Genomic DNA, 115343 nt, shown 5'->3' with positions numbered 1-115343 from the left:
CTCCTAAAATTTGGGCATCACATTCGATTTCCACATTACCCTTTAATGCTTTGCTAATCATACATGTTTGTTCCGCTTTTTGTGCGAAGCGAGTAATTTTTGTTTCAAGATGCTCTGTTAAATTTAAGATAACTATTTTAGGCTTATGAATAATTTTTTCATAGGTAAACACACCATTTACTACACTGACATACCCTTCAGACTGCAGAGATAAATCATGTACAGCCACCTCGGATCTTTCAAGAAGAGCCGCTAATGTAATTAAATAACAAGTCGCTGAAGCCCCTAATAACATTTCATCCGGATTTGTACCAATGCCAGGTCCATCCATCTCCTGAGGAATAGAAATTTGCGTTTTCAGATTGCTAGCGTTGATAGTTCCAGTACCATTTCTTCCATCCGACCAAGTTAAGTCCATTGTAAATTTATGCTGAACCATTTTAAATCCTCCTTTACGTACGTATGACAGAAAAATGCTCGTTCTCCCGAGAAGACGAGCATTCAACGCCAATTATGATAAGAGATACGTAACGCCGCCATTTTATGATACTGCTGTCTCTAACTCTACCACATTTTAACGGTATGCTCGAAATAAGCGTTAAGTTCTAAAATAGGAATATTTTACTTTACTACATAAAAACTAACTATTATTTTACAAAAAACAATGTGACAAATTTTATGGTAGAATAGAATAAATAATTCATTAGGAGATTTTAAAATGATTTTAACAAAGCAAGAAGCAATACAGGCACTTAAAAAGAACAAGTTTATCGGTTTTACTATTACAACAGGTAATATTATTATGAAAAAGATGAATAAAACCGATTATAATATTTTTGTTTTTGAGGAAGGAAAAGAGAAGCCATTACGTTATGTTGGTTCTATTATGAATGTTATGGCAACGATGAGTGACAAAGCATCCAATAAGGATTTTGTCATTGTAGAACAGCTTCCAACTCAAAATAACGTTGCTGAAACGCAAACATCTGAAAACGAAGCAACGTTAGAAGAGAAAGCCGTAGCAGCAGAAGTAGCAGAAGTAGCAGTCGTTGATGAAACCGAAGAAAGCCGTGCTATTGCAGGCTATGAAGACCTATATAAAATGACAGTAAGTGGTCGCATTATTACTGTACGTGAAAATCGTCCATTAGCTCGTTGTAATGACGAATATGGCTTCCATATTGCACGACTTACAAAGGACGGAAAGGCTTCCAGTCATAATGTCTTTGAACTTTGGAAACAAACATTCCCTGAGGTAGAGCAAACTCAATTCAAAGGTGCCTTAAAAGCAAAATACGGGACAGGTTGTAAGCTAATCGATAAACCTGGTATCCATTTTTAATCTAATTCTCTACTAAACAGTAAACCCTCAGTTGAAAACACTGAGGGTTTACTGTTTAGCATGAAATTCTTTTCGCCATTTGAACAACCTAACTAAGGTAATTTGGCTCACTTTATGAAAACCCGCCTGCTTCAGCTTTCGTCGTCTTCGCCCCTCATACCACGGAGCGATTGTACAGACGGATCGCCCTTCACGCTGCACTTCTACAACAATTTCCTTTAGTAGCTGGGTGTCGTATTCTCTGATGAAAGACATATTGGCAGATAGCTCGTACGTATAGCCGCTCACTTCTTCGTACGCTATATGATCGTGCCTCCTATAAACAATTTGATCTCCATCACTAAAAAAACGATTTCCCTTATAAAAATGCGCGATATAAGCAGGCCGCTCATTCAGTGTCATAATATCCTTCATATGTAGCTCTTCAAAGGGCATATATCCTTGATCGTATTTTTGCTCCGCGATATAGATGTCTATCCTATGAATAGCTACGATTCGTTGAAGGACCCCTTTCATTAATCGTAACCATTCTCTTGTTCGAGCATGCTTTAAAAAATACAACAATTCCCCTAACCTGTCCCGCTTCAATTTCACAAGCTGGTGATTGTTTGTTAATTTTCCTTTTACCCGATCTCGTAATACCATCCATGATCGAATAAAGCGCTCAGTAGTGCCTTTCGTACTCATAATAAATTTTCGTGTAAAATCAATATCGGTATACCATTGAAACTTATAGGGCTCATAGCCACTACCAAAATCATAATAACGAAAGCCTGAATCATGTGCTTTGAGCATGTTTTCCTTTTCTATTAAACTGCCAGGGCCAAACCTATTGAAATCAGGCTCATGGCCCATAGCCTGACAAAAATTACGATCTCTACAGCATAAATCAATAGTAAAGCTAATCCAATGCCCTTCAAATTGCAAACTGTCAACCTCGACTCTAAAGGCTTCATTAGAGACATCAGCCAAGCGTTCATAAAACAATCGAGTCTGTGCTTCGGTAAATCGACTTTTGTCCAGCTTCTTGCGCCATCTTCGCATAAAAAGCGTAAACATTTTATGAAAATGATTGACGCCAACGTCCTGAAAGTCAAGGCGTCCAAATAATTTTAATTTCTTCTCATAACGCTTAATGCTTTTAAATGTCTTGCGATGCTTTTTTAAAAAGTCATCAACTGTCATTGATTGAAAATCTATAAATGACGTTACAGTTCGAAATATAGAATAAGGCATCTGGTATTCTATCGCATATTTCTCAAGTTGTTGAGAAGTATCTTTACTTTCAATGAGCCCCTGAAACACGAGCAAATAACGCTTATATTTTTGCGTGATCACCTTCAATATATAATGAATGGCCCGCTCCATCCATTGCTTCTCTGCTATCACTTCCATATAAGTCGCATACCCTTGTCCTAAAAAACCAAAGTAATGAATTTTACCAAAACCGACAGTATGAACTAACGGAAAAAATGCCACAGCGGTCCCTTGATGCTCGACTATAAATATTTCTACATTGTCATGTATACCAAGCGTTGCCCACCATGTCGTAACCCATTCGTATTCAATAAAAGGATTATTATTTTTTTCTTGTTCGAGTATACCTGACCAAGTACTTCGATAGGGCTCTAACATGTCCATTGAAGTGATTATTTTATAGTCTAGCACCGCACTGAATCGCTCCCTTTTCGTTATCCTCACCACATATTTAGTAGCCACTATATTCCTAGCAAGAAAGTATTAGAACAGTCCACCAACGTGAAACCCTCCCTATTCAAATGAATAGGAAGGGTTTCGCACACACTATACCTTTATAAGTGGTTCCTCTATTTTAGTGACGGCATTAGCCATATGTGTAGTTGCTATATAGCTAAGTGTCATACCAGGTCCAATCGTTGCACCTGGTCCTGGATAGGTTTCCCCCATAATAGACGCTGAGCAATTACCTGATGCATACAATCCTTCTATTGGTTGGCCATCCTTTTTCACAACACGAGCAAATTCATCCACTACTACTCCACCCTTTGTACCAATATCTCCAGGATAGAGACGCAAAGCATAAAATGGAGCTTTCTTTAACTCTGCTAAATTAGGGTTAGGTAATGTCGGGTCCCCGTAGTAATTATCATAAGCACTATCGCCTCGATTAAAGTCATCATCATGACCATTGTGTGCAAAGATGTTAAAACGATTGACCGTCTCGACTAAGTTTTCTTTCGGCACATCCATTTGCCTCGCAAGATCCTCAATCGTTTCGGCACTTTTCACGATTCCATGGTCATACCAGCTTTTCGGAAACGCTTGTCCAGGAAACAGTCCTGTAAAAATATAACGGCTTTTAGCAGCTGTATCAATAAGTATCCAGGAAGGTACAGCCTGCTTCGTCTCCTCTTGATGTTTGTACATTGTATCTACAAACTCATGATAAGGTGCTGCTTCATTGACATAGCGTTGTCCTGCACTATCTACAACCACCATATTAGGTACACCCCTATCAGCCACAAGGAAGAATGGCTGTCCTTGTGGATCAATAACAGAAGGTGCTCCCCATACCTTATCCATTAAATCGAGAGTAGCTCCAATTGTCACACTAGGTTCAATGATATCCCCTGTTTGCCCCACAGGTGAAGATGTCCAAGCAGCATTAGTAGGAGCTGGTAAATACTTTTCCCTCAATGCCTGATGATGTGAAAAGCCACCCGACGACAAGACAACACCTCTTTTTGCCTCTATCCGCTGCTCTTGTCCATCACGTTCAATTATCACGCCAACTACTCTTTCATTATCCATTATGAAATTTTTAAAAGCCGTTGATAACCAAAGCTCTCCATTTGCTTCGGCAAGTGATAATCGTAGACGAGCCACTAATGCTTCACCTAGCGCTACTGGCTCGCTCTTTGTCACCTTAGATTTCACTAAACGTATTCCTAATCTCAATGCTGTTGTTTTCCCTTTGAACGTTCGCGTAATCATATTGACCTTATGAAACTCGTAACTATTCATCGTAAAGCCTTTGGTCGATAGAGTTGCTCGACGCATATGATCAGCTAGTGAGCCCATTTTTGTTAAATCGAAAATAAGTGGTTCAATGGAGCGTCCCTGCGACAAACCACCCAATTTTTCAGGATAATAATCGGAATAGCCTTTGGCATATTGGAAGCGCATATGGTTCGTTTTATTGTATAAAAAACGCAACATTTCTGGCCCTTTCGTGATATAAGCTTCCTTTAACGCTTCGGGTACACGATCACCTATTGTGGCATCTAAATATTGGCGTGCAAGTTCATGTGTATCTGGGACACCTTCACCTTTAATAACATGATTATTGGGAATCCATAAGGCACCACCAGAAATTGCAGAAGCACCACCATAACGATCTGTTTTTTCAATGACTAATGATTTCAATCCTTGTAATTTTGCTGATAAACCTGCTGTCAATCCCGCTGCTCCAGACCCTACTACAACTACATCAAAACTTGCATCCCACTTCATTCAACCATTCCTCCCCTATGAGCTAAATCGATGAATATAATCTCCCTCTTAAAGAAGTATAGAATTAAACTAATTTTCAGTCAATTTAATAGGTTCGCCATTTTCCTACATAAAGCTGACATCCCATTTCAAGAAAGTTTGCTACAAGCATATTCAACTTTACTTAGCATATATTTGAAAAAACGACTTTAAGTTTATGATGAGGCGGGGGATTTTACAGGTGAGTGCAATGATACTTGGTGGATTTCTATTTTTCAGTGTGAGCTTTGGTGGCGCAATTGCCTGGATTTTCTCTAAGCTATTTCAACATACAACACAAGGGCTGTCATTATTATGTGGTGGTTTTCTAGTAGGCCTACTCGTTCTAGATATCATTCCTTCTTCCTTTCAAATCTATCAATCATTTGGAATTATACTCGGTATTTTTATTGGCTATTTCATTTTTCAACTGTTAGATACTTTATTCCATGCTTCTCATGCGCAAAATCCCTCTGTCTCCCTACTAACCCTTGCCATGATTATTCATACCATACCCATTAGTCTTACTGTTGGCAATTTACTTGGTAATGCAGCACTAAGTATTTCTCTCACAGCCTCCATTATTCTTCACCATGTTCCTGAAGGTTTTGCCCTATCAACCGCACTCATTTCTCAGGGCGAGAGGCTATGGAGACTTTTTATTTATTTCTTTATCTTCTCTGTCTTTTTCAGTATTTTCATCTGGTTTGGGCAATATTGGGCATTACCCGAAAAGGCACAGGGTATCTTAATGGGCATATCTATAGGGTTGATTGCCACAGCCAGCATCTCTGAATTCATTTTGCATCAACTAAGGTATGTCTCGTTCAGATCATTTTTTATGTATCTCATTTTAGGCTATCTCCTAAGCTATATCTTCCATACACTGGTCGAATAGACTATGAAATTAAAGTAAAACCGTTTATTCCTACTTGCTTTGCCATGAGCTGCGAGAAAAAATGACAAAGGCCATCGAGAGTGAGCTTTTCGACGACCTTTGCCATGAATTCAAGTAATCCACAATCATAAGGTGGATTGCTTTTTATTGTTATTCCTCGTCACTTAATTCCATTAGTGTGAGTGTAAGAATTTTTGAAACCTCTGCACGAGTAAGATTTCCTTTCGGATTAAACTTACCATTCGTACCATTTAAAATCCCTAATTGCTGCAATAAACCAATAGACTCTACTGTTTCCTTGCGCATTTGATTTTTATCTGTAAATGTATTGGTCTTGCTTACTTTAGAAAGATCCACTTCCATAGCTTCTAAATATCTCGCTGTCACGTATGCCATTTCCTCACGTGTAACAGGTTTTTTGGGCTCGAACTTACTACCATCGAAAATATCAATTAAGCCATACTCTTCTAAAATGGCTACTTCCTTCGCACCCCAAAAGCCGTTAAGGTCCGTATAAGTAGCTGGTCCTTCATAATCTTCATTTACATCTAAACCTGATGCTCTGAAAATAATAGCTGCCAGTTCTCCACGAGTAACTTGTCCATTTGGATTAAATGTTGTGGCAGATGAGCCATTTATAATATCTGCTTGATAGAGCAATTGAATATAGCTCTCTGCCCAATGTCCAATTGCATCCTTGAAGTACCCACCTGGTTTTAATTCCACATCTGCACGAGCAAATACTACTAACATACTATTTAAATCTGCCGCACTTATAGCTTCCCATTTATTTGCCGTAAAGATTTCACTCTTAAAGCCATTTCCAGTTTGCGTAATTCGAATTTGAATAGCGTTACCGAATAATTTCTTAATTTCTTCATAGTTTTCCGTAAAATCTTTTTCGCCTTCCGGATAAAGATTTGTACCATCTTTATAGGATTGAAGAATCGCCTCTAGTGAAATTTTCACGGTTATATTTGTATTTGTTGTAACGATTGTAACCTCATTATTTTCATAGCCTACCTTAGATAGTAGTAATATTTTATAGATATCTTGATAGGACATGGCTTGTAATTGATCAGCAGCTGCTACTGTTTGCTTTTGATGAATCAAATTTGCAACATCTACCGCTTCCTGTGCATACGCTTGTCCACCCAATCCTCCTGTAAAACATACAATGCTTAGTGCTCCGGCTAACATTATTTTCTTCATTACTATTTCCTCCTTTAATCTATAAATTCAGTGTACTAAATCAATAGTTTGTATTTCTATAAAAATATGTAAATTCTACAATAATTATATAAAAGACCTATTTTCGTCCTATTATAATAGGACTACCTCTATTTTCACTCACAGCAAAGACCATTGAAGAAATAAGATAAGTTTTTATGTTATGTATGCATAGGCTAGTCATTTACAAAACATCATTCCCCTTATATATGCTACTAATGTAATAAATATGAAAAATTAGGTATAAAGTAACTAGTCCTACATTGAATCACCATTGACATACAATAGTGAAGATTAACCTTCAGGAGGGTGCTAAATGGTTATTACCCCTGGTATTTCAGATTTACCTTATAGAATTCAAGTAGATGGAACAAAGCTGTTCACCTTGACTGCAGAGGAAATAACATGGGAGCTAGTAAATGGGATATTCATTCAGGTATGGGGCTACAATGGTTCTACACCCGGTCCGACCATCCGCGTTTTTCCAGGGGATCGTGTTTGTATTCGTGTAATTAATCGGTTGCCCGAAAAAACAAGTGTACATTGGCATGGCTTAATGGTGCCAAATGCTATGGATGGTGTACCACCTATTGAACCATCCCCTTTTATTGAACCGGGGCATTATTTTGATTATCACTTTACGATAAAAAATCCACCAGGGACGTATATGTATCACTCTCATGTAAATGTAGCTGTGCAAGATAATGCTGGCCTATTAGGAGGGTTTATTGTTGAAGATCCAAGCAAACAGAACCTTTCACAGCACAAAGATTATTTATGTTTATTACAGGAATGGGCAGTTGATCAATTACCCTGGGGGGCTCTTACGAAGGGCACGTATCCTTTAAATTTTAAGAAGCCAGAATTTAATTTTTTTACGATGAACGGGAAGTGCTATCCCTTCACCAAATCCTTATCTGTAAATTTCGGTGATACAGTAAAAATTCGTTTTGGCAATATCCAAATGCATCACCATCCCATCCATTTGCATGGCCATCAATTTCATGTTGTTGGCGCAGATGGTTTTCCAATTGCTCGTCATACCCAAATCGCAAAAAACACTATTCTTGTGGCATCTGGTGAAACGTGGGATATAGAATTTCTGGCCAATAACCCAGGCATTTGGCCTCTCCATTGTCATATGCCTCACCACGTTACCAATAACGGCGCTCCTGATGTTGGCGGGATGTTTACCACAGTGGATTATTGTTAAGACATGGACAGCTTAGTTGCTGTCTTTTTTATTTCTACAGTTATGTTTAGTCGATATTGGGTACATACTTGTAAAGGAGCAAGACCACAAACTTTATATCATTATAATAATAGAGGCTATCATTTGATTTTATATTACCTAAAGAAGTAGTATGGAATAGTATCGAAGGATTTTTTACATATCCACACTATTATATTAATGTAACAATTTTAAAGGAGGAATTTCGATGAATTATCAAAATATTACGGTCGCAGGTAGCGGTGTCTTAGGAAGTCAAATTGCTTATCAATCTGCTTTTAAAGGTTTTCAAGTAACCATTTACGATATTAACGACGAGGCGTTGAAAAATGCACAGGATCGTATTACAAAATTGAAACCACTTTATCAACAAGACTTAGGAGCTACACAAGAAGAAGTAGATGCTGCCTATGCTCGACTAACATTTAAAAGCGACTTAGCACAAGCTGTTGCTGATGCTGATCTTGTAATTGAAGCAATCCCTGAAGTTGTCCAAATTAAAACAGAATTTTATACGAACCTTGGCAAAGTAGCACCTGCCAAAACAATTTTTGCGACTAACTCATCTACTTTATTACCTAGCCAATTTGCAGAAGCAACAGGCCGTCCTGAGAAATTTTTAGCTCTACATTTTGCCAATACTATTTGGAAAAACAACACAGCTGAAATTATGAAACACCCAGGCACAGATATGAAAGTATTCGGTGAGGTTGTTGCATTTGCACGTGCAATCGGCATGGTTCCACTACCATTATATAAGGAGCAACCTGGCTATATTTTAAACTCATTGCTCGTACCATTTTTAGATGCCGCCGAATCTTTATTAGTAAAAGAAGTGGCAGACCCGGAAACGATTGATAAAACATGGATGATTGGTACAGGCGCGCCTCTTGGTCCATTCGCCATCTTAGACATCGTTGGTATCAACACTGCCTATAACATTGTTGAAGCAAAAGCAACGGCTACTGGTGATGAAAACATGAAAAAGCTTGCCAACCTACTGAAAACAGAGTACATCGAAAAAGGTAAGCTCGGTCGTGCAACAGGTGAGGGCTTCTATACCTATCCAAACCCAAGCTTTGCTAAACCAGATTTCTTAAAAGGTTAATGAAAAGAGAGCAATTGTCCACAAACAAGGATAATTGCTCTTTTTTTGGCTTAGGTGAAGAAATCCCAAAAGCTAGGGGTATTGATAAATTCCTTTGTCGCAAGTTTTTCAATAATTTTTAATTTAATCTCCTGCTCCAAATCTTCTCTTTCCTGATAGCTTGTCTGATGGAGACATTGTTTAATTTTAGGTGAAAAATTCTCGATGAATTGAAGTGACTCCTCGTGATAGCTATTTTCCCTTTCCATCCCTTACCCCTCCTCTTTACGAAGCTTTTGTTGTAGTTTTTTTAATGCCTTTCGATGAAGATTCGATATATTTTGGGGTGTTGTTTGTAATGTTTCAGCAACAGCTTTTATCGAATAATCATGAGCATAAATCATTTCTAAAATTTGAAGCTGCTTATCCGTTAAGCTTTTCAAAGATTGAAATAATTCTTCATTTTCAACAGCGTCTAATAACCCTTCTTGAATGATTTCGTCCTTTCTCACCATCCCAGTCTCAAATAGACCATCGTCTACAATTAATAAGAAACGGTCGTGTAATCTTCTCCTTTTTTTATCAAAATCCAAGCTATAGAAATAAATTAAATTACTGACATATTTTATTTTTTGAACATTTATATAGTGTAATTGAAATGTTTCATCAACCAATTTCATATTACAATCAGTTGGATATAAGATTGCTTTTTCAACCAAATAAAGGTTTTTAGCATTAGCCAAAAAGCTTTTGATAATTGGATTTTTTATCTGTTCCATATTCCTGCCAAAAAAATTCTCGATTTTATAGTTCTCGTTTTTCATCATCATCACTCCTATCTATCCGCCTTCTTGCTAAATAAAGTGACTATCATCTATCTATTATAAACCAAAACAAGAACGAATGTTCTTAAAAATCAAATTAATATTGTTTTTATTTAACTTAAAACCACTTTTACATATGTAAGACACAACATTGGTGAAGGAGGAAGATGTCATGCTAACACCCGAAAATATTCAAATGTGGATGAACTTAATTGGTAATTCAGGATTTCCAATGGCCATCACCATCTATCTCTTTATGCGATTTGAAAAGAAAATGGAAAATTTAGAAGCTGTCATCATCAGAAGTTTAAATAAACATGAGGAATAGTAAAAAAAATACGGCAGCATCCTATTAATGAATGCTGCCGTGTGATTTCGCTCTGTCTATGCATACAATATATGTAAAAATAAATATTTCTGAGATGGGAGGGGATTATGATTACTCACAATACAATGGTATCAGCCGATATAGCCATAACCATTTTTTTCATGCTAGGCATCACTTATAATTACTTTTATGATTCATTCCCCATTCAAATTGAATACTTGGGCAATCTTGTATTTTGGCTGATACGCCCATTATCAATCATTATTGTTGCGCTAAGCTTATGGTTACTGAAAAAGAAAGTAAGTATGGTTAGCACTTTATTAGCTCTTTTTATTGCGGTCATTACTTTATTCATTGTATTGTTTTTTTGAATTTTGCATAAATGCCTTTGAAGTTTGGATTTACTTCAAAGGCTTTACATATAGAACCATATAATCTTCATCAAAGCATTGTTGGTCTATTTTTAAAGCTCTCTTCTCTGTCCCGAACATTAGAAAGCCTAATGATGTGTACAGTCCTTTTGCCGATTCATTAGAAGATACTACGGTTAAGTTAATCTGCTCTACATCGGCTAATTGCTTTCCTTGCTTGATTATTTCCTGCATCAAACGTTTACCTAAGCCATGCCCTCGCTTTTTGGGAGACACATAAACAGCAAAAATACTTGCCTTATGCTTTAGCTTCATTTTGCTTTCCTGCACTAATGTGGCAACCCCACACAACTCATTCTGATCAAATGCTCCGAAGGTAAGAGAACCTTGCGCTTCCAGTCTACTTGCAAACAACTCAAGCGCCATATCTTTTTCCTCTTCAAAGCTTGAACCAAATGCCTCAGGATTTGTTTGTAATCCCTCTAATCTTAATGTTCGATAGGATGTAGCATCTTGTGCTGTTAATAACCTAATTTCCATATGTCTTCCCCTCCCATTTCTATTGATTGCTAACAACGTTTTTAAAACGTTAAAAACTTTTTTCTAAAGTAACATCCGTAAAAATTGTTCAAAATGAACACCTGCCTCGCGCGGTACTTGCTCCTTGGAAGTCGCTTCAATAGCAGCTGCTAAAAACGTCTCTGCTAGCTTCATGGATTCCACTAAATCCTGCCCACGCATCATGCCGCCCATAATAACAGACGCAAATAGATCACCCGTGCCTGAGTAGCTTTCACCATTATAGTCACGAATACTATGGAAAGACCGCTCCGCATCGACAAACATATTGCCCACATAACGCTTGCCCGCAGCTGTTGGTGGATTCAAGCCAGTTATAATGACTTTTGCACCAGTGGCCTGTTGGAGCTGCTGACCCGCTTCTTCTAGGACCTGAATATAATCTATTTCATGCTGATAGCTTTGCATCCTCTCAAACGACAAACCTGTGAGCAAGCAACATTCCGTCACATTTGGCGTAATAATGTCGGCACACTTTACTAGCTCCTTCATTCGCTCCAGTAAGTCGCCCGTAAACATTTTATATACCTCACCGTGATCCCCCATTACAGGATCAACTAGCAAGGTTGTATCTGTTGAGTGAAACACGCCTAAAAAACGAAAAATATTATCGATTTGCTCTTTCCCTGTAACAAAGCCCGTATGAATGCCATCAAAGCTCGCCCCAAGTTTGCTCCACTCATCCATAAAGTAGTCCATCCTTGAGGTTAAATCCTCACAATAAAAGCTCGAGTATCCTGTTTGCGCCGTTAAAATCGCAGTTGGCAATGGCACCGCCTGCATACCCATCACAGATAATACAGGCATTGCAGCCGTTAACGAGCACTTCCCAAAGGATGACATATCCTGAATTACAGCCACTTTTTTCATCATACATTCCACCTAACTCATCCTGTTTATACTCACCTCATCGTATCACAATTCGTAAAATGCGAAAATATCCATCAACTGACCTCTAACTTTTTTATAAAATTGACACTTTTACAACAGTCAGTCCTTTGCTAAAGTAAAAATCATCAAAATATTCATCATAGTGAGGAAGATAAAGATGCAAAATATACAAAGATCATCCTATACAAGACCACGCACGAAAACATTTGATTTAGTCATTACAGCTATTTTAGCGGCACTTGTTTTCGTTGCAACCATGTTTATTAATCTAAAATTACCTTTTGGTCAAGGTGGACTGATTCACTTAGGAACATCCATGCTGTTTATCTCAGCCATTTTATTTGGTCCAAAAAAGGGAGCACTTGCAGGAGCCATCGGAATGGGCTTGTTCGATATCGTAGGGGGCTGGTTAATTTGGGCACCCACTACTATTATTTCACGCGCATTACAAGGCTTTATCGTTGGTAAAATTGCTTGGTCAAAAGGATATAAAGGCGACCATATTGGTTTAAACATTTTAGGGGCTGTTGTATCCATGCCCGTAATGATTGCCGTCTATTATATCGGGCAAGCGATTATGTTCAATAGCTGGATTGCACCGTTAGCATCCATTCCTGGTGATGTTATTCAAAACATGGTTGGCCTAATTATCGCTATTCCAGTATGTGTCGTTCTGAAAAAAACCCCCTATTTCAAAAGGAATTTTTAATATAAACACGCCATCCTGCTCATTTATTTTGCAGCTCGAATGGCGTTTTTTCTTTCCTCGTATATAGAAAACGGCTAATTTTCAGGATAACGTGAAATTAGCCTCGATCATTTTCATACTATATGGTGGAGGTGGTAAAAATGCCAAGAGTAAAATACCGTGATGCAGACGTTGCATTAATGGCAAGGATGATGCGAGCAGAGGCTGAAGGTGAAGGGCAGCAAGGTATGTTATACGTAGGCAATGTGATTGTCAATCGCGCTGTTGCATCTTGCTTAGACTTTAACGATGTTAGAACTATCGAGCAAGTGATTTATCAAGTGCAAGGAGGAAATTATTCATTTGAAGCCGTTCAAAAAGGCAATATGTTTTACCAACGTGCCAGAGAAACGGAAAAAAGATTAGCCAAACAGAACTTAGACTTCTGGCGTCAGCACCCAGCCAAATACGCCCTTTGGTACTTCAATCCGTATGCCCCATGTCCCCCAACATGGTACGGCCAACCGTTTACAGGGCAATTTAAAAATCATTGCTTCTATGAACCAGCACCAGATACTTGTGAAAGTGTTTATATGGGGTAAGTCGTTGAAAGAGGAATACCTTATTTTACAGGTATTCCTTTCATCTATTTGACATTTTTTTGCCTGCTCTCATACGCTGTTCCTTCAATAATAGTACTCCCATCAAGCCAATGGCGGAGAATAAAACTGGGGTGAAAAACCCATAGTAGTACCCATCCCCTAAATAACCTGAAGTGGATTGAAAATAATCCAACACATAGCCAAAAATAATCGGTAGTAATGCAGCGCTTAAAAAGCCTCCCGTATTCGCAAAGCCAGAAACGATACCAGATTCACTGATAGGAAAAGTTTGGCGAACCGCCGCGAACGTTAAGGCACTTGCTCCATATCCAAAGCCGATGATGAAGAATAGTATAATAAGTAAATAAAGGGACGGATGCCCCTTCCGTAAGAGAAAGGATAACCAACTCAATAAAACAGCCAATTGAACACCTATATAAGGCTTCTTAATCGTTTCTAGCCGGCCAGCTAGCCAGCTTGTTAGAGGAGCCCCGATAAGTGCTCCAAAAAGACCAATCATAATTAGCTGACTGGCCTCTGGACGTGTCATCTCATACAAATGGATTCCGTAGGGAACAGCCCACGAACTGATAAAGCCAACATATCCCCCAACAACCCCAAAATGGCAAAAAAATAAAGCCCAAGCTTGTCGATTTAAAAATATTTTCCGTAATAAAACAGACGTTTTCTCACGTTGTAGCACTTCAGCTTCCACTATCGATTTTACTGAAAAGATACGTTTCGCATTTTTAACAAGTACAAAATAAAGAAGAACACCACATAAACATAATAAGAGTCCCGTTGAAAAAAATGAAATTCTCCAACCCAATAAAAGAATCAAAGTAGCAAAAGGAACCGTCGCCAATAAGAACCCTAGACTACCTGTCATACCTGCAAAGCCAATTAAACGAACAAATTCCTTCTTCTGAAACCATTGTGCCAAAATAAGCACCATATTCACCCAAATGGTCGCGTCTCCTATACCAGTAAGTATTCTAGAAAAAAATAGGATGAATTCATGTGTACCTAGACTATACAGAATCGTGCCTAGCCCTGTAAGGATAGCACCCATTATAAGAAACAAGTTCGGTCCAAACCGATCAGCTAAAACCCCCATCGGAATTTGTAAACTCGTATACACAAAAAATTGGATACTCGTCAATAGCCCAATGGTCGATGCCATCACCCCAAAATCGCTCATCAATTGGTCTGTAATTAACCCGGGAGCAGTTCGTTGACTGGCCATTAACAAATACGTAAACAATACCGCAACAAACACAACCCATCTATACCTGTGATGTTGTTTGTCCAATAATCACTACTCCTATTAGTTTTTACCTTATGTATATGAATTGGTGGTTGGGGGGAGACCTTTTTTTGCCAGTGTCACATTTAATATTTCAAACCTATTTCAAAAATTTCAAATAACCAATTGCACCCAACTGCAAGCTAAATGTTGGAAATATATGGACCATATTTAATTTCTAGAAAATTGAACTTAAAAACACATAAAGACCTAGGTCCTAATGGATGAGGAAAAATCACATAAACTGGATGGTCTAAAAAATGTTAAACCCTTTAATATATAACACGTAGGTTGCTTAACATCCTTACAGACCTTTTTAGTAGGGAAACATCGCTTTCCAGCTAAACATGTCCTATCGCCTATTTTTCAGAAACATATTTTGAAGCCGGAGATGATATATTTATGGACTATGCAAAATTAATAGACCACACATTACTTTCACCTAATACGACCGAAAAAGAAATCATTCAATTATGCCAAGAAGCCATACAATACGGGTTCGCATCTGTATGCGTGAATCCTACATGGGTGAGCTTATCTGCTGATCTATTACGTGAGTCGGATGTGAATATATGCACAGTAATAGGATTTCCTTTAGGTGCAAACACGACTGAAACGAAAGTATTCGAGACTTTAAATGCCATTGGTAACGGAGCCACCGAAATAGATGTAGTGATGAATATAGCAGAATTAAAAAATAACAAAAACAACATGCTAGTGGAAAAAGAAATTTCAATGATTGTCAACGCTGTACAAGGAAAAGCGCTAGTAAAAGTGATTATAGAAGCATGTCTCTTAACAGATGAAGAAAAAATTCGTGCATGCCAAATAGCCGTAAAAGCTGGCGCCGATTTTCTTAAAACCTCCACAGGTTTTTCACTGCATGGAGCAACTGCTAAAGACGTTGCGATAATGAGACAAGCAGTCGGACCAAATGTTGGGGTAAAAGCTTCTGGCGGAGTAAGTACCATGGAAGATATAAAATTTATGATAGATGCAGGTGCCTCAAGAATAGGCACTAGCTCTGCTGTAAAAATACTTCGTTAAAAGTGAAAAAAACCGTCCAAATGGGCGGTTTTAAATCACTTAGCCATATGCATAAAGGGAAATTTAAATGAGCGTTTATTTGTAGAACCCATGAGGCTTTTACGCTTAATTGATGACTCACCTAGTTGACTCGACTATGTTACAGATTAGCTCACTACCTTACCACTTTCATAAATTCTCTTAAGCTATCCACAATTTCTTTTGCTTGTGCACGATACAAATAATGATCCCCGTCAAATGTCACGACCTGACCATACACTGAATTTTTTATTTGCCTTTGATGCTCTGGTACCCATCTATCAGTGACTGGATGATTCGCTTGGATAAAGAAAATAACAGGAAGATCTTTTGGAAATGATAAATTTTCAGCTGCTTTAAAATTTTCATACATAATTTCAGCTTCATTTAACTGAGTGGAATTATACAGGTTTTTATGCTGTAGCATTCTTAATTGTTCTTTTGTTTTTTCATCATATGATAGCTCGGCGTATGGGTCATCACCCAGCTTCACCTGCAATCTTGCTAAACCCGATTGTTTAAGGAATTTTATAGTGGTAATGATGGAAGCACCAATCTTTTTCTCGCTAATCGTCGGTACACTACTATCGAGCCCCACAAATCCACTCACTTCATTAGGATATTTATTCACATAATCCAGTCCATAAAGGCCCGAAATCGAATGACCCATTAGAATATACCGCTCAATATGAAGCTGCTGTAAAGCTTCATGTACTTCACTAACAATATTTTCTGAACTCCGCTCCTTCTCAGTTAAATCACTCAATCCATAACCAAATGGCTCAACGACAACAACCTTGTAAAATGGAGACAATTCATCTACCAATGGTTGAAAATCAAGTCCCGGTGCTGCCGTTCCATAACCAGGTAAAAGTACGACAATTTCCTCGCCCTCTCCCTGAATGAAAACATTCATATTTTTTCCGTCTACTCTTACAGACTGACCATACGTTTCTATTTTCCCCTGCTCCATTTTGCTGCAAATTGTATTGACTAAGAAAACAATCAATAAAAAAAGTAATATAGCTATAACTAAACCCGCTAGTATTTTACCTATAATGGTTATCTTTTTTTTCATTCTCTTTGCACGACGATATAAAACAGCCAGTGAAAGCCTTTTACTATTTTGATCTCGTGCCACTCCTCCCTTTCGTTATCAACTTCGCATCTTCAATCCCGGCCACTTTCGCAAGCCGTTAAGAATACCCTATACAATGAAGATGTCCCCCTCATGACAACCATATGAACAGAGGATGAACAAATAAAAAAATGCTAGGGCGGTTCACGTAATGTCAAAATCTATTAACAAATAATGGATACCTGATGACGAGTTTTTGTCAAGAATCAAAAACGCTATTATCAAATTGAAAAAACATAGGGAGATATTCATCTTCCTATGTTTTCATTCATATTATTGATCTGTTTGTTCTTGCTTCTTTTTCAAATACTCCGCACGTATTTTCTCAAGTTGCTGCTTTTTATCAAATTTGGCAGGCTTGTGTTTTTCATGATACTTTGCCACAGCAACCTTACCTTTAGTATCTAATTGATATTTCCCCATGTTGGTTCACCTACTTTTCCTGTCTTACAGATATTCTATTCAACAAATATAATATACCTTAATTTGCTGATGTATACATTATAGGCATAGCCAACCGAGTTAACTGATGTTAAATGAAATGTTGTAACTATTTTTTAATATTGATACCTTTGTATCCAACAAATAAGATGAAAAACCAAATTGGTGCGACATATAGGGCAACACGCATGTCCGGAATAAACGCCATTAACACAATAACCATTAATAAGAAGGCAATGGCAATATACGTAGATAGTGGATAAAGCGGAATTTTAAATTTTAATTCAGCTACTTCTTCTTTCGTTTTTGCCCTTCTAAATTTCAATTGTGCAAATAAAATAATCATCCAGCTTGTAATGACTGCAACAGTCGCAACAGCAGAAATATAGATGAACACTTTTTCAGGTACTACATAGTTTAAGACAACTGCCATTAATAACACCGCTGAAGAAAATAAAATCCCTCTACGCGGACTACCGTTTTTGCTTACCGTTTTAAAATAGTTTGGACCATTTTTTTGTACCGATAAGTTGTGAAGCATGCGTCCTGAGCCATATAAACCACTATTAAATGCAGACATTGCTGCTGTAATAACAACAAAGTTAATAATGTGAGCTGCAGCAGGGATGCCGACGTAATCGAAAATTTGAACGAACGGGCTACCTTCTGAACCAACTTCGTTCCAAGGATAAATAACCATCATAACGCCCAATGCACCAATGTAGAAAATTAAAATACGCCAAACGATGTTGTTAATAGCAGAAGGAATGGACTTGCTAGGATTTTTTGCTTCTCCTGCAGAAATACCCACTAATTCAACCCCACCGAATGAGAACATAACTAATACAAGTGACATTAAAATACCATGGAAACCGTTTGGCATGAAGCCACCGTGTGCCCATAAATTTTCGAAGCCAATTGCTTCACCGTGGTTACCAACACCGAAGAAAATAATGGTTAATCCAAGAACGATCATCCCGATAATCGCAACAACTTTAATCATTGCAAACCAGAATTCAAATTCTCCGTAGGCTTTTACATTTGCTAAGTTTACAAGCGTCATCATAACAAGTACTACAAGAGCAGTTACCCATTGTGGAATATCCGGAAACCAATAGTTAATGTATACACCGACTACTGTTAATTCTGCCATACCAACGACAATCCACATAAACCAGTACGTCCAGCCCGATAAGAACCCCGCAAAGCGTCCTAAATATTTATTCGCGTACGTACTGAACGAGCCTGATACAGGTTCCGCTACTGCCATTTCACCTAATGCACGCATAATGGTGAAAATAACTAATCCGCCAATTAAATAAGCTAGTAAAATAGATGGTCCAGCCATTTGAATGGTTGAACTAGAGCCATAAAATAAACCGACCCCAATGGACCCGCCAAGTGCAATTAATTGCATGTGACGAGTACTTAATCCGCGTTTTAGCTGTGAATCTTGATGATTGTCATTCATAATGTCTAACTCCTAATACGTATAGATTTTCAAATACTTTGCTCAAAAAAGGAATAAAAAAAAACGCCCTTTTGGATTAACCAAAAGGACGATTCAACTCGTGTTACCACCTTTAATTTATAAGCAATTCACATTACTTACCTTAAGAAGTACGGTCATTTGACGATACTCTCGCACATGATTACGGGTGCTTACCGGTGTAGCCTACTTAGAATGATCCTTTCGGTACACAGCTCCAAGATGAATTCTCAATCGTTTTACATGCACCTCTCATCAACCGGTAACTTTCTGTTCGTAAAAATAACTGATACTATTTCTTTTCATAGCCTTTGTTCTATACAAATATTTTTGAATTGTTTTTCATTTTACAGAAAAAAAATATTTTGTCAATACCATTTTCTTCATAACCCGCTTAACTTACATATGACATTTTACTAAATACATACAACTCACCAAATTTTATTCAGTAATTTAGCCCTTTTATAAAGAAAGACGTTTTACACATTATTTGATTCAATTATCACCAAATATTGACGATAGTATTTACCATTTTTCCACTTCCCTTCAGCATACTGGACAATAATAGAATCATACTCATCCTTATAATCATAAGAATTTGCTTCTAGTTTATGATAGAACCTTTAGCCTACTATAAAAAATAATTTCCATACTATTGAATTATGTAGATTACTGTCGAAATATACCTATATATAGTTGCGGGAGGAAGCGAATGATGAAGAAAAATTTACGGTTACGAAGCATCTCTGGGAAGTTAATGCTACTAATCACAATTATTATACTTGTAACAGTTGTGATTATCGGCTCAACAAGCTATTGGGTTGCCAAAGATCAGCTCTTAGAATCAGGTCAAAGAGAACTCCAAAGCATTGTCAAAGGGGCCTATACTTCAATAGAATTGATTAATGAAGAAGTGGAAAGTGGCAAAATAACATTAGAAGAAGGAAAAGAACAAGCCAGAATTATTCTAAATGGACCCGTCAATGAAATGGGAGAGTACGATTATCAAAAATCCAATTTTACTTACAAAGAAAATGGATATATATTAGCTTTTGACGAGGATTTAGTGTTACAACTCCATCCTTCTAAAATAGGTGGAGCTCCTGCCGATGACCTGAACAGAAGTAATCGCGAAAAAATCATTGCAGGCGGCAAGTCCAAAAATGAATCAGATCGCTTTGTCATTTATTCTGATAAACAGCCAGATGGTTCTTTTAAAGATAAAACAGCCTATACAGAATATTTTGAGCCTTGGGGCTGGACTATTGGAATTGCTGTCTTTCAAGATGAATTTTATGAAGGATTAAACATTTTACAATATATTATCTTTGGTGCAACAGTCGTACTTATTACTTTAAGCTCACTGGTATTTTATTTAGGTATTCGGAAGAAATTAAACACGTTAAAAGAAGTAGCTGAAGCTGCAACGAAAATTTCTGATGGTCATATAATGGTTACCCATCTACCTGAATCAAATGACGAAATTGGACAACTTGCGACCGCTTTCAATAAAATGTCACAGCAATTATGCACGCTCGTCGAAAAGACTAAAAATACAAGTGAACATTTATTGGATTCAGCAACTAACTTATCTGCCGTTTCAGAAGAAACATCTGCTAGTAGTGACGAAGTTGGTAGAGCCATTACTGAAATTGCTACTGGTACACAGGAACAAGCCCACGATTTGGATACCATAAACCAAACAGTAGAGCTATTATCCAATTCTATAGAAACCACAGAAAAACAAAGTAAAGTTATGTACGACATTACAAAACATGCAGAAAAAATATCATCCGAGGGAATTGAAATAGTACAACAATTACAACAGTCCAATACTATTTCACTAGCAGCCTCACAAGAAGTCAGTGATGAAATTAAAAAATTACATGATCAAATAAATCAAATCACACAGGTGATGGAAACCATTGAAACAATCGCAGAACAAACCAATTTACTAGCTTTAAATGCGAGTATTGAAGCTGCAAGAGCAGGTGAGTATGGTAGAGGATTCTCAGTGGTTGCCGATGAAATAAGAAAACTAGCAGAACAATCGAAAATGGCCACCCACCAAGTACAAGGCGTAGTTTCATCCATTGTTTCAGAAACTACTAAAACAGTTGAAACTGTAGAAGGAACAATGGAAACTGCTAAAAAGTTAAATGATGATGTAGCCCTAACACAAAGCAAATTCAATCAGATGTCTGATTCTGTTAAACAAATTGTAGAATCCATATTAGCCGTTAATAAAGAAATGGACGTGATGACATCCTATAATAAGTTGATGAGTGAAGGAATCGAAAGTGCGTCCAGCGTATCAGAGCAGACGGCCGCTTCAGTACAGGAAATTGCGTCTTCCATCGACGAGCACATTAAAGCAATTACAGATGTAGCTCATGCTGCTGAAAAACTAACGGAACTAAATCGTGAATTAAATACTTTAATGGAGCGATATACTATTTAAAAGCTAGCAATGTTTTGAACATTGAACATGGTCTAAGCCGAAAAAAAAAGCCGGTTTAAAGACTTTACAAAACTGCAGGTATTCCAGACTGTTTGGAGCTTTTGATGAAACATACAGTAGATTGAAAAACAAAAGCATCGAATCAAATGATTCGATGCTTTTGTTTTTCGGTAGGTTGATACTTCAATTTTTCACTTCAATTTCAAAAAATGATATCCATACTCTTTTGGGGTTGTTTACAATATGGCTCTCCATGAAATTCAATAATTTTGTAAGATGGGGACGGCGGGAGTCGAACCAACCGTCTCGGAATGTTATTTTATCAAAGCTTGCGGGGGCATAGATTATTTTTGACTACGTTTTTGACTACGTTTGATTAAAATATGAGATGCGGGGGCAACTCATTAACTAGCTCTATACTATATCAATTTTTTTGATTGAGCTCAGCTTTTTTTATTACTAATTCTAATCTCTCTGTAAAAAATCCTAACCTAGAATATAAATTTAACATTCATTTGATGGATTTCATATATTTTGTTAAACTAAATTACTCAATACTTTGCTGGATTCTTCGATAAAGCCTCTCCAACAATCTTCCTTTTTCGCCCATTGCGTAACATTTTGATCACCAGCAGATTCTTTTAAATAATTCAGTGCATTGTTAGCAATAATACGAATCACTTCTTCCCACTTATCAGATAATGTTTGGTATTGCCATACTTCTTCTAAACAAATCTCTTTACCATATAAATATTTTAGCATTGCTACTGAGTAATAAATAACATTTGCTTTATAACCTTTTAAATTCATACTCTCAACAACTTTAGTAACGAAAGCATTAATAATACGTTTAGCAATAATTTTTTTATAATAATCACTATCAAGCTTTAACATGGCTTTAGCTACTTCGCCTTCATCATTTTTTACCATACTTTGCTTCCAGTATTGGCTATTCATGTCCATAAAGCGTTTGAATGCTTCTTCTCCACCTTTACTTGAAATATGTGGATAACCTTCCCAAGACATAAAGTATTTAGCCATTTCTACTTTTGTAATGACATTCTCTTTTGGATACATTTTTTTAAACGCCGTTTGTTCTTTGCCTTTGATGCGCCTTCCAATATCAACCATGTATTGACCACGTGCACGTTCAAAATACCATTTAGATTCTTCCTTACGATTATCATTTGTTGGAATCCAGACATTACGCGATAATTTTTCCAAATCCGACATAAAACGTGTATTTGCTAGTAAGTCCGATTTATTAATTTTATTTTGGGTATTCGCATACTCAGAAATTTTAGAGATCATATCGTCCTCTAATACATGTCTATCTATATCATCAGCTTCTATTTCTTCTGGTACGTTAATAATGGTTAACTTTGCTTGTACATACACACCACTTAAATCTACACCTGTTTTGTATGCCTGATGAATCGAAGCTGTTGTTTGACCACCATTTACAATTTGCCAACTTGTCAACGTCTTTATACGATATAATCCAGTGTCACCAATCGATTCTAAATCACCTGCTTTAGCAACACTAGAAATACCATTATTGTAAGCTATAAATAGTTCCTTTTGTTCAGAGTCTTTAAGCGTATCACGAATTCCTTTATTTGTACCTCCACGTGCTTGTAAGAAGGAACGAACATTCCGTTCAACTAACTTTGGTCCCCAATCATCATAAAGTTTTGCTAACAACTGTGCAGATATCACACCTATGAAACAATCAATTTTCCCATGTTTTCTATTATTAGAAGGAACACGCATCATTTGCAGATCATACTGATATTCAGTTTTAAAATGAATATCAAATTCTTTAATACCTTGCTCCGCTTCGGAAAGTTTGAAAATACGATCCATATCCCAAACATGCACATTTACAGTTTCAACACCTGTGATTGTTAAATCAATCGGTTTATTAGAAGCATAAAACTTACTTGTGACTACGTAAATATTTATTTCTTCAATTGAATCTTTATTATCTATAATCATTTTAGTAACATCATAATATTCCATTGAACGATCTGCCTTTTGCAAAATAGCTTGTGCATTTGTAAAAAAACGCTTTGCCATATTAGCGTACTCTTTTAATGCTGTCATACTTGTTTCAGGTAATTCATCTTCTACTTCTAAATATGGCTTATACTCTACTACATACAGATTTAATGTATTTGTATCTTCTTGATATAAATAACCATTCAATTGAATTTTGAATTCTTTTTTTCCAAAGAATATAATTGCTGGCTCATCATCACTATTAATATATGGTAAAACTTCTTGTAAAAAAGGTGTTTGCCTACTCCCCAAAATCCGACCTTTTTGCTCTACAGCATCCATAAATTCATAAAAAAAATCCAGTTTTCTTTTTGTTTCATTCATCTGTTACAGCCCCTATTGATTAGAATCAAAAATGGCTTCTATAGGTATTTTAAAAGCATTACAATGAGATAAATCAATTGTGTAAGACACATTTGAAATACCTATGGGTAAACTTTCTGAAGTAATTCTTGGGAAAGAATCTCTAACTTGATATACTAGTTCTTCATGCACATAGAAGAAATTACTATCATAGTCGTCACTTGTTACACCGATTTCCAGCAATAAATCTTTAAATTTCACTGCCAAAGAAGGTGCTCGTTCCAATAAAATACTTTCAATTTCTTCAATCATTATCTGAAGAGTTTGCCCAATTGATTCCGATATCTCAATTTTTAATACATATAAATGTAAATCATTAATAACTGGAGTAACTTCTAATTGCTTTTCACTAGAAATTCTAATCTCATCTCGTATTTTAGGTGAAACCGTTTTAATCTCAACACCCCTATTTTTATTTACAAAATCAATTCGGTTTTTCAAAGGACCTTTCCAATCTTTAATAATTAGTGGGGGTTCTTGAGCATATGTGACAAGCCATCGCTTAATATAATAGAGTTCACCAAATAATCCCATTTCTTCTTCTAATGTTAATTGTTTTTCGTACTTACGCTTGAAGAAATTGTGCCATCGATCTAATATTTCATAGACAACTGTATAAAGAGGTATCTGCTCTTGCATTAAAATATGATCCACTAAATTCTGTAATACTTTTTCAAAGATTTCCTCACTATCTTCAACACTTTGAGAAATTATTAGAAATGTCTTTTCTTTCAATGGCCCTATCCGTTCAAAGTACTCTTGATCAATTGCAATACCACGCCACTTTGGAAAGGATTTTAGTTGCTCACTATCCCATCCTTCATCTGTAACATCTATATAAATTCTTCGTTGAAAGTCTAATAAATCAACGCCTATCAAAATAAATGGCTTCTGAAAATAAATAGACTCTAATTTATAAACGTCATTAGATTGTTCCATTTTGGCTTGCACAATTAATTTTTCAAAACGCTCTGCAATATTAATCATTATTTTTACCTCCCCCTATTGTTTTGTTAGTAATATAACCATCCTTTTCTTCAAATCTAATAAGCTCACCATTCTCTCCCTTAATGAATTCTAAATCCGGGAATGAGAAAGCTAGACCAATTGGAACTAAATCTTCAGTAAAATCTATATTTAGTTTTCTAAATGGCTTTACTTGCGGATGTAAAGGATATATTAGTAATAATGGACTATTATCTTTACGAAGCATAATATTATCTTTTTTACTCTTAACTCGATTAGGAATATCAATAAACTCTTGGTTTGCTGCTACGATAGCTCCTAGGTCAACTACACCTAAAGTTTCTTTAACCATATCAATACTACGCAAAACTGCACTATCAATTAAAATTTTCCCTAACTTAACATGCCAAGGTCTAATATTATTTCGAATGGCTTCTTCACTTCTTAATGTCGTTTCAGTCACATCAACTACAGCAATATTAAACTTTTTTAATGCGCCACTTTCATTCATGCCTTGTATGTAATTCGCAATTTTTTTACTATTTACTATTCGTGCTGATGAAACAGTTTTATATTTTTGTAAGTAGCTGATAACTTGCTCGCTAGGAACATTTCTTGCAATATGATATTTAGTACCATTCTTATTATTAGCACCTGTCTTATATGGCTCAAATTCTTCTTTAACACTATTAATAAATTCCACTGTTGCTTCCATATTAGTTTCATAAAAATCTTTAGTTTTCTCAAAACTACGTGTTTGTTGCATAGTGCCTGTATAACTTACTACTGTCGTAGCATTTAACATCTTTTTCGGACTTGTTACAGTCATTTTCTCATGTGTAAGCATCTTTATAGCATATTCATCTGGTGTAAGCCCTTCTCTAGCTAATTTTTCAAATTCTTCTCTTACCTCACTCATTACGACAGCTAAATGCTCAAAGTTTTTAGCAATTTCATCTGTTGTATAAATACGACATAAATCCATATAACCTGTACGGAAACCAAACCAGCGGCCCATTTGCATTAATGTATCGTACATTGTAGTGTTACGGTAATAATAGGAAATTGTTAAACCTTCTAGAGTTAAACCACGAGATAACTTGTTACCACCTACAGCAATAACATTTAACCCTTGTTCTATGTATCTATCATATTCGAGTGCATCATCACTCTCACCATTAATCTCCATCACTTCCACTTTTCCTGCGATTATCTTAATGGTCTTGTAAACTTTTTCCCATGTAAACACTTCATAGTTATTTTGTTGTTCAAAACTACGTTGTACTTCTATAAAGTCATTTTCATAAATTACTTGTAATCGTGTTACATACTCACTATTACTGTTATACATAATTTCGTTAGCTAACTCTTTATAAAATTTTTTAATTACCCAACACATTGAATTTTGAACATCTGTCAAACGAGATGTATGAATTAACATAGAATTGTGTTGCGCTGTTTGCCCTCGCAAATTACGTACAGCAGTGGCAATTAAAAATGCTAAAATTGCTTCTTGCATAGTTTCAGGTACTTCTGTAAATAAATCAGAATCACTCTTGGTACGCAGTTTATCTAAAAGATGAACATCTTCTTCGCTTAAATTACGAATAAACATTGGTTTATTGTCTTCTTCATAACCAGTAGTGTTGAAAAATTCATCCGGTCCACAATAGTCATCTGGTTTCGGTAGTGCTACTACAAAATCTTTAGGATATAAATCTTCTTTTAAATTTACATGATTTGCATCAGCACGAATTAGCAGGTTTGCAAATGGTGTCGCCGTATATCCTACATAAGCCTTTCTCTCAAATAGATTTAACAGCTCACGTATTCCCTGATTTATTTTTGTAGGATCTGTATCGCCACCAGATGCATCTACACTTGCCTGATCTGCCTCATCATCAATGATTAGAACTGGTGGACTTGTTTTTGAGTGTTTCAAGCTATTGCCAAGCAAATCAATTAATTTCGGCAATACATCTTTTTGTTTTTTGGCCACAAGAAGAATTTGTTTATCTAAGTTTTTTAAACCAATTGCGTTGCTTGTCGAAATATCATTTTCTACAGTAGTCCAAGTTTCAATCACTTTACCATCATTTCGCACTTCTCCTACGCCCGTAATTTCACTCGTCATTTCATTAATACCTACTACTTCTTTGCGTAATCGTAGTTGAGTTTGTGCACGTAAGTCATTATGCATACCTGCTAATACAATCACCAATGTATAACCAACATCAAAAGCTTTATTAATAAGACCTGTAAAGTTCGCTGTTTTACCTGATTGCACATGTCCTAAAACTAAACCACGTTTATTAAAAGGTGTTGGTAGCTTAGGGTTGCCAAGACTTTTTAATATTTCATTTGTTGTTTTATCAATCGTAGTCACGGTTTTCAATGACCAATTTTTATGATCCAATAAAAATTCCTCATATCTTGGCCAAAAATAAGAATATGTGGGGTTGCGATCACTAAACCAAGGTATATTATTACCATCACGCATTGTTGATGGCTTTGGAACAGAAAAGGTGCTTTGATATTTACTATATACTTCTAATTCAAGCCCCTCCATTTCTGTCTTGCTTAGTTGAGGAAACTTTTTTCTCGCATTTTCCATAGCAAGCTCTAAATAGTTCGGAATACCACTATTTTTTAAACCACTATATAAATTATCTACTGTAATGAAATATTCTTCACGAATTACTTGATCCATCATTAATCACTTCTCTCTCAAGAATCTTTTTAATCGTATAAATTTCTATACCTTCAAAACCAGTCATCATTGAAATAGTTTCAGCAAGTTTTTCAATATCCAGTTCAACACCAACGCTTAATAAAGTTTCCGCATATTCAATAATAAGGTGTTTCGATTTGTCATCAATTTCTTGTTCCTCCTTTTTCACCATATTATCAGTCTTAAGTAAATTACTTGGAGAGCCTAATTCAACAAGTTTTAGATATACATTCAATTTCTTTCGTAATTTATCATCCACTGTCTTTAAAACTTCTGTTAAGATTGGATGTGTTCTATTTAACACATAAGCACTTTTGATATCATCTGTTGCTAACTCCCATGTATTTAGTGTACCTTTAATTCGTTGTCCTAATTTCATTGTCTTTGTTCGATAAAGCATTATTTCTTGAGAAATTTGGCGATAATATTTAGCAATTGATTTCAAATCCTCTTTAATTTCATCTGGCACAGAAATAGTTGATTTCTTCACATCAATTTTCCAATCATCGTCTGCAGTATTTGTAAATTCAACTTTAATTCGTACTAGTTCAGATGGTACATCTTTTGGAAACATACCAAACCAATCACCAAAGCTTACTAAGCGACTCTCACGATATATATAAAAGCCTTGCTGCTCTCTCCAACCTTTAATTCCTCCAGCATTTTTATACTCAGTCTGATTAAAAGTAGATGGATGAGGTAAAACATATGGCGTGATTTTCACAAACTTCTTATTTACTCGAATAATTTGCTCCTCACCTTCATTTACTCGACTATTACCTTCTAAAAATGGATTCCAAGGATGTAGCATATTGTTATTAATTTTCATAATAAGACCTTGCTCTAACATCACATGAAAAACCATTTCTAAATATTTTTGTATTCGATTTACTTTTGCATAATAACTCTCTTTTTTTAAAACCTTATGTGTCCCTGTCCCTGAAAAACGGTCAAGCAAATCAATAAAAACAATAGTGCCATTATCGCTATCGATATCACCCATTTTCACTTTTACATCATCTGGGATATATTTATATAATAACCACTTGTCTACATCACTAACATAATCTAAATCCCAACATCTTTCGAAAACAATGCCATCTTTCTTTGTTAAAACACTTAACCTTTTTCCTAGTGAGAATGAAGCAGTTTTTAATCCCATACCAAAACGACCAAGTTCATCTTTTTTACGCATAGTACGAGGATCTTTTGAACCAATTGTCATCGCTTTTTGTAGCTCTTTCTCTGTCATACCTGTTCCGTCATCTTCAATTCTTATAAAACCATTTCCAACACTATATTCAAACTCTATGTATATATTTTTTGCTTTAGCATCGATACTGTTATCTACTAGATCTGCTATTGCAGTTTGTGCATTATAGCCAATACTTCTCAACGCCTGAATAACTGGAGCGGCAGAAGGTTGTGTATCGATATTATTCATAAATAATCATCCTATCACTCTATTTTACATAATTCTAACAAAAAAATAGATAAAAAGCAGTAAACCCAGTCGTTAGGTGACGACGGATTCACTCCTTTTTATCTAGCTAAATTCTTTTATTAATGGATGTAATGCTTTCTCCCCTAAATATTTAAGCATTTGTTCTGCAATAGCTCTTGCCATTAGTGGCGGCACAGCGTTACCTATCTGTTGATATTGTTTATCTTTTGAACCTTTAAAAATATAGGAATCCCTAAATGACTGTAATCTAGCAGCCTCACGAATACTTAATGCACGCATTCGAGTCGGATGTTGCCACATAGATTTACGCACATTAATAACTGTCGGGGAGGGTAAATCATAATTAAGTCGTAAGTAAATCGTATTTTGTGTACGCTCCACATTTGTGTAGGAAACTTTTTGAAGTTCTTCGGACAAATTATGGAAATTTTTACCATCAGTTTTATTCAACTCTACAAATCGCTTTTTACTTAAAGGTCTGCTATCAGTATTAATGTGATTATAAATTAACTTTTTATTTCCCTCATCTAATCCAAAACGGTAATAAGTTTGCATTATTGAAAGTTCATCAGGTTCCTCATAAGGCAACTCCTCATCCTCTACACTGATACTAGGAGGTAATCCCTCTAAATCAGCAATTGCATTTTTAACAGTTAATGCATGCTCTAAATAAGAAGGTGGAAATTCTACTTTTATCTCTTCTTCAGTACGTATTCCCAAAATCATAAAGCGCTGACGTTTTTGCGGGACAAAATAATCATCAGAATTAACTATACCATCTTTAAACCTATAGCCGATACTATCAAAAAATCTCTTCAAATACTCAATGACATTATAAGAATAAACTTCTACTTCTACTTTTAATTTCCTATCATTAATTAGATATACTTTTGGAACTTTTAATAACTGTATATGTTCATCTTTCAACTCTTTTAAAAAGAGCAAAAAACGATTTATATCAATAAAATCGCTAATTGTTGATATTAACAATGTATTATCAATATTACGTTTCTCTTTTAATTTTTGTAGCATATTTTTAGCATTATTTATAATATCTTGAAACATCGTTTGATATTCAAAATTAGGTACATTATATTCAACTAACACCTTAATGAGTTGATCTATTTCTCCTAACTCCTTAACTGTTGTAGGATTGTATACTATCTCTTTTTTCAACTTTCTAAAAATACTTCTTAATCTTGATAAATGTATCTCATTCATAATAATCGGATTGACACTACCATAGTCTAAAATATTTTGAATTAAAGGTTGAAAGGAGATATTATCTGTTTCTAAAATTAAAATTGTATCTTTATCCCAAATTTTTTCATCCGAGTTCTTACAGATTTCTTGAAGATGCTTTAAGGAACTGTACCTATTTATTCCTTCTTCAGAGTTAGTTACAAAAAACTTATGGCTATCTGAATTAATCGTTTTTACATTTTCCATTAAAAAAGCCACAGGACGGACTTCATCAATTGCTCGAGCATACTCTTTAACCAATTGATTATTTCCAGAGATTAAATAATTTTTTTGTCTATTTGCATTAGAAAACCCCTGACATGGTGGGCCTCCTATTATCACAATATCCTCCTCGTTATAACTATTTCTATTAATAAAATCTCTAAAATTAATTTTGCAAATGTCACTTAGATTAGAATCAGCAGGCTTAATAATAATATCTTTAATAGAGTTATGATTATATATATAGGTTTCTACAGCAGCTGGATTAATTTCTACAGCTCCAATAACTTCGAATTTCCCAGTTTGCTCAAAACCATTACTTAATCCACCTGCACCTGCAAATAAGTCTATAACTTTAAATACTTTATTGGTATTCTTCAATTTTTTTCTCTCCTACTTAACTAACACCTATATTCTCAGTTGTTGCCATAGTTTTTTTGGGTATAGGTATTGCAAGGTCAGTCAGTTACATCTAAGTGTCAATACACTAATCCTTTTACTATTTTAAAACAAATTTGAAATTAACGCAGCAAGGAATTTTAATCTTTTATTATACTTTTATAAACTAAGTTTTTTCCAGAACACAACTCTATTTTACAACATTGTAAAATAACTTAATATTTATGAAAGTATTTTTAGAGGGTTTTTTAATAGTTCAAATAATCAAACACAAAATAACAACCCAAATAATCAAAGTATTGGGGCTAATCCTTGAATTTCCTAGTGGTCAAGTTTTTGCCAGGAATTATTAGATATGAGTATGATATAGAAGCTTCAAGAAAAGAGATATTGAAACCACGGATAGTTCTTCTTTTACAATTCATCACAATTTTCATCTGAGCCAAGTTGCGTCATTAAAACAGCTAGTGTTGAAATTTCCTTCTTTAATGACGTAGATGAGTGCATCATTCTAACAAATATGAAGGAGCTAAGCAATTGATGAAGCATGACTTTACGAGCGTGCAAAACATTTATATCCTTTGTGGCAAGACCGATATGCGAAAAGGCATTGATGTTCTCGCTACACTCATTCAAGATTCTTTTGAACTGGACCCCCTATAGCGATTCCATCTTCTTATTTTTTGGAACAAGTAAAGATCGTTATAAATGTTTGTACTTTGTAACATTTGGAACTACATTCATATTATAAATAACAAAAAAACTACCTATAACACCAATTATAAGAAATATAACAATAATTGTTATAGAAGTTTATCCTCCTAAAACTCACTTTCAATGAAATCAGCTTCTTTAAAATAAATTTATTATAAAAGCAATTTCATCTATCATAACATACGAAACGTATAAATTACCCTATTTAATGGGACTAATTACCAAAGGACATTTCTATTTCACTAATTCTCCTAGCAATATATCCCTTTTGACAAAATTAAAAACGAAATTAACGATACTTTTGTTTAATTAATTCTATTGCTTTTAAGTGCTTTTGATATAAACCATTATAAATAACATCCCCACATTCTTTTGAACAGAAGCGGTATAAATCCGGTACAGGTTGCTGTGAAAACGATATTGTAAAACCCCAGTATTCATGATGAGTCTTACTAGATACCTTTTCATCACAATTGCTACACTTAAAGCCCCACCCTCACTTCAAATCTTTTCTAAATTCTTTACATTTATAACTTTGTTGTAAATTTTCTAGCGTTTGTTCATGTTCCCATATTGTCCAAGCATCAAATTGTTCGTGATCCATTATTCTATCACTCCTCAAATATTTTTCTGGCTGTACTTATACTACCTCCACTCAAAAACAATATCGATAGTATATTTTATTTTAACAAAAAATTATATCTATAGTATATGGTTATTGAATCATTTCTCGTCAATCCTAATGATGAGGTGATTACATGACGGATTTAACAAAAGTGGTTGGGGAGAGAATCCGCTTCTTACGTAAAGAACGTGGATTAAGCCAAGAAGAACTAGCATATCGTGCTTCCTTGCACAACACATATATTGGACAACTTGAACGTGGAGAAAAGAACGCTACAATTGAGAGCGTTGCAAAAGTATGTACTGCGTTAGAAATTACCTTAGAAGAGCTATTTGATGATAAAGAAGAAACCCATCCAAAAATGCTTAGCTTTGAGTTGGAGAAAATTGTACATCTGTTAGAAAGTCGTTCTAAGAAAGATCAAAAAGCTGTTTTAAAGTTTATTGAGTCTTTAATCGCTTGGAAAGATAATGAGTAACTGTTGCGTAATAACTTTATGAGAGCAATTTATTGCGTATTGGTGCATCTACAACTTTTGAAAACGCACCACACCTCTGCATTTTTTGCTATCTAGAGAAAAACACTAAGTCAATAAAATACATTTCTATTGGATCTGACGTATAAGTTACTTAAGTTATCGTAGATTTCTACGGTAAATATAGTAGATTTATACGAACTTACCGTAGATTTCTATTGGATTTCTACGGTAATAAATATGAAATAGAACTACAATTACTACTTATTATCTTAAAGTATGTACAGTAATAAAATCTTTGTGTATAACTATTCATATTACATATATCTATATATTGTAGTTATTGTAGTTGGTACTATAAACACCCTGATACGAATGTAATTTCAGCTCCTATTTCTTGTGTAGTAATAACGAAAAAGCTGTAGCCACATCTATTGTGAACTACAGCCTTTTCTATTCTTATTATGTGTTTCTAGAAATGTAAACGTACTTCCCAAACCTCCTTCTGAATATCTAATTCTTCCTCTAGTCTTTGTGTATCAATAACATAGCTTCGATTGGATTTCCCTCCAATAGTTCTTGGAGACGATGTATGCAATACAAAGCCTGATTGTGACTGATTTTCTTTTAATAAATTTTCAATTTGCTTATCAGAAAAGCGTTCATCTACATAATCATGTTCCTTCATGAATTTTCTTACTGCTGGGAGCCACATTTCTCTAGCAATAGTTAGCTTATTTTGTGCAGCATTATATTCATAATGCGTTCCTTTCTTAAACTCGTTATTATTCCTTTGTACAATCGCTGCTGTATGCTTGAATAAATTTTGTAAGGCATTATGAATCTTGTTACCACTAAAATGCTTCACTTGTTCTTCAATCACACCATATTGATCAATAGTACAATCAATTTGCAACTCATTAGCCAATTCATTAAACAAATGTACTCCAACTAATACCATAGCTAGATTTGCTAATGGACGTTCATATAAATCATATTTACAATCAAGCATTTCTTTATAATGCTCATATAACGTACCTAGTAAAATATCTTCACGTTCAATCTTATTTAGTAACCACTGTACATAACCAAGCATAAAGCCAGACAATTTCAAAGAGTTAAGCTTTTTATATGCCTTTTTATAGCTTTCATTTTTCCTTAATGTATTAGGTGTAAGTTGAGCAATAATTAATCGTTCTAACATATTAGACTCTTCAAAGCTCGTTTCCCCCAACCATACGATTGGTGCCGAAGTGCCATATTTAATTGGGCCTTGGGAATTCTTACCCCGGCCATCCATTGTACCTTTATATGCATTTAAACCTAAATTCTTTAAACTTTTCCAGTTCGAGGCCGACATATTATATGGTCTAAATTCATCCAAGTAAAGAGGAATCCCATTTAACAAGTCCACCTCCCTTGTAACTGAGAAGATTGGACGGGTACAAGAACGTACTTCTGGATTACCAAATAATTTACCAAAAAGCTGCGCTGTACTCGTTTTACCTGCACTTTGTGTACCCCATACCATTAATTGTGGAAAAGCATTCTCTGTATATTTGCGTAATAAGGCAGATACAGGTGTAATAAAGTGCCATCCAATGATTGTATTAATAACCGCTTCTTCATTAACTTGTACTAGTAACGGTAATACTTCTTTAGCAAGGTCCTTCCAATCATCAAACGAAAGCATATCCATTGATAAATCAAAATCCATCTCACCATCCATAATTTTTGGCATATAAAGATACTTACTATTTTCAACAATTCCATTACTGTAAATAACTTGATTAGGTGTAATAAAAAGATTCTTATAGATACCAATTTTACTAACTGCATATCTGTCTACAATTTCTTTGGTCTTAAATAACTCTTTTAAATACTGTAAATGCTTGTCTCCACCGAGCCAGCTAGTTTTAGTGCTGTTGATTTCCTCAATAAAGATTTTCTTACTAATAAACGCTCTAGCTGTTAATATAGTATTATTTAATGTTTCGCCATTACTTAAAGCTATATGACCTTTCAAATACTCATCTTTATTTGCATGTACTCTTTCCACTGGTACAAAAATGAAGTTGGATAATCGGCTTTGCTTTTCATAGTAACAATTATCATGTTCGTAGATGGAACATTCGTTTGAATCAACGCTATCAAGTAGCTTCTCTACGTCCTCTTTGTGCCGTCCGTCTTTTAAAGCTTTCGTTGCACTTTTAATAACCCCTTCAATGTACTTTAATTGAGCAGCTTTAGGACGATCACTAATTTTCTCACCAATTGCCCATTCTTCGTTTATCAAAACAAATGCAATTTCTTCATGTGTATGATTTGCTTTTAAAAGCTCAATTACCACACGAAAGATTTTCTTTGAACGATCCTCATCATGTTGTGGGCCGTCTACTATTAAACTTTTCAGCTTAAATGAGACCTTCAAATCATCAATTCCAATAGGTGTAACTTCATTGATTTCAATTGTTTCTACTGACTTATCCACTGATTGAATTTTTACATCATCTAAATATGTAAAACTGTCTAAACTATAAGTAGCACCAGTAAATTCCACTAATGAGCAAAGCTTAACGTCCATTAAGTTTTTCACATTCATACTATTTGGCACTCGTAACAAACGTGCTAAATCTGCTGTATTATCTGCTTTAGCAAATGTATGCAGCTTTAAACTAAGTTCTTTAATGAACTTGAAGGCATTATCATCTACTACTTCAAACGGTTCATTAAATTTAAAATATGCATGGATACCATTTCCACTGGAAACCTTAGCAGTAGGCGGTGTAGGTAGTGAATCAATTATTTGCATCGCTTTTTCATATGTTGCATGTTTTGGATCAATATCTAACCAAAGACCAGGTACATGGAAGCAAAGTTAAATTACTTATAGAATTACGTGGCTTTAAAACACGTAAAGAAGCTGAATTAGCACTTGCACGTTTAAAGCTTGATGTAGCAAATGGTACGTACAAAAAAGAGCGTGCTGAAACATATCAAGAGGTTTACGATTTGTGGGTTGTTCAGTATGAAAATACGGTTGAGGAAAGTACATTCGTGAAAACAACTGGCATTTTTAAAAACCACATTTTGCCTGTCATGGGGAATTACAAAATTGAAAAGCTCACGGTGGACATATGTCAAAGGCATATCAATAAGTGGGCGGGAAAATTGAAGAAGTTCCGTATAGTTAAATCATACGCCGCTAAAGTATTAGATTTTGCTATGAAGCGTGGATTCATTCAAACTAACCCTTTTGCACTTGTAGAAATGCCTACTAATCTAACCAAGAAAACTAGCGTTACCAATGATGATGAAGTTGAAAACTTCTACATACGTGAGCAGCTTATTCAATTCCTTACATGCTTAGAACAAGAGAGTAACTACCAAGCGTTTGCCCTATTCCGTTTACTAGCGTTTAGCGGAATGCGTAAAGGTGAAGCATTAGCACTGACGTGGAATGACTTAAACTTCACAACAAACGGGCTACGCATTAATAAGGCCCTTTCAAGAGGAAAAGATAATCAGCTATATGTAAAATCTACAAAAACAGGTGTTGCTCGTACTATTAAAATGGACGATAAAACAATGGCAATATTAAAAGAGTGGAAGAAAAAGCAGAAGCAGGATTATTTAATACTAGGCTTCAATACAATGCAACCTAAGCAGCTTGTGTTTAGTAATGAACAAAATGAATATTTACAGCCAACGAAAACTCGTAAGTGGATTCTACATGTACAACAGAAGTACAATCTAGGTGCTATTACGACGCATGGTTTACGACATACACATTGTTCATTGTTATTTGAAGCGGGTGCTAGTATAAAGGAAGTGCAGGATCGTTTAGGACATAGTGACGTACAAACGACAATGAACATCTATGCACACGTTACAAAGAAAGCGAAAGAAGAAGCTATACAGAAGTTCGCCAGCTACATTGAAATGTAGTTGAGCGACTACGCTTTGACTACGTTTTTGACTACGTTCGTTTGATACTCAATGAAACTATTTGACATAGACAAAATAAAAAACCCTTGATATACAAGGGTTTTGACGTTCATTGAAACTCAATGAAATCGTAATATGGAGACGGCGGGAGTCGAACCCGCGTCCAAAGACTCCAATACTTCAGCTTCTACGCGTGTAGTTTGCCTATTTACGATTCGCGTAACATTATGCCGACAAACAGGCGTCCTGTACGCTAACCTGGAAATCTCTTGACGATGACTCAGGTGGAACCATCGACCGTATCCCACTAAAGTTGGGCCCCACGTTCTCTACATGGGCGATAGAGAGGCAGAGCGCTTACGAGCTTACGCTGCGAAAGCTAAGTTTTGTTGTTTGCCAGTTATTATATAACTGTCGTTGATGACGGAGCCGAGCCCTCCGACGCGCGACTAAAGCTTGAACCATCCCTGTCGAATCCGTAACGTCCCCTTGATATATGAATCGAAGCGGTTGAGCCTCGTTCAAACAAAGAGCTAGAATTGCTTCTAGTACGGTGGGAGCTTAAAAGTACGCTTCCATGAAATCTGGCAATCAGTAATTCATATTATAGAACATAATGAGCGATAGTTCAAGTGTCCCGCTTTAGTAGGAAACATAAGGCTTGGACTTAGAGGCTATCCGTGACATTTTAACTTTTATCCGCAACTTTCTCGATTCCATCCATCACTTTCTCTGCTCTACCCTCCACACTCTAACTTCTATCCATCACTTCCCTCTCCTATCCACCACTTTTTAATTTCTATCCGTCACTTTCCCTGTTCTATCCGCCACATTTTAAGTTCTATCCATCCCTCTGTCCTACCCGCCACACTGTAACTTCTATCCTTCACTTTCCCTGTTCTATCCCCCACCTTTAACTTCTATCCGCCACTTTCTCTACTTTATCCACCCATTCTTACTTTTATCCATCACTTTCGCGATCCTATCTGTCTCACCCGCTCCGCAACTGCACCAACCAAAACAAAAAGCTCACCTACAACAAGGTGAGCTTTCTCCTAATCTCTTAATATTGATTTTTGGATTTGAAGGTACGTTCCATTTCGCGTTTGGCTTCTTTTTTGCGCATGTCGTTACGTTTATCGTAGTCTTTTTTCCCTTTGCCGACACCGATTAAGAGCTTGGCATAGCCGTCCTTGATGTACATTTTCAATGGCACAATCGTGTAGCCGTCACGTTTGACGGCACCGACTAGCTCGCCGATTTGCTTTTTATGAAGAAGCAATTTGCGGGCGCGCAGTGGGTCGTGATTGAAACGGTTTCCTTGATCGAAGGGGCTGACATGCATATTGCTAATCCATGCTTCGCCATTTGTAATTCGAACGTAAGAATCTTTTAGTTGGGCCTTTCCTGCACGGATGGATTTGATTTCTGTGCCGGTTAGTACCATGCCTGCTTCGATTGTGTCTTCAATAAAGTAATCATGTCCAGCTTTTTTGTTTTGTGCTAATACTTTTCCTGAACCTTTTGCCATTTTGATTCACCCTCTACTTAAAGGTTGAGCTTGAGCGAAAGCATCCTTTCCTAGGACACTTTCGCGCATGCTTATTTACGTTTTGATTTTTTCTTTTTGTTTTTCTTTGCAATGCCTTCATAGAATTTTTGCTTTTGTTTCACGCGTTTTTTAGGACCTGGGTTGCTGGAGTCATCTTTGCGACGTCCACGTGGGTCGCGATCACCTTCACGGCGTTCTCCGCGTTTTGTACTACGACTTCCGCTTTCCTCCTCATGGCGACTGCTTCTACGGCTGCCACCACGCCCTCCTTTTTCGTCATCGCTACGTGTGCTTCTGCTACTGCGTCCACCTTTGTTGTCATTATAATTTTTACGTGCGTGGATAACCGTTGGCGCTGCTTTGCGTGTTCGTCCATATGAAGTTACCATTCCAACGATTTCAAAGTCAATGGATGACTCCTCAATAATGACATTGGCCACACGGACTGTTACTTCATCACCAATACGGAATTGACGATTTGTACGTTCACCGATCATAATCATTTGACGATCATCAAAACGGTAGTAATCATCTGTCATATTGCTAATATGGACAAGTCCTTCAATCGTGTTTGGCAACTCCACGAAAATACCGAAGTTGGTAATGGATGACACGATTCCTTCGAATTCTTCGCCAATTTTATCTGACATATATTGTGCCTTTTTCAAAGCATCTGTATCACGTTCTGCATCAACCGCACGGCGTTCACGCTCTGATGTGTGGTCGGCAATTTCATCCATTGCCATTCCCCACTGAGCGACCGTTTCTCGTGAAGTATCCTTATTAATTAAATACGTACGAATTAAACGGTGTACGATTAAGTCCGGATAACGGCGAATTGGTGATGTGAAGTGTGTATAGAAATCCGTTGATAGACCAAAGTGACCTAGACTTTCTGGATAATATTTTGCCTGTTGCATCGAGCGTAGCAGCATCGTTGAAATAACAGGCTCCTCTGGCATACCTTCAATCGCCTTTAAGACATCCTGTAATGCTTTAGGATGCACCGTATTCCCTGTACCTTTAATTAAAATCCCGAAGTTCGTAACAAACTCAAAGAAGCGTTGAAGCTTTTCTGGCTTTGGATCTTCGTGAATACGGTATAGGAATGGTACATTCATCCAGTGGAAGTGCTCCGCTACTGTTTCATTGGCAGCTAGCATGAAATCCTCAATTAATTTTTCTGCTACTGTACGCTCACGAAGCTCAATATCAACTGGCCAACCTTCCTCATTTACAATCACTTTGGATTCTTTAAAGTCAAAGTCAATGGCCCCTCGCGATTCGCGTTTACGACGTAATATGCCAGACAGCTCTGCCATATTTTTAAACATCGGTACAAGTGGCTCGTAGCGTTTCATTAACGCTTCATCTTGCTCTTCTATAATTTTGTAGACATCCTTATACGTCATACGTTCAGTTGTTTTAATAACACTTTGGAAAATTTCATGTGCAATAACATTTCCATTCGCGTCAATAATCATTTCACAGGATAGTGTTAAACGATCAACCTGCGGATTTAATGAACAAATGCCGTTTGATAGACGATGCGGGATCATCGGGATAACACGGTCTGTTAAATAAACACTTGTCGCACGGTCATAGGCTTCAAGATCAATGACAGAGCCTTGCGTTACATAATAACTAACGTCTGCAATATGTACGCCAAGCTTATAAGTACCATCTACATTTTTTGTTACGGTTACTGCGTCATCCAAGTCCTTAGCGTCAGCCCCATCAATTGTCACAATCGTTTCATGACGTAAATCACGACGACCTACTAAATCAGCCTCTGTAATGTCATCTGGCACTCGTTGTGCAGCAGCAATGACCTCGTCTGGGAATTCGGGTGGAATATCGTGCTTATATAAGATCGATAAAATATCCACACCTGGATCATTTTTATGTCCTAAAATTTTTGTAATATAACCTGTAGCAGATTTTAAATCTTCTGGCCAAGTTGCTACTTCGACCACAACCTTGTGTCCATCAACCGCGCCTAATGTATCACCTTTTGCGATAAAGATATCCATTGGTAGCTTCTTATCGTCAAGGACAACAAAGCCAAAGCCACGGTTAGCTTGGAATGTGCCAACAAAGCTTGTTTGACCACGTTCAACGACCTTTGTTACGGTCCCTTCACGGCGGTCACCAAATGATTCTTTTAACACACGAATAAGAACGATATCGCCATTTATAGCCCCATTAATTTCATGTGGTGGAATGAATACATCATCCATGCCTTCCATATCAGGCGCTACAAAACCGAAGCCCTTCGCGTGACCGATAAATTTACCTCTTAGTAAATTCATACGTTCTGGTAGGCCATAACGATTGGAACGAGAACGAACAACTAAGCCTTGTCCTTCCATACGGACTAATGTTTTGACAAGCTCCTTAAATTCTTCCGCATCCTCAAAGCCGAATTCATCCTCGATTTCGCCGACAGTTAATGGCTCGTAATCATCTTGGCCGAAAAAAACAAGTAACCGACCTTGTAGTGTATCTTTTTGGTCTTTCATACATATTCCCTCCTTCATGAGAAAATCCTATTTATAATTTTATTGTGCCCAATTTAGGCTTTCTAAAAAGCGATAAATGTCTTCATGTAATTGATCTTTTTCTTGATCTAATGTAATAACATGTTTTGAGTTTTCATACCACTTAATATGCTTATCAAGTGACTCAGTTTGATTATATATAATGTTGGCAGATTCTGTCTCTATTACCTCATCATTTGTAGCTTGAACAACAAAAATTGGGGCATAAATCATGTCAATTTCTTGACGAGTACGCACAATAAATTCACGTAGCTCTTGAAGAGATGGCATGCCTTTTTCAGCAATGAGTGCTACTTCGGTTTCGATTTGTTCCTCCTGTTTACCTTGGAACTTTTTATAGTCTTTAGCATATTTCAAAACACCGTCAAACATGACGTCAGTAGTACGCATAGTCATAGGTGCACACATTGTAACAATTCCTTTAACAGGGTTATTTAAGGCAACGTTTAATGCCATTACACCGCCTAATGAAAGGCCAGCAACAGCAATTTCTTCATAGCCAGCATCCTGTAACTGTTTGTAGGCGGCCACGACATCTTGCCACCAGTCTGCTGGACCTGTTGTGATTAGTTCTTCAGGTTCCACACCGTGACCTTTATAGTGAGGTGCTAAAGTAGTATACCCTTTTTTCTCTAAAAATCTACCAAGCATTCGTACGTCTGCCGAGCTACCTGTAAAGCCATGTAGTAATAAAACGGCACGAGGTCCTGCTTGAAAGAAAAATGGCTGCGATAATGATTTGTTCATGGTAAGCACTCCTTCATCCTAAAACACTCATATATACTATACCCATTATAGCCCTCTCCATTATGCCTCGAGAATAACATTGGCTATAAGTTTACATATCAATTTTTACTCCATCGATAAAATTTCCCATTCGGTTATGATAAAAGAAAACGCCCAACCAATGTGGTTAGGCGATATATCTTCAACTATTAGATTTTTGTAATAGCGATTGCTAAAATAAAGAATAGTATAGCTAACACAATTGTTGCACGGTGAAGGATTAAATCCATACCACGCGCTTTTTGCTTTCCAAATAGTTGCTCAGCTCCACCCGAGATGGCACCTGATAAGCCTGCACTTTTACTAGATTGAAGTAATACCACAACGATCAACGCTAATGATACGATAACTAATGAAACTAATACTACTGTATGCATTCACTGCACCTCCCGAACTTTGAAACATCACAACAGACTATATTATAACAAAAAAAGGGTGCCATGACAAACTTAGCTTTCTGTTTAGTAGGAATTTTTCCTCTTCACGTATTTCTATTTGTCGAATTATACGACTATTTGTGGATAACACCCCCTCTAATTTTAGATTATAATGGAAAAAATGATATTTTATTGGAGGATTTAACGATTGAACAAAAAAATAGTACTGTTGCTTTTATTATGCTGCACCATTCCCTTTCTTACAGCATGCTCAAAGGCAATCGACATCCTATTACAAGAAGAAGAGGATGTCACAATGACAACTTTAGAAGAAACAAGTGAAACAAATGAAACAAGTGCAGAAGTAAAGATGCCAGAAAGCAAAGCATTATCTGATTCATTTTCACCTACCGATTTATTTTCGACCACTTTATTTAAGGATGATCCAGCATTACTACAATTTGCGAAAAAAGTGGAGAAGCAGGTTGCTCAATTTGAAGAGCACTTTGAGATTTCTTATACTGGGAAGCTTGATTTTGAGGATTTTGAAGTACAGTTGAATGACTTAAATAACCTGATTACCTTTGTTGACCCTTATACTGCTGGGTATTTTTTATATTATGAATGGGTAGCTTGGGAAACCGATAATGGCTATTCAGTTGAATTATCCATTCAATATTTAACCGATGCCAAGAAGGAACAAAAGGTAGACCAATATGTAGAGACGTTTGCCAATCAATATATTACCAAAGATATGACAGACTTTGATCGCGCTAAAGTCATTAATGATTATGTTGTACAGTTAGCCACTTATACGGAAAAGGGCTCTACTGAGGGTCAATCGGTTTTCGAATTAATTAATGAAAAAACTGCTGTGTGTCAGGCTTATGCTTTACTAACATACCGCCTATTAACAGCATCTGATCTCGATGCGAAGTATGTTTATGGCTATAGTGAGGATCAGTTACATGCCTGGAATCTAGTCAATGTTGATGGCAATTGGTATCATCTCGATACAACCTGGAATGACGTTGCTCCTACTGAGCCTTTTACAATTTCCTACGAATACTTTTTGGTCAATGATGAAAAACTAAGCCAAGATCATTTATGGGCTAATGAAAACTATTTTGCTGCTACTAGTAATGACTATGATTTTATGCATGATATGTGGTATGCCAACACAGTAGATCATGTGATCTATTATAACAGCATGAGTGATAGTACCGTTTATTCTTACGACTTAACGACAAATGAAAATAAGCAGATTACAGACACTGCCTGCTATTATTTAGTGACTGACCAACAATCTATTTATTGTAGTGACTATGATAATGCTGGCTATTTAACAAAAATAAATGTCCATGACGGGTCCGAGGAAGTATTATTCGAAGACGAGGTACTGAACTTAAACATCCAGGATGGTATTTTGTATTACGAAACGCTTGACGGCTCCAAGCATCAACAAAATTTGTAAGTCTAAGTTGAATCTGTGCGACTGCCTCACAGATTCTCCCCCTCACCTTCAGTTGGCTAATACACCGCTATCTCTTCACATTTACAGTATTACCATATTTTATTAACAAGTTTTTAACAGTAGCTTTACACCCTTCCTTTACACTTACAGTTGATCATTCACCTAAAGGAGGAAATTCATGAAATACGCAAAAAAATGGGCTTCATTGTTTTTAGCAAGTGCAGTGACTTTATCCGCAGTCAGTATTCCACAGCAAGATGTACAAGCAGCTCCAGTAAAGAAACCGACAAATGTCATCATGCTGGTGATGGATGGGAGCAGTAATAATGCTGTAACACTTTCCCGTTGGTATAAAGGTGAGAGCTTAGCAATGGATGAAATTTTATCGGGTGCGATGCGCACATATTCTGCTGAATCAGCCATAACAGACTCTGCCCCTGCCGCTACTGCGTTAGCTACGGGCAATAAATCGAATGATAAATATATAGGTGTACTCCCTTCTGAGATTAATTCACCTGGATTAGCGCAAATAGATAAAAAGGATGCGTTTAGACCCGTAGCTAATGTATTAGAAGGTGCTAAACAACAGGGAAAAGCTACTGGCTTGATTTCTACCTCTGAAATTCAACATGCAACGCCTGCTGGTTTCTCTGCACATGCTAATAATAGGAGCCAATATGGAGATATTGCCGAACAACAGGTTTACCAAAATATTGACGTTGTCCTAGGTGGAGGCTTAGAATCGCTGACACCTGGTACCTCTAAAAATGCCCGCAAGGACGGCGAGGATTTATTGAAGGTATTAAAAGATCATCAATATGATTTAGTGCATACTCGTGATGAGTTATTGAATAGTCCCTCATCAAAAATTTGGGGCAGCTTTGCACCAAGTGCCCTGGCATATGATTTAGATCGTGCCAAAACTAGAAAATCTGAGCCTACACTTGCTGAAATGACGAATAAAGCAATCAACACGCTTAAAAAGGATAAGGACGGCTTCTTCCTTTTTGTTGAAGGTAGTAAGGTAGACTGGGCTGCACATGCCAATGACACAATCGGTATTATTAGTGATATATTGTCGTTTGATGATGCGGTAAAAGAAGCCGTTGATTTTGCGAAGGAAGATGGTAATACATTAGTTATTGCTGTCACAGACCATGGGAATAGCGGAATTACAATGGGGAACGCCAATACGACTAGTACCTATTCAAGCATTCCTGTTTCAGCTTATATTGATCCGCTGAAAAAGGCTTCCATGACCGTTGAAGGGGCTTTAAGCCAACTAAAAGAAGACCGCTCCAACTTAGTGGAGGTAGCTGCTCTGTATGGATTAGATCCATTGACAAAGGACGAGCTTTCAACTTTAAAATCTGCTAAAGATGTAGGCAGTGAAATGGTAAAAATGCTAGCAAACCGTGCAAACATTGGTTATACAACAGGCGGTCATACGGGTGAAGATGTATTTCTTTACTCATTTGGTCCTTCTAAATTAACTGGACTTGTTGAAAATACAGATGTAGCTCATACAATGGCGCAGTTTATGGGCTTCGATCTGAAGTCATTAACAGATGATTTGTATGTGCCAGCTACAAAAGCATTCACAAAGAAAGGTTTTACAACTAAAATAGATCTATCCGATAAAGAAAACCCAACCTTCATTGCTCAAAAGGCGGATGTGACAGTGAAAATTCCTGTCAATAAAAACACCATGATTTATGAACAAGCTTCAAAGAATACAACAAAAACACATACATTCAATACTATAAATGTCTACAATGGCTCTGAATTTTATGTTTCTAAAAAAGTTATTAATGCAGTGAAATAAAGACAAGGGTACGAACATAAGTTGAGATTATTCCCTTATGTTCGTGCCCTTTTTACATAAAAATAGCCATCCAATCGTTTGTAACTTATGTACATTCCCCCAAAACCTTAAATTTACCTTAAATTAATCTTATGATTTACTGAATTCACCTTAATCCAGCAACATTTTTCTCCACATTCCGTCAAATCAGTGTTAAAAACATAAGGTAAGGATTTTTAACTAGTAAATTAGTATTTTTTGAAAGTTTAATCCTATACTTTTTTTCAATGGAGGTGGACAAATGCAATCCATCAAAAATAATGAGTATCTACGCTTTATTGGATTCACGTTATTTTATTTAATCGTTTTGGTACTATTGTTTCTTATACATGGCTTTCATGATATGAACGCTGGACCATTTATATATACGGAATTTTAAATAAAGGAGTTTTACTGATGTTAAGTATTTTAGCAGCTATTGAACGTGTGGCCATCCAACAGCCACAAAAAACTGCTTATCAAACCCATAATGCTTCCTTAACATATGGTGAGCTTTGGCATTTTTCGGATTGTATAGCCGATTATATCATGACCCATCATTTGCAGAGACAGCAACCAATTGTCGTTTATGGACATATGTCCCCTTTACAGATTGTTGCCTTTTTGGGTGCTGTAAAAGCAGGCCATCCATACGTACCAGTTGACTCGTCTACACCCTCTGAAAGATTACAGTTAATTTTAGAGGCATCGAAGGCTGGTTTACTATTCACGACAGAGCCATTACAGATGCTCACAAACATACCTGTAGTTGCAGTGAGCGACGTGTTAGACTCACCCTCCCTCCCAAACAGTCCAGCAACAAGAGACTGGGTGCAGCAGGAGGACATTCATTATATTATTTACACTTCTGGCTCAACTGGGCAGCCAAAAGGTGTCCAAATAACTGCCAATAATCTAGCCCATTTTGTTACTTGGATGCAGGAGCATTTTCCCTTACAGAAATCAGGTGTATTTTTAAATCAAGCACCCTATTCCTTTGACTTATCCGTAATGGATTTGTACCCAGCTCTTGTAGGAGGACACACGCTTTACGCAATTACACAACAAGAAATCGCCAACCCGCGAGCATTATTTGACTCATTAGCTTTGTCCAATACGCGTGTTTGGACGTCTACCCCTTCCTTTGCCAAAATGTGCTTAATGAACAAGGAATGGGAGCAACAGCTCATGCCTGCATTAGATACCTTTTTATTCTGTGGTGAAGTTTTACCAATAGCCGTCATTAAAGAGCTTATGCAACGGTTTCCACAGGCTACTATCTATAATTTATATGGGCCTACAGAAACGACTGTCGCTGTATCCTATGTAAAGGTAACCAAAGCATTATTAGAACAATTTGAGCAATTACCGATTGCACCCATTTCTGAGCCGAACGTGTCTTTATTAGATGATGGAGAAATTGTCATTTCGGGGTCAACGGTTAGTGCAGGTTATTTAGGAGCACCCGAGCTAACAGCTAAAGCCTTTCCGACTGTAGATGGTCATCGCATCTATCAAACTGGAGATATGGGCTATGAGCAGGATGGTTATTTGTTCTTTTTAGGTCGCAAGGATTTCCAAGTAAAACTACATGGTTATCGCTTAGAAATCGAGGAGATTGAGAAACAAATTAGTAACCTACCACCTGTTTCAAGCTGCGTAGTGGTTCCTGTTTATAAGGATAAGGAAATTGTTTCTCTTAATGCTCATATCGTTTTGCGTGAACCATTAGCAGATTCTGCTTTCAAAATGACTAAGCAATTGAAGGCTCTATTATCGGAATATTTACCAGCCTATATGATTCCTAGAACTTTTAAATATATGGACGCTTTACCGCTAAACGCAAATGGTAAAGTTGATCGTAAAGGATTGGCGGTTATGGAAACAGTATGACGCCTTATGGAAATATAGCATTCTTTCTCATTATTGGACTATTATTGCTACCTACCATCCTATTAGGTTTACGTGGTAAGTCTGCGAAGCATTATAATTTATTTGTTTCGTTGATTGTTTTAGCCCTTATCTTCGGACACTCATTGAACGGATCAATTTCGTTAATTTTGTTTACAGTCTTTCAAATAATCCTGGTTACAGCCTATCAACGCTATAGGCTACGACAAAATAATGGACCCGTTTTTGTCATGGCCGTGCTCCTGTCGATTTTGCCGCTTGTACTAGTGAAGGTTTTGCCTATCCTTGGACTGCATCATTTATTCGGCTTTCTAGGTGTGTCCTACATTACGTTTAAAGCTGTGCAAATGATTTTAGAAACACGCGATGGCTTAATGAAGGAAAAAATCTCTATCGCAGAATTGGCCTATTTTTTACTGTTCTTTCCTACAGTTTCATCCGGTCCTATCGATCGTTGGCGCCGTTTTACAAAGGATTTTCATTCGGTTCCCACTTCGGAAGACTATCAAAAGCTGTTATTAAGTGGCATTAACTATATCTTTGTAGGCTTTTTATATAAATTTATTTTGGCATACTTAATCTACAACTACACACTTATTTATTTGCCAAATCATACGTATAACTATTTGACACCTTTCCAGGGACAACTGGCGTATATGTATATGTATAGCTTTTACTTATTCTTTGATTTTGCAGGCTATAGTGCATTTGCAGTGGGTGTGAGCCGAATAATGGGCATTCAAACACCTATTAACTTTAACCGTCCATTTGCCAGTCGCAATATTAAAGACTTTTGGAATCGTTGGCATATGAGTCTTTCCTTCTGGTTTAGAGATTATGTCTATATGCGCTTTGTACTTTGGATGACGAAGAAAAAATGGTTGAAAAATAAATTCACCATTTCATATATAGGATTCTTTTTACTGTTCTTTTTAATGGGCATTTGGCATGGTCTTGAATGGCATTTTGTCGTTTATGGTCTCTATCATGCTTTATTAATTATTAGCTTTGATAAATTCGAACGCTGGAATAAAAAGCATAAGCTTTGGCCCAAAAATAAATGGACCCATGCCATCGGTGTATTTATCACTTTCAATGCCGTATGTTTTGGCTTCTATATTTTTTCAGGAAAATTATTTTAACCAAAGGCTTTCTACAAATAAAGCCTGTTCAATAAAGGAGAATTATTAATGGATAAACAACAAGTTTTAGAAATGCTAGTGGAGTTATGTGAAGATGAAATTATTGTAGAAAACCCAGATATCGATCTATTCGAGGAAGGTCTTCTCGATTCTTTTGGTACGATTAATTTATTAGTGGAAATTGAGAATCGCTTTAATATTTCTGTACCTATCACTGATTTTAATCGAGAAGAATGGAATACGCCGAATCGTATTACAGGGAAATTAGCTGAAAGACAATGATAAAAAAAGGCTTTCTATCACTATTTATTGCCTTTGCCCTGTTTACTGGCTTTGTCTTTTTTCCAAACTCATGGATTAAAGCCTGGATATCAGAAGATGATGTGGAGCAAGCCAAAACAAACATGTCCCCACTCGTCTTTCAAGGTACGTATTTACAGGAGCGAATGTTACAGGAACCTACTTCCATGCCTTTATACGGTTCCTCTGAATTAAATCGGTTTGACCCGTTTCATCCTTATAATTATGCGCGAGCAACAGACGCTCCGTATTCGACATTTATGATTGGTCGTGGGGGGATGCAGTCCATTACGCATTTCTTAAATTTTGCTGCGCAAGAGAAAAATTTAGCGGGCAAAAAATTAGTCTTTATTATTTCACCGCAATGGTTTACGGAAAAAGGCATGGGTGAATTCCATTTTTCACCGAATTACTCTATGTTACATGCCTATGACTTAGCGTTTAATGATGACATGGATGCTGATCTTCGTAAACAGGCTATGGAACGATTGTTAGAATTTGATACCGTTGAGCGAGATCGTCTCTTAAAAACGATGTATCAATATCAAATGTCTAATGGCAAAAAACATCCAGTTACTGGACGTATGGCTATGGTAGCCGGTCGCTTTCATAAGGAATTACTAGAGAAAAAGGACCTCTACTATTCGCTATTTCCTCGGAAGGGGCATCCTTTAAAAAATAATGATAAGCTTGTTACAGACCAAAGCTTTGAACAGCAAATACAGCATGCTGAAGCCTATGGGGAGAAACGAGTCTCCAATGAATATATGATTGAAAATCGAGCTTTTAAACGACTGGTGAACGCTAATTTTTCAAAGTTTAAGGACATGAGAAAGCATGAAGATTATACGGAGTCTCCTGAGTATAAGGATTTTCAGTTAGTTATGGATGTGTTAAAGGATGCTGGTGCTAAGCCATTATTTATCTCTATTCCCGTTAACGGTTATTGGTATGATTATAATGGCTATCCTAAGGAACGACGCCAACAATATTATGAGAAGATGGCACAACTATTAAAGGATGCCGATGTCGACTATGTTGATTTTACAGACCATGAGTATGATCCTTATTTTATTATGGATACGATTCATATTGGCTGGAAGGGCTGGGTTTATTTAGACCAGCATATGGATAAATATTGGGCACAGCAATAATCTATAGTAGCTAATGGAAAGTCAGTCTGAAGTGTTCATTCACTACAGACTGACCTTTTTTGTTTCATTTGCTTTTTTCACCATTTAATGAGAAAAGTCTAAGTTCTTCAGAGTCATTGGAAAATTGGATGACTCTTTCAAACTGTAAGCCTATTCTTTCGAGTAATTTAGCTGACGCATAATTTTCTTGGGTAGTAATAGCCACAATTCGATTAAATCCTAGTGTAACTAAACCATAGGCTAATACAGCAGACGCTGCTTCATAGGCGTATCCTTTTCCCCAATAATCAGGGAGAAACGCGAAACCAATATCTACATCTTCTAACGTTTCTCTTTTGACAAAACCGCATATCCCAATCGGGGTTTGATCTTCTTTTATTTCAACTACATATAAGCAGAATCCAAATTGCTCATACATACGTATTGCCCCATTTTCTATATAACTAGCTGCCTCCTCTACGGTCTTCACACCGCGGTCACCAATAAATTGTATCCACGAGGGATCATTCACTAGCTCAAGAATAAATAGCGCATCTTCCGTTGTTTGTAAGCGCAGGATAAGTCGTTCGGTCTCAAGAATTTTCATATAGAAAACCTCCTCTGATTATTTTTTTATCTTAAGATTGGAGGATTTTAGTCATTACTTTTATGATAACAAATCTAAAATGGCGTATACATAAAAAATGGTGCTCATTATTGGGCGCTATTTATCATATAGGTCATAGGTTAAATTGTTTTCAATATAAGCTTGCTCTTCAGCAGGAGTCAACAAACGAATAGCTTTCCCTGAATTTCCTGACTCGTCACCTCCTTGCATCTCCCAAATTGCGTTATGATCTTCTACAGCATGAGAAAAATCACCTTTTGACCATCTTTCCAATATTTCAATGTAAAGCTCTCTAAATTTATAATTGCTTTCTTTGGAAATTTCCAACAATCGGTCAACTTTAGCCTGTGTTATTTGCGTATGACCCCATTTTGTTTTAGCTTCAACCTTTTGGTGAGACATGCTATGGATAGCCTCGTTCATTTTGTGCTCTATTAAGTTGTCAGGATAAAGTAATTCTTCTTTTGTAACTCTTTTATCATCAAGCGTTACTCCAGCATTTTCAACAATTGCTTTTTCTTTTACTGGCGTAGGTTTCTCCATTGGTTCCGTGAATTTGAAGTAACCAAAAATCCCTCCAAAAATGACCAATACTGCAATAATGACAATAGCCGATTTGGTTTTTCTCTGCATCTTATTAAACCTCACTTATTATTATAATTGGTTTATTTTATGTAATTAGTTTAATAATAACAAAATATTGAAATAGCGTTCAATGGATACTATTTAACGTCCGCTATTCTATGTTGTCAAAATCGACCACGTCCATCATTTGTTTTGTCGTATTTTTCCGAAAAACTTGGAAAAACTCAAGGACTCCCTTACTAGAGAAATTTCCATATACTCAATTTTATGACTAAACATAACCTCAAAGTTGGCAGGTACTCTTGTTGTCTCTTGCATCTAATCCACTTCTAAATTTATTAATTCTGAACATCTAATGGCTATATCTGCAAACAAAGCGACCCATGACTTTGCTTCCGCGGTTAACTATGTGTTAAAATCGTATACTTCTATTAATGTGACATATTCTTCTGCCACCAAATACGTGGAAAACGACCTCAACAATTGAATTATAGTGTTAATGGTTTTTACCAAGTGATATATTTTTTAGAAATGTCTTCACCTCCTGAAACTCGTTCAAATATGTTGTTCTGATTGCTTCATTTTAAAGCTGTAATTCAAATGTAAATTCTTTTAATAAATCTTTGTTAAGCAACTAAAAAAACCTCCAATCTATAAGTGTTTATCACACTTATAAATCAGAGGTTGTAGCCATACAGTTGTTTCACCTAAATGTACAAAGTTCAAAATGTATAAAAAGGCTGTGTATAACTTAAAACAAATGCTTATTTTAAGTTATAGAATGATTTTAAACCAAGATATTCAGCAGTTGAACCAAGCTGATCTTCGATGCGAAGAAGTTGGTTGTATTTAGCTACGCGGTCTGTACGAGATGGAGCACCCGTTTTAATTTGACCTGCATTTGTTGCTACAGCGATATCAGCAATTGTTGCATCCTCTGATTCACCAGAGCGGTGAGAGATAACTGCTGTGTAGCCTGCACGTTTCGCCATTTCGATCGCTTCAAATGTTTCTGTTAATGTACCGATTTGGTTCACTTTGATAAGGATTGAATTTCCTACACCTTGCTCAATGCCTGCAGCTAATTTTTTTGTATTTGTAACAAATAGGTCATCCCCTACTAATTGAACACGACTACCAATACGTTCAGTTAATAGCTTGTGTCCAGCCCAGTCATTTTCATCTAAGCCGTCTTCAATTGAAATGATTGGGTATTTGTTTGTTAACTCTTCGTACCAATCAACCATCTCTTCTGAAGTTTTGACAACACCTTCACCATCTAAGTGATATTTACCATCTTCTTTATTGAAAAGCTCTGATGAAGCTACATCCATTGCAAGCTTCACTTCTTCACCTGGTTTGTAGCCTGCTTTTTCAATAGCTTCTAAAATAACTGTAATCGCTTCTTCATTAGAACCAAGGTTTGGTGCGAAACCACCTTCGTCACCTACTGCTGTGTTATAGCCTTTATCTTTAAGGACTGCCTTTAAGTTGTGGAAAATTTCAGCACCAATACGTAGTGCATGGCGGAAAGATTCTGCACCAACAGGCATAACCATGAATTCTTGAATATCAACATTGTTATCTGCGTGTGCTCCACCATTTAAAATGTTCATCATTGGTACTGGTAATTGTTTAGAATTAAATCCACCAAGATATTGATAAAGAGGTACATCTAAATAATCTGCCGCAGCATGGGCAACTGCCATGGATACACCTAGAATTGCATTAGCACCTAGCTTACCTTTATTTTCTGTGCCATCTAGCTCTATTAAAGCTTTGTCAATAACAACTTGGTCAAGAACTGAATAGTTACCTTCTAATTCTTGCGCAATAATTGTGTTAACATTTTCAACTGCTTTTAATACACCTTTGCCTAGGTAACGAGATTTGTCACCATCGCGTAATTCTACAGCTTCGTATTCACCTGTTGATGCACCTGATGGTACGATTGAGCGTCCGAAAGCGCCTGACTCTGTAAATACTTCAACCTCTACTGTTGGGTTCCCACGTGAATCTAAAACTTCGCGAGCATAAACTTGTGTAATAAATGGCATAATTAATTCTCCTCTTTTTCAATTAATGATTGACCTGTCATTTCAGTAGGTTGTGACACCTGTAATAATTCTAACATGGTTGGTGCCAAATCGGCTAAAATACCACCATTTCGTAAAACAACATTTGGTTTTGTCACAATCACTGGAACAGGATTTGTTGTATGAGCTGTCATAGGCTGCCCTGCTAGTGTTACCACTTCATCAGAGTTACCATGGTCAGCTGTAATAATAGCTGCTCCACCTTTTGCAAGGAGTGCATCTACTACTTTCCCTAAGCATTCATCTACTGCTTCAATGGCTTTAATTGTTGGTTCAAGCATTCCACTATGACCTACCATATCAGGGTTGGCAAAGTTAAGAATAATACCATCAAATTTTTCAGCCTCAATTTCTGCAAGTAAGGCTTCTGTCACCTCATAAGCAGACATTTCAGGTTTTAAATCGTATGTGGCAACCTTTGGAGATGCGATTAGAATACGTTCTTCACCTAAGAATTTTTCCTCACGTCCACCACTCATAAAGAAAGTGACATGTGGGTATTTTTCGGTTTCGGCAATGCGGAGTTGTGTTTTACCATTCATCGCTAACACTTCACCGATCGTATTTTTCAAGTTGTCATTTTCATAAGCAATCTGTGCATTGACTTCATCACTATAATGAGTAAAGGACACAAATTTTAAGTTTTTTGGATGCTTGGCAGATATGGCAAAACCATCAAAGTCTTCATTTGTGAATACTTTTGATAATTGGATAGCTCGGTCAGGACGGAAGTTAAAGAAAATGACCGCATCGTTATCACCAATCGTTGCCACCGGCTCTCCATGCTCTTGAATGCTGAATGGAATGACAAATTCATCTGTCACTTCACGCTCATAGGATGCTGCTACACCGCTTTTTGCACTTTCGGCTGTTTGACCTACGCCATCTACCAGTACATTATACGTAAGAGCGACACGATCCCATCGCTTATCACGGTCCATTGCATAGTAACGACCATGAATAGATGCGAATTGACCTATTCCAATTTCAGACATTTGTTTTTCTGTTTCTTCAATATAGTCTAAAGCTGTTGTAGGTCCAACATCTCGACCATCTAAGAAGCCATGAACGAAAACATCATTTAAATCTTGCTGCTTTGCAAGCTTTAATAGAGCAAACATGTGCTCATAATGACTATGAACACCACCATCTGATAACAGCCCCATAATATGCAGTTTAGAATTATGAGCTTTCACATGTGCCACCGCATCTAAAAATGCTTGATTTGTAAAGAAGTCTCCTTCACGTATCGATTTATTTAAGCGTGTTAAGCTTTGATAAACAATACGACCAGCACCAATGTTTAAGTGACCCACCTCGGAATTACCCATTTGTCCTTCTGGTAGCCCAACGGCTTCTCCAGATGCTGTTAATGTAGCGTGTGGGAATTGGCTCCAATATCGATCAAAATTTGGCTTTTTAGCCTGTGCTACTGCATTTCCGAATGTTTCATCACGAAATGCAAAGCCATCTAAAATAATTAAAGCTACTGGCTTTTTAGGCATTTGCTGCCGCCTCCAATAATGTTAAATAAGATTCTGGTTGTAAGCTTGCTCCACCTACTAAGGCTCCATCAATATGCTCTTTTGATAAAAGCTCATGAACGTTGTCTGGTTTAACGCTGCCACCATATTGAATGCGAACTGCATTGGCCGTTGCAGCATCAAATAATTCCTCAACGACCGAACGAATCGCTCCGCAAACTTGATTGGCATCATCTGCTGTAGCCGTTTTACCTGTACCGATTGCCCAAATTGGTTCATAGGCAATGACCATATGCTCTACTTGCTGCGCTTCAAATCCAGCAAGTGCCGCTTTAATTTGGCCCGCAACCTTTTGCTCTGTCGTTCCCGCTTCTCGTTCCTCTAGCGTTTCACCACAGCAAATAATCGGTACAATATTATGTGCAAGTGCTGCTGCTACTTTTTTATTAATAGCCTCATCAGTTTCATTGTAATATTCGCGACGTTCTGAGTGACCTAATATAACATAATCCACATCCACACTTGCTAGCTGTGCAGGACTAATTTCACCAGTAAAGGCACCTTCATTCTCATAGTGCATCGTTTGAGCACCAATAGCTAGCTCTGATTCACTAGCAACTTGCACCAGTGTAGGCAGGTAAAGTGCTGGTGCACAAATTACGGCGTCTACTTTCTCATTAGAAGGAAGTTTATCCTGTACGGCATCTACAAATTGTATAGCTTCTTCAAATGTTTTAAACATTTTCCAGTTACCTGCAATAATTGGTTTACGCATCGTCTTGCCTCCGATTTTTTATTTGGCTTATTTATCGTTTAGTGCAACAATCCCTGGAAGCTCTTTACCTTCCATTAGCTCTAGTGATGCACCGCCACCTGTAGAAATGTGATCCATTTTATCAGCTACTTTAAACTTTTCAACTGCCGCTGCAGAGTCACCGCCACCGATTACTGTATAACCGGATGTAGTTGCCATAGCATCAGCCACTGTTTTAGTCCCATTCGCAAATTTATCCATTTCAAAAACACCCATCGGTCCGTTCCAAATGATTAATTTAGAATTGTTAATGACCTCTGCATAGTGAGCAGCTGTTTTAGGCCCAATATCTAGCCCCATCCAATCAGCTGGTATAGCGTCTACATCCACAACCTTTGTTTCCGCATCTTGTGAAAATTCATTAGCCACTACCGCATCAATTGGCATATGTAATTGCACGCCTTTTGCTTTCGCCTTTTCAATAAATGATTTTGCTAGCTCGATTTTATCTTCTTCTAATAAAGATTTCCCAATATCGTAGCCTTGTGCCTTAATGAACGTGAATGATAATCCCCCACCAATAATTAAGTGGTCTACTTTTTCTAATAAACTTTCAATCACACCGATTTTATCTTTAACTTTGGCTCCACCGATAATTGCTGTAAACGGATGTTCAGGATTCGACAGCGCTTTACCTAGTACATCTAATTCCGTTTGCATGAGGAAACCTGATACCGCAGGAATATGCTTGGCGATTCCTTCTGTAGAAGCATGAGCACGGTGAGCTGCACCGAAAGCATCATTGACATAGATGTCAGCTAGCTGTGCAAACTGCTGCGCTAACGCTGGATCATTTTTTTCTTCACCCGCATGGAAACGAACGTTTTCAAGTAGTAAAATGTCTCCATCTTGCATGTTCGCAACAGCTTTTTCAACTGCTTGTCCAATGGATTCATCTAGCTTCGTCACCGGTTTGCTCATTAATTCCGCTAAGCGAATGCCAACTGCTGTTAGGCGCATGTCCTCTTTTACTTCACCCTTTGGACGGCCTAAATGAGAAGCTAAAATGACTTTTGCACCTTGCTCTACTAAATATTCAACTGTTGGAATAGCTGCTCGAATACGTGTTTCATCTGTAATAACACCATCCGCCATTGGAACATTAAAATCAACACGTACAAAAACGCGTTTACCCTTTACATCAATATCTTTCATTGTCTTCTTATTTAACATGAAGAAACCCCCTTCAAAGTTGTTTTAGTCTTACACCCTTGTGTTTTACCCATCTTGGCTCCACACCATGCTTCATAAATTGAAAAGTCATTTTGGTACTTTTTCGGGGTCACTATCTAGTGTGATTATAATTCTCCAACTTTGGATAATGAACCCTAATACTTGTTTTTATAGTAGCAAAAGTTACCTTCTATGTCTTGCAATCACCATGTATCAATTACGCCTCAGTGTCATAGCGTCTAGATTTATTCGAGCTTACTGTTAAGCTCCTTTTCAAAATCTGTATATCCGCTGGGGTTTTCATCTTGATTCGGTCAGTGGTTGGATACGCACTGAATGAAAGAGAGCCATTTGTGTATTCAGCTCATCACCCTCACCTATTGAGGTGGGCGTTTCCTGCTGAATTTAGCAAAAAAGGAGTAAGGGTTATCCCTTACTCCCAATACCCTTGTATATTATATCTATTCGATATTATAAAGGCTATACTTTTTGTACATAAAAAGCAGTATTATGTCACACTTTTTACTCAAAATGTCGAAATATGATACTTATTTATTGTTTAACCCTTGTTCAGCAATGTATAAAGCTAAGTCCATTAAGCGAGTAGAGTAACCAATTTCGTTATCGTACCAAGCTAGAACCTTCACCATTTTGTTTTCTAATACCATTGTTGAAAGACCATCAACAGTAGAAGAATGGTGGTTACCGTTATAATCAATAGAGACTAATGGTAGTTCATTGTAGTCTAAAATGCCTTTTAATTCATTTTCAGAAGCTTCTTTTAATACCGCATTAATGGCTTCTTTCGTTACATCTGCTTTTAATTCTACAACTAAGTCAACACATGATACGTTAGGTGTTGGTACTCGCATAGAGAAGCCATCTAATTTACCTTTTAATTGTGGTAATACTTTAGAAACGGCTACCGCTGCTCCAGTTGTTGTTGGAATCATAGATACTGCTCCTGCACGTGCACGACGTGGGTCAGAGTGTGGGAAGTCTAAGATTCGTTGATCGTTTGTATAAGAGTGAATGGTTGTCATCATCCCGCGTTCAATACCAAATTTCTCATCCAGTACTTTCGCAACAGGCGCAAGACAGTTTGTTGTACATGAAGCATTTGAAATAACATCATCAGTTGCTGGGTTATAGTCTGTATGGTTGACACCCATAACAAATGTAGGCATTGCTCCTTTTGCTGGTGCAGAAAGAATTGCTTTTTTAGCTCCTGCTTCAATATGCTTACCCACTTCCTCCAATGAACGGAAATGACCAGTACATTCAAGAACTACGTCTACTCCTAATTCACCCCATGGTAATTGTGAAGGATCTTTTTCAGCATATACTTTTATACGTTGTCCATTCACAACGAAAGAATCTTCATCTGCATTGACTTCAGCATCATAGATACCGTGGACTGAATCATATTTCAATAAGTGTGCAAGCTGACCTGCGTCTGTTAAGTCGTTTACAGCCACTACTTCAAATTCACTTTGCTTCATTGCCTCACGAAATACTAAACGTCCAATACGTCCAAATCCATTAATCGCTAATTTTAATGCCATTGTTAATTCCTCCAATAATGTGTAATGTTTGTCTCTTTTTGAAATAGAGACATTGAATTGCTTTTATGCTCATTCAAAAAGTGCTTCAACACTTTTTGAGATAGAGTGACATAGTAATGCTCACACCCATCATTCAAAATGGCTGTTGTCAGAAGGTAAACTAGCAGCAATTGCTTTTGCAGCTGCTTCATCTGTAATAAAAATAGTTTGCTTTGGCGCTACTTTAAAATAAGAAAGCATCGCATTGACCTTTTGTTTTCCAGCTGCCACGGCAATAACTTGCTGGCTATTTTTAACCTGTTCAAGCTGAATGCCAATCGTGCGGATACGATGTACGATTTCACCTTCGGCATTAAAGTAATAGCCAAATGCCTCACTTACCGCACCCTTCTCCTCAAGAATTCGCAAATCCTCGGAGGATGAATTACGTCGAATCGCCATTTCCTCTGCCGATCCAATGCCATGGATTACACAATCTGCTCGATCATAAAACGCCATCATCTCAGTTACCATAGGTTCAGTTAACATAGCTTTGTATGCTTGCTCACTTAAATGCTCAGGCAAAAATAATGTACGATATTGTTCCTCCATCTGCATGGCAAATGTTGCAACAAGCGTATTGGCTTGCATTTGCATTTCATGACCAATTCCTCCACGTGCAGCAACAAAGGTAATATCTTTTTGTCCATCTAACGGATGTAAAAATTGAGCTAGGGAGGCAACTGATTTTCCACCAGTAACCGCTACAACTTGTTCATCAAAAGCAGTAGACATAAATTGCAATGCAGCTTCCTTGCCAAGCAAGGTTAGGACTGTATTGTCTTCACTATAATCACCTGGGACAACAACAACATGTTGTATGCCAAAATGTTTTTCAAGTAATTTCGCAAGCTGGGTTAGACCAGACCATTCATAAACGATGGCTCTTAGTTTTTCAATGACTTCTTCGCCATCATCTGTACATACCATACCCGACTTTTGCGAATCTAATAACCCTTGTTCACGTAAAATGTCAGTTTCTTTGCGTATTTCTCTTTCTGTCATTTTCAATGAATCTGCGAGTGTTCGACGCCCGATAGGTTGCATGAGTTGAACGGCTTGCAAAATACGATATCTAGATTGCAGAAGCGGATACATTTCAGGAAGTAGCCTTTGTTGCGCCTCTGGAATAGTGAACATATTTATCTACTCCCTTGTTAATAGATGCGGGATATTTTCAGTCCCACTATATTATTTTGCGTCCCACTTATGATTTTATTATAATACGCATAGTTGGAAAGTGCAAGTAATTGTATAGTTTTGGATTTAAAAAAGCCCCGCAGCTTTGTAAAAAGCTACGAGACTTTGGTTTGCTTATTTTGTGAAAGATAAAATTGCGTTTTTCTTGAATCCTTCTAAAGCTTTTGTTGCCTCATTTTTATTTGTAAATTCAAAAATACGAACGTCTTTTTTTTCAAATACTGTAATAACCCACATTGTAAAATCTCCCTTCACATCGCTTTTGTAATATAACAACCACTAAAAATTGTGATACTTTTCATTATCTGTTTTATAACAATGTCTTACTTGATACCTATTCTACTCCGATTTTTATAAAAGAAAAGACTAATGTGAAGGTCTTCACAAACTGTTCAAATTCAAACCGCTTTCATTGAACAATTTGTGAATTGTATGAATGACAACTAATAATAAAGCAATTTTCGCCGTTACTATCTTTATAAAGGCATGCAATTTAACTACCCAGATGTTCCATTAATGTGGCATAGTCCAGATTACCATATTGAATGACGGTCCCATCTTTTTCTACTACAGGTATCATGAACATATATTTTTCGTGTATGTGATCATCCTCTTCAATATTTACTATTTCAATATCGAACGCTACATCTTCTTGTACAAGCTTTAAAGTATGTAGGCCCTCTACACATAATGGACAATTAGCTCGACTAAAAAATTGAACAATCATGGATGTCACCTCCTGTCTCTATTATAAACGAAGATTTTTGCTTTCGTTTTCTTCATGGTTGAGCTTTAACGCTGAAACTGGCAACGGCATTGATAGCCACAACGATTGTAAATCATATCATGGATTCATTCAAAACTTTATTATAAAAATTAAAGGCATTGAGTGCGAATAACAATCACATCAATGCCTTTTTGCTATTATGTTATTTTAAATGATGATCAAGGAACTTCACCATGGCATTATAAAATTCGATTCTATTTTCTTCGTTCGCGAAGCCATGGCCCTCATTATCCTTAAGCATATACTCTACATCTACACCTCTAGCACGTAAAGCTTCTACGATTTGGTCGGATTCTGCTTTGTTGACACGTGGATCATTTGCACCTTGTGCAACAAATAAAGGTGTTTTAATTTTATCAACATGGAATACCGGAGAAACTGCTGTTAGTAATTCTTTATCTTTCTCTGGATGACCTACTCGCTCATAAAACAAGTCCCGCATCGTTTCCCAGTACGGTGGAATTGTGTCTAAGAGTGTGAAAATGTTAGATACACCTACATAATCAACTGCTGCTGCATATAAATCTGGTGTAAACGTAATACCAGCTAACGTAGCATAACCACCAAAGGAAGCACCGTAAATACCAATACGTTTAGAATCAGCGATACCTTGATCAATTGCCCATTGAACGCCATCCGTTATATCATCTTGAATTTTCAAGCCCCATTGCTTATTACCGGCTTGAAGGAATTCCTTCCCATAGCCAGTGGAGGAACGGAAGTTTACTTGTAGCACTGCATAGCCACGATTTGCTAATAGCTGTACTTCTGGATTGAAGCCCCACATATCACGCGCCCATGGTCCACCATGCGGGTTTACGATTAGAGGAAGATTTTCGGCCTTTTTATTTTTCGGCAAAGTTAAATAGCCGTTTATCGTTAATCCATCACGGCTCTTATAAGAAATAGGGTGCATTTCTGCAAGATCTGCAGATTTTAACCAAGGGCTCAATGTCGCTAATTCTTTTAATTCATCTGTTGTCGAATCGTAATAATAATATTTCCCATAGATTGTGTCACTCGAAACACTCACAATAAATTTTGTCATCTCTTTATTGTAATCATTTATACCCAATTCGCTTTCATGAACACCAAGCTTGTTTTGAATTTTACGGAATAACTTTTCAAAGTCCTTATCAAAGAATTGATAATGGATTTTATCCGTAGCATACGCACCAAACAATAATTTATCTTTTTCAGCATTATATAATACACCTGAAACATCAACTTCATCATTGGACATTATTACTTCTTCTTTACCTTGTAGGTCATACTTCACTACTTCTACTTTATCTCGACCTTTATTGGATGTTGCATAAATAAACTTATTGTCCTTCGAGAAGGCTAGTGGCATTACTTCATCCCCAGCCCCCATTTTAATAAATGGTCTGAATTCATCCTTTTCTGAATCTCTATATAGGATAGCACCTTTCACTCCATCAGTAGCTACAGCTACACGTACATTGCCGTTACGATCTGCTAACCAGTTCGTAATATTGCCAGGATTTTTGGCAACGTGAGTTGTTTTACCCGTCTTTACATTTAGCTTGTACACATCAAAAACGGTTGCATCCTCTTTGTTCATCATGATTAGAATTTCGTCTTTTACACCCTGTAGGCTATCCAATATCCCTACTGTCACATTAGGGTATGGCGTTAAATCTTTTTCCACAGAACCGTTAAATGTTGTAGAGTAAATATGGAAGTTCTCATCTCCACCTTTATCTTTCAAATAAAGTAAAGAATCGTCCTTCCAAAAAAACCCTGCAATATTCCGATCTTTTGAGCTTGATACACGAACTGGCTCACTATTATCATTCATTTTTTTCACAAATACATTCGAGCGATTCTCCCATGCAGAGGCAAATGTAATGTAGTTCCCATCAGGAGAAAGTTCGTAGCCAAAGTTCCCTGGGTTTTTCACAAAATCCTCCACGGAAATTTCTTTTACTCCTTTATTACTGGAACCATTTTTTATCTTTTTAACATTGTTAAGAAGTTTACTAGCCTCTTGTTTCGAAATAAAATCTGTGCTTGATGATATTCCTTTAAAGAAACCAAGCTTATTCGCTTTCTTTAAATACTCCGCTAGTGTCTTTTCTTTTCCTTCTTTATTGGCAGCTCTAACTAAAATCCGAGCTGCTTGATCACGTTTAATAGTGGCGCTTAAGTCTGTAATCTCTCCAGCCTTTACCCATTGATCCTTGATTTGTTGTCGCATTGAATCGGAGCCATGCTGGAATGTTAAAGCTGTTACTGCTAAATCTAGAAATTCCTGCGCTGAAAGTTGTTGCTCTTGTGCTAATACGATATTTGTTTCATTGGCAGCACGTACTTCTTGCAATGTTGCAGGAATAACCGTAGCAGTTGTTAAAATAATTGCTAATGATGCAGTTAAAAATCTTTTTTTCAAAATGATTCCTCCCTATATCAGTTTACGTTATATCGATAGTCGATATATTATAAATTATACCATTTTATGTATTTTTGTCAATATTTTCATATTTAAAGCGAACTAAACCATTAGCCCGCTGTTGTGACGTATATTAAAATTTTCGGCTTGCCCCGCCTCCTGCTGAAGAACCGCCACCAAACCCTCCAAAACTGCCACCACCTGAGCGTCTCCCACCAAAGCTGCCAGGGTAACCACCATAGCCTCTCCCACGTGGTCCACCTCCACCTTTCGAAAAGAATGAGGAAAAAATGATGACCGCTATAATGATGACAATCATGAGCCAAATGGGTATTTCTTCATCTGCATTTGCGCCAGCTGGTAATTCACCATTCCAGTTATACTCTTCTGCTACAGCACGAAATACCTCAGCATATGTAGCTAGAAAGGCTTGATCATTATCACCTTCACTTGCGAGAGGGTAAAAAGCATTATCTAAAATACGCCCTAATTTACCGTCTGGTAATGCTCCCTCCAAGCCTTGACCAACAGCTATTACCACATCATTTTGTCCTTTACCCTGTCCAAATGTAGCGAGAATCAGGGCACCATTATTTTTCTCTTTGTCCCCAATGCCCCAAGAGCGTATCAGCTTTGTCGCATACATCTTCGCCTCCTGCCCATGAAGGCTATCAACGGTTACAACCATAATTTCAGCACCCGTTCCTTTATCCAACTGCTCTGAATAATGGTTTAATTTCTGTTTTACATCTAAAGATAAGACATTAGCAAAATCATGAATATACGTATTTTTCATTGGCGACGGCATTGCCGCTTCCGTTATATCCCTGCAAAAAAGAAGCACAGAACAAATGATAATCAGCTGTAGTATACAACGTTTCATCACTGTGTACCCGATTGACTAAAATCAATAGCTGGCGCTTGTTCGGCACCCGCAGTAGCTTTAAAGTATTCTTTTTGTTCAAAACCAAACATCCCTGCCATTAAATTTCCAGGAAATCGTTTAACATGTTTATTAAATTGTTGTACTTCATTATTGTAATCCTCACGTGCTACTGCCAAGCGATTCTCTGTGCCTGCAAGCTCATCCATTAACTGCCGAAAATTTGCATCTGCTTTTAAGTTAGGATAGTTCTCCACAACTACCAGTAAACGACTTAGTGCACCAGTTAAGGTATCATTCGCAACAGCTTGCTGCGCAGGAGAATTAGCATTGCCCATTTGAGCTCGTGCGTTGGTAATATCGGCAATGACCTGCTGCTCGTGATTCGTATACCCTTTCACAGATTCAACCAAATTGGGAATTAAATCATAGCGGCGTTGGAGTTGGTTTTCAACCTGTGCCCATTTGGAGTCTACATTTTCCTCAGCTGCGACTAAACTGTTATATTTTGGAATCAGCACTAAGGCAAACACAATAAGCATGAGGACAATCATCCCAATTGGTCCAAACCATTTCTTCATGTTCAAAAACCTCCTTGACTTGCATTTCCTTTTGTTAGTGTTAGTCTACATTTTTGTCTTTGCATTTATACCGTATGAAATTCATTTGGCTTGACATACTAAATACTGCAACAAAAATTAATTGAGGAGGCGTTTATTTTGTCACAATCGTTTTACAATGAATCATCCAATCAAACAAATTTAAATCAACAACATAGCCTAAATCATGGTGGCCACGAAATGATGGACATGCATGAAGCAATTGGTGAAATTATAGCAGGTATGAACCAAGCTATCATTTTACGTCCACAAGTAAAGGATCAAGAACTACTCAGCATTTTGGATCGTCAATATAATTTTTCATTGGGCATGTATAATACAATTGTTGAGTCCTTTAAAACAGGTCATGATCCATCTGTTCCTACGGGGCGTTACCAAATGGAAACAGGAAATGATTTTAAATACGGTTTAACTCCAGGGCAACCAAAAAAACCGATGCAAAATGCTAATGAAATTAATGATGAAGCCATTTCAGGTTTCTTACTAGGCGCTCAGAAGGGTGTAGCAAAGTGTATGACGGCTGCCGCAACAGAAACGACAAACCCTGTAGTTCGCCGTGTTGTTGCTGATAGTATTCCCAACTGCATTGAAATGGCCTACGAATTATCTATTTACCAAAATAAACATGGCTACTATCAAGTGCCTCAATACTCACAACAGGATATGCAAACGATGCTTAATGCATTCGATACAACCTCTAATCCCCTTCATTAAAAATCAAAAGGCAGTCTATAGTGAGAAATTCTCACCACGGACTGCCTTTACTAATTATAGTACTTTTCCTAAAAATGCTTTAGTACGCTCACTTTGTGGATTTCCGAATAGTTCCTCTGGCAACCCCTCTTCTACTATATAGCCACCATCCATAAAGACTACACGATCACCCACTTCACGAGCAAAACCCATTTCATGTGTGACTACAACCATCGTCATTCCTTCAGCAGCTAGATTTTTCATAACATCTAATACCTCTTTTACCATTTCAGGATCAAGTGCTGAAGTAGGCTCATCAAATAAAATGGCCTTTGGTTTCATCGCTAACGCACGTGCAATGGCTACACGTTGTTGTTGTCCACCTGATAGCTGTTCAGGATAATTATAGGCTTTACTGTCGAGACCTACCTTATTTAACAGCTCATGGCCAAGCGCTTCAGCTTCAGAACGACTCATTTTACGAATTTGCATTGGCGCCATCGTGACATTATCGATAACGTTCATATGAGGGAATAGGTTAAATTGTTGAAATACCATTCCAACCTCAGCTCGAATCGCATTAATGTTCGTTTTAGGATCATTGATCTTCACATCTTCAATATAAATGGCACCATCTGTTACTTCTTCTAGCATATTAATGCAACGTAAAAAAGTACTTTTTCCTGAACCAGAAGGTCCAATGACACAAACAACCTGTTTTTCTTGGATTTCATAATCGATCCCTTTTAATACCTCTAGCTTACCAAAATACTTGTGTAGGTTTTCAATTTTTATCATCTTGCTTCCCGCCCTTCTGCCTTACGAGGGACATAACTATTGCTAAATCGTTTCTCAATAAATGCAACAATCTTCGTTACACCATAAGTTAATATTAAATATAGTAATGCAGCAACCATGTACGGTTCCCAGAAACGGAAGCTTGCACCTGCTACAACTTTACTAGCATATAGAATATCAGGTGCAGCAATGACTGTTACTAGAGAGGAATCCTTTAATAGTGCTATGAATTCATTCCCTAATGGCGGGATCATTCGTCTAAATGCCTGCGGTAAAATAACCTTACGCATCGCCTGGTTATGTGTAAGACCTAGAGAACGAGCGGCCTCCATTTGCCCCTTTGCAATACTTTGAATACCTGCACGAAAAATTTCAGCATTGTAAGCAGCACAGTTTAAAATAAGCGCGGTAATCCCTGAGACCATATATCCTAAAGAATGACCAAAAATGGTTGGAATAACAGCTAAGTGTATTAATAAAATTTGAACAAGCATTGGTGTTCCACGGAATAAATCAATATATAATTTTGATGGCCAGTATATCCATTTTTTACTTGATAATTTCCCTAGTCCTAAAAATAGGCCTAAAAGAATACCGCCAAAATAACCGCTAAGTGTCAAAATAAGTGTTACGCCAATACCTCGTATAAACATATCTCGGTAGTTCCAGACAATGTCCCAGCGTAGGTCAAAGATGTCCATCCGAAAACCCCATTTCCCCTTTAAAGTTACATCCATTAAATGAGTCGCTAGCATACTGCTTTGCGAGTGGCATTACCAGTTTGTTATTCGAAATCAGTACCTGTAATTTCTTTTAATTTGCCGTTTTCTTTAATCTTTTTCAAACCTTCATTTAATTTATCTAATAGCTCTTTATTCCCCTTTTGAACCATAAAGCCATAGTATTCTTTTTCGAATGCATCATCTTGAATAACTTTAATTTTTTGATCTGGATGCGCTTTAATATATTCGTATACTACTGCATTGTCTCCAATAGCTGCGTCAACATTACCATTTAACATCTCTTGAATTGCGATTGGCTGACTTTCAAAAGCCATGATATTTGTACTTGCTTCACCCTGTAGCTTTTTAGCTGCCATATGACCAGTAGCATTAATTTGTACGGACACCTTTTTATCTTTTAATTCATCTAATGATTTAATCTTTGAATCTTCTTTCACAACAATTAATAATTGAGACTCATAGTATGGCTCAGTAAAATCAAATGATTCTTTGCGCTCATCTGTAATGGTAATCCCTGAAGCACCAATATGTGTTTCACCATTTTTAATTGTTTGGAAAACGGGTTCCCAACCAATATTATTCCACTCTACTTCGAAATCCATTTCATCAGCAATTGCTTTTAAAATATCGACATCAATCCCCACAATTTTCCCTTTATCGTCAACAGATTCAAACGGTGCAAAAGTCGCTTCTGTACCTACTTTATAAACTTTCTTGCCATCTCCACCTTCTGAAGGTGTACTACCCGAAGAGGCAGTATCCTTTGTCCCACATCCTGCAAGTGCTAAAGTTAGCGCTGCTAGTATCATAAGTAACATCCAAGCTGTTTTTTTCATTGCATTTCCCCCTATTTCGATAATTTTCCATTCTGCGTATTATTTTTCGCAATTCGGAAATATTAGACTATTAGGTCAATTATATTAATATTATAGTATTTGTACAACAACTTTTCGCATAAAACTAAATATTTTTTCATATTCATTAATAAAGAAATCATTTAAATAGAAAAAAAATGCATTAATAACAAGAATATGAACCTAAAATTAATATATATACAATTGAAAAAATGCTAAATTTCGATAAATTTAAACAAAAAAAAAAGAATCCCCTCAGAAAGGATTCTTTTTTTCGGCTATTACTAGCCTTCACGGTCAGTATGTTCACTAAAAAATAATTTGGAGTTGTTGCTTTTTTGAAGGTTTGAAAGGCATAAATAGGGGAATAATGCCAACTAGGACAGTATTCCCATTACTTTTCCTCTCTATCTCCACTAAGCAGGCTGCTAAACTACTTATTAGGAGATTGAGCTATTACAGTATATCTATATTCAGTAAAATGGCGCCCTCGGAGGGAATCGAACCCCCAGTGCAAGAACCGGAATCTTACGTGTTATCCATTACACCACGAGGGCAAAAAAAACAAAAAAAAAGTACTCACCCTAGGCTTACGAAAAGCATGATGTAGATAATCCTCATTTTGGAGCATACCTGCAAAATAGTGTTCTGTACTTTCAATCTTATAACCTTACCTATTATACAAACGTATCACATATATTTCAACCATATAATACAAAAAGAATTTATTTTTTTTTATTTAATTATTTCACTTTAGCAGGGTTAATATTTGACCTTCCCTGACTATAATGTGTATGATAAGGTTACAGCTGAAATAACAATGAGTTTTCAGCAAAGGTAATCGAATTTAGTTTTTTGAAGGAGGATTTAACATGAATTTAATTCCTACAGTTATTGAACAAACAAGCCGTGGTGAACGTGCATATGACATTTACTCACGTCTACTTAAAGACCGCATTATCCTTTTAGGAAGTGCTATTGACGACAATGTGGCTAATTCAATTGTCGCACAATTACTTTTCCTACAAGCAGAAGATCCAGACAAAGACATTTCTCTTTACATTAATTCACCAGGTGGATCAATTACGGCTGGTATGGCCATTTATGACACCATGCAAATTATTAAGCCAAAAGTTCAAACGATTTGTATCGGTATGGCTGCATCAATGGGTGCATTCCTACTTGCTGCGGGTGAACCTGGTAAACGCTTTGCATTACCAAATGCCGAAGTAATGATTCACCAACCACTAGGTGGGGCACAAGGCCAGGCGACAGAAATTGAAATTGCTGCTAAACGTATTTTATTCTTACGTGAAAAATTAAACGGCATTTTATCTGAACGTACTGGTCAACCACTTGAAGTTATTGCAAGAGACACAGATCGTGATAACTTCATGACAGCTGAACGTGCAAAAGAGTATGGTTTAATTGATCACATTATGCACCGTAGTACTGATAATAAATAGTAATAAAAAACCTCACAGAATTTCCTCTGTGAGGCTTTTTTACTTGTTAGTTAATCTTCATTTTCAATAATTGTTGCTAATGCTGTAACCGCTTGCTCAGCATCATTGCCTTCACTACTTAAAGTTACCTCCGTACCTTTAGCAACTGCTAAGCTCATGACACCCATTATCGACTTGGCATTAACTTTTTTTTCATCTTTTTCTAGAAAGATATCCGCACTGAAACGATTTGCTTCCTGCACAAATAGTGCCGCTTGTCTTGCTTGTAGTCCTAATTTTAATTTAACCTGGACTCTTCTCTCGATCATTCTCAAAACTCCCCTTCACTACCGTTCATCTATTAGTTTTATCTTACCTTACTTACTAGCAAAAGAACAATAAGCGATTACGCATGACATTCATACCTGAAAAGTATGAAAACTTAACCACCTATTTTTTCACCGCGTCTTAATGCATCTGCTATTTCATCGATTTTTCTTAAACGATGGTTGACACCTGATTTGCTGACAGTGCCACTGGATACCATTTCGCCAAGCTCTTTTAACGTAACATCTTGATACTCTACTCGTAATCGTGCAATTTCACGAAGCTTTTCGGGTAGTTGATCAAGACCAATTGAATTTTCAATAAATCGAATATTCTCTACCTGTCGTAATGCTGCTCCAATTGTTTTATTTAGATTGGCCGTTTCACAGTTCACAATACGATTGACACTATTGCGCATGTCTCGTAATATCCGAACATCCTCAAATTTCATCATTGCCTGATGGGCACCCACAATATTGAGAAAATCAGAAATTTTTTCTGCTTCCTTTAAATAAGTAACAAAGCCTTTTTTGCGTTCGATTGTTTTGGCATTGAGTTCAAATTCATTCATTAAATCCATCAATGCCTCGCCATGTTCTTTATATAAAGAATAAATTTCTAAATGGTAGGCGGATGTTTCTGGGTTATTGACAGAGCCTCCTGCTAAAAATGCGCCTCTTAAATAGGCTCTTTTTTGGCCATTTTTTTTAATGAGCTTTCTTGAGATCGTATGATTAAATTGAAAGTCGTCTGAGATGATTTCTAAATCAATTAACAGCTCGCGTGCTCCTTCTCTTACACGGCAAATATATACGTTATTTTTTTTCAATCGCATTTTCTTACGAACTAGCAATTCTACATTGTATGGATACAACTTTTTCATAATCGTATATAGTCTTCTGGCAATTGCAGCGTTTTCAGTTTGCACGTCCAAGCTTAGTTGTTTATTCGCAAAGGATAATGAACCATTCATACGAATTAGGGCAGAAACTTCTGCTTTCATACAATGATTGTCCGCTTCTATTTGGGTTAATTCCTTTTTCGTTTCTGAAGCAAAAGACATATCACGCCCCCCTTTCAATCATAATTTCTATGTATATGTTCATCTTACCATATACAACAAACACTTTATGTTTCTATTATCCGGTTGGTTCTCTTAGCGGTCATAAATACCGGCATAATCCACCAACCACTCTGCAACATTCGTAGCATTATGTCGAACCGTTCCATCTGGACGAATTGTAGCAATATCGCGCCTTATAACCTCTAATCCCATACTTTCAAGCTTTGCCACATCAAATGTCACTGGCTCTGCTCTTTCCTCTTTATATAATTCTTTTACAGGATTTGGTAGCTCTTCGTCATTCACTAAAATCGAATCAATAAAGGAAGCGCCAACATGCTTATGTATGGCAGATACATGGTCACCTGCTGTATAAGAAATGGTTTCACCTTTTTGTGTCATTAAATTACATACATACATTTTCCTTCCTTTTGCTTTTACAACAGATTCCCCAATCTCTTTGACAAGTAGATTTGGAATGATACTTGTGTATAAGCTTCCAGGACCAATTAATATATAGTCTGCACGCTGAATTGCTCGAATAGCTTCTGGTAACGGTTGCACGTTTTCGGGTACTAAAAAAACGCGATCAATGCGTTTTGTCGCTGTTGGGATTTTGGATTCACCTTCAATGATTGAACCATCCTCTAAGACAGCATGTAAGTTGATTTTTTTATTGGCTGCTGGTATTACACGGCCATGTACTTTTAAAACCTTTCCCATCTCACTTATAGCATGGTTAAAATCACCTGTAATATCAGTAAGTGCTGTTAACATTAAGTTCCCTAAGGAATGGCCACGTAAATCCTCTGATGCAGAAAAACGGTATTGAAACATTTGCTCCACTAGCGGTTCAATATCTGATAATGCCGCAATGACATTACGAACATCACCTGGTGGCGGGATATCATAATCATCTCGTAAACGTCCTGAAGAGCCGCCATCATCCGCTACCGTCACAATAGCAGTAATATCAAATGGATGGTGCTTGAGCCCACGAAGTAATGTAGATAGTCCTGTTCCACCACCAATTACCACAAGCTTTGTTTGCTTTTTCCCCATTCACTCATTCCTTTCTACGATTAATATCACGATGCGTAATAACCGTATTCTCTTTGCTGGCTAAATAAGCCCCAAAAAACTCCGCTAAAGTTACTGAACGATGCTGACCACCTGTACAGCCAAAAGCGATGACAAGTTGTGATTTACCTTCTTGGCGATAAAGAGGAATCATAAAGTCGAACAAATCTGTTAGTTTTTGTATAAGTATTTGCGTATCTTCCAAGGCTAAAACATAGGAGGAAACTTCTGTTTGAAGACCCGTCTTCGGACGTAGTTCTTCCACATAATAAGGATTTTTAAGGAAGCGAACATCAAACACTAGGTCTGCATCTATTGGCATACCATGCTTGAAGCCAAAAGACATGATGTTGACGGTAAAAATAGTATCTGCCTCACTGGCAAATTCTTTGACTATCTTTTCTCGCAATTGCTTAGGCTTCATGTTGGATGTGTTATAAACAAAATTAGCACGACCCTTTACTTCCGATAAAAGCGCTCGCTCTTGCTTAATACCATCTAAAGGTAAGCCGCTTACTGCCAATGGATGGGCCCTCCTTGTTTCTTTATAGCGTCTTACTAATGTGGCATCATCCGCATCTAAAAATAAAATACGTGCTACAATGTCGCCTTCTTTTAGTATATGGTCTAACGCCCCAATAAGCGCATCAAAAAAGTTGCCTCCCCGCATATCCATCACTGCCGCAATACGTGTACTATTTTTTCCAGAATCTCTTAACAGAGTTAAAAAAGTTGTAAGTAACGCAGGTGGTAAATTATCAATACAGTAATACCCTAAATCTTCAAAGCTTTGAATAGCTACGGTCTTCCCAGCTCCAGACATTCCTGTAATAATAACCAATTCATGTGTTCTTTGTTGGCCTTCAACCACCACTGTCATGCAACTCCTTTATTGTTCTTTTGATATTTGTATTTTCTGATGAAGTAATTCAAAATTCGTTGTATAGTCAAACGTGCCATACTGAATACCAGATTGCGAAACAGCAAATTGTAAATTAGTGCGATCTCCTTCAGCCATTGGCAAATGTGCTAAATCCTCTACTGGGTGCCATGCAAGTTTACCTTCTCTAGTTTCTACAAACGGTACACCTTCTACATCCCTAGCAACGAATGTATAAAGCATCCATTCATCTACGACTTCATTATTTTCTTTAATGACCATCGTATAAACACCCTTTAGGTGTACATGTAAAGGTATAACATTTGTCTCTTCTTGAAATTCACGAATAGCAGCCTCAAAGATGGACTCACCGCTTTCCATTTTTCCACCTGGAGCAACGTACCAACCTCGTCTTGGTTTCTGAAGTAATAATACTTTACCGTCTTTTACGGCAATTAAATTTGCAATTCTTTGCATCGGCACACCTCTAATCACTTTTGCATTCTACTCTCCATTATAGCAAGACACTGCAGGATTTGTCCTCATTTACAACTCTCATACCTAGACATTTAACAATTTAGTTTTAACTAAGAAATTAATGAAAAAAAGCGCATGCTCTTTTCATACTCTATACAAATAAAAAAGTAGGTTGTTCCCACCTAATTGAGGCGGAAACAACCTACTAAACAAAATAAAAGGGGGATTGCTAATTACACTTTAAATCATACACCTTTTATATGTCATTCAAGTTACAACAATATTAAAACCACATTAAAATTGTATTTTTTTCCTTAAAACAGCCATGTTATGCATTAATTTTCTCTAATAGTTCTTCTACATAATGCTGTACAGCTTGTGCAGCAATACTGCCATCACCAGTCGCTGTAACAATTTGACGAAGTGATTTTTCACGTACATCTCCCGCTGCAAAGATACCTGGAATTGTCGTTTCCATATTATCATTTGTCAGGATATAACCAGCATCATTTAAAATACCTAAAGATTCGAATGGCTTTGTTAAAGGTAGCATACCGATATACACAAACACACCATCTGTTGTAAACTCTGACTCAGTTCCATCCACAGTTGATTGCAATGTAACACTGCCCACTTTACCATTTGCTTCATTAATTTCTTTTACTGTAGCATTCCAAATGAAATCAATTTTGTCATTGGCAAAGGCACGATCTTGGAGGATTTTTTGTGCACGTAATTTATCACGACGGTGGACAATTGTTACTTTATCAGCAAAGCGTGTTAAATATACGCCCTCTTCTACAGCTGAATCTCCGCCGCCAACAACTACCAGATTTTTTTGTTTAAAGAACGCACCATCACAAACTGCACAGTAGCTGACACCACGGCCGCCAAGTTCTTTTTCACCAGGCACACCCATTTTTTTATACTCTGCACCAGTTGTAATAATAATGGCACGTGTTTTATATTCTTTTGTACCTGATTTAATTGTTTTAAATTCTTCCCCATCGATGATTTCTGTGACATCACCATAGGCATATTCTGCACCAAATTTTTTAGCATGGTCAAACATTTTGGTAGACAGCTCAGGCCCTAAAATAGTATCGAAACCAGGATAGTTTTCTACTTCTTCAGTGTTGGCCATTTGTCCACCTGGGATTCCTCGTTCAATCATAAGCGTTGACAAATTAGCACGTGATGTATAAACAGCAGCAGTCATCCCAGCAGGGCCTGCACCAATAATGACTACATCATAAATTTTTTCTTCCGACATAAATACTTCCCCCTAAACAGAATACTTTTTATCTTCATTCAACAAATAGTAGTGAAAGTGTAACGTCACCTACATATGATCCCAACTTACAATAGAGGGGATGAAGATAAACCATTGGCAACTAGCAAGGAATAACAATCGAACGCAATGTTGCCAGGGCAAATTAATGATAACGTTAGTATGTTCATCGTATGTGAAAGTATAAAGTTATTCAACTATGTTGCTCACACACTAATTATGACTGCTTGGTAAAAAAGCTAAAATTTCATCAATATACTTCGATAAAGTGGCAACAGATACTCCATATTGTTGAGCTATTTCTTTTTTTGTTACTTTGAGCATTTGAGAGGATCTAAATAGATAATCATTTGCTCCTGCAATTGCAACAGGATTTGTAAAACGGTAATTTTGAATTAAAGCTTGTTCACACAGGACAAACCACATTTGAAACATAGGTACAATCAATGTTGATAATTTGCCGTACTGCTTTAATAAAATTTCTGGCACATTTACAGCACGCAGAAAGCTTGCCTCTACTTTATTTTTCTTATCAAATTCATGTCCAAGTGCATATGCTAAAAATAATTTCTCAAAAGCACCGAATTGCTCAATATTAACCCATTTAGGATGGGCGATTATTTCTTGCTTATGAGCCGTAGCTTTTAATAAAAACAGACCAAAGATGCGCTCACTTAAATAGCTACTTTCTAATTTTTCAACGATGAAATTCCGATCATGTTCCAACGCGTCTAGCGCAAATTCGTTATCATGTTGGCGCCAAGGCTCAAAGCCTTCTTTATCTGGATCTACCTCTAGCAGTTGACCCCAAGCACTTTTGGAAACCTCCTCATGCCCTGAAAAATAAGCGGCATGAGATAACCAAAAGTAAAAGCCCGCGTCGCCTACATAGCCTCTTTTTTGCATACTGCGCAACCATTTATAAGCTAATTCATATTGCCCTATTAAAGCTAATGTAGCACCTAGTTTATAACGATGCTCCCATGTATATGGCTGAATTTTAACAAGCACATTTAATAGCTCTTGCAAATCCTCTTCATTCTTTTCGTAATACGCAATCACTGTTAAGTTACATAGTGCATGTAAGTTTCCCTTATTTTCACGTAATACGGTATGTAAGAGAGCCTTTGCCTGTTCCTCTTCTCCCACATAAAAATAAGCAAGTGCAAGATTATTATACGCCGACCAAAAGGCTGGGCGATCTTCAATTAAATCTTCTAAAATAGTAATAGCTTCAGGAAAGTCGCCTTTTTCCATATGACGGCGAGCCTGTTCCTGACGATATAAATCTTCACCAGATCCTTCAAGCTCCTCAAACTCATCTTGCTCAAATGCAACAAATTCTAAAATTTCTGCTGCTTCATCTGCATAAGCACCTTCAGGCTCTAACTGCAAATACTCCTCAGCAAAGCGTTTCGCATCCTGCATGATTCCTACACAGCCTGATACTTCCGCCATGTAAAAAATAATTTCTGGATTATCGGGATCAATTTGATAGGCACGACGAAGCAAATCATACGCTTCTTCAAAACGTTGACCTTCTAACTCTATAATAGCAAGCTGCAAGATTATCATAGGATCATCAGGGCTAAGATCAACTGCACGCTGCAAATATTTATAGGCTTTATTCATTTGTCCACTGTTCATAGCTTGAATTGATTTTTTATAATAATAGTCGCCTGTTGGAATGAACGACACTATATTCGATTGGTTCTTATTTTGACGTTTCTTTTCCAATACATTTCCTCCGAAACAAGAAATAAGGAACGTATTAAACGTTCCTTTACACAGTAAACCCTATTATACCACACAATTTATAATATGCTGTTATTTCTCCTCGTGACGTTTTTTCAACACATCTAGGACATCATATATACTTACTTTTTGTTCTTGTAGTAATACTAGAAGGTGATAAATTAAATCAGCTGCCTCCCACTTTACTTCTTCGGCATCGCGATTTTTTGCCCCAATAACCACCTCTGTTGCTTCCTCACCTACTTTTTTACAGATTTTATCGATGCCCTTCTCAAATAAATATGTAGTATAAGCTCCCACAGGCATTTCCTGTTCTCGCTTTTCAATTACACGGACAAGTTTTGCAATTATTTCTACAGAACCTACCTCAGTATTTTGCTGTACAACCTCCGTAAAGCAAGAAGCTGTACCGTTATGACAAGCTGGACCTTCTGGTAATACTTCCACAACTATTGCATCATAATCGCAGTCTGTTTTAATTGCTACAACCTTTTGCGTATGACCACTTGTGGCACCTTTATGCCAAAGCTCCTGACGTGAACGAGAATAAAACCAAGTTTCACCTGATTCCATTGTTTTAACGAATGACTCTTTATTCATATAAGCCACCGTTAATACTTCTTTCGTATTGGCATCCTGTACTACTGCCGTTACAAGACCTTTCTCATCAAATCGAATTCGCTCTATCATCTCACTGCCACTCCTTTTGCACGTAAGTATTCTTTCACTTGGTCTACGCTTGTTTCTTTATAATGGAAGATAGAAGCTGCAAGTGCTGCATCTGCATCAACTTCTTCGGCTAATACTTCGTAAAAATGTTCGGCATAACCTGCCCCACCACTTGCAATAACTGGGACTGACACAGCCTCTCGTACCGCTTTTGTTAATCCCAAATCAAAGCCAGATTTTTCTCCATCTTGATTCATACTAGTTAATAAAATCTCACCAGCTCCTAAACGCACCGCTTCCTTTGCCCAGTCTATAGCTGACCAAGTAGTTTTATTGCGCCCACCATGTGTATAAACCATCCATGTACCGTCCTCTTCACTATAGCGAGCATCGATTGCTACCACGATGCATTGGGCACCAAAGAAATCAGAGCCTTCTTGAATAAGGGAAGGGCGCTCTAAAGCAGAAGTATTGACAGAAACTTTATCCGCACCAGCGCGTAAAATACGCTTCATATCATCCAACGTTCGAATACCACCACCAACTGTAAACGGAATCGCTAGAGTAGCTGCTGTTTGTTGGACAACCTCTATCATTGTTTCGCGGCCTTCATGTGAAGCAGATATATCTAAAAATACAAGCTCATCCGCGCCTTGTTCATCATAAAATTTTGCTAGCTCCACTGGGTCACCAGCATCACGAATGGATACAAATTGTATCCCTTTTACAACGCGTCCCTCCTTGACATCGAGGCAAGGAATAATTCGTTTCGTTAGCATGATTTCACTCCTTTCAGCCATTGCTCTAATAAATATACGCCCAGCTCACCTGATTTTTCAGGGTGAAATTGCATACCTGTCACAGAACCTTTCGCTACAATACCTGGAACTTGTATACCACAATAGTCTGCATAAGCAACAAGTTCAGACTTCTCAATATTAGTGGCATAAAATGAATGAACGAAATAGACATGCTTTGCAGGAGCACTATTTTCTAACCAAGCAGGACGATTCGCCATAACTAATTCGTTCCAGCCCATATGTGGCACCCGATATGCTCGCCCCTCATTTGTGCCACTAAATCGCTTAATATGTCCTTTAAAGAAACCTAAGCCATTTGTTGGTGTGACCTCATCACTTTTTTCAAATAATAATTGCATCCCTAAACAAATGCCTAAAAGAGGGCGATGCTGGCTTTGGGCATTTTTTAGATAACAATCTAATTTTGTCTCTGCTAAACGCTTTCTAGCATCTGGGAATGCACCAACTCCTGGTAATATGAGTGCATCTGTAGTATCTAGCAATTGTTGATTAGCTGTCACTATGACCTCACAGCCAAGTCGATTCAAAGCTTGTACCACACTAAATAAATTTCCCATACCATAATCAACCACACCTATTTTCACGTTAACAGCCCCTTAGTCGATGGTACTCCTTTAACACGTGGATCAATTTCTACCGCAGCATCAATCGCCCTAGCTAAGGCTTTAAAAATTGCCTCAATAATATGGTGCGTATTATGCCCATAGGGTACAATCACATGTACATTCATTCGTGCCTCTAAGGCAAATTTCCACAAAAATTCATGCACTAATTCTGTATCAAAAGTTCCCACCTTTTCTTTTAAAGGGGGCACTCGGTATTCTAAATGGGGGCGATTCGAGCAATCAACCACCACCTGCGCAAGTGCATCATCCATAGGTACAAATGCCGTTCCATAGCGTTTAATGCCCTTTTTATCACCAAGTGCTTCTCGAATAGCTTGCCCTAACACAATGCCTAGATCCTCCGTTGTATGATGATCATCAATATAGGTATCCCCATTCGCTTGGATGGTCCCATTAAAAAGACCATGCTTGATAAATAAATCCAGCATATGATCCATAAAACCTACGCCCGTTTTAATATCTGCCTTCCCTTCACCATCTAAATCGATGGCTACTGAAATTTGCGTTTCATTGGTTGTTCGCTCTACTTGTGCATATCGTTTCTTTTCCGTCATTGTACTATTCCTTCTTCCATCCGCGAGATTCCACTGCACGTGCATGGCCCTCTAAACCCTCCATACGTGCGAGACGTGCAATTTTTGGTGCATGCTCTTGCCAAGTTTTTTCACTGTAATAAACAACACTTGATTTTTTCACAAAATCATCTACGTTTAAGCCACTAGCAAAACGTGCTGTGCTATTAGTTGGTAACACATGATTGGTCCCCGCAAAATAATCACCAACAGGCTCTGAACTATAACGACCAATAAAAATACCACCTGCATGCCTTATTTGTTCAGCGATCGCCTCAGCATTATTTGTCATAATTTCTAAATGCTCCGGTGCTAATGAATTAATCGCTTCCACTGCATCTGATACCGTTTCAGCTATATAAATGACCCCAAAATTTTCGATTGAAGCACGCGCTACTTCTTGACGTGGTAAAATCTCCAATTGTTTTTCAACTTCTTCAGCTACCTTTTTGGCCAATTCCTCTGAGGTCGTGACGAGAACAGCACAAGCTAATCGGTCATGTTCTGCTTGAGATAACAGATCTGCAGCAATTTCGTCTGGAAATGCAGTGTCATCAGCTAGTACTGCAATTTCGCTAGGTCCCGCAATCATATCAATGGCAACTTCCCCAAATACCTCCCGTTTAGCAAGGGCTACAAAAATATTTCCTGGGCCTGTAATTTTATCGACTGGTGCGATGGTCTCTGTGCCATATGCAAGAGCAGCAATTGCTTGTGCCCCACCTATTTTATAAATTTCTTCGATTCCTAAAAGCTGAGCCGCCACTAGGACACCTGCTGGCATTTTTCCATCAAGGCCTGCTGGAGAAGCAATCACAATACGCTTCACACCTGCTACCTGTGCTGGAATCACATTCATTAGCACCGATGAGGGATAGGCAGCTGTACCGCCAGGAACATATAATCCTACTGCATCTAGAGCTGTTACTCGTTGACCTAGCCAAGAACCGTCACCTAGCTCTAAGCGATAACCCTGTCGTGACTGTTGTTCATGATAAAGTCGAATATTTTGAGCTGCTTCCACCAAATCCTGATAGAGTTGTTGGTCAAGAGCATTTACAGCTTCTTGTATTTCCTCCTTCGTGACACGCAGGCTTGTAGGCATATACCCGTCCCAACGTTCTGTATAGGCACGTAACGCTACGTCTCCCTGTGTCCTCACATCTGTTAACACCTGTCTTACAACTTTTAACTGTTCCTCATTTCCACCTTCAAGTGGTCTTTTTAAGGAAATACCCTTTGCTAGTTTAGTTATTTTCATTGAATTAAACCCCTTCAGTTACTCATATGTAGCTAGATATGATTACTTTTTTGTTCATTCACACATTTCTTTAATCGTCTAACAAGGTCAATGATGCGCTCACCCTTCATACGATAGCTAACCGGATTAGCAATTAACCGAGATGACACAGTCGAAATAAATTCATATTCAACTAAGCCGTTCTCTTTTAATGTACGTCCTGTAGAAACAATATCGACAATTCGGTCAGCTAAACCAATCATAGGTGCTAATTCAATAGATCCATTAAGCTCAATGATTTCGACTTGCTCCCCGATGCCTTTATAGTATTTCATCGCAATATTCGGATATTTCGTCGCAATTCTAGGAGCAATTTCATTCATATCTGTATTTGGTAAACCAGCTGACGCGATATAGCAATTACTAATATTCAAATCCAGTAATTCATGTACCTCTCTCTGTTGCTCTAACAAAACATCCTTGCCAGCAATACCGATATCCGCTACGCCATGCTCAACGTAGACAGGCACATCCATTGGTTTAGATAAAATAAAGCGAATTTTCTCTTCTGGTATTTCAATCATTAATTTACGCGACATTTCGACCTCTTCTGGTAAATGAAAACCTGCCTTCAATAACATCTGATAGGCCTCTTCAAAGATTCGCCCCTTTGGCATTGCAATTGTTAATTCATTCACTACCAATTTCCTCCTGTCCAACTACAACTACTTCCGTAAAGTGAGCTAAAAAGGCTTCTTCATCGACTAGGCTACTACGCAACTGTAAAGTAGCTAATTTCCCTGCTGCCCGCAATGTGTTTACCTTTATTAAAGCTGCCTCAAATTGTTCTTCATCAAAAAGCACAACAGTTGCTTCTTGTTGCATCTCTGATTGCCCATGTAATGTTTCCAATAAACGATCGACACGAATGCTAAATCCCGTCGCACCAGCCTTTGATCCAAACACCTCTAACAATCCATCGTAACGGCCACCATTTCCTAATGGAAAACCACTACCTAAGGCAAATACTTCAAAAAGCATACCTGTGTAGTAACTCATATGACTTGAGAGTGTAAAATCAAACGTAACATAAGCAGCTAAGTCGGCCATTTCCAATAATTGAGCAAGCTGTTGCATATATACTAATGCATCATTTTTACGAACATATTTTTCAATATCGCGGATATCCTTCACATCCATTGCTTCTTCAATAAACTGGAGGAGGGCATCTGCTTTAGCTTTAGGTAAATTAAATGAATCTACCGCTTCTTCAAATCCAACATAATTTCGGTGGACAAGTAATGTTCTAAGGGTAGTTTGCTGTTCAATACTCTCTGTGTAATCTTGTAAAATGCAGTTTAGTATGCCTGCATGTCCAATCGTTACTTTAAACGCTTCTAGTTTTAAGTGCTTTAAAAGCTCCATTGCTGTCACAATCACTTCTGCATCAGCAAATACAGATTGGTCCCCTATTAATTCAATACCCATTTGATCGAATTCTGCTGGTCTCCCCCCTTCTGCTTCTTGTGCACGAAAAACACTTGCGAAGTAAGCTAAACGTTGAGGAATCATTTCTTTCAATAATTTCGAGGTGGCCACCCGAGCAATCGGGGTTGTCATATCTGGTCGGAGCACTAATGTATTTCCCTGACTATCTACAAGTTTAAATAAATGGGTATCAGCGATCGCAGAAGCTTTTCCAACTGTATCAAAATATTCAACAGCAGGTGTTTTAATAAACTCATATCCCCTTTTAGTTAAAAAATCTCTACCTGTTTGTCTTACCGCTTCAACTTTTTCAAAGATTTGTGGAAAGGTATCACGCATTCCAAGTGGCTTTTCAAACATTTTTATTGACGACATATGAACACTTCCTCACATTCACTTTAATTCACTAGAGTATTAGAGAATTAGATTATGAAAGAATTTTAACTTATTTCTGTTAAACAGTCAACGTATTCCCTCTAATTATCTAAATCTTTAAATTACTTTATGAAGAAGGTTGCAACTACCTGAAAATCTAAAATTAAAAGATTTGACGAGTAAATACCAACAAATAAAAGCTACTCCCAATTTTGGGAGTAGCTTTAGCTTTTTAGATATATGAATTTGATTATTTTTTAGGTGTACACCATTGCACAACTTCATGACGCTTACGCTCTGCCATTTGTTCTGCTGTATAAATAATTTGCATCGGATTTCCTCCTGCTAGACAGCCAGCCGGCACATCCTTATGTACAAGAGTTGCGGCAGAAACAATGGCACCATCTCCAATTGTCACACCTGGTAAAATTGTAGAATTCGCACCAATCATTACTTCATGGCCAATACGGACATCCCCTAAACGATATTCCTCTATTAAATATTCATGGGCTAAGATGGTCGTATTAAAGCCAATTACTGTATTATCCCCAATAAAAATACGCTCAGGATACATAGTATCTGGCATAACCATTAACGCTAGTGAAGTTTTTTCACCTATGGTCATTTTTAAAAATGTTCGATAAAGCCAGTTTTTCACACGTAAAAATGGTGTGAAGCGTCCAATTTGAATGACAATGAAACACTTCATCACCTTCCAAAAGGACACCGTGTCGTAGATTTTCCACAGTGAATTTGCTCCTTCGACACGGTAACGTTCTGTTTTACGCGCCATCTAACTTACCCCTCTTTCACAATATCCAATAAATCCGTCATATGATGCAATATATACTCTGGTTGGAACTGCTGTAAGTATGCCTCGCCTTTAATTGCCCAAGCGACACCAGCTGCTCTGACTCCTGCACGATGTCCTGCTTCAATATCATGCGAGTTATCTCCAATCATAATTGCATCATCTTTGTTGATCCCTAAACGTTCCAATGCAAGTAAAACTGGTTCTGGATCTGGCTTCACATTATGCACATCATCTGTTCCAATACGCACATCAAATAGGTGTGTAGCCCCAAGAATAGATAGCCCACGATCAATCGTATCATTCCGTTTTGTCGAAACAATCGCCAAACGAATCCCTTGTGCTTTTAATTGCTCTAATGTTGAGACAACGTCTGGGTATTGACTAACAAGTTCATCATGATGCTCTATATTCCAAGCTCGATATTTGGCTATCAAAGCTTCCTCTTCACCTGGTGCAATGTCATTAAATGTCTGCTTAAGTGAGGGACCAATGAATTTCAAGCAATCTTTTGGCGAAAATTGCCCGGGAAATCTCTCATTTAAAACATGCATAAATGTTTGAATGATTAATTCATTTGTATTCAGTAAAGTTCCATCAAAATCAAATAGTAGTGCCTTTACAGCCATATGTTACATCTCCTTATTTATTATCTAAGTATTTCATGGCTGGTTTAACCTTTATTCTACGATAAATAATGGCTCCAAGACCTACTACAATACCTATAATAGATACAATTTGAGCTGAGCGTAAATCACCGACTAGGTAAAGACTATCTGTACGCATTCCTTCAATGTAGAAACGACCAATGGAATACCAAATTAAATAACTGAAGAAAATTTCCCCACGATTTAAATTTACTTTTCGTAATATCAGTAAAATAATCAGCCCTATTAGATTCCAGACGGATTCATATAAAAATGTAGGATGTACATAAGTACCTAATTCTTCAATATACATTTGATTGATAATCCAATCTGGTAACATTAAATTTTCTAAAAATTCCTTTGAAACAGGCCCACCATAAGCCTCTTGGTTCATAAAGTTACCCCAGCGACCTATAATTTGTCCAATTAAAATACTAGGTGCTGCAATATCTGCTACTCGTAAGAAGCTTACATTTTTAATACGAGTAAATATGTAAGCCGTCACAAATGCTCCAATTAACGCACCGTGTATGGCAATACCACCATTCCATATCTCAATGATTTTACCTGGATTTTCACTATAGTAATCCCATCTCATTGACACATAATAAATGCGCGCACAAATGATGGATATCGGAACAGCCCACAATAATAAGTCTGCAAGAAAATCTTCAGGCAATCCTCGCTTTACGGCCTCTCGTTGGCCTACCACATACGCTAAAATAATACCCGATACGATGAGCAATCCATACCAACGAACTGGAATTGGCCCCAAATGAAAGGCAATCGGGTTAATTTGTAAAAGTAATAAATCCATCTTTTGCTCCTCTCCAATTATCTGTTACCAAAGATCGGTAAACTTTTAATCATCTAATACATCGTTCGACGAAATAACTTCATCTAAACGTCTTGAAAATTCTTCTGCCGCATTTACACCCATTTTCTTTAATCGATAATTCATCGCTGCTACTTCGATAATTACAGATACATTTCGTCCTGGTCTTACCGGAATTGTTAATTTCGTCAATTCTGTATCAATGATCTTCATCTTTTCTTCTTCTAAGCCTAATCGATCATATACTTTTTGTGGGTCCCAAATTTCTAGCTCAATAATGAGTGTAATACGTTTATATGGGCGGACTGCACTTGCACCAAATAGTGTCATAATATCAATAATGCCGATGCCTCGTATTTCCAATAGATGCTCTAAAAGAGGAGGGGGACTACCAATTAATAAATTTTCTGATTCTTGTCTAATCTCGACACAATCATCAGCTACTAAACGGTGACCTTTTTTGACAAGCTCAAGTGCTGTTTCACTTTTACCCACGCCACTTTTACCAATAATTAGTATGCCGATGCCATACACATCCACAAGTACACCATGTGCAGCTGTCATTGGTGCTAATCGGCCCTCTAAATAGTTGGTCAATCTACTTGAAAATTTGGTTGTTGTCATATGTGTTTTAAAAACAGGAACATGCTTTTCGTTGGAAGCTTGAATCAGCTCCTCAGGTACTTCTAAATCCCGAGAAATTATAATTGCAGGTGTATCTTGGGAACAAAGTAAGCGCATCCGTTCAAGCTTAACATCTGTTGGTAACATTTCAAAAAAGGATAGCTCCGTTTTGCCAAGCAATTGTACCCGATTGGCTGGATAATGCGTAAAATACCCGGCCATTTCAAGTCCTGGCCTTGAAATGTCACTTGTCACAATCGTTCTGCCGATTCCTTCCTCGCCTGCTAATAACTCTAACTTAAATTTCTCCATAACATCTCTCGTTAATACTACAACCAATGAAAAAGCCTCCAATCAATGGATAAAGTTCTCCTTATTTTAGCATGTCTATGTATAAAAGAAATGTATTTACTCTTAATGAAAAAAACTAGCGGCTCTCCAGTCCGCTAGTTTTTGAATTATTATTTTTTAGTAGCTAACCATTTAGCAACTGCTTCAGCATCTGCGCCTTTTACAATTCCTCCAGGCATGCCACCTTTACCATTATTAATAATATCTAAAATTTCCGATTCCGATAAACGAGAACCTACATCGTTTAATGCTGGTCCATTGGCACCTTGTAGCTCGCCACCATGACATGTAACACATGATTTCATTGCGATAGCTTCTCCATCTGGAGCAGTGGCACCTTCATTGTTAGTTGCCTCTTTATTTCCGCCTCCACAAGCTGCTAAGAAAATTGCTGAACCGAACACTAATGTTAACATTGCCTTTTTCATTAGTACCCCTCCTCATAATCGATAATTACCTTACGCCGCCATTATACCAAAATTATGCACGTTTGAAACCTTCTCCTAATACCTCATAGGCATCCGAAACAATGACAAACGCTGATGGGTCAACGCTTTTAATGAGTTGTTTCAGCTTTGTGAATTCTGTCTGATAAACAACAACCATAAGAACTGGTCGCGCTTCTCCTGTATAGCCCCCAAATGCTTGTAACTTAGTGACACCCCGATTAATTTCAGCATAAATGGCTTCACGTACTTCATCTTGTTTCAACGTAATAATATAGACCATTTTTGATTGGCTAAAACCTAGCTGAATAATATCAATCGTTTTGGTTGTTACATAAAGTCCAATCAGGGCATACAAACCTTTCTCTAAATCAAAAACAACTGCTGCACTAATCGCTATGATTCCATCTATTAACAGTACACTTGTACCAAGCGTTAATCCTGTATACTTCGTAATGATTTGCGCTAGTAAATCAGTGCCACCAGTAGAAGCATTCCCTTTAAAGACTAGTCCTATTCCTAAACCAACTACAATTCCCCCAAAAAGAGCTCCAAGCAAAGGATTATCCGTCCAAGGCTCCCAACTATTTGTTAGCAAGACAATAAACGGTAAAGTAATCGTCCCAATAAATGATTTTATGCCAAATTTTTTGCCGAGTAATAAAACACCAGCAATAAATAGTGGAATATTAAAGGCATATTGCACAATACCTGGATTCCAGCCAAACAAACCATGCAAAATTGTACTAATTCCACTTACCCCTCCGGAAGCAACCTGATTTGGTAATAAAAAGACATTAAAACCAATAGCAATCACTGCCGCTCCTACAATAACATACACATAGTCCACAATGTTTTCCCTAACATCATGTTTCATTTCCCCACGCCCACTTCAACTATCAGAATTTTTTAAAGACGAAATGATTATAGCAAATACTTTACACATTGAGAACTTCATCTTGATGAAGGGATTAGCTATTGTTGAGGATAAAAAATAAGCTATCTTAAACGGACGTAAGATAGCTTATTGTAGGAGTAATAGGTATTTATTTAAAATGATTTTTCTGCCCATTCCATTGCCTCATAATATAGATGATCCATATCGTTGAGCTGGATATTTAATTGAGCACTTAGTTCCTCTAATCGTGCCCAATCTAATTTTCCTAGAGCGATACTGAATTCTAGAAATGACGTCATATCTGTTTCATGCCCTAAGATTGTATTGGTAATATCCTCTGAAAATGGTAGCTGATGCAATATGACACTCATGGGTCTTTGCAGTAATGTATCAATAAGTGAGAACATACCTACTAGAAAATATTCCGAAAAATTCTTTTTATAGGATAGCTTGGCTAACTTCTCACAAACTTTTGCTCGAAACAAGGACATACACATTACTTCTTTAAAAAGGTCTGAGTCCGCATCAATATCAATTTCTCGCATCGCTAATAGATAAATCCATTTACGTAAATTGGATATTCCTAATAACACAATCGCTTGTTTTATAGAGCGTACTTTAGATTTTGAACGCTTAGAAGAATTATTAATCATTTGTAATAATTTATACGTCAAAGAAATATCTCGTTCGATATTTTCTGCTAATAATTGAATATTTGGTTCTTCTTCTTTTAACAACGAGATAATATGAATATATTGTATCGTATTAGCAGGGATATCTGTTGCTTTTATGATTTGAGGCTGTTCAAAGAAATAGCCTTGAAATAATACGTACCCAGAAGATTTAGCCACTTCAAATTGATGACGAGTCTCTACTTTTTCTGCAAGCAATTGAATATGTGGGTAATTTCCCTTAACTTTATTTTCAATTTCCATTCTTTTGACCATCGATGTTGCTAGAAAATCAACCTTTATAAAATCAACTTGTTCAAATAATTCATCATAGATGTCAACCTGTTCATCCATAATAAAATCATCTAATGCAATTTGAAATCCATAATTTTTTAGCTCCACCACACGTTTCACTAATTGAGATGTCAGTGGAACATCCTCTAAAATTTCAATGACAACTTGTGAAGGATTTAAAAATTCATGAATGGAGCTCATTAATAAGTTATCAGTAAAGTTAACAAAACCCGGCTTACCCTTCGTTACTTCTTCAAAACCAATTGAAAGAAATGAGTTCACCAGTACATCAATAGTTGCTGCATCTGAATCAACCATTGGAAAGGCATTAACGTTTTTTCCACGATATAACAATTCATACGCAACGACCTGTTCGTGAAGATTAAAAATAGGTTGCCTGCCAATAAATACTTCCATTTCGTTGCCCCCATTTCTCCACATTCTAGTTATTAATAGTATAACATTTTTTACGACCTGATGCTTATACTTCAATATAATTTATCATCACCATTGAAGATTTTCTATATCTTTTTTCTACCTAAAAAAAGACAGTCCCAGTGATGTTGTATCACGTTAGGACTGTCCAAACTATTTGCCAACCTTGGCTTTTATCGCACCTATTACCGCAGGAACGACAGAGATAAAAATAATCAATATAAGCACAACTGAGAAGTTATCTTTAATAATAGGGATATTACCGAAGAAATAACCTAGTAATGTACAGCTGAATACCCATAAAATAGCACCTAAAATATTATAAAGTAAGAAGTAGCTATAATTCATTTTACTTGCTCCCGCTACGAATGGGATAAATGTACGAATAAATGGCATAAAACGAGCTATAACAATTGTTTTTCCACCATGTGTATTGAAGAATTTTTCAGCTGCTTCCATACGTTCTTTTTTAACAACTCTTCCGAGAAGACTCTTTGGAGGAATCGACGTCCCAACTTTATGACCAATATGGTAATTCATTGTATCACCTAAAATGGCCGCTGCTAAAAATACTGGTATTAATATCCACATATCAAAGGCTCCCATTGCAGCAGCCAATGTACCACTAGCGAAAAGCAATGAATCGCCCGGTAAGAATGGGAAAATAACGACGCCTGTTTCTACAAAAACAATGGCAAATAAAATAAGATAACTCCAATTGCCAAAATCACGAATGATTTCTTCTAAATGCACATCTATATGCACAATAAAGCTTATTAACTCTTTAATGAGTTCTATCATGTTTTTGTATGCTCTCTTTCAATAGTATTTTTACCTAAAAGCTTTGACGTAGCCTTACATCAAAGGGTTCCAGTTTTGTACATCTTTTTACATTACTTCCTCACTATATGACAAGCTATTGAAAAGTATGTAGAAGATTTCACAAGTTTGATTTTATCACTTACAGATAACTACTCTCAACTCATTTTACTATTATACGAATAATGTACACAAAAAAAGAGCTACCATTTTTTAATAGTAGCTTTTTTCGTTTTAAACTTTTTCTTTTAAGGAGCGGCGAAGTATTTTTCCAGTCGTATTTTTAGGTAATTCATCCATAATTTCAATTACCTTTGGTACCTTATATTTCACCATATGCTTACCACAATATGATAGAAGATCTTCTGTCGTAGTGGCGGCAACCTCTTTTAAAACAACATATGCATGAACTGCCTCTCCTAAATTAGGATCAGGGAATCCTACTACTGCTGCCTCTACAATATTATTATGGGCAAACAATACTTCCTCGACCTCTCTAGGATAGACATTAAACCCTCCTACAATGATCATATCCTTTTTACGATCGACAATGTAAAAATAGCCTTCGTCATCCACTTTCGCTAAATCTCCTGTATAGAGCCAACCATCACGTATCGCCATAGCTGTTTCCTCTGGCATTTTATAATACCCCTTCATCACGTTAGGTCCGCGTACGATTAACTCCCCAACCTCGCCAACAGGTACTTCCTGACCGTTCACATCGACCACTCTATTTTCCACATTGCTAATCGATGTCCCGATAGACCCAGCTTTACGGTCACGATCCAGAGGATTAAAGCATGTAACAGGTGAAGCCTCTGATAAGCCGTATCCTTCTGATACACGCACATTAAATTTCTGCTCGAAATTATGTAATAGTGCAACAGGTAAAGAAGCTCCTCCTGAAATAGCCAAACGAATTGTCGAGAAATCTTCCGGGTTGCCTTCAGGTAATTGGTATAAGAAATTATACATAGTTGGTACCCCAGCAAAGACTGTTGCTTTTTGCTCTCGTGCTAAAGCAAAAATTTCTGTAGGACTAAATTTAGGTGCTAGTAGCACTGTTGCTCCACTTAATAATGGTGCGTTTACGACAACTGTTAAAGCAAAGACATGAAATACAGGCAATGTGGCAATGACACGGTCTTTTTCTTGAATGTCTAAATAATGGGCAACATCTCGAGCATTTGAATACACATTCTCATGCGTGAGCATAGCCCCTTTTGGAGTGCCGGTAGTGCCCGAAGTATATAAAATAATAGCATTGTCATCATCTGCCACTTCAACAGGCTGTAAAGATTGAGAAGTATTCTTGACGATTTGTGTAAATAAATGTGTTTTTTCTTGCGCTTTTAGTGATAAAGCTGCCACTTTTTCCGCTATATCTGCCGTTGTTTCACATACTACAAATGCTTTTACTTGTGGAAATGCTTGTACACCTTTTTCTACCAATGGCAGTAAAAGATCTAGCGCAATGACCGCTTTTACATCACCATTATGCAAAATATAGGAAATTTCATCTGGTGTATAGATTGGGTTAACAGGGATTGCCGTTGCCCCTATACGCATGGTTGCATACAATGCAATTAAATAATGTGGTGTATTGCCGAGTAAAAACGCCACATGATCCCCTTTTTCAATACCTAAATCTTGTAACCCCTTTGCAAAACGACCAACTGTTTGCTCGAACTCTCCGTATGTCGTATCTTTCCCCATAAAATGATACGCAACTTTATCCGGCTGTTCTGTTGCCTGTTGGCGAACACGTGAAACTAAATTCAATTACACCATCCCCTTATCGTATAAAATGAATCGTTATTCAGTAATATTATATAAGAAATATATCTAAAAAACAATGAGTCTTTTTATTTCATGTCATAAATTACGTTAATTAATTCATTTTTTTCTCTTTTAAACCATTACATCACGAACGAATATGAGAAATGTACCGCCAACGAATTAAATAAAAATACACTACTTGTATTAATACAAAAAAGCCAAAAGCAAAGAATACTTCTTTTACAATAGAAATATTCGCGATATCTTTTAGTATGCCCTGAACCATTAGAAAAGCAAAGGCACTGTGCATCATAGCAACGCCCCACGGTAAGAAAAACTGAGGAAATAAATGACGGTTAACAAGCTTCTTTAACTCTATATCCGTTAAACCCATGCGCTTTAACACATCGAATTTACGCTTTTCTCTTTCTAATGACGTATGCAATTTAAAATAAATAAAGCTTCCTGCGGCCAGTAAGAAAACGGTAGCTACTAAAACACCCACTAATGTAAATAATGAGTAGGTAGCTAATATATAAGAATAATTTAAACCAGCATTTTCAAAGTAAAAAGGACTAAATTTATCCTTTTTAAGAAAATATAAATTGGATTCTAAATAATCTATGTCCTTACCGACTTCTTTTGTTTCCATCCATTGTGGAATAACAAATGTAAATAAATGATAGCTTGGTTGAATAAGGTTTTTCTCAGAAATAGGATGAATAAGCTTTGCAAAATCTTCATCGCTAATAACGATCGAATTAACGCTTACAATTGAACCAGGAAACACAATCTTTGGATAGACACTATCAATCGTAATAGGTATTGAATTCTCTTCAAGCACCGTATGCACAACTCTATTTTTTAATTTTTTTAGAGAATCCTCGGAATAAGGAATAAATACCGCTTCACCAGAGCCAAGATCTAGTAGTGGATAACTATAGGAAGATAGCAAGACATTCATATCAGACTCACGAAAAACCTCTACTTCATTTTGCGTAAAAGAAGATGTTTGCTTAATCACAACAAAGCGGGACAGCTGATAGGATAAACCCTTCTCTTCTAACTGCAGGCGCAATGAATTAATATGCTCCCGCTCATAAGGATTATCAATGTCGCCCTTATAAACTAGACCCAATGGATTTAAACGATCGTATTGGGTTGTGTAGGAAGACATTGTTGCTAATACACCTACAGATAAAAATGCGAGGGTGGACACCATAGTAACGACAAAAAACATCTTCACATTATCCATCATAATATGAGTTTGCTCAGCAAGTGAGAGCAGACGATAACGTTGCCAATGAAATTTACGTTTGCCACGTGCTAAGTCTAAAAAACACGGAACAGAGTCACTGAAAAAATAATAAGTACCAAATGTTGCTGAAAATGGTATTAATAGCGTTAGCCCAATCAAAGAAGTATGCCCCACAACAAACGCTAGAATATAAGTCCCTAAAATTAAAGCAATACCATAAACAGCCCGAATTTTGGAATAGGTTGTTAAACTATTTAAATAATCGCTACCTTTAATAAGATCACGTAATTTCCTCTCTCGTGTAAAATATACACTAATAAAAGAAATCACCACAAAAGCACTTGTGAAAACACCTATTGTCAGTAGAAATGGCTGCCACGAAACATACAATGGTAATTCATCCAAATGCAAAATCTCCCGCACAATCATGAAAAAGAATTTTGAAAATGAAAAACCAAAAACAATTCCCACAATGATGGAGCCCGCTCCAATAATCATTGTCTCAAGAAAGACAAGTTTATTCATCTGACGCTTTTCCATTCCTAGATGCAATAAAATCGCAAATTCATGTGATCTAGCCTCTAAAAAAGCACTCATAGAGTAATATAAAAAGAACAAAGTAAAAAGTACGAGTACAATTTCAGCACCCACCATGCCAATAAGGGACACTTCTCCTAATATCCCACGTTCAATATCGGGATGAAACATTAGCATGGAATAGATAAAAAATACAGCCACAGAAAAAAAGCTCGCCATGAAAAAGGCACCATATATCCGGCTGTTCCGTACGACATTACGGTAAGCGAATTGTCGAAAGGTCACCTACTTGCCCTCCTCCTAGTAAGCTCAAAACATTTAATATACGTTGAAAAAACATTTGACGACGGTCATCTCGATAAATTTCATTGAAAAATTCGCCATCCTTTATAAAGAGCACTCGATCACAGTAACTTGCTGCGATTGGATCATGTGTTACCATCACAATCGTCGTGCGTTTATCCTTATTTACTTTCGTTAAAAGTTCAAGTACATCCCGTGAAGAATTGGAATCTAAATTACCTGTTGGTTCATCTGCTAAAATGAGACTCGGATTATGAATAAGTGCTCGACCAATGGCTGTTCTCTGTGCTTGTCCACCTGAAATTTCATTTGGGCGCTTGTGCAAGAAGGGTGTCAAATCTAACTTTTCGACAATATTAGCCAAACGTTCCTCCATGACCTCTAATGGTTGCTGGTCCAATGTTAACGGCAACACAATATTCTCCTCAACTGTTAGCATATGCAGGAGATTGAAGTCCTGAAAGACAAAGCCAAGCTGCCTTCTTCTAAAATAGGCTAGCTCCGTTGCATTAAGCGTATGTGGATTCATGCCATCTAAAATTATTTCACCACTCGTTGGTTCATCAATAGTAGAAATAATATTCAATAATGTTGTTTTGCCACTCCCGGAAGGGCCCATAACTGCTAAAAATTCGCCTTCTTCCACCTCAAAGCTCAATTGATTTAATGCACGATGTGTGACCTTGCCTTCATAAACTTTTGTCACATCTTTAATTTGTAATATAGGCATGCTAAATTCACCTTATTTCTTCATTAATTCTAATGATTGCGGTAAAAGCCACTGTAATACAACCTCAAAGCCGATTTGAAAATGGGGCTCTGTTAATCCTAAAACGGACTCTTCCGCTACCAAACTAAAACAATGCTCTCCTATAATGACATCCCAGGCATCCATTTCTCCCTCTAGAATTTCACCATATACAGTGTAATGTCCACTATACATAATCTGTTGACCATCGACAGGAAACGCCTGTAATAATGTTGGTTGTTGTAAGTTTAACCCAAGGATATTTGAAAAATGCAGTAGTTCTTCATTTAGCACTTCATTTGCCATGACGAAATTTTGATAAGATACTTGATCACCCTCTTGCAAATGGGTCATATACAGTGCCTTTGTTTTTTCTTTATTTATATTTAATAACCAGCCTTCAATGCTTACTTCTGTCATCCTAGCTCCCCCTAATTTGTAAATGTCACTGTAACAATCGTCCCTTTTCCTACCTCTGATGAAATTGCCAAATCATGTCCAAGCTTTTCGCAAATTTCCTTGGCTAAATAAAGGCCCATCCCAGTAGATTCCCCTGTTTTTCGCCCATTTTCACCAGTGAAAAACGCCTTCGTAACACGTGAAAGGTCGGAAGCTGGAATACCAATTCCCTCGTCGCAAATGGCTAGCTGCACATAATCGTCCTTTTTAATGGCAGAAATGACTATTTTTTTATTGGCTTCAAAAGTGTATTTCACAGCATTGGTTACAAACTGACCGAGAATAAAGCGAAGCCATTTTGAATCACTCGCCACGATAAGATCATCTTCAATATGAATTTCAGGGAATACTCTTTTCGTAATAAATAAACGTTTATTCTCATTAACAGTTGCAGTCACTATTGTCTTTAATGCAACCTGTTCTACTTGCATATCATCTTCAAAGTTTTCTAAACGTGCATTTACAAGCACCATGTCTAAGCCTCTACGTAAACGGTCAATTTCCTCCTGCACATTTTTCTTATCAAGAGGACGGTCATCCTGTAAAAGTAACTCAATGACAGAAATGGGTGTTTTCATCTGATGCACCCACTGATTCATAAATTGATCATGACGCTTTTGACTTGCGTATAATGAATGCAGCTCATGTTGATAAAGTCGATACAACTCATGCATATATTTCTCTGCTTGCATTGCTTCTGGCGTTTTGGCGTTTTTTTGTAGCACATCCTCCATAGCTGTTGGAAGCTGAGATATTTTCAACAAATAACGTTGTCGCATTAAATAGCGAACTAGTAAAAATGAACATAGCAGCACAAGACTAATACAGAAGGAATATATAGCTGTATCGATATTCCTAAACCCGTCTAGTCCATATAAGACCATGATGAAGCCAACTAATAAGAGCTGAAAGACAATAAATGATGCGTAATCTCGTAAAAATAATTTCCAGCCCACTATAGCTCACCCGCACTCAATATGAATCGGTAACCTGCTCCACGCACAGTTTCAATGGTTGATGAAATATGATAATCCGCTAATTTTTTACGGACACGAGTCATATTAACATTCAATGTATTTTCATCGACAAATGCCTGATCATCCCAGAGTTCCTCTAAAAGTTGCTCACGTGTTACTACTTTCGGGGCATTCCCCATAAGCAGTTCCAAAATAATACACTCTTTTTTCTGTAGAGGAATTTCTAATTCATTTTTATGCAGCTCCATCCTCTCTAAATGAAGAATTAGCTGCCCTTGCTTAATTGTCCGCTCCTCTTGCCTTGTAGCATACTCACCATATGTACGACGCAAATGACTACGAATTTTAGCCAAGACAATTTCATAATTAAAGGGCTTTGTAATAAAATCATCGCCCCCATTTTCAAGTGCAAAAATTTGGTCCATTTCACCTGAGCGGGCAGAAATAAAAATAATCGGACACGTTGTATGTTGACGTAATTGACGGCACCAATAGTAGCCGTCATATGAAGGTAAATTTATATCGAGCAGCACCATATGTGGATTAAATGCTGTGAATTCTTCTATAAGATGATCAAACTCTTGAATCGTTTCAACTTCGTATTGATATTTTCTAAGCGTTTCCGCTAGTAATGATGCAATCTTTACATCATCTTCAACTATGAATATTCGATGCTTTTCCATATCAACACTCCTTTCTAACTATATTGTATCAAAAAAAGGTTCGACGACATAATTGTCAGCGAACCTTTAGGCTAAATCATTACACGAAATCGAATTTTTCTTAATAAATTAATTGTAAAAAGTCCTCAGTTGAAATTCCACCAAAATATGTAGGAATATCAATATCCACTAATGCATTAGCAATAGCTGTTCTATCGTGGTTTGTCCCAACTAAACGTTGTTCTATATCAGTCATATCACCTACACCAAAGAAATCTCCAAAAATATGTGCCTCTTCGATGACACCATGATTAACTTCAAGGCGAATATCAATGCCACCTGTTGGGAAACGGTGCGTCTTTTGAATATTAAAGCGTGGTGATTTACCATAATTCCATTCCCATGTTTGATAACGTTCTGCAGAAAGCTTATGAATGTTTACCCAATCTTCATCCGTCAGTTCATAATAACGAATGTTTGTTTCTCCACCGAAAATAGATTTTAAAATTTCAAGACGGAATTCTTCTATTGTCATCTTCTCTTTTAAAAACTCCGAAATGTTTGCTACTCGGGAACGAATAGATTTAATTCCTTTAGATTCAATTTTATCCTTTTTGACTTTTAAGGCGGACACAACAGCGTCTATTTCCGTATTAAACATCAACGTACCATGACTGAACATACGGCCTCGTGTCGAAAATTGAGCATTTCCAGAAACTTTACGCCCCTCTGCAAGAATATCATTACGTCCTGAAAGCTCTGCATTGACCCCCATTTTTGCCAAAGCATCTACTACGGGCTGCGTGAATTTTTTATAATTCATAAAGCTATCGCCATCATCGTTTGTAATAAAACTGAAATTAAGATTTCCTAAATCATGGTATACTGCTCCACCACCTGACAAACGACGGACAACAATAATGCCATTATCCTCTACGTAATCCGTATTAATCTCTTCAATGGTATTTTGATTTTTACCAATAATGATGGATGGCTGGTTAATATAAAAAAGTAGCACTGGCTCCTTTTCCACATCCATCGTTTTAAGCAAATACTCCTCAATAGCAAGGTTAACACGCGGATCATGGATCCCTTTATTATCAACGAAAATCATAGTTTACGTTTCCTCCTTCACAAAATATCCATATTTATTTTAACGTAAATTAGGCATTTTGTGTTGACGAAAAGCATCTGTTATAATACACTAGGAAATATCAAAACAGTAATAGTACAGATGAACTTAAAGGAGGAGTCCACAATGTTAGAAAACGTAGTTGAATTTTTCAAGAATTTACCTGCTAAGCAATGTACAGAGTGCGGTGAAAAAATTGAAGAACAAAGTGAATGCTACAGCAACACTTGTGAAAAATGTAACCACCTGTAAGCATTTGCCTATTCTGTAATTGTCATTTACGTGCCCCACACGTAGCAATCATGACACTCTTCATCATATTTTGATGAACCTTTAATTAAATCTCTTACACTTACAAAACAACAGCTGATACGCTCATATCAGCTGTTGTTTTTTTGTGGTAATTACACAAGAAAGCACCCACCTTAGATGGTGAGTGCTTCAAATACTTTAATTTTCTTCAGCTATTTTTGAGTAACGTTTGTTATGCAACAGCATGAAATAACCGAATGTGATAGCTAAGAATGCTACTAAGAAGCCGGCTAAAACTCCATAGTTTTGCATTAAGAATGATGTATCCCCAGTAGAAATACTTGATTTAAATGCTTGAACCGTATAAGTCATCGGTAATAGTTTGTTAAATACTTGTAATGGTGATGGAATTAATTCAAGTGGGAAAGTACCTGCACTTGTTGTTAATTGTAAAATTAATACCACAATGGCCATGAAACGACCTGGATCACCAAAGATAGAAACAAGCATTTGGATTAAAGCTAAAAATACATAGCTTGTTAATAATGCTGTTACGATAAAGTAGCCCATGTTATTGACTTCAAGTCCTAGACCCCATTTAACAATAACTACTGTTAGTACCGTTTGTACTAAACCTACGACTGCTAAAACAGTCACTTTACTTGTGAACCAAGATGCTCCATTTTTTGGACGGATAGCTGGTTCAACAAGTGGGAATACAATTGAAATTAATAATGCACCTACGAATAAACCTAGAGAGATAAAGTATGGTGCAAAACCTGTACCATAGTTAGGAACATGGTTGACTGACTCTTTTTCAACTTCAACTGGACTACCTACCATATCATAAGTGTCTTGATTAGCTTTTACTTCATTCGCTTTTTCGCTAGCCTCACCTAATTTACCTGATAATGTAGATGTACCGTCAGCAAGCTCAGTAGAACCATCTGCAAGTGTTGCTGAACCTTGTGCTAGTTCACCTGATTTTGAAGCAAGCGTAGATGTACCTTGATTTAATGTCGTTGTACCATTTGCTAATTCATTTAAACCAGATGCCAATGTTTTAGAACCTGTTACAGCTGTAGTTACACCCGCATTTAGCTCACCTAATTTTGCAGCTAATGTTGCATTACCTGCTTGTAGACCTTTAGCACCTTCTACTAAAGCATTACTTTTTGCTGTTAGAGCATTTGCACCCGCTAGCACCTCTGCTTGCCCTGCTGCTATTTGACCTGCACCTGAGCTTACTTGATTAGCACCAGCTTGTAATTTTTCTGTACCTGCAGATAATGTCGTTAAACCGTTATGCACACTAGCACTTCCTGCTTGTAGCTCCGCTAATGTTTGCTTTAATGCCGCTGCTTGTTCCTCTGGCATTGAAGTCATCATTGTTTGTAACTGGTTGGATAAGGCTGTAATGCCTGCTTCCACCTTTGCAGAACCAGCAGTTAATTGGTTAGCTGCACCATTTAATGCACCTGCATTTTCTGCAATAGATGCTGCCCCTGCACTAATTTGTTGCTGTTTATCGTTTAAAGTGTTTAAACCAGCCCCAACTTTTGCAACACCTTGTGTATATTGTGATATTCCTTGTTCAAGGCTAGTTGCACCATTAGCTGCCTGCTGTGCACCTTGTTGTAATTGTACAGTTCCATCTTGAAGTTTAACTAAACCACTAGATAAATCATTCGCACCTTTTGCAGCATCTCCAGCACCTTTTGTAAGTTTATCTGTACCATTAGACAGTTCAACTGTACTTGATGCTAGTTGTTCAAGATAACCTTTTAAATCTTTTGCACCATTTGCAACCTTTTGTGCACCTTCATCAAGCTTATTAGAGCCATCAGCTGCCTCTGTAAAGCCATCTCCAAGTGTTGCAATAGAATCAAATAATTTTTCTGCGTATGTTGCTGAAACTTGTGAATTTACTTCTGCACGAACACGATCCATTGCAGTCTCACCAATTTGTGCACCAAGGAAGTTAAGTCCTTCATTTGGAATGTAGTTCATAACCAATTTTGATGGTTTGTCATCTAATAATGTTGTAGCATGTTCAGAGAAATTTGTTGGGATTTCTAGAATCATATAATAATCACGGCTATTTAAGCCTTTTTCTGCTTCTTCCTTTGATACCTCTATAAAGTTAAACTGCTCACTATCTATTAACTTATCAACTAAGGTGTCCCCTAAGTCTAATTTAACGTCATCCATCTCAGCACCAGTATCTTCATTAACAACAGCTACTGGAAGATTAGGAAGTCCTGCATAAGGATCCCAAAACGCCCATAAAAACATACCTGCATACATTACTGGAATAAATAATACAGCAATGATTGAGACAAGCATTTTTCTTGTTTTAAAGATCTTCAGCCACTCAGCTTTAATCATATAATATCCTCACTCCTAAACTATTTGACCGAAAACGTCATTTGGTCATTTTCATTCAAAAAAATATAAACCCTTCAACCTTTGCAAAATAACACTTGATTCGACACTTTATGGAGTAACGAAATCGAATCAAGTTAGAATTAAACCTCGAAAGATTGTCTCCTTGAAAAGATTAAGAATCTTCTCTTCAGGGATCGCATCACCGTGTAACTCATGCCAATCGACAACAAATGCAAGATAGGCTTTTAACAGTAAGTAACTAACCAGCTCTGCATCACAATCTCTAATTTCACCTTTATTAATACGTCGCTGAATTAATTCTGCAACATACGATAAAATTTCTGTCTCGATGCGTAGGAGCACCTGTTTAACAGCTGGTGTACGTAGTTCTTTTTCTTCCTCTATCAACTTCGCAAATAAAAGATGTTTTTCACGGAACTGTAGCATTTTCATTAAAGCATTATGTGCATTATCCATAAAGCTTGCTGATGCATCCAACACTGCATCTGCTTCACCCTTCATCTCTCGAACAAGTGACATAGCGATTTCCTGAAATAAAATCTCTTTATTTGCAAAGAATGTATAAATCGTACCTTTACCAACATTAGCTATCTTTGCCACTTGCTCCATTGTTGTCGCTTTGTAGCCAAACAATGTAAAAGATTTTGCAGCTGCTTCAAGAATTTCCTGCCTACGATCCATTAGTAACACCCTTTCTTGTTAGGTTATGTACATCTAAAGTACACATTCATAAAAATGACCAGAAAACCATTTCGGTCATCTGGTCATTATCATATTCCTATTTTTAAAAAATTGCAAGTCTTTAATGATGATTTTTTTCATCTTTTTTTTCTTCGTTCTGATCAGTATCGTCAGATGTGCCATTACCATGGTTCATCATATTATTATCCATACTGTTATTGCTCTTTTCATCTTCAGGTAAAACTTGTGTCATATCAGGGCTTCCCGCAATAATTTGTTGCTTCGGCATATTATGAACACCATTTGCTGTTGTATGGGCATACATATAATAGACCCCATCATGATCAAATGTAGTTGTCGCTTTATATACGCCATCTTTCTCTAATTTCCCATCAACCATTTGACCTTCATCACGTTTCCCTGATTCCCACACTTCAAACTCTACTACTGCGTCATCGACATTTTTACCACCCTGCTCAACATGGGCTGCAAGCTCAATTGTTTCATGAAGTGCTACTTCTTTGGGTGTTAAAATTTCAACTTCTGGTATTTGTGGAACTTCTGGCTCTGGTAAAGTCTCCTCCTTGTTTTCTCCACAGCCTACCAACAAGGCAGGAACCGCAATTAGTGCAAATAACCATTTTTTCATTTTTTAATCCTCCATTAATGGCAATGTAATCTTAACGATTGTGCCTTTTTCAATAATACTTTTTATTTCTAATCTTCCCTGTAGCTGTTTTAATAGTTGCTCTACAATGGATAAACCTAATCCACTTCCGCCATCTGCTCGGCTCCGTGCCTTATTAACACGGTAGAATCGCTCTGTTACGTGTGATATATCCTCTTGTGGGATTCCGATTCCATAATCTTTGATGGTAATTTGGGCACTGCCATTCTTTTCAATAGCAACCATTTCAACCTTCGAATTTTCATACGAGTAATTAATAGCATTTTCAATAATATTTATAAAAATTTGTTTAAGCTTTACCTCATCTGCCTGAATAATGAGGGCATCGTCCACATCTAAATGTAAGGTTATGTTCTTTTTATCAGCTTGATGTGTTAAGATTTTTTGAACCTCTCGTAAAGTCTCTCCCAGAGGAATTGGATATACTACAATCTCTGTTTGTTCATTTTCAGTTCTGGCAAGTTGAAGTAATTCGTTCGTCAATCTTTCCATACGATTTGCCTCACGAACAATTAGCTGAATCGTTTCCTCTTTTTGATTTTCTGTTATGATGCCGTTTTGCATTGCTTCACTATAGCCTTTTACATAGCTAATTGGAGTTCGTAGCTCATGAGAAACAGTGGCTAAAAATGTTTTTTGTGCTTCATCCTCCTGCTGGATTGCTTCTGCCATTTTATTAAAAGTGCTTGATAATTTACCAATTTCATCTCGTGAATTTACAGGTACCCGTGTCTCATAATTCCCGAAGGACATCTGTTCCACAGCACGTTGCAAATCGTTTAATGGTCGCATAATATGTCGAATCCCTTTATAAATTAAATAGCTTACAACCATTAAAAATATAAAGGCACTAATAAATAACAGAATCACCCCGCTATTAGCTAATTCACTAATTTTGGCTAGAGGGAAATAAATGTAGATAATTCCTTCTAATCTATTTTGATCGACAAGAGGCAAGACTACAGAAATTAGCTGTCGATCAAAACGAGGCTCATAGCCGATTTTTTGCACATAACTACCAGAAAGTAATTTTTGTCTTTCTTCAGGACCAATTAATGTTTCATAATCTATATCAAATGGAACACAGGCACTTAGTTCACGTGGATTCCTTACTGCAAATATATTTAAATTTGAATAATCGTTAAAACGTTCAATATCAGCAATAAATTCATCCGTTACCTTTCCATTGTTATACATAGTCTGTAGCTTTAGGCCAACCTCAACCATTGTATCTTCCGTATCCTGTACATATAAACGTTGGTACAAAAAATTTGTGAGGACATACATAAAAACAACAGTAATAATTAGAAATGCGAAAATTAACAACCAAATACGAGTGGCTATCTTTTTCATTCGCCAGGATCAAAGCGGTAGCCGACTCCCCAGACCGTTTGAATATGTGCAGCCGCTTCCTTTCCAAGCTTTATGCGTAAGGTTTTTATATGAGTGTCGACAGTTCGAGTCCCACCTACATAATCAATATCCCAAATGCGTTCTAATAATTGCTCTCGTGTATAAGCATTTCCTGGATTTTTCATAAATAAATGGAGTAGTTCAAATTCTTTTAAAGTAAGGGGGATACTTTTTCCATGTACTGATACTTTACGTGCAATTTCATCTATTTTAATGGGACCAAATACAACATACTTTTGCTGTAGCTCAGCAATATTTGCACCACTTCTTCTTAATACTGCGTAGATTCTAGCAGCTAGTTCATCATGTGTAAATGGTTTAACAATATAATCATCTCCACCAAGTGTAAGACCCTTCACTTTGTCCTCATTAGCATCACGAGCTGTAAGGAATATTATCGGGACATTTGACATTGCGCGTATACTTTGACAAACAACAAAGCCATCCTCGTGTGGCATCATTACATCAAGCAGCACTAAATCAATTTTCTCACGTACAATTATATCGTATGCCTCAGTCCCACTCGCAGCAGTATATGTTTCAATATCAGAGTTATTAAGCATCATTTCGATTAGGTTCCGCATATCTTGCTCATCATCAACTATTAATACAGTTGTCATCATTTTTCCTCCCTTACTAACAGCTGAAAAGCACCTTTCCCCACATCAACTGTTTTTTCTGTCTGGCCATCTTTTATAAAGTGCAATTTGTGATCGTCGTAGCCAGCGACCACAATATAGTCTTTAAATTGATTGACCACAAAAGGGTTTGCTCCTACTTCCTGCTGCCATTTTATATGACCATCAAAGTCAGCGACATATAACTCATTATGACCATGACTGACAACAAGTACAGCATCCTTTGTCTTTTTTAACCCTACTGGCATTAATGGCATGTTTATTTCACCATGTAATTGACCACTGTTCAAATCGTATTTTTTAACCGAACTATTTGGCTTACTCCCTTCTCCATGACCACCTATCCAGAGTTCGTCTATCTCGTCTATAATGGCTATCCCATGTGAGGATTTTTGGATCGGCCACTCCTGTTCAATCTGTAAATCTTTCATATTGAGAACAGATAATTTTGTATCTTTAAAATTTATTACATACAGCTTATCCTTATACGATGCCATTGACATAGGATAATTACCTATTCGTTGTGAGGCCAACATGTTTCCTTCATGATCAAAGCTTGTCACTGTATTAGTTTTACTATTCGTTATAAAAAATTGCTTGATATTGTTATCATAATACACATTTGTTGTACCTACCTCTACCTTTTGGGAATAGAGCTTTTCTCCAGTTGATAATGTATAGACATCAATGGTATTTAATTGGTGTCCGTATAAGAGGACTTGATCATCCCCCAGTAATGTTGCTCCTGAGTAAGCTTTATCAAATAACCATTTTGCTAATACATGACCATTTTCATCAATAAAGTCCAAGGATGGCTCTTGAATATTTAATGAAGCTATAAAATTCCGATCACGCTCAATCGATTCATACGATTTTTCAGTACAACCAGCTAACCAAATTATTTGTAGTAAAGAAAAAATGAAGAATGCCCATTTTTTCAACGTTATCACCTCTGCCCCTTTACTATACTTCACAATTGTGAAATCCGGGTGAAACTTGAAAGGTAAATTTATGACAAACCATAAAAAGACATTTCACAATTTAAACGAAGTATTTCAGTTGTATTCATCCAGCCAATATTTCCTTCTATACATATACTACTAGGATAATCGTAAGGAGGAATAAAATGTGGTTTCCATCAGCTTATGTATGATTGTGAAAAATGAAGAGGAAGTCATTGGAAGATGTCTTGAATCTGTTAAAGGGTTAGTAGATGAAATCAATATTGTGGATACAGGATCAACAGATCGTACAAAACAAATTGTTGCTCAATTTACTGATAGAATTTTTGATTTCGAATGGATCCATCATTTTGCCGCTGCCAGAAACTATTCCTTTCAGCAAGCAACGATGGATTACATTCTTTGGTTAGATGCAGACGATGTATTTTTAGAAGAAGATCAAGAAAAATTTAAGGCGCTAAAGAATTCTCTTTCCGCTACTATTGATGCCGTTTCAATGAATTACAATCTTAGTTTTGATAGTGAGGGAAATGTAGATGCTTTAATAAGAAGAAACAGACTCGTAAAGAAAGATAAAAATTTCCAATGGATTGGTGCTGTCCACGAATATTTAGAAGTGGGTGGAACACTGTTGGATAGCGATATAGCCGTAAGTCACTTGCCACTAACGCATGACCATTCACGTAATATAACGATTTATAAAACATTAGTGGAATCTGGTAAAACATTATCACCAAGAGATACCTTTTATTTTGCCAATGAATTACTAGATCACGGTCAATTTGAAGAAGCCATTTACTATTACGAATTATTTTTAACCTCAAAACTAGGCTGGGTGGAGGATAATATTCGTGCTTGCTTTAAATTAGCGGATTGCTATTCAAATTTAAATGACCCGGAAAACAATTTTAGTTCTATATTAAGAAGCTTTGAATACGATATCCCCCGCCCTGAAGCATGCTGTCGCCTAGGTTATCATTTCATGGAGCAATATAAGAATTATCAAGCTATTTTCTGGTACGAACAAGCACTTATCATTAAACAAAATCCTAACGCTCCTTTTCAAAATAAAAGCTTCTCAACTTGGCTTCCTCACTTACAGCTTTGTGTTCTATTTGACAGACTTCAAGAATACGAACTCGCAAACGCACACAATGAATTAGCTGGCTCCTTTATCCCTAACGACGCAAAAGTTTTACACAATAAAAAGTATTTTCAGCAAATCTTAAAGTCTAATCAGACGGATTCCTAGAAGTTCTAATTGCTAGTTTAAACAGGACAAAAAATTACGTATTAGTATTTAGTAGAACATTAAAAATCCTTAAACAATGTAACAAACTTCTATTTACTATTATTTAATAGTTATGTGTCTACCTCTTCTATCAATTCACAGAATACGATATTTGAGAGGGGAGGTGAGACTTTGCATTTTGGAAATTATTTAAAACAAGTATGTAATAAATGTAATTCTTTTCCTTGCTGTTGTAGAACTGGACCTATTCCAAGTTGTCCAGTTTGGCCTGTAAAACCTACCGGACCTACTGGGGGCATTACTGGGGCAACGGGAAGTACTGGGGCTACTGGGGCTACTGGGGCTACTGGGGCTACTGGCTCTACTGGCTCTACTGGCTCTACTGGGGTTACTGGCGTTACTGGGGCTACTGGCGCTACTGGCGCTACTGGCGTTACTGGCGCTACTGGCGCTACTGGGGCTACTGGCGCTACTGGCGCTACTGGCGCTACTGGCGCTACTGGCGCTACTGGCGCTACTGGCGCTACTGGACCTACAGGCGCTACTGGTTTTACTGGACCTGCGTTTACTGAAGGATTCTCTGCCTTTAAAAACACGTTGACAGTTAGTGGATCTACTTCAATCACTAACTGGAGTGTAGCGTCACCATACTTTACAACACCTGCTTTCAATCCAACTACTGGAATATTCACTGTACCAACTACAGGTAGGTATTCCTTTGAAGCAACCATTAACTACTCCACTTCTGCGGCCATTACTGTTACTTTAGGAGCGGGAATAAACCCTTCATTTGCAATTAGGCAAAATGCTACTACAAATTTAATTAGTGGCTTGTTCCCTGTACTAAACGTCAATGTGGCACTTGTATTAACGTTACGAGCAGTTCTTGGAAATGGCACAATCACTTTAGCAGGAGAAGTGAATTTAAATGCTGGAGATACGATTGATTTGTTCTATGAAGCCAATGGATTAACTATCTCTCTTATACTAGGCGGAGCAAACTCTGGCGGTATCGTTTGGTCATGTCACCGAATTTCTTAGAACCACGTTATTCAAATTTTCAAAATATAGTTATGGAAATAGCAAACTATGAAATAGTTAGTTTGCTATTTCTTTATATTTTGAACTTACTGCAATAAAAAAATAGTACAAACATAATGTTTGTACTATTTTGCTTCTACTAACAAAAAATTTCCACCAACACTTCCTCAGCAACATGTTTACCTTGTTGCACACATTCGGGGATGGATATTCCTTCGAATGAGCTACCTGCTAATTTTACAGTTGGAAAATGTTCTCGTAATTCCTGCTTTATGCGTTGGACCTTCGCCTCATGTCCAACGGTGTATTGTGGCATTGCATTTCTCCAACGTGTAACCACTGTCGTTACTGGTTCTCCATCTATACTGATAGTTTTATTTAAATCCTGTAGCACTGTTTTTTCTATCTCAGTATCTGATAATGCGACAATCGCCTCATCTCCAACTCGACCAATGTAACTACGTAATAGCACATAATCATCAGGCGTGGTACCCGGCCATTTTCGATTCATCCACGTACATGAAGTTATTGAAAAATCACTATTTCGAGAGACATAAAAAGATAGCGCGTCTAAATCACCAAGCTGCTCCTTTTTAAATGCCATTGTAACGGTTGCGATAGTTGCAGCTTTCATTGTCCCTAGTTCATTTAACAAATTATACTTACTGAACATCTTATCCGCCATATTAAAGGGTGTAGCAATAATTACTGCATCTGCTTTAATATGTGTGAAATTGTTAAGCATTACATGTACAGACCCATCTTTTCCATGTTCAATTTCTTCCACTTTGACACCTTTCATTACTGTCCCAGGAAGTAGAGATTCCTCAATACTTTCGATTAAGGTTTCAAGTCCATTACTAAACGTTTGAAAAATCCCTTTATTTTCATCAATAACATCATTACTCAAGAAATTTGTTCCTGCCTTTTTCATCCCTACTAATAAGCTACGATATTTTTGCTCTAGATGATAAAGCTGTGGAAAAGTTGAACTCATACTTAATTGCTCAATATCCCCTGCAAATGTCCCTGCCAGTAATGGTTCAACTAGGTTTTCAACAACCTCAGCGCCAAATCTTCTTCTAAAAAATGACCCCAATGGTTGATCATCGTCCTGTACGGAACGCGGGATAAAAAAATCACCCGCCGCGCGAACTTTACCACTTAGTGAAAACAAACCTGATGTAATGAATGACGAGATATGTGGCGTTTCTCCTGATAATAAATGGCTTGGGATTGGGTATAACTGACTTCCGACAGCTACATAGTTAGGTCCTGCATTACTTGTCATGATTTTTTGTTCAATACCGAGATCCTTCGCTAAAGCATTTACATAATTTTCTCGGTCAAAAAAAGATTCTGGTCCACGCTCAATAATAAAACCATCTTTTCTTAGTGTTTGAATTTTTCCGCCAAGACGTAATGACGACTCGACAAGTACGATATCTAATGGCAATTCTTTTGTGCTTGCTTGTTTTTGCATATAGAACGCAGCTGTAAGGCCTGTAATACCACCACCTACAACAACTACCTTTCGTCTTTTCTGAGTCACCAACATCATCACTTTCTTTTCGCTTAGCTTAATTTTTTATAAATCGCATCGACCATCGCATCAATAAATAAAGGGTGTGTATTAGGCATTGACGGACGATAGTATTTTGCGCCTAGTTCATCACAAACAACTTTACATTCAAAATCATTATCATATAACACTTCTAAATGCTCTGTTACAAAACCTACTGGTGTATAAACAAATGAACGGAAGCCTTTTTCTTCATAGAGCTCGCGTGTTAAGTCTTGAACATCTGGACCAATCCAAGGCTCTGGCGTCTGTCCTGCTGATTGCCAACCGACCTCAACGTTTTTCAAATCAGTTGCTTCTTGAATAAGTCGAGCTGTTTCAATTAATTGATCCTCATAAGGATCACCTAAATCTTTAATCTTTTCAGGAAGTGAATGCGCTGAAACAATTAAGCAAGCTGTTTCACGTTCTTCTTCTGACATTGACTTAAACGTATCATTGACTTGTTGTTTCCAATACTCAATAAATTTAGGTTCATCATACCAAGATTCTACTGATGTAATCGTTAAGCGATCCCCTGCTGCTTCTACAGCACGGCCATTATAAGATTTAATAGAGAATGTTGAGAAATGAGGAGCTAAAACAATGGATACCGCTTCTTTGATGCCCTCTGCCACCATTTGCTCTATTGCATCCTCAATAAATGGATGAATATGCTTTAAACCAATAAACAATTTATATTCTACAGTATCCTGAACTTCATTTAAGCGGGAACACAATGCTTCAGCTTGTGCCTGTGTTGCTGCCGCTAAAGGAGATAAACCTCCAATCGCTTCGTAGCGACTACGTAAATCTTCTAAATGCTCTTCCGAAGGTTTGCGACCATGACGAATATGTGTATAGTAAGGTTCAATATCCTCTTCTTTATAAGGTGTTCCGTATGCCATTACCAATAAGCCTTTAACTTCTTTCATTACCCTTTTCACCTCTAAAATTGTTTTATGTTTTATACATTATGTGATAAAAAGAAGCTGTCCAATCTATTATCTTGGACAGCTCCCTTTCTATGATAAAAATTTCATACATAGAAAAGGACATAATTCACATTTGAATTCGCTTTTTTAAGAACGAGCTTGTATTTGTTGTGCACTATATTCATGAATAAGTGTCGTTAAACGTTTTAAGACCGCTGGATCAACCTCAGGGAAAACACCGTGGCCTAGGTTAAAGATATGACCTGGCATTTCTAAACCTTGATCGATAATGTCCTTAGTTCGTTTTTCAATGACTGACCAATCCGCCAATAATAGAGATGGGTCTAGGTTACCTTGGACTGGTTTTGTAATGCCATTCGTGCGTGCTTCTTTTATTGGTAAACGCCAATCTAAGCCGACAACATCAATCGGTAAATCATTCCATTCCTTCGCTAAATGACTTGCACCAACACCGAACTGAATTAATGGCACGTTTTCTTTTTGTAATTCCGCAAAAATTCGCGTCATAATTGGTTTTATAAATACACGGTAATCCTCCACATTTAAAGCACCCACCCAAGAATCAAATACTTGGATTGCTTTTGCACCAGCTTTAATTTGGGCAGTTACATCTGCAATAATCATGTCAGCAAGTTTATCCATTAACGCAAACCAAGCTTGCGGTTCTGACACCATGAATGATTTTGTTTTGTTATAGTTTCTAGAAGGACCCCCTTCAATCATGTAGCTGGCTAGTGTAAATGGTGCTCCAGCAAAACCAATCAACGGGACATTTAATTGCTCTTCTGTCAAGATTTTTATAGTCTCTAGTACAAAGGGAGTATGCTCTTTGGCATTGAATTCACCTAAATTGTCTACATCTGCAACTGAACGAATTGGATTAGAAATAACAGGACCAACACCTGCTTTAATTTTTACATCTATGCCAATTCCAGGTAGAGGTGTGACAATATCCTTGTATAATATAGCTGCATCAACGTTGTAATTTTCAACAGGTAGACGAGTGACATACGCACATAGTTCAGGTTGATGTGTAATTTCCTCTAAAGAATATTTTTCTTTGATGGCACGATATTCTGCCTGAGAACGCCCTGCCTGTCGCATATACCATACTGGCGTGTGTGTCGTTTTTTCTCCACGAGCAGCACGCAGAAGTGTGTCGTTAAAAGTTGTCATGAATAATTCCTTCCCCTCGATAAATTCATTACTATCCATACGCTCTCGGGTAATTGTTTCCAGATTTCTTTCTGTTTACTCAAATAGCTTCTCTTCAAAATCTGCAATACCCATCAGAGACTTTATCTTGAATCAGTGGGCTTACCACTTTCTATAGCGGAAAGAGTCTTCTGTATCTTATCCATTGTTTTAGTACAAAAAACATTTGCTGAATCAAGAAAAAAATGTATTATTTATTCCATTATTATTGATATCCGTTTCCAATAGTAAACGCTTCCTCTGTTATTGTATAGTTATCCTAGTGAAATGTCATAAAATTGTTCATTCTAGACAGATTCTTTTTAGTCAAAGCTTAGACTTATGCTAAAAAGGGTATAATCACGCTATAATTAGCAAGATTCATAAGGAGGATAAATTGATGAATATTTATTTAACTTCTGGTACTGGTGATTTTTTAGAGCAACTGAAAAATAAGTATCCAAATGAGCATATGATCTTAATTCACGGAGAGGGAAACTCCGTATTAATTCATGAAACAGAAGGAAAATCTGTTTTTGCCACACCCCGCAAATTTGAAGTGTTAGATTCGGTAAACGAGCTAGAAGAACATGGATTCTTTGTTCTTAATAATATTCCCGTAACAGATGAAGGTCGCCCTGTTTTCGAGCATCGCTTTTTACAACGCTCACATGCCATTGAAGATGAGCCAGGATTTGAGTCCTACCGATTACTTCGTCCCATCAAAAGTGACACTTATATTGTCATGACTCAATGGCATGGACCACACTCATTTGAAGCTTGGAAAAGCTCTAAAGCCTTTGAAAAAGCTCATGCTAAAAGAGATGATTCAACAGGAGTAAATCAGCAGAACATTTTCTCAGCAGCTTCCTACGTAACAACTTATAGTGCTATGCCCAAAGAGTAATCAGAATAGATCTACAACAAATAAAAGCTCATCTTCTCAGTGCAGTTCTGGGAAAATGAGCTTTTCATTATTTAGATACTTTCGCAGTCAATTCGCTAATTACTAAAACAATAACAACTACAATGTAAAACATAGGCTGTGTAATTGCACATAATCCAACGATGATTGCTTGTGTAACCATAGCTAGACGTACAATTTGCTTCACAGCTAGTTGACGAGCATTATCTGGCAATGGAAACAGCATATCCATGCGGAATTCTCCACTTGATAGTAATGCTTGCTTTAATTGAATAGTCGTTGCAAAGCTTAGTGCCCCAGCTACAATCCATGTAACTATCGGAATGTCTACAAAGGCTGCAATCACTCCTGCAATTGCCGTAAGACGGAGCCATAAATAAAAATGATCATCTGTACGGACAAAGGTGCGGAACACCAAATATTTTTGAGAATTTTTTTTACCATATGGTACGAATTTATAGAGCCAGTCCATCCATCCTCGACGTCGAATGCTTCCATGTAGATGGGGTACCTCTGTAAAGTAATTTGCAAAACGATAAAAACTCATCATACGATTTTGTTCAAGCTTTACAAAATGTTCATAAGGTACTGGTTCGCCGACAGATTTTTTTCTAAAGACAATCATATAAATGATGCTAATGACTGTAGCCACAATGGTTAGGAGCAACTGAGCTTGCAGACCCATATAAACAGCTGCAGCAAATATTATTGCTCGAATCAGCCTGTCCACCCAAACCATTTGACCACGTTCACTATATCGATAGCTAAATTCTCCTCGAACACTTATATATTTCAGTACAATCACTAGTATGAAAATGGACCAAATTTCAATTGTTGTTAAATCAGTCACTGCTTTTAATAACGGGATACTGACGATGTAGACGATTGCTACAATCCACACCTGAGACCAAAATGTCCAAGCTAAAGCCTTGCTGAAATAATGTGACATTTTAGATTCTAGGGGCAATAGGTATACCTGGTCTGGCTCTCTCAATAATGTAGTAGGACGACTAAAAGCCAATAAAATGCCTATAAAAACAGCAATAAGTATTTCAGCTGGGAAATCTGTCTGTACAACTTTCAACCATTCACTATATTGGTAGCCTCCTGCTCCAATTAGAAATACAAGCACAATGGCAATATGCCCTGTAAAAATAAATTGCATATATTTTTGTACTTCTCCTATATAATGCATGAAGCGAGAGGACCATACATCACGCAAGTTCTTCATGGTCCCGCTCCTTTGTCATTGCAATATAAAGATCGTCTAACGTTGCATTAGGCATCGCAAATGTTTGACGCAAATCGGCCATCGTTCCTTGTGCTCGAACTCTTCCTTCGTGCAATAATATAATTCGATCACAATGCTTTTCGGCTGTTGATAAGATATGCGTAGACATTAATATGGAAGCACCTTCTTTTTTCTTCTCATCCATTTGATCTAATAATGATTGAATCCCCAGAGGATCTAACCCCACAAAAGGTTCATCAATAATATAAAGACTAGGATTAATTAGAAAGGCACACATAATCATAACCTTTTGACGCATTCCCTTTGAAAAATGCGAAGGAAACCAGTTTAATCTTTTCTCCATTCGAAATTCCTTTAAAAGTACCTCAGAACGAGCATCTAGAGTTGCTTTATCAATACCATAAGCCATCGCTGTTAATTCTAAATGTTCCCTTAATGTTAGCTCATCATAGAGCACGGGGGTTTCAGGGATATAAGAAAAGGCTGTACGATACTTGTCCGTATCTTCCTTTAGCGTTACCCCATTAAGGTAAATATCCCCTTCCTTTGGCAACATTGTTCCAATTATATGTTTAATCGTTGTGCTTTTCCCAGCTCCATTCAAGCCAATTAAGCCAACAAGCTCTCCTTTTTCAATAGTAAAAGATAAATCTTTAATAACAGGTTTTCTTGTATATCCACCTGTCACATGCTGTACCTCTAATACTGACATATCCTCACTCCTCTTCTTGTTTTATATTTTATCAAAAATTAGCAAATGATACAGGTTTGAGTATGATAGAATGAATTTACATATACGTTAAGGGGGAAATTCTCATGAGCGATTGCCTATTTTGCAAAATTATCGATGGATCCATTCCAAGTACAAAAGTTTATGAAGACGAACATGTCTATGCATTTACAGACATTTCGCCAGTTGCAAAAGGTCATACCTTACTAATTCCAAAGCATCACTGCCAAGATCTATACGAAATGTCAGAGGATGTTGCACGTAATTTATACGCTGTTGCACCGAAGATTGCGAATGCCATAAAGGCAGCGTTTGAGCCAATAGGTTTGAATACAATTAATAATAATGGGGCGGCAGCTGGACAAACTGTGTTCCACTATCATCTACATTTTATTCCGCGTTATGACGAAAAAGAAGGCTTAGGTTTAGTTTGGCAAACGCAAAAATATTCACCTGAACAATTGGCTGATGTGGCCGAAAATATTAAAGCTCATTTATAATTTTTTGTCATATATTAACATTTTAATAACCCAATTACTGTATTGCAAATATAAAAATTTTAGCGTACAATCACAAATAAGTTTCGCTAACGGTCACGAGGACACGTTGGGAAACTAATAGATTAGCTCAGTCGAGGAGAGATTAAAAATGAATACAAAGAATTTAGTATTAATGGCCCTTTTAGTTGGTATCGGAGCGGCACTATATGTCGTGACACCGGGAATGATTAATGGCATGAAGCCTGATTTCATGTTAACAATGATGTTCATTGGCATTTTATTATTTCCTACAGTGAAAGAAACGTTTTTACTTTCGCTAGCAACAGGGGTACTTTCAGGTTTGTTCACAACATTTCCTGCTGGTCTAGTTCCGAACATTATTGATAAAGCGGTGACAGGCTTTGTGTTTTTAGCTGCTTTAGTTATTCTAAAAAGGATAGCAAAGAGTTTCGCTGTCTCTGCATTTTTAGTTGGTTTGGGTACTATTCTATCAGGTACAGTCTTTTTAGCAGCAGCACTTTTTGTTTTCAATGCAAATGTAGGTGCAACGTTTACAATGCTATTTATTGGGGTTGTCCTTCCAGCTGTAGCATTTAATGTCGTTGCTTTTGTTATTATTTATCCTATTGTAGCAAAATTAGTGAAGCGCTCTAAATTTGTAACAGCCATTTCTCAGATTTCATAACTATTGACTTTAAACATTTAAAAGAAACTGCACTGTGATGATCTATCACTCGTTCAGTTTCTTTTTCTTTTTGTATTCATGCTTTTCATGGTTTAATAGTAGATAAACATGACAAGAAATGAGGTATATATTATGAAAGCAAAACCATTTTTAATTGGACTAGCAACAGGTATTATCGGTGGAACAGCTGCTGTTTTGTTCTCAACTCCACAATCAGGCCAGCAGTTACGTACAACTTTAAAACAAAACGTAGATCAAACAAAAGGCATGCTCCTCGATGTTAAACAACAAGTAGGGACTGTGAAACACTCTGTCAATACTTTAACAAACGAAGTTAAAAATAATATCCCACAAATAATAAATGATTTAAAACAAACAATTACCACTTTTTCAGAAGAAATAGAGCCAAATAAAAATAATTTGCAACAAGAATTAGATGCTTTACAGAATTCGATAAGCGAAATCGAGAAAAACATTGCACAATTCACAGAAAATAAGGAAAAACCACAGAAAAAAATAAGCGACTAAAGTCCTCTTTAGGAGCTTACTTATCTATTTTTTCATCAAAAACTATTGCTATAATATTATTTTTTAACCACTTTTCAATTTTTGAATTTTTCTAACTTTAAACTTTTTTTCTTTACTGCTATAATATTTTTAAAAATGTGAAAGAAAGCAGTAGGTGATGGTATTGTCAGAGGAATTATACACACAAAAAGAAGCTATGCTTTATAGTCAAAGAATCGCGCAATTATCGAAAGCACTATGGAAAGCGGTTGAAAAAGATTGGCAACAATGGATTAAACCCTATGATTTAAATATTAATGAACACCATATTCTGTGGATTTCCTATCATTTAAAAGGGGCATCTATTTCCGATGTAGCAAAGTTTGGAGTCATGCATGTATCTACAGCATTCAATTTCTCCAAAAAATTAGAAGAACGTGGCTTCCTTAAGTTTTCAAAGCGAGATGACGATAAGCGCAATACGTATGTTGAGCTAACTGAAGCTGGTACAGAGCTCATTGTAGAGATGAATAAAAACTACCATAATACTTATCATTCTGTATTAGAAGGATCATTGGCCTTAAAGGACTTATATGGCCGTTTCCCAGATTTTTTAGACGTAATGGCTGTCATTCGTAATATTTATGGTGAGGATTTCATCGATATTTTTGAACGCTCCTTCCAGCATTTTCGTGATTCCTTTGACACGCTTGAAGAACGTCCAACTGTAAAAGGATAAATAAAACTATCGTACAGATATTTTCATGGGGATTCTTGTTGTGCTAGCAGGAATAAATTATGTGAAAGGAGGTATTTCAGAAATATTTCTGAAGTACCTCCTTTCTCTTGCATTCTAAGACAATTCAATTTACATTAAATAGGACACTTCCTATTTTCGGAGTTGATAATAAACTATGCACTGTTGGAAAATTTTAAATCTTGAACATCATTACGGCACTACGCGTATTATTATAATGGGTGTTATTACTTTTTTATCCGTTTTTTCCGTATCGTATGTGACGTTTAATTTATTTAATGAAGAGCACTACACCGATCATTTATTCTGGCTCTTTGTAATAGCCGTATTAACACTTTATCCGGTTCACAAGTTTCTACACTTTTTAGCTCTGTACGATTTACGACAGCATCTTAAATTGCGTGTCCGTACGCAATTTTATCTAATTCCTGTTCTACACATGCGTATTCATGAGCCATTATCCAAAAATCGCTATATACTAGCACTTCTTACGCCTTTTATCGTTCTCAATACTAGTATTATCATAGGTACTTGGCTACTACCAGCCTATACACATTACGGTACATTGCTGTTAGCATATCACTGTAGTCTATGTTTAATTGATATACTTTACGTGAAATATTTATTGAATTCACCAAAAAACTCACAAATTGAAGAAACACCAAAGGGCTATGAGATTTTAGTTCCACCAACTGTTCACTAAATTGCTTGTACTTGTTTTTTAATGGCGTTCTTTGTTATGCTATTACTATTGAAAGAGGGGAGGAATAGACTTGCTATTAATGATTGTAGTTCTATTCTCGGTATTCTATTTATTTCAAATTAACCGTATGACATATGCTCTATGTATGCGACGTGAAATTCCCGAAGAAAACCAGCCAAAAATATTCCGAACTATAAATATACTTATTACCATTTTACTTGTCTCATTTTATATTGAAATTTTATATGCAGTATAACAATCGAAAAGTAAAATACATTCACGTCCGCACGCTACAA

The 115343-nt window shown here is 37.0% G+C and carries 110 protein-coding genes, 1 tRNA gene, 1 other RNA gene and 1 other annotated feature (1 of these 113 only partly in view); of the genes, 32 read left to right on the top strand and 80 right to left on the bottom strand.

The annotated features are described in order from the left end of the window. On the bottom strand, nucleotides 1–439 hold the 5' portion of the coding sequence (locus tag ACP3VS_RS12185) for an SACOL1771 family peroxiredoxin (RefSeq protein WP_012292301.1). The gene continues 11 nt to the left of window position 1, outside the view; 439 of the gene's 450 nt are visible here — the first part of the coding sequence; it begins with the start codon at nucleotides 437–439; the stop codon falls past the left edge of the window. 279 nt (nucleotides 440–718) lie between these two features. Between ACP3VS_RS12185 and ACP3VS_RS12180 the strand changes: the two genes are divergently transcribed. Continuing rightward, nucleotides 719–1342 carry a hypothetical protein gene (locus ACP3VS_RS12180; RefSeq protein WP_012292300.1) on the top strand — a complete coding sequence of 208 codons (624 nt, stop codon included), beginning with the start codon at nucleotides 719–721 and terminating at the stop codon, nucleotides 1340–1342. Between the two features lie 48 nt (nucleotides 1343–1390). Here the strand turns inward: ACP3VS_RS12180 and ACP3VS_RS12175 are convergent, their stop codons facing one another. After that, a complete protein-coding gene (locus ACP3VS_RS12175; RefSeq protein ID WP_426388817.1) occupies nucleotides 1391–3010 on the bottom strand; it encodes a GNAT family N-acetyltransferase in 1620 nt (539 codons plus the stop codon). A 135-nt stretch (nucleotides 3011–3145) separates the two neighbouring features. Continuing rightward, nucleotides 3146–4834, bottom strand: a complete 1689-nt coding sequence (locus ACP3VS_RS12170) for an FAD-dependent oxidoreductase (RefSeq protein ID WP_036217870.1) — start codon at nucleotides 4832–4834, stop codon at nucleotides 3146–3148. Nucleotides 4835–5063: 229 nt separating this feature from the next. Between ACP3VS_RS12170 and ACP3VS_RS12165 the strand changes: the two genes are divergently transcribed. Then, complete coding sequence (locus tag ACP3VS_RS12165) at nucleotides 5064–5750, top strand: ZIP family metal transporter (protein WP_227256897.1); 687 nt, start codon at nucleotides 5064–5066, stop codon at nucleotides 5748–5750. Nucleotides 5751–5900: 150 nt separating this feature from the next. Here the strand turns inward: ACP3VS_RS12165 and ACP3VS_RS12160 are convergent, their stop codons facing one another. Then, a complete protein-coding gene (locus ACP3VS_RS12160; RefSeq protein ID WP_036217869.1) occupies nucleotides 5901–6962 on the bottom strand; it encodes an S-layer homology domain-containing protein in 1062 nt (353 codons plus the stop codon). Between the two features lie 334 nt (nucleotides 6963–7296). Here ACP3VS_RS12160 and ACP3VS_RS12155 point away from each other — a divergent pair, with 334 nt between their 5' ends. Together ACP3VS_RS12155 and ACP3VS_RS12150 are read left to right on the top strand one after the other, a co-directional pair. Further along, nucleotides 7297–8193, top strand: coding sequence for a copper oxidase (locus ACP3VS_RS12155; protein WP_012292295.1), 897 nt, complete (start codon nucleotides 7297–7299; stop codon nucleotides 8191–8193). 226 nt (nucleotides 8194–8419) lie between these two features. Further along, nucleotides 8420–9319 (top strand): 3-hydroxyacyl-CoA dehydrogenase, encoded by a 900-nt coding sequence (locus ACP3VS_RS12150; RefSeq protein WP_426388814.1) that lies wholly within the window; start codon nucleotides 8420–8422, stop codon nucleotides 9317–9319. Between the two features lie 50 nt (nucleotides 9320–9369). Here the strand turns inward: ACP3VS_RS12150 and ACP3VS_RS12145 are convergent, their stop codons facing one another. Beyond that, nucleotides 9370–9567 carry a hypothetical protein gene (locus tag ACP3VS_RS12145; RefSeq protein ID WP_012292293.1) on the bottom strand — a complete coding sequence of 66 codons (198 nt, stop codon included), beginning with the start codon at nucleotides 9565–9567 and terminating at the stop codon, nucleotides 9370–9372. Nucleotides 9568–9570: 3 nt separating this feature from the next. After that, nucleotides 9571–10122: a sigma-70 family RNA polymerase sigma factor gene (locus ACP3VS_RS12140; RefSeq protein WP_036160539.1), complete on the bottom strand. Its 552-nt coding sequence runs from the start codon at nucleotides 10120–10122 to the stop codon at nucleotides 9571–9573. A gap of 172 nt (nucleotides 10123–10294) precedes the next feature. On the opposite strand from ACP3VS_RS12140, the gene ACP3VS_RS12135 reads away from it, so the two are divergent. After that, nucleotides 10295–10450, top strand: a complete 156-nt coding sequence (locus tag ACP3VS_RS12135; protein ID WP_080695160.1) for a YvrJ family protein — start codon at nucleotides 10295–10297, stop codon at nucleotides 10448–10450. 107 nt (nucleotides 10451–10557) lie between these two features. Further along, the gene (locus tag ACP3VS_RS12130) at nucleotides 10558–10821 is read left to right on the top strand and encodes a hypothetical protein (protein ID WP_426388811.1); all 264 of its coding nucleotides are present in this window, start codon (nucleotides 10558–10560) and stop codon (nucleotides 10819–10821) included. Nucleotides 10822–10851: 30 nt separating this feature from the next. Here ACP3VS_RS12130 and ACP3VS_RS12125 read toward each other — a convergent pair whose 3' ends face one another. Beyond that, the gene (locus ACP3VS_RS12125; protein WP_031417740.1) at nucleotides 10852–11361 is read right to left on the bottom strand and encodes a GNAT family N-acetyltransferase; all 510 of its coding nucleotides are present in this window, start codon (nucleotides 11359–11361) and stop codon (nucleotides 10852–10854) included. Nucleotides 11362–11424: 63 nt separating this feature from the next. Then, the gene (locus tag ACP3VS_RS12120; protein WP_012292288.1) at nucleotides 11425–12273 is read right to left on the bottom strand and encodes a pyridoxamine kinase; all 849 of its coding nucleotides are present in this window, start codon (nucleotides 12271–12273) and stop codon (nucleotides 11425–11427) included. 175 nt (nucleotides 12274–12448) lie between these two features. Between ACP3VS_RS12120 and ACP3VS_RS12115 the strand changes: the two genes are divergently transcribed. Both ACP3VS_RS12115 and ACP3VS_RS12110 read left to right on the top strand, forming a co-directional pair. Continuing rightward, nucleotides 12449–13000, top strand: a complete 552-nt coding sequence (locus ACP3VS_RS12115; protein WP_012292287.1) for an ECF transporter S component — start codon at nucleotides 12449–12451, stop codon at nucleotides 12998–13000. Between the two features lie 140 nt (nucleotides 13001–13140). Continuing rightward, nucleotides 13141–13581: a cell wall hydrolase gene (locus ACP3VS_RS12110; RefSeq protein ID WP_025116607.1), complete on the top strand. Its 441-nt coding sequence runs from the start codon at nucleotides 13141–13143 to the stop codon at nucleotides 13579–13581. A gap of 40 nt (nucleotides 13582–13621) precedes the next feature. Here ACP3VS_RS12110 and ACP3VS_RS12105 read toward each other — a convergent pair whose 3' ends face one another. Then, nucleotides 13622–14893: an MFS transporter gene (locus ACP3VS_RS12105; RefSeq protein WP_426388808.1), complete on the bottom strand. Its 1272-nt coding sequence runs from the start codon at nucleotides 14891–14893 to the stop codon at nucleotides 13622–13624. A 396-nt stretch (nucleotides 14894–15289) separates the two neighbouring features. Here ACP3VS_RS12105 and deoC point away from each other — a divergent pair, with 396 nt between their 5' ends. Further along, nucleotides 15290–15934, top strand: a complete 645-nt coding sequence (gene deoC, locus ACP3VS_RS12100; RefSeq protein WP_031417744.1) for a deoxyribose-phosphate aldolase — start codon at nucleotides 15290–15292, stop codon at nucleotides 15932–15934. Between the two features lie 154 nt (nucleotides 15935–16088). On the opposite strand, the gene ACP3VS_RS12095 is transcribed toward deoC, so the two are convergent. From ACP3VS_RS12095 to ACP3VS_RS12085, 3 genes are all read right to left on the bottom strand, one after another. Continuing rightward, complete coding sequence (locus ACP3VS_RS12095; RefSeq protein WP_171821101.1) at nucleotides 16089–17030, bottom strand: alpha/beta hydrolase; 942 nt, start codon at nucleotides 17028–17030, stop codon at nucleotides 16089–16091. Between the two features lie 333 nt (nucleotides 17031–17363). Then, entirely contained in the window at nucleotides 17364–17513 is a 150-nt protein-coding gene (locus tag ACP3VS_RS12090) for a hypothetical protein (RefSeq protein WP_012292280.1), read from the bottom strand. A gap of 127 nt (nucleotides 17514–17640) precedes the next feature. Beyond that, a complete protein-coding gene (locus ACP3VS_RS12085) occupies nucleotides 17641–19002 on the bottom strand; it encodes an amino acid permease (protein WP_036217835.1) in 1362 nt (453 codons plus the stop codon). A gap of 81 nt (nucleotides 19003–19083) precedes the next feature. Continuing rightward, nucleotides 19084–19335: a binding site (T-box leader), on the bottom strand. A gap of 397 nt (nucleotides 19336–19732) precedes the next feature. Here ACP3VS_RS12085 and ACP3VS_RS12080 point away from each other — a divergent pair. After that, nucleotides 19733–21481 carry a methyl-accepting chemotaxis protein gene (locus ACP3VS_RS12080; RefSeq protein ID WP_036217833.1) on the top strand — a complete coding sequence of 583 codons (1749 nt, stop codon included), beginning with the start codon at nucleotides 19733–19735 and terminating at the stop codon, nucleotides 21479–21481. 537 nt (nucleotides 21482–22018) lie between these two features. On the opposite strand, the gene ACP3VS_RS12075 is transcribed toward ACP3VS_RS12080, so the two are convergent. From ACP3VS_RS12075 to ACP3VS_RS12055, 5 genes are all read right to left on the bottom strand, one after another. Further along, the gene (locus ACP3VS_RS12075; protein ID WP_202342605.1) at nucleotides 22019–23866 is read right to left on the bottom strand and encodes an AIPR family protein; all 1848 of its coding nucleotides are present in this window, start codon (nucleotides 23864–23866) and stop codon (nucleotides 22019–22021) included. Between the two features lie 12 nt (nucleotides 23867–23878). Next, nucleotides 23879–24892, bottom strand: coding sequence for a PD-(D/E)XK motif protein (locus ACP3VS_RS12070; RefSeq protein WP_202342606.1), 1014 nt, complete (start codon nucleotides 24890–24892; stop codon nucleotides 23879–23881). Next, the gene (locus ACP3VS_RS12065) at nucleotides 24885–27584 is read right to left on the bottom strand and encodes a Z1 domain-containing protein (protein WP_348651615.1); all 2700 of its coding nucleotides are present in this window, start codon (nucleotides 27582–27584) and stop codon (nucleotides 24885–24887) included. The genes ACP3VS_RS12070 and ACP3VS_RS12065 overlap by 8 nt, the downstream gene beginning before the upstream one ends. Then, a complete protein-coding gene (locus ACP3VS_RS12060; protein WP_281486908.1) occupies nucleotides 27562–29046 on the bottom strand; it encodes an ATP-binding protein in 1485 nt (494 codons plus the stop codon). Before ACP3VS_RS12060 ends, ACP3VS_RS12065 begins: the two co-directional genes overlap by 23 nt. A gap of 102 nt (nucleotides 29047–29148) precedes the next feature. Further along, nucleotides 29149–30912: a DNA cytosine methyltransferase gene (locus ACP3VS_RS12055; RefSeq protein WP_281486907.1), complete on the bottom strand. Its 1764-nt coding sequence runs from the start codon at nucleotides 30910–30912 to the stop codon at nucleotides 29149–29151. Between the two features lie 558 nt (nucleotides 30913–31470). On the opposite strand from ACP3VS_RS12055, the gene tnpB reads away from it, so the two are divergent. Together tnpB and ACP3VS_RS12045 are read left to right on the top strand one after the other, a co-directional pair. Further along, entirely contained in the window at nucleotides 31471–31593 is a 123-nt protein-coding gene (gene tnpB, locus ACP3VS_RS12050; protein WP_281487125.1) for an IS66 family insertion sequence element accessory protein TnpB, read from the top strand. 809 nt (nucleotides 31594–32402) lie between these two features. Next, nucleotides 32403–32747 carry a helix-turn-helix domain-containing protein gene (locus ACP3VS_RS12045; RefSeq protein ID WP_281486906.1) on the top strand — a complete coding sequence of 115 codons (345 nt, stop codon included), beginning with the start codon at nucleotides 32403–32405 and terminating at the stop codon, nucleotides 32745–32747. A 469-nt stretch (nucleotides 32748–33216) separates the two neighbouring features. On the opposite strand, the gene ACP3VS_RS12040 is transcribed toward ACP3VS_RS12045, so the two are convergent. Then, a complete protein-coding gene (locus ACP3VS_RS12040; protein ID WP_281486905.1) occupies nucleotides 33217–35556 on the bottom strand; it encodes a hypothetical protein in 2340 nt (779 codons plus the stop codon). Here ACP3VS_RS12040 and ACP3VS_RS12035 point away from each other — a divergent pair. Beyond that, nucleotides 35538–36692 carry a tyrosine-type recombinase/integrase gene (locus tag ACP3VS_RS12035; protein ID WP_281486904.1) on the top strand — a complete coding sequence of 385 codons (1155 nt, stop codon included), beginning with the start codon at nucleotides 35538–35540 and terminating at the stop codon, nucleotides 36690–36692. The genes ACP3VS_RS12040 and ACP3VS_RS12035 overlap by 19 nt on opposite strands. A gap of 133 nt (nucleotides 36693–36825) precedes the next feature. On the opposite strand, the gene ssrA is transcribed toward ACP3VS_RS12035, so the two are convergent. The 5 genes from ssrA to secG all read right to left on the bottom strand — a co-directional run bounded on the left by ssrA (nucleotide 36826) and on the right by secG (nucleotide 41968). After that, nucleotides 36826–37181: a transfer-messenger RNA gene (ssrA, locus tag ACP3VS_RS12030) on the bottom strand. Between the two features lie 574 nt (nucleotides 37182–37755). After that, nucleotides 37756–38223 (bottom strand): SsrA-binding protein SmpB, encoded by a 468-nt coding sequence (gene smpB, locus ACP3VS_RS12025; RefSeq protein ID WP_012292260.1) that lies wholly within the window; start codon nucleotides 38221–38223, stop codon nucleotides 37756–37758. Nucleotides 38224–38294: 71 nt separating this feature from the next. Further along, nucleotides 38295–40766 carry a ribonuclease R gene (gene rnr / locus ACP3VS_RS12020; RefSeq protein ID WP_426388803.1) on the bottom strand — a complete coding sequence of 824 codons (2472 nt, stop codon included), beginning with the start codon at nucleotides 40764–40766 and terminating at the stop codon, nucleotides 38295–38297. Nucleotides 40767–40805: 39 nt separating this feature from the next. Continuing rightward, nucleotides 40806–41552: an alpha/beta hydrolase gene (locus tag ACP3VS_RS12015; RefSeq protein ID WP_012292258.1), complete on the bottom strand. Its 747-nt coding sequence runs from the start codon at nucleotides 41550–41552 to the stop codon at nucleotides 40806–40808. Between the two features lie 188 nt (nucleotides 41553–41740). Beyond that, nucleotides 41741–41968: a preprotein translocase subunit SecG gene (gene secG, locus ACP3VS_RS12010; protein WP_008173196.1), complete on the bottom strand. Its 228-nt coding sequence runs from the start codon at nucleotides 41966–41968 to the stop codon at nucleotides 41741–41743. A 208-nt stretch (nucleotides 41969–42176) separates the two neighbouring features. Here secG and ACP3VS_RS12005 point away from each other — a divergent pair, with 208 nt between their 5' ends. The 7 genes from ACP3VS_RS12005 (at nucleotide 42177) to dltD (ending at nucleotide 49792) form a co-directional block, all read left to right on the top strand. Then, complete coding sequence (locus ACP3VS_RS12005; protein WP_197224388.1) at nucleotides 42177–43442, top strand: DUF5050 domain-containing protein; 1266 nt, start codon at nucleotides 42177–42179, stop codon at nucleotides 43440–43442. Nucleotides 43443–43620: 178 nt separating this feature from the next. Then, entirely contained in the window at nucleotides 43621–45267 is a 1647-nt protein-coding gene (locus ACP3VS_RS12000; protein WP_422762597.1) for an alkaline phosphatase, read from the top strand. A 280-nt stretch (nucleotides 45268–45547) separates the two neighbouring features. Beyond that, nucleotides 45548–45685 (top strand): teichoic acid D-Ala incorporation-associated protein DltX, encoded by a 138-nt coding sequence (locus tag ACP3VS_RS11995; protein WP_004228095.1) that lies wholly within the window; start codon nucleotides 45548–45550, stop codon nucleotides 45683–45685. Between the two features lie 17 nt (nucleotides 45686–45702). Then, nucleotides 45703–47178 carry a D-alanine--poly(phosphoribitol) ligase subunit DltA gene (gene dltA / locus ACP3VS_RS11990; RefSeq protein WP_012292254.1) on the top strand — a complete coding sequence of 492 codons (1476 nt, stop codon included), beginning with the start codon at nucleotides 45703–45705 and terminating at the stop codon, nucleotides 47176–47178. Further along, a complete protein-coding gene (dltB, locus tag ACP3VS_RS11985) occupies nucleotides 47175–48338 on the top strand; it encodes a D-alanyl-lipoteichoic acid biosynthesis protein DltB (RefSeq protein WP_426388799.1) in 1164 nt (387 codons plus the stop codon). Before dltA ends, dltB begins: the two co-directional genes overlap by 4 nt. Nucleotides 48339–48386: 48 nt before the next feature. Further along, complete coding sequence (dltC, locus tag ACP3VS_RS11980; RefSeq protein ID WP_332291257.1) at nucleotides 48387–48620, top strand: D-alanine--poly(phosphoribitol) ligase subunit 2; 234 nt, start codon at nucleotides 48387–48389, stop codon at nucleotides 48618–48620. Further along, complete coding sequence (dltD, locus tag ACP3VS_RS11975) at nucleotides 48617–49792, top strand: D-alanyl-lipoteichoic acid biosynthesis protein DltD (RefSeq protein ID WP_031417781.1); 1176 nt, start codon at nucleotides 48617–48619, stop codon at nucleotides 49790–49792. Before dltC ends, dltD begins: the two co-directional genes overlap by 4 nt. Nucleotides 49793–49856: 64 nt before the next feature. On the opposite strand, the gene ACP3VS_RS11970 is transcribed toward dltD, so the two are convergent. From ACP3VS_RS11970 to ACP3VS_RS11910, 13 genes are all read right to left on the bottom strand, one after another. Then, nucleotides 49857–50378, bottom strand: coding sequence for a GNAT family N-acetyltransferase (locus ACP3VS_RS11970; protein ID WP_200990640.1), 522 nt, complete (start codon nucleotides 50376–50378; stop codon nucleotides 49857–49859). A gap of 117 nt (nucleotides 50379–50495) precedes the next feature. Continuing rightward, on the bottom strand, nucleotides 50496–51032 hold the full coding sequence (locus ACP3VS_RS11965) for a DUF6241 domain-containing protein (RefSeq protein ID WP_031417783.1): 537 nt from the start codon (nucleotides 51030–51032) through the stop codon (nucleotides 50496–50498). Between the two features lie 716 nt (nucleotides 51033–51748). Further along, nucleotides 51749–53041 carry a phosphopyruvate hydratase gene (gene eno / locus ACP3VS_RS11960; RefSeq protein WP_012292248.1) on the bottom strand — a complete coding sequence of 431 codons (1293 nt, stop codon included), beginning with the start codon at nucleotides 53039–53041 and terminating at the stop codon, nucleotides 51749–51751. A gap of 2 nt (nucleotides 53042–53043) precedes the next feature. Continuing rightward, complete coding sequence (gene gpmI, locus ACP3VS_RS11955) at nucleotides 53044–54585, bottom strand: 2,3-bisphosphoglycerate-independent phosphoglycerate mutase (protein WP_012292247.1); 1542 nt, start codon at nucleotides 54583–54585, stop codon at nucleotides 53044–53046. Further along, on the bottom strand, nucleotides 54578–55339 hold the full coding sequence (gene tpiA / locus ACP3VS_RS11950; RefSeq protein WP_012292246.1) for a triose-phosphate isomerase: 762 nt from the start codon (nucleotides 55337–55339) through the stop codon (nucleotides 54578–54580). Before tpiA ends, gpmI begins: the two co-directional genes overlap by 8 nt. Before the next feature lie 27 nt (nucleotides 55340–55366). Next, nucleotides 55367–56551 carry a phosphoglycerate kinase gene (locus ACP3VS_RS11945; RefSeq protein WP_012292245.1) on the bottom strand — a complete coding sequence of 395 codons (1185 nt, stop codon included), beginning with the start codon at nucleotides 56549–56551 and terminating at the stop codon, nucleotides 55367–55369. A gap of 548 nt (nucleotides 56552–57099) precedes the next feature. Further along, nucleotides 57100–58116: a type I glyceraldehyde-3-phosphate dehydrogenase gene (gene gap, locus ACP3VS_RS11940; RefSeq protein ID WP_031417788.1), complete on the bottom strand. Its 1017-nt coding sequence runs from the start codon at nucleotides 58114–58116 to the stop codon at nucleotides 57100–57102. Nucleotides 58117–58245: 129 nt separating this feature from the next. Beyond that, on the bottom strand, nucleotides 58246–59295 hold the full coding sequence (locus ACP3VS_RS11935) for a sugar-binding transcriptional regulator (RefSeq protein ID WP_031417789.1): 1050 nt from the start codon (nucleotides 59293–59295) through the stop codon (nucleotides 58246–58248). Between the two features lie 174 nt (nucleotides 59296–59469). Beyond that, nucleotides 59470–59592 (bottom strand): hypothetical protein, encoded by a 123-nt coding sequence (locus ACP3VS_RS11930; protein ID WP_255250346.1) that lies wholly within the window; start codon nucleotides 59590–59592, stop codon nucleotides 59470–59472. Nucleotides 59593–59848: 256 nt separating this feature from the next. Next, nucleotides 59849–60082, bottom strand: a complete 234-nt coding sequence (locus ACP3VS_RS11925; protein WP_012292241.1) for a glutaredoxin family protein — start codon at nucleotides 60080–60082, stop codon at nucleotides 59849–59851. Between the two features lie 202 nt (nucleotides 60083–60284). Next, nucleotides 60285–62555, bottom strand: coding sequence for a S9 family peptidase (locus tag ACP3VS_RS11920; protein WP_099806105.1), 2271 nt, complete (start codon nucleotides 62553–62555; stop codon nucleotides 60285–60287). A 133-nt stretch (nucleotides 62556–62688) separates the two neighbouring features. Then, nucleotides 62689–63438, bottom strand: a complete 750-nt coding sequence (locus tag ACP3VS_RS11915; RefSeq protein WP_031417792.1) for a TPM domain-containing protein — start codon at nucleotides 63436–63438, stop codon at nucleotides 62689–62691. Beyond that, entirely contained in the window at nucleotides 63438–64019 is a 582-nt protein-coding gene (locus ACP3VS_RS11910; RefSeq protein ID WP_036160514.1) for a LemA family protein, read from the bottom strand. Before ACP3VS_RS11910 ends, ACP3VS_RS11915 begins: the two co-directional genes overlap by 1 nt. A gap of 138 nt (nucleotides 64020–64157) precedes the next feature. Between ACP3VS_RS11910 and ACP3VS_RS11905 the strand changes: the two genes are divergently transcribed. After that, nucleotides 64158–64772 carry a spore coat protein gene (locus tag ACP3VS_RS11905; RefSeq protein ID WP_012292238.1) on the top strand — a complete coding sequence of 205 codons (615 nt, stop codon included), beginning with the start codon at nucleotides 64158–64160 and terminating at the stop codon, nucleotides 64770–64772. A gap of 54 nt (nucleotides 64773–64826) precedes the next feature. Here ACP3VS_RS11905 and ACP3VS_RS11900 read toward each other — a convergent pair whose 3' ends face one another. From ACP3VS_RS11900 to ACP3VS_RS11885, 4 genes are all read right to left on the bottom strand, one after another. Continuing rightward, entirely contained in the window at nucleotides 64827–65549 is a 723-nt protein-coding gene (locus ACP3VS_RS11900; RefSeq protein WP_012292237.1) for an amino acid ABC transporter ATP-binding protein, read from the bottom strand. Next, nucleotides 65546–66250, bottom strand: a complete 705-nt coding sequence (locus ACP3VS_RS11895; protein WP_031417795.1) for an amino acid ABC transporter permease — start codon at nucleotides 66248–66250, stop codon at nucleotides 65546–65548. Before ACP3VS_RS11895 ends, ACP3VS_RS11900 begins: the two co-directional genes overlap by 4 nt. 83 nt (nucleotides 66251–66333) lie before the next feature. Continuing rightward, nucleotides 66334–67128: a basic amino acid ABC transporter substrate-binding protein gene (locus ACP3VS_RS11890; protein ID WP_012292235.1), complete on the bottom strand. Its 795-nt coding sequence runs from the start codon at nucleotides 67126–67128 to the stop codon at nucleotides 66334–66336. 500 nt (nucleotides 67129–67628) lie between these two features. Then, nucleotides 67629–67703: transfer RNA gene (locus ACP3VS_RS11885), tRNA-Arg, on the bottom strand. A gap of 315 nt (nucleotides 67704–68018) precedes the next feature. Here ACP3VS_RS11885 and clpP point away from each other — a divergent pair. After that, nucleotides 68019–68612 (top strand): ATP-dependent Clp endopeptidase proteolytic subunit ClpP, encoded by a 594-nt coding sequence (clpP, locus tag ACP3VS_RS11880; RefSeq protein ID WP_008173241.1) that lies wholly within the window; start codon nucleotides 68019–68021, stop codon nucleotides 68610–68612. Nucleotides 68613–68662: 50 nt separating this feature from the next. Here clpP and ACP3VS_RS11875 read toward each other — a convergent pair whose 3' ends face one another. From ACP3VS_RS11875 to ACP3VS_RS11735, 29 genes are all read right to left on the bottom strand, one after another. After that, complete coding sequence (locus ACP3VS_RS11875; protein WP_004228023.1) at nucleotides 68663–68920, bottom strand: HPr family phosphocarrier protein; 258 nt, start codon at nucleotides 68918–68920, stop codon at nucleotides 68663–68665. Nucleotides 68921–69033: 113 nt separating this feature from the next. Next, on the bottom strand, nucleotides 69034–69981 hold the full coding sequence (whiA, locus tag ACP3VS_RS11870) for a DNA-binding protein WhiA (protein WP_008173244.1): 948 nt from the start codon (nucleotides 69979–69981) through the stop codon (nucleotides 69034–69036). Nucleotides 69982–70074: 93 nt separating this feature from the next. Continuing rightward, a complete protein-coding gene (locus tag ACP3VS_RS11865) occupies nucleotides 70075–71043 on the bottom strand; it encodes a gluconeogenesis factor YvcK family protein (RefSeq protein ID WP_012292233.1) in 969 nt (322 codons plus the stop codon). Nucleotides 71044–71047: 4 nt separating this feature from the next. Beyond that, nucleotides 71048–71941: an RNase adapter RapZ gene (rapZ, locus tag ACP3VS_RS11860; RefSeq protein ID WP_012292232.1), complete on the bottom strand. Its 894-nt coding sequence runs from the start codon at nucleotides 71939–71941 to the stop codon at nucleotides 71048–71050. Nucleotides 71942–71950: 9 nt separating this feature from the next. Continuing rightward, on the bottom strand, nucleotides 71951–72418 hold the full coding sequence (locus ACP3VS_RS11855; protein ID WP_281486900.1) for an 8-oxo-dGTP diphosphatase: 468 nt from the start codon (nucleotides 72416–72418) through the stop codon (nucleotides 71951–71953). A gap of 328 nt (nucleotides 72419–72746) precedes the next feature. Further along, the gene (gene trxB, locus ACP3VS_RS11850) at nucleotides 72747–73691 is read right to left on the bottom strand and encodes a thioredoxin-disulfide reductase (protein ID WP_012292230.1); all 945 of its coding nucleotides are present in this window, start codon (nucleotides 73689–73691) and stop codon (nucleotides 72747–72749) included. A 231-nt stretch (nucleotides 73692–73922) separates the two neighbouring features. Then, a complete protein-coding gene (locus ACP3VS_RS11845) occupies nucleotides 73923–75446 on the bottom strand; it encodes a tetratricopeptide repeat protein (RefSeq protein ID WP_031417798.1) in 1524 nt (507 codons plus the stop codon). 90 nt (nucleotides 75447–75536) lie between these two features. Continuing rightward, nucleotides 75537–76154, bottom strand: a complete 618-nt coding sequence (gene hisIE, locus ACP3VS_RS11840; RefSeq protein ID WP_031417799.1) for a bifunctional phosphoribosyl-AMP cyclohydrolase/phosphoribosyl-ATP diphosphatase HisIE — start codon at nucleotides 76152–76154, stop codon at nucleotides 75537–75539. Beyond that, a complete protein-coding gene (gene hisF, locus ACP3VS_RS11835) occupies nucleotides 76151–76912 on the bottom strand; it encodes an imidazole glycerol phosphate synthase subunit HisF (RefSeq protein WP_426388790.1) in 762 nt (253 codons plus the stop codon). The genes hisIE and hisF overlap by 4 nt, the downstream gene beginning before the upstream one ends. Next, complete coding sequence (gene hisH, locus ACP3VS_RS11830) at nucleotides 76906–77538, bottom strand: imidazole glycerol phosphate synthase subunit HisH (protein ID WP_012292226.1); 633 nt, start codon at nucleotides 77536–77538, stop codon at nucleotides 76906–76908. The genes hisF and hisH overlap by 7 nt, the downstream gene beginning before the upstream one ends. Continuing rightward, nucleotides 77535–78134, bottom strand: coding sequence for an imidazoleglycerol-phosphate dehydratase HisB (gene hisB, locus ACP3VS_RS11825; protein WP_012292225.1), 600 nt, complete (start codon nucleotides 78132–78134; stop codon nucleotides 77535–77537). The genes hisH and hisB overlap by 4 nt, the downstream gene beginning before the upstream one ends. A 4-nt stretch (nucleotides 78135–78138) precedes the next feature. Then, nucleotides 78139–79413 (bottom strand): histidinol dehydrogenase, encoded by a 1275-nt coding sequence (gene hisD / locus ACP3VS_RS11820; protein ID WP_036217819.1) that lies wholly within the window; start codon nucleotides 79411–79413, stop codon nucleotides 78139–78141. Between the two features lie 32 nt (nucleotides 79414–79445). Beyond that, nucleotides 79446–80090 (bottom strand): ATP phosphoribosyltransferase, encoded by a 645-nt coding sequence (gene hisG, locus ACP3VS_RS11815; RefSeq protein ID WP_012292223.1) that lies wholly within the window; start codon nucleotides 80088–80090, stop codon nucleotides 79446–79448. Then, on the bottom strand, nucleotides 80083–81255 hold the full coding sequence (locus tag ACP3VS_RS11810; RefSeq protein WP_031417804.1) for an ATP phosphoribosyltransferase regulatory subunit: 1173 nt from the start codon (nucleotides 81253–81255) through the stop codon (nucleotides 80083–80085). Before ACP3VS_RS11810 ends, hisG begins: the two co-directional genes overlap by 8 nt. Nucleotides 81256–81505: 250 nt before the next feature. Beyond that, the gene (locus ACP3VS_RS11805) at nucleotides 81506–82048 is read right to left on the bottom strand and encodes an acyltransferase (RefSeq protein WP_012292221.1); all 543 of its coding nucleotides are present in this window, start codon (nucleotides 82046–82048) and stop codon (nucleotides 81506–81508) included. Between the two features lie 5 nt (nucleotides 82049–82053). Then, nucleotides 82054–82695: a pyrophosphatase PpaX gene (gene ppaX, locus ACP3VS_RS11800; protein ID WP_012292220.1), complete on the bottom strand. Its 642-nt coding sequence runs from the start codon at nucleotides 82693–82695 to the stop codon at nucleotides 82054–82056. 13 nt (nucleotides 82696–82708) lie between these two features. Further along, the gene (lgt, locus tag ACP3VS_RS11795; protein WP_012292219.1) at nucleotides 82709–83530 is read right to left on the bottom strand and encodes a prolipoprotein diacylglyceryl transferase; all 822 of its coding nucleotides are present in this window, start codon (nucleotides 83528–83530) and stop codon (nucleotides 82709–82711) included. Nucleotides 83531–83575: 45 nt separating this feature from the next. Next, nucleotides 83576–84511: an HPr(Ser) kinase/phosphatase gene (hprK, locus tag ACP3VS_RS11790; protein ID WP_031417807.1), complete on the bottom strand. Its 936-nt coding sequence runs from the start codon at nucleotides 84509–84511 to the stop codon at nucleotides 83576–83578. Between the two features lie 122 nt (nucleotides 84512–84633). Beyond that, complete coding sequence (gene cccB, locus ACP3VS_RS11785) at nucleotides 84634–84951, bottom strand: cytochrome c551 (protein WP_031417808.1); 318 nt, start codon at nucleotides 84949–84951, stop codon at nucleotides 84634–84636. Nucleotides 84952–85003: 52 nt separating this feature from the next. After that, nucleotides 85004–85846 carry a YitT family protein gene (locus ACP3VS_RS11780; RefSeq protein ID WP_031417809.1) on the bottom strand — a complete coding sequence of 281 codons (843 nt, stop codon included), beginning with the start codon at nucleotides 85844–85846 and terminating at the stop codon, nucleotides 85004–85006. Nucleotides 85847–86019: 173 nt separating this feature from the next. After that, complete coding sequence (locus tag ACP3VS_RS11775; protein WP_012292214.1) at nucleotides 86020–87249, bottom strand: EAL and HDOD domain-containing protein; 1230 nt, start codon at nucleotides 87247–87249, stop codon at nucleotides 86020–86022. A gap of 171 nt (nucleotides 87250–87420) precedes the next feature. Continuing rightward, nucleotides 87421–88065: a VTT domain-containing protein gene (locus ACP3VS_RS11770; protein ID WP_031417811.1), complete on the bottom strand. Its 645-nt coding sequence runs from the start codon at nucleotides 88063–88065 to the stop codon at nucleotides 87421–87423. Between the two features lie 255 nt (nucleotides 88066–88320). Next, entirely contained in the window at nucleotides 88321–89868 is a 1548-nt protein-coding gene (locus ACP3VS_RS11765; RefSeq protein WP_012292212.1) for a fatty acid--CoA ligase family protein, read from the bottom strand. A gap of 142 nt (nucleotides 89869–90010) precedes the next feature. Further along, the gene (locus tag ACP3VS_RS11760) at nucleotides 90011–91945 is read right to left on the bottom strand and encodes an FtsX-like permease family protein (protein ID WP_036160509.1); all 1935 of its coding nucleotides are present in this window, start codon (nucleotides 91943–91945) and stop codon (nucleotides 90011–90013) included. Further along, on the bottom strand, nucleotides 91917–92693 hold the full coding sequence (locus tag ACP3VS_RS11755; protein WP_012292210.1) for an ABC transporter ATP-binding protein: 777 nt from the start codon (nucleotides 92691–92693) through the stop codon (nucleotides 91917–91919). The genes ACP3VS_RS11760 and ACP3VS_RS11755 overlap by 29 nt, the downstream gene beginning before the upstream one ends. 12 nt (nucleotides 92694–92705) lie before the next feature. Continuing rightward, entirely contained in the window at nucleotides 92706–93131 is a 426-nt protein-coding gene (locus ACP3VS_RS11750) for a hypothetical protein (protein ID WP_012292209.1), read from the bottom strand. 11 nt (nucleotides 93132–93142) lie between these two features. Next, nucleotides 93143–94126 (bottom strand): sensor histidine kinase, encoded by a 984-nt coding sequence (locus ACP3VS_RS11745; RefSeq protein WP_031417815.1) that lies wholly within the window; start codon nucleotides 94124–94126, stop codon nucleotides 93143–93145. Continuing rightward, nucleotides 94126–94830 carry a response regulator transcription factor gene (locus ACP3VS_RS11740; RefSeq protein ID WP_012292206.1) on the bottom strand — a complete coding sequence of 235 codons (705 nt, stop codon included), beginning with the start codon at nucleotides 94828–94830 and terminating at the stop codon, nucleotides 94126–94128. Before ACP3VS_RS11740 ends, ACP3VS_RS11745 begins: the two co-directional genes overlap by 1 nt. Nucleotides 94831–94930: 100 nt before the next feature. Continuing rightward, nucleotides 94931–95923 carry a lipoate--protein ligase gene (locus ACP3VS_RS11735; RefSeq protein ID WP_036164281.1) on the bottom strand — a complete coding sequence of 331 codons (993 nt, stop codon included), beginning with the start codon at nucleotides 95921–95923 and terminating at the stop codon, nucleotides 94931–94933. A gap of 144 nt (nucleotides 95924–96067) precedes the next feature. On the opposite strand from ACP3VS_RS11735, the gene yhfH reads away from it, so the two are divergent. Continuing rightward, the gene (yhfH, locus tag ACP3VS_RS11730) at nucleotides 96068–96193 is read left to right on the top strand and encodes a protein YhfH (RefSeq protein ID WP_012292204.1); all 126 of its coding nucleotides are present in this window, start codon (nucleotides 96068–96070) and stop codon (nucleotides 96191–96193) included. Nucleotides 96194–96391: 198 nt separating this feature from the next. Here yhfH and ACP3VS_RS11725 read toward each other — a convergent pair whose 3' ends face one another. From ACP3VS_RS11725 to ACP3VS_RS11700, 6 genes are all read right to left on the bottom strand, one after another. Then, entirely contained in the window at nucleotides 96392–98581 is a 2190-nt protein-coding gene (locus ACP3VS_RS11725) for a YhgE/Pip domain-containing protein (protein WP_031417816.1), read from the bottom strand. 129 nt (nucleotides 98582–98710) lie between these two features. Then, nucleotides 98711–99283 carry a TetR/AcrR family transcriptional regulator gene (locus ACP3VS_RS11720; RefSeq protein ID WP_012292202.1) on the bottom strand — a complete coding sequence of 191 codons (573 nt, stop codon included), beginning with the start codon at nucleotides 99281–99283 and terminating at the stop codon, nucleotides 98711–98713. Between the two features lie 121 nt (nucleotides 99284–99404). Next, the gene (locus ACP3VS_RS11715) at nucleotides 99405–99932 is read right to left on the bottom strand and encodes a FixH family protein (RefSeq protein ID WP_012292201.1); all 528 of its coding nucleotides are present in this window, start codon (nucleotides 99930–99932) and stop codon (nucleotides 99405–99407) included. Between the two features lie 3 nt (nucleotides 99933–99935). Beyond that, nucleotides 99936–101324, bottom strand: a complete 1389-nt coding sequence (locus ACP3VS_RS11710; RefSeq protein ID WP_012292200.1) for a sensor histidine kinase — start codon at nucleotides 101322–101324, stop codon at nucleotides 99936–99938. Next, nucleotides 101321–102004 (bottom strand): response regulator transcription factor, encoded by a 684-nt coding sequence (locus ACP3VS_RS11705; RefSeq protein ID WP_031417817.1) that lies wholly within the window; start codon nucleotides 102002–102004, stop codon nucleotides 101321–101323. Before ACP3VS_RS11705 ends, ACP3VS_RS11710 begins: the two co-directional genes overlap by 4 nt. Then, entirely contained in the window at nucleotides 102004–102972 is a 969-nt protein-coding gene (locus ACP3VS_RS11700) for a YncE family protein (RefSeq protein WP_230586073.1), read from the bottom strand. The genes ACP3VS_RS11705 and ACP3VS_RS11700 overlap by 1 nt, the downstream gene beginning before the upstream one ends. A 178-nt stretch (nucleotides 102973–103150) precedes the next feature. Between ACP3VS_RS11700 and ACP3VS_RS11695 the strand changes: the two genes are divergently transcribed. Next, a complete protein-coding gene (locus tag ACP3VS_RS11695) occupies nucleotides 103151–104236 on the top strand; it encodes a glycosyltransferase (RefSeq protein ID WP_426388781.1) in 1086 nt (361 codons plus the stop codon). 171 nt (nucleotides 104237–104407) lie between these two features. After that, nucleotides 104408–105277 carry a hypothetical protein gene (locus tag ACP3VS_RS11690; protein WP_426388780.1) on the top strand — a complete coding sequence of 290 codons (870 nt, stop codon included), beginning with the start codon at nucleotides 104408–104410 and terminating at the stop codon, nucleotides 105275–105277. A 139-nt stretch (nucleotides 105278–105416) separates the two neighbouring features. On the opposite strand, the gene hemY is transcribed toward ACP3VS_RS11690, so the two are convergent. The 3 genes from hemY to hemE form a co-directional block, all read right to left on the bottom strand. Next, nucleotides 105417–106838 (bottom strand): protoporphyrinogen oxidase, encoded by a 1422-nt coding sequence (gene hemY, locus ACP3VS_RS11685; protein ID WP_325881974.1) that lies wholly within the window; start codon nucleotides 106836–106838, stop codon nucleotides 105417–105419. A 14-nt stretch (nucleotides 106839–106852) separates the two neighbouring features. After that, on the bottom strand, nucleotides 106853–107773 hold the full coding sequence (gene hemH, locus ACP3VS_RS11680) for a ferrochelatase (protein ID WP_012292193.1): 921 nt from the start codon (nucleotides 107771–107773) through the stop codon (nucleotides 106853–106855). Between the two features lie 147 nt (nucleotides 107774–107920). Then, nucleotides 107921–108970 carry a uroporphyrinogen decarboxylase gene (gene hemE / locus ACP3VS_RS11675; RefSeq protein ID WP_031418282.1) on the bottom strand — a complete coding sequence of 350 codons (1050 nt, stop codon included), beginning with the start codon at nucleotides 108968–108970 and terminating at the stop codon, nucleotides 107921–107923. A gap of 418 nt (nucleotides 108971–109388) precedes the next feature. Between hemE and ACP3VS_RS11670 the strand changes: the two genes are divergently transcribed. Continuing rightward, nucleotides 109389–109895: an antibiotic biosynthesis monooxygenase family protein gene (locus ACP3VS_RS11670; protein WP_426388778.1), complete on the top strand. Its 507-nt coding sequence runs from the start codon at nucleotides 109389–109391 to the stop codon at nucleotides 109893–109895. A 67-nt stretch (nucleotides 109896–109962) separates the two neighbouring features. Here ACP3VS_RS11670 and ACP3VS_RS11665 read toward each other — a convergent pair whose 3' ends face one another. Further along, nucleotides 109963–111144: an ABC transporter permease gene (locus tag ACP3VS_RS11665; protein ID WP_036160494.1), complete on the bottom strand. Its 1182-nt coding sequence runs from the start codon at nucleotides 111142–111144 to the stop codon at nucleotides 109963–109965. Then, entirely contained in the window at nucleotides 111128–111877 is a 750-nt protein-coding gene (locus tag ACP3VS_RS11660) for an ABC transporter ATP-binding protein (RefSeq protein WP_036165492.1), read from the bottom strand. The genes ACP3VS_RS11665 and ACP3VS_RS11660 overlap by 17 nt, the downstream gene beginning before the upstream one ends. A 104-nt stretch (nucleotides 111878–111981) precedes the next feature. Here ACP3VS_RS11660 and ACP3VS_RS11655 point away from each other — a divergent pair, with 104 nt between their 5' ends. The 6 genes from ACP3VS_RS11655 to ACP3VS_RS11630 all read left to right on the top strand — a co-directional run bounded on the left by ACP3VS_RS11655 (nucleotide 111982) and on the right by ACP3VS_RS11630 (nucleotide 115303). Further along, a complete protein-coding gene (locus tag ACP3VS_RS11655; protein WP_426388776.1) occupies nucleotides 111982–112395 on the top strand; it encodes an HIT family protein in 414 nt (137 codons plus the stop codon). Nucleotides 112396–112543: 148 nt separating this feature from the next. Next, the gene (locus ACP3VS_RS11650) at nucleotides 112544–113080 is read left to right on the top strand and encodes a tryptophan transporter (RefSeq protein WP_426388774.1); all 537 of its coding nucleotides are present in this window, start codon (nucleotides 112544–112546) and stop codon (nucleotides 113078–113080) included. 132 nt (nucleotides 113081–113212) lie between these two features. Then, nucleotides 113213–113608 (top strand): YtxH domain-containing protein, encoded by a 396-nt coding sequence (locus ACP3VS_RS11645; protein WP_031418274.1) that lies wholly within the window; start codon nucleotides 113213–113215, stop codon nucleotides 113606–113608. Between the two features lie 157 nt (nucleotides 113609–113765). Beyond that, a complete protein-coding gene (locus ACP3VS_RS11640; RefSeq protein WP_008173331.1) occupies nucleotides 113766–114326 on the top strand; it encodes an HTH-type transcriptional regulator Hpr in 561 nt (186 codons plus the stop codon). Nucleotides 114327–114501: 175 nt separating this feature from the next. After that, nucleotides 114502–115047 (top strand): DUF3267 domain-containing protein, encoded by a 546-nt coding sequence (locus ACP3VS_RS11635; protein WP_031418273.1) that lies wholly within the window; start codon nucleotides 114502–114504, stop codon nucleotides 115045–115047. Nucleotides 115048–115117: 70 nt separating this feature from the next. Then, nucleotides 115118–115303, top strand: coding sequence for a hypothetical protein (locus ACP3VS_RS11630; protein WP_008173337.1), 186 nt, complete (start codon nucleotides 115118–115120; stop codon nucleotides 115301–115303). The last annotated feature ends 40 nt before the right edge of the window (nucleotides 115304–115343 follow it).

Source organism: Lysinibacillus sp. VIII_CA (assembly GCF_049943995.1).
Lineage (GTDB): Bacteria > Bacillota > Bacilli > Bacillales_A > Planococcaceae > Lysinibacillus > Lysinibacillus pinottii.
The sequence above is the reverse complement of the archived record's forward strand: the minus strand, read 5'-3'. Positions and strand labels throughout refer to the sequence as shown.

Bases quoted from the DNA above. Each gene is read 5' to 3' on its own strand.
- ACP3VS_RS12165 (WP_227256897.1), top strand. From the start codon at position 5,064: ATGATACTTGGTGGATTTCTATTTTTCAGTGTGAGCTTTGGTGGCGCA.
- ppaX (WP_012292220.1), bottom strand. From the start codon at position 82,695: ATGGCTGTAAAGGCACTACTATTTGATTTTGATGGAACTTTACTGAAT.
- hisF (WP_426388790.1), bottom strand. From the start codon at position 76,912: ATGCTAACGAAACGAATTATTCCTTGCCTCGATGTCAAGGAGGGACGC.
- ACP3VS_RS12090 (WP_012292280.1), bottom strand. From the start codon at position 17,513: ATGGGGAAATATCAATTAGATACTAAAGGTAAGGTTGCTGTGGCAAAG.
- ACP3VS_RS11810 (WP_031417804.1), bottom strand. From the start codon at position 81,255: ATGTCGTCAATAAAAATGTTTGAAAAGCCACTTGGAATGCGTGATACC.
- rnr (WP_426388803.1), bottom strand. From the start codon at position 40,766: ATGAAAGACCAAAAAGATACACTACAAGGTCGGTTACTTGTTTTTTTC.
- ACP3VS_RS11655 (WP_426388776.1), top strand. From the start codon at position 111,982: ATGAGCGATTGCCTATTTTGCAAAATTATCGATGGATCCATTCCAAGT.
- ACP3VS_RS12140 (WP_036160539.1), bottom strand. From the start codon at position 10,122: ATGAAAAACGAGAACTATAAAATCGAGAATTTTTTTGGCAGGAATATG.
- dltC (WP_332291257.1), top strand. From the start codon at position 48,387: ATGGATAAACAACAAGTTTTAGAAATGCTAGTGGAGTTATGTGAAGAT.
- ACP3VS_RS11710 (WP_012292200.1), bottom strand. From the start codon at position 101,324: ATGAAAAAGATAGCCACTCGTATTTGGTTGTTAATTTTCGCATTTCTA.
- ACP3VS_RS12150 (WP_426388814.1), top strand. From the start codon at position 8,420: ATGAATTATCAAAATATTACGGTCGCAGGTAGCGGTGTCTTAGGAAGT.
- ACP3VS_RS12070 (WP_202342606.1), bottom strand. From the start codon at position 24,892: ATGATTAATATTGCAGAGCGTTTTGAAAAATTAATTGTGCAAGCCAAA.
- ACP3VS_RS11775 (WP_012292214.1), bottom strand. From the start codon at position 87,249: ATGGAAGTATTTATTGGCAGGCAACCTATTTTTAATCTTCACGAACAG.
- secG (WP_008173196.1), bottom strand. From the start codon at position 41,968: ATGCATACAGTAGTATTAGTTTCATTAGTTATCGTATCATTAGCGTTG.
- hisIE (WP_031417799.1), bottom strand. From the start codon at position 76,154: ATGATAGAGCGAATTCGATTTGATGAGAAAGGTCTTGTAACGGCAGTA.
- ACP3VS_RS11890 (WP_012292235.1), bottom strand. From the start codon at position 67,128: ATGAAAAAAACAGCTTGGATGTTACTTATGATACTAGCAGCGCTAACT.
- ACP3VS_RS12000 (WP_422762597.1), top strand. From the start codon at position 43,621: ATGAAATACGCAAAAAAATGGGCTTCATTGTTTTTAGCAAGTGCAGTG.
- smpB (WP_012292260.1), bottom strand. From the start codon at position 38,223: ATGGCAAAAGGTTCAGGAAAAGTATTAGCACAAAACAAAAAAGCTGGA.
- ACP3VS_RS11935 (WP_031417789.1), bottom strand. From the start codon at position 59,295: ATGTTCACTATTCCAGAGGCGCAACAAAGGCTACTTCCTGAAATGTAT.
- dltB (WP_426388799.1), top strand. From the start codon at position 47,175: ATGACGCCTTATGGAAATATAGCATTCTTTCTCATTATTGGACTATTA.
- ACP3VS_RS12110 (WP_025116607.1), top strand. From the start codon at position 13,141: ATGCCAAGAGTAAAATACCGTGATGCAGACGTTGCATTAATGGCAAGG.
- ACP3VS_RS11895 (WP_031417795.1), bottom strand. From the start codon at position 66,250: ATGGACATCTTTGACCTACGCTGGGACATTGTCTGGAACTACCGAGAT.
- ACP3VS_RS12015 (WP_012292258.1), bottom strand. From the start codon at position 41,552: ATGAACAAATCATTATCGCAGCCATTTTTCTTTCAAGCAGGACCTCGT.
- gap (WP_031417788.1), bottom strand. From the start codon at position 58,116: ATGGCATTAAAATTAGCGATTAATGGATTTGGACGTATTGGACGTTTA.
- ACP3VS_RS11750 (WP_012292209.1), bottom strand. From the start codon at position 93,131: ATGACAGAAGTAAGCATTGAAGGCTGGTTATTAAATATAAATAAAGAA.
- ACP3VS_RS12060 (WP_281486908.1), bottom strand. From the start codon at position 29,046: ATGAATAATATCGATACACAACCTTCTGCCGCTCCAGTTATTCAGGCG.
- ACP3VS_RS11635 (WP_031418273.1), top strand. From the start codon at position 114,502: ATGCACTGTTGGAAAATTTTAAATCTTGAACATCATTACGGCACTACG.
- ACP3VS_RS11945 (WP_012292245.1), bottom strand. From the start codon at position 56,551: ATGTTAAATAAGAAGACAATGAAAGATATTGATGTAAAGGGTAAACGC.
- ACP3VS_RS11645 (WP_031418274.1), top strand. From the start codon at position 113,213: ATGAAAGCAAAACCATTTTTAATTGGACTAGCAACAGGTATTATCGGT.
- hisD (WP_036217819.1), bottom strand. From the start codon at position 79,413: ATGAAAATAACTAAACTAGCAAAGGGTATTTCCTTAAAAAGACCACTT.
- ACP3VS_RS11720 (WP_012292202.1), bottom strand. From the start codon at position 99,283: ATGGATCGTAGGCAGGAAATTCTTGAAGCAGCTGCAAAATCTTTTACA.
- whiA (WP_008173244.1), bottom strand. From the start codon at position 69,981: ATGTCTTTTGCTTCAGAAACGAAAAAGGAATTAACCCAAATAGAAGCG.
- ACP3VS_RS11970 (WP_200990640.1), bottom strand. From the start codon at position 50,378: ATGAAAATTCTTGAGACCGAACGACTTATCCTGCGCTTACAAACAACG.
- rapZ (WP_012292232.1), bottom strand. From the start codon at position 71,941: ATGACAGTGGTGGTTGAAGGCCAACAAAGAACACATGAATTGGTTATT.
- ACP3VS_RS11755 (WP_012292210.1), bottom strand. From the start codon at position 92,693: ATGCCTATATTACAAATTAAAGATGTGACAAAAGTTTATGAAGGCAAG.
- ACP3VS_RS12125 (WP_031417740.1), bottom strand. From the start codon at position 11,361: ATGGAAATTAGGTTATTAACAGCACAAGATGCTACATCCTATCGAACA.
- ACP3VS_RS12065 (WP_348651615.1), bottom strand. From the start codon at position 27,584: ATGATGGATCAAGTAATTCGTGAAGAATATTTCATTACAGTAGATAAT.
- cccB (WP_031417808.1), bottom strand. From the start codon at position 84,951: ATGAAAAAGGCAATGTTAACATTAGTGTTCGGTTCAGCAATTTTCTTA.
- deoC (WP_031417744.1), top strand. From the start codon at position 15,290: ATGGACTATGCAAAATTAATAGACCACACATTACTTTCACCTAATACG.
- ACP3VS_RS11735 (WP_036164281.1), bottom strand. From the start codon at position 95,923: ATGATTTTCGTTGATAATAAAGGGATCCATGATCCGCGTGTTAACCTT.
- tnpB (WP_281487125.1), top strand. From the start codon at position 31,471: ATGAAGCATGACTTTACGAGCGTGCAAAACATTTATATCCTTTGTGGC.
- ACP3VS_RS12085 (WP_036217835.1), bottom strand. From the start codon at position 19,002: ATGAATGACAATCATCAAGATTCACAGCTAAAACGCGGATTAAGTACT.
- gpmI (WP_012292247.1), bottom strand. From the start codon at position 54,585: ATGCCTAAAAAGCCAGTAGCTTTAATTATTTTAGATGGCTTTGCATTT.
- eno (WP_012292248.1), bottom strand. From the start codon at position 53,041: ATGCCATTTATTACACAAGTTTATGCTCGCGAAGTTTTAGATTCACGT.
- ACP3VS_RS12075 (WP_202342605.1), bottom strand. From the start codon at position 23,866: ATGAATGAAACAAAAAGAAAACTGGATTTTTTTTATGAATTTATGGAT.
- ACP3VS_RS11915 (WP_031417792.1), bottom strand. From the start codon at position 63,438: ATGAAACGTTGTATACTACAGCTGATTATCATTTGTTCTGTGCTTCTT.
- ACP3VS_RS11640 (WP_008173331.1), top strand. From the start codon at position 113,766: ATGGTATTGTCAGAGGAATTATACACACAAAAAGAAGCTATGCTTTAT.
- ACP3VS_RS11780 (WP_031417809.1), bottom strand. From the start codon at position 85,846: ATGAAACATGATGTTAGGGAAAACATTGTGGACTATGTGTATGTTATT.
- ACP3VS_RS12180 (WP_012292300.1), top strand. From the start codon at position 719: ATGATTTTAACAAAGCAAGAAGCAATACAGGCACTTAAAAAGAACAAG.
- ACP3VS_RS12120 (WP_012292288.1), bottom strand. From the start codon at position 12,273: ATGATGAAAAAAGTGGCTGTAATTCAGGATATGTCATCCTTTGGGAAG.
- ACP3VS_RS12095 (WP_171821101.1), bottom strand. From the start codon at position 17,030: ATGAAAAAAAAGATAACCATTATAGGTAAAATACTAGCGGGTTTAGTT.
- ACP3VS_RS12115 (WP_012292287.1), top strand. From the start codon at position 12,449: ATGCAAAATATACAAAGATCATCCTATACAAGACCACGCACGAAAACA.
- hemH (WP_012292193.1), bottom strand. From the start codon at position 107,773: ATGAAAGAAGTTAAAGGCTTATTGGTAATGGCATACGGAACACCTTAT.
- ACP3VS_RS11900 (WP_012292237.1), bottom strand. From the start codon at position 65,549: ATGATAAAAATTGAAAACCTACACAAGTATTTTGGTAAGCTAGAGGTA.
- ACP3VS_RS11660 (WP_036165492.1), bottom strand. From the start codon at position 111,877: ATGTCAGTATTAGAGGTACAGCATGTGACAGGTGGATATACAAGAAAA.
- ACP3VS_RS11665 (WP_036160494.1), bottom strand. From the start codon at position 111,144: ATGAAGAACTTGCGTGATGTATGGTCCTCTCGCTTCATGCATTATATA.
- ACP3VS_RS11650 (WP_426388774.1), top strand. From the start codon at position 112,544: ATGAATACAAAGAATTTAGTATTAATGGCCCTTTTAGTTGGTATCGGA.
- ACP3VS_RS11725 (WP_031417816.1), bottom strand. From the start codon at position 98,581: ATGATTAAAGCTGAGTGGCTGAAGATCTTTAAAACAAGAAAAATGCTT.
- dltD (WP_031417781.1), top strand. From the start codon at position 48,617: ATGATAAAAAAAGGCTTTCTATCACTATTTATTGCCTTTGCCCTGTTT.
- ACP3VS_RS11715 (WP_012292201.1), bottom strand. From the start codon at position 99,932: ATGAAAAAATGGTTATTTGCACTAATTGCGGTTCCTGCCTTGTTGGTA.
- ACP3VS_RS11865 (WP_012292233.1), bottom strand. From the start codon at position 71,043: ATGGGGAAAAAGCAAACAAAGCTTGTGGTAATTGGTGGTGGAACAGGA.
- ACP3VS_RS11995 (WP_004228095.1), top strand. From the start codon at position 45,548: ATGCAATCCATCAAAAATAATGAGTATCTACGCTTTATTGGATTCACG.
- hemY (WP_325881974.1), bottom strand. From the start codon at position 106,838: ATGATGTTGGTGACTCAGAAAAGACGAAAGGTAGTTGTTGTAGGTGGT.
- ACP3VS_RS11670 (WP_426388778.1), top strand. From the start codon at position 109,389: ATGAATATTTATTTAACTTCTGGTACTGGTGATTTTTTAGAGCAACTG.
- tpiA (WP_012292246.1), bottom strand. From the start codon at position 55,339: ATGCGTAAACCAATTATTGCAGGTAACTGGAAAATGTTTAAAACATTT.
- ACP3VS_RS12145 (WP_012292293.1), bottom strand. From the start codon at position 9,567: ATGGAAAGGGAAAATAGCTATCACGAGGAGTCACTTCAATTCATCGAG.
- ACP3VS_RS12080 (WP_036217833.1), top strand. From the start codon at position 19,733: ATGATGAAGAAAAATTTACGGTTACGAAGCATCTCTGGGAAGTTAATG.
- ACP3VS_RS12155 (WP_012292295.1), top strand. From the start codon at position 7,297: ATGGTTATTACCCCTGGTATTTCAGATTTACCTTATAGAATTCAAGTA.
- ACP3VS_RS11855 (WP_281486900.1), bottom strand. From the start codon at position 72,418: ATGCAAAGAATTGCAAATTTAATTGCCGTAAAAGACGGTAAAGTATTA.
- ACP3VS_RS12135 (WP_080695160.1), top strand. From the start codon at position 10,295: ATGCTAACACCCGAAAATATTCAAATGTGGATGAACTTAATTGGTAAT.
- hisB (WP_012292225.1), bottom strand. From the start codon at position 78,134: ATGACGGAAAAGAAACGATATGCACAAGTAGAGCGAACAACCAATGAA.
- ACP3VS_RS12040 (WP_281486905.1), bottom strand. From the start codon at position 35,556: ATGCAAATAATTGATTCACTACCTACACCGCCTACTGCTAAGGTTTCC.
- trxB (WP_012292230.1), bottom strand. From the start codon at position 73,691: ATGTCGGAAGAAAAAATTTATGATGTAGTCATTATTGGTGCAGGCCCT.
- ACP3VS_RS12130 (WP_426388811.1), top strand. From the start codon at position 10,558: ATGATTACTCACAATACAATGGTATCAGCCGATATAGCCATAACCATT.
- ACP3VS_RS11930 (WP_255250346.1), bottom strand. From the start codon at position 59,592: ATGTGGGTTATTACAGTATTTGAAAAAAAAGACGTTCGTATTTTTGAA.
- dltA (WP_012292254.1), top strand. From the start codon at position 45,703: ATGTTAAGTATTTTAGCAGCTATTGAACGTGTGGCCATCCAACAGCCA.
- ACP3VS_RS11740 (WP_012292206.1), bottom strand. From the start codon at position 94,830: ATGGAAAAGCATCGAATATTCATAGTTGAAGATGATGTAAAGATTGCA.
- ACP3VS_RS11965 (WP_031417783.1), bottom strand. From the start codon at position 51,032: ATGCAGAGAAAAACCAAATCGGCTATTGTCATTATTGCAGTATTGGTC.
- ACP3VS_RS12170 (WP_036217870.1), bottom strand. From the start codon at position 4,834: ATGAAGTGGGATGCAAGTTTTGATGTAGTTGTAGTAGGGTCTGGAGCA.
- lgt (WP_012292219.1), bottom strand. From the start codon at position 83,530: ATGGATTTATTACTTTTACAAATTAACCCGATTGCCTTTCATTTGGGG.
- ACP3VS_RS12160 (WP_036217869.1), bottom strand. From the start codon at position 6,962: ATGAAGAAAATAATGTTAGCCGGAGCACTAAGCATTGTATGTTTTACA.
- ACP3VS_RS12045 (WP_281486906.1), top strand. From the start codon at position 32,403: ATGACGGATTTAACAAAAGTGGTTGGGGAGAGAATCCGCTTCTTACGT.
- ACP3VS_RS11705 (WP_031417817.1), bottom strand. From the start codon at position 102,004: ATGACAACTGTATTAATAGTTGATGATGAGCAAGATATGCGGAACCTA.
- ACP3VS_RS11875 (WP_004228023.1), bottom strand. From the start codon at position 68,920: ATGATCGAGAGAAGAGTCCAGGTTAAATTAAAATTAGGACTACAAGCA.
- yhfH (WP_012292204.1), top strand. From the start codon at position 96,068: ATGTTAGAAAACGTAGTTGAATTTTTCAAGAATTTACCTGCTAAGCAA.
- hemE (WP_031418282.1), bottom strand. From the start codon at position 108,970: ATGACAACTTTTAACGACACACTTCTGCGTGCTGCTCGTGGAGAAAAA.
- clpP (WP_008173241.1), top strand. From the start codon at position 68,019: ATGAATTTAATTCCTACAGTTATTGAACAAACAAGCCGTGGTGAACGT.
- ACP3VS_RS11925 (WP_012292241.1), bottom strand. From the start codon at position 60,082: ATGATTGTTCAATTTTTTAGTCGAGCTAATTGTCCATTATGTGTAGAG.
- ACP3VS_RS11910 (WP_036160514.1), bottom strand. From the start codon at position 64,019: ATGAAGAAATGGTTTGGACCAATTGGGATGATTGTCCTCATGCTTATT.
- ACP3VS_RS11805 (WP_012292221.1), bottom strand. From the start codon at position 82,048: ATGGCGCGTAAAACAGAACGTTACCGTGTCGAAGGAGCAAATTCACTG.